The sequence below is a fragment of the Pseudomonas sp. App30 genome, from assembly GCF_047947025.1.
GTDB lineage: Bacteria > Pseudomonadota > Gammaproteobacteria > Pseudomonadales > Pseudomonadaceae > Aquipseudomonas.
The window spans coordinates 6538738-6654080 of the sequence record NZ_CP133165.1 but is presented as its reverse complement, the minus strand read 5'-3'; the positions used below and the strand labels follow the sequence as shown (position 1 = coordinate 6654080).

At 67.1% G+C, this 115343-nt stretch carries 96 protein-coding genes (2 of these 96 only partly in view); 38 read left to right on the top strand and 58 right to left on the bottom strand.

Annotated features, from left to right (window positions below):
* Nucleotides 1-609, top strand: the 3' portion of a protein-coding gene (locus tag RAM80_RS30660) for a helix-turn-helix domain-containing protein (RefSeq protein WP_416424118.1). Its footprint begins 291 nt before the window's first position; 609 of the gene's 900 nt are visible here — the last part of the coding sequence; the start codon falls outside the window, past its left edge; its stop codon occupies nucleotides 607-609.
* A 90-nt stretch (nucleotides 610-699) separates the two neighbouring features.
* Here RAM80_RS30660 and RAM80_RS30655 read toward each other — a convergent pair whose 3' ends face one another.
* Entirely contained in the window at nucleotides 700-1728 is a 1029-nt protein-coding gene (locus RAM80_RS30655) for a LacI family DNA-binding transcriptional regulator (protein WP_416424117.1), read from the bottom strand.
* 196 nt (nucleotides 1729-1924) lie between these two features.
* On the opposite strand from RAM80_RS30655, the gene RAM80_RS30650 reads away from it, so the two are divergent.
* The 5 genes from RAM80_RS30650 to RAM80_RS30630 all read left to right on the top strand — a co-directional run bounded on the left by RAM80_RS30650 (nucleotide 1925) and on the right by RAM80_RS30630 (nucleotide 7727).
* Nucleotides 1925-2953, top strand: a complete 1029-nt coding sequence (locus RAM80_RS30650; RefSeq protein WP_416424116.1) for a Gfo/Idh/MocA family oxidoreductase — start codon at nucleotides 1925-1927, stop codon at nucleotides 2951-2953.
* The gene (locus RAM80_RS30645) at nucleotides 2950-3909 is read left to right on the top strand and encodes a sugar phosphate isomerase/epimerase family protein (protein ID WP_416424115.1); all 960 of its coding nucleotides are present in this window, start codon (nucleotides 2950-2952) and stop codon (nucleotides 3907-3909) included. The genes RAM80_RS30650 and RAM80_RS30645 overlap by 4 nt, the downstream gene beginning before the upstream one ends.
* Before the next feature lie 95 nt (nucleotides 3910-4004).
* Nucleotides 4005-5429: a sugar porter family MFS transporter gene (locus tag RAM80_RS30640; protein ID WP_416424114.1), complete on the top strand. Its 1425-nt coding sequence runs from the start codon at nucleotides 4005-4007 to the stop codon at nucleotides 5427-5429.
* Nucleotides 5430-5538: 109 nt separating this feature from the next.
* Nucleotides 5539-6819: an AAA family ATPase gene (locus tag RAM80_RS30635; RefSeq protein ID WP_416424113.1), complete on the top strand. Its 1281-nt coding sequence runs from the start codon at nucleotides 5539-5541 to the stop codon at nucleotides 6817-6819.
* A complete protein-coding gene (locus RAM80_RS30630; protein WP_416424112.1) occupies nucleotides 6816-7727 on the top strand; it encodes a hypothetical protein in 912 nt (303 codons plus the stop codon). Before RAM80_RS30635 ends, RAM80_RS30630 begins: the two co-directional genes overlap by 4 nt.
* A gap of 9 nt (nucleotides 7728-7736) precedes the next feature.
* Here RAM80_RS30630 and RAM80_RS30625 read toward each other — a convergent pair whose 3' ends face one another.
* Entirely contained in the window at nucleotides 7737-8525 is a 789-nt protein-coding gene (locus RAM80_RS30625) for an SDR family NAD(P)-dependent oxidoreductase (RefSeq protein ID WP_416424111.1), read from the bottom strand.
* Nucleotides 8526-8669: 144 nt separating this feature from the next.
* Between RAM80_RS30625 and RAM80_RS30620 the strand changes: the two genes are divergently transcribed.
* Nucleotides 8670-9209, top strand: coding sequence for a TetR family transcriptional regulator (locus RAM80_RS30620; RefSeq protein WP_416424110.1), 540 nt, complete (start codon nucleotides 8670-8672; stop codon nucleotides 9207-9209).
* A gap of 143 nt (nucleotides 9210-9352) precedes the next feature.
* Here RAM80_RS30620 and RAM80_RS30615 read toward each other — a convergent pair whose 3' ends face one another.
* The 5 genes from RAM80_RS30615 to RAM80_RS30595 all read right to left on the bottom strand — a co-directional run bounded on the left by RAM80_RS30615 (nucleotide 9353) and on the right by RAM80_RS30595 (nucleotide 15103).
* The gene (locus RAM80_RS30615) at nucleotides 9353-9919 is read right to left on the bottom strand and encodes a DUF3237 domain-containing protein (RefSeq protein WP_416424109.1); all 567 of its coding nucleotides are present in this window, start codon (nucleotides 9917-9919) and stop codon (nucleotides 9353-9355) included.
* 9 nt (nucleotides 9920-9928) lie between these two features.
* Complete coding sequence (locus tag RAM80_RS30610; protein WP_416424108.1) at nucleotides 9929-11776, bottom strand: CocE/NonD family hydrolase; 1848 nt, start codon at nucleotides 11774-11776, stop codon at nucleotides 9929-9931.
* Between the two features lie 32 nt (nucleotides 11777-11808).
* Nucleotides 11809-12603, bottom strand: coding sequence for a TorF family putative porin (locus RAM80_RS30605; protein WP_416424107.1), 795 nt, complete (start codon nucleotides 12601-12603; stop codon nucleotides 11809-11811).
* Nucleotides 12604-12747: 144 nt separating this feature from the next.
* Entirely contained in the window at nucleotides 12748-13851 is a 1104-nt protein-coding gene (locus RAM80_RS30600; RefSeq protein WP_416424106.1) for a polyamine ABC transporter substrate-binding protein, read from the bottom strand.
* A 25-nt stretch (nucleotides 13852-13876) separates the two neighbouring features.
* Nucleotides 13877-15103, bottom strand: a complete 1227-nt coding sequence (locus tag RAM80_RS30595; RefSeq protein ID WP_416424105.1) for a serine hydrolase domain-containing protein — start codon at nucleotides 15101-15103, stop codon at nucleotides 13877-13879.
* 129 nt (nucleotides 15104-15232) lie between these two features.
* Between RAM80_RS30595 and RAM80_RS30590 the strand changes: the two genes are divergently transcribed.
* The gene (locus RAM80_RS30590; RefSeq protein ID WP_416424104.1) at nucleotides 15233-15838 is read left to right on the top strand and encodes a TetR/AcrR family transcriptional regulator; all 606 of its coding nucleotides are present in this window, start codon (nucleotides 15233-15235) and stop codon (nucleotides 15836-15838) included.
* 221 nt (nucleotides 15839-16059) lie between these two features.
* Here RAM80_RS30590 and RAM80_RS30585 read toward each other — a convergent pair whose 3' ends face one another.
* Both RAM80_RS30585 and RAM80_RS30580 read right to left on the bottom strand, forming a co-directional pair.
* Nucleotides 16060-17004: an IS110 family transposase gene (locus RAM80_RS30585; RefSeq protein WP_416423801.1), complete on the bottom strand. Its 945-nt coding sequence runs from the start codon at nucleotides 17002-17004 to the stop codon at nucleotides 16060-16062.
* A gap of 677 nt (nucleotides 17005-17681) precedes the next feature.
* Entirely contained in the window at nucleotides 17682-18476 is a 795-nt protein-coding gene (locus tag RAM80_RS30580; RefSeq protein WP_416424103.1) for a sugar phosphate isomerase/epimerase family protein, read from the bottom strand.
* A 268-nt stretch (nucleotides 18477-18744) separates the two neighbouring features.
* Here RAM80_RS30580 and RAM80_RS30575 point away from each other — a divergent pair, with 268 nt between their 5' ends.
* Nucleotides 18745-19668, top strand: coding sequence for a LysR family transcriptional regulator (locus RAM80_RS30575; RefSeq protein ID WP_416424102.1), 924 nt, complete (start codon nucleotides 18745-18747; stop codon nucleotides 19666-19668).
* Nucleotides 19669-19711: 43 nt separating this feature from the next.
* Here the strand turns inward: RAM80_RS30575 and RAM80_RS30570 are convergent, their stop codons facing one another.
* The 11 genes from RAM80_RS30570 to RAM80_RS30520 form a co-directional block, all read right to left on the bottom strand.
* Nucleotides 19712-20023 carry a Dabb family protein gene (locus RAM80_RS30570; protein WP_416424101.1) on the bottom strand — a complete coding sequence of 104 codons (312 nt, stop codon included), beginning with the start codon at nucleotides 20021-20023 and terminating at the stop codon, nucleotides 19712-19714.
* 4 nt (nucleotides 20024-20027) lie between these two features.
* On the bottom strand, nucleotides 20028-21218 hold the full coding sequence (gene mmsB, locus RAM80_RS30565; protein ID WP_416424100.1) for a multiple monosaccharide ABC transporter permease: 1191 nt from the start codon (nucleotides 21216-21218) through the stop codon (nucleotides 20028-20030).
* Nucleotides 21215-22741, bottom strand: a complete 1527-nt coding sequence (gene mmsA, locus RAM80_RS30560; protein WP_416424099.1) for a multiple monosaccharide ABC transporter ATP-binding protein — start codon at nucleotides 22739-22741, stop codon at nucleotides 21215-21217. Before mmsA ends, mmsB begins: the two co-directional genes overlap by 4 nt.
* A complete protein-coding gene (chvE, locus tag RAM80_RS30555; RefSeq protein WP_416424098.1) occupies nucleotides 22738-23808 on the bottom strand; it encodes a multiple monosaccharide ABC transporter substrate-binding protein in 1071 nt (356 codons plus the stop codon). The genes mmsA and chvE overlap by 4 nt, the downstream gene beginning before the upstream one ends.
* A 108-nt stretch (nucleotides 23809-23916) precedes the next feature.
* Complete coding sequence (locus tag RAM80_RS30550; protein ID WP_416424097.1) at nucleotides 23917-25008, bottom strand: Gfo/Idh/MocA family protein; 1092 nt, start codon at nucleotides 25006-25008, stop codon at nucleotides 23917-23919.
* Nucleotides 25009-25032: 24 nt separating this feature from the next.
* Nucleotides 25033-26028 (bottom strand): inositol 2-dehydrogenase, encoded by a 996-nt coding sequence (iolG, locus tag RAM80_RS30545; protein ID WP_416424096.1) that lies wholly within the window; start codon nucleotides 26026-26028, stop codon nucleotides 25033-25035.
* 106 nt (nucleotides 26029-26134) lie between these two features.
* The gene (locus tag RAM80_RS30540; protein WP_416424095.1) at nucleotides 26135-27001 is read right to left on the bottom strand and encodes a sugar phosphate isomerase/epimerase family protein; all 867 of its coding nucleotides are present in this window, start codon (nucleotides 26999-27001) and stop codon (nucleotides 26135-26137) included.
* Nucleotides 27002-27042: 41 nt separating this feature from the next.
* Complete coding sequence (locus RAM80_RS30535) at nucleotides 27043-27939, bottom strand: intradiol ring-cleavage dioxygenase (protein ID WP_416424094.1); 897 nt, start codon at nucleotides 27937-27939, stop codon at nucleotides 27043-27045.
* Nucleotides 27940-27984: 45 nt separating this feature from the next.
* A complete protein-coding gene (locus RAM80_RS30530; protein ID WP_416424093.1) occupies nucleotides 27985-29427 on the bottom strand; it encodes a sugar porter family MFS transporter in 1443 nt (480 codons plus the stop codon).
* Between the two features lie 155 nt (nucleotides 29428-29582).
* On the bottom strand, nucleotides 29583-30920 hold the full coding sequence (locus RAM80_RS30525) for a carbohydrate porin (RefSeq protein ID WP_416424092.1): 1338 nt from the start codon (nucleotides 30918-30920) through the stop codon (nucleotides 29583-29585).
* A gap of 212 nt (nucleotides 30921-31132) precedes the next feature.
* Entirely contained in the window at nucleotides 31133-32047 is a 915-nt protein-coding gene (locus tag RAM80_RS30520) for a LysR family transcriptional regulator (RefSeq protein WP_416424091.1), read from the bottom strand.
* Nucleotides 32048-32175: 128 nt separating this feature from the next.
* Here RAM80_RS30520 and RAM80_RS30515 point away from each other — a divergent pair, with 128 nt between their 5' ends.
* Genes RAM80_RS30515 through RAM80_RS30505 form a run of 3 tightly spaced genes read left to right on the top strand, consistent with a single transcriptional unit; the run spans nucleotide 32176 to nucleotide 34478 of the window.
* Nucleotides 32176-32988 carry a dioxygenase gene (locus RAM80_RS30515; protein WP_416424090.1) on the top strand — a complete coding sequence of 271 codons (813 nt, stop codon included), beginning with the start codon at nucleotides 32176-32178 and terminating at the stop codon, nucleotides 32986-32988.
* A 22-nt stretch (nucleotides 32989-33010) separates the two neighbouring features.
* Nucleotides 33011-33439, top strand: a complete 429-nt coding sequence (locus RAM80_RS30510) for a nuclear transport factor 2 family protein (RefSeq protein ID WP_416424089.1) — start codon at nucleotides 33011-33013, stop codon at nucleotides 33437-33439.
* A complete protein-coding gene (locus RAM80_RS30505) occupies nucleotides 33414-34478 on the top strand; it encodes a maleylacetate reductase (RefSeq protein WP_416424088.1) in 1065 nt (354 codons plus the stop codon). The genes RAM80_RS30510 and RAM80_RS30505 overlap by 26 nt, the downstream gene beginning before the upstream one ends.
* Here the strand turns inward: RAM80_RS30505 and RAM80_RS30500 are convergent, their stop codons facing one another.
* Complete coding sequence (locus tag RAM80_RS30500; RefSeq protein WP_416424087.1) at nucleotides 34479-35510, bottom strand: LacI family DNA-binding transcriptional regulator; 1032 nt, start codon at nucleotides 35508-35510, stop codon at nucleotides 34479-34481.
* Between the two features lie 118 nt (nucleotides 35511-35628).
* Here RAM80_RS30500 and RAM80_RS30495 point away from each other — a divergent pair, with 118 nt between their 5' ends.
* The 4 genes from RAM80_RS30495 to RAM80_RS30480 all read left to right on the top strand — a co-directional run bounded on the left by RAM80_RS30495 (nucleotide 35629) and on the right by RAM80_RS30480 (nucleotide 39402).
* A complete protein-coding gene (locus RAM80_RS30495) occupies nucleotides 35629-36474 on the top strand; it encodes an SDR family oxidoreductase (protein ID WP_416424086.1) in 846 nt (281 codons plus the stop codon).
* The gene (locus RAM80_RS30490) at nucleotides 36474-37625 is read left to right on the top strand and encodes a phytanoyl-CoA dioxygenase family protein (RefSeq protein ID WP_416424085.1); all 1152 of its coding nucleotides are present in this window, start codon (nucleotides 36474-36476) and stop codon (nucleotides 37623-37625) included. Before RAM80_RS30495 ends, RAM80_RS30490 begins: the two co-directional genes overlap by 1 nt.
* A 37-nt stretch (nucleotides 37626-37662) precedes the next feature.
* Nucleotides 37663-38586, top strand: a complete 924-nt coding sequence (locus RAM80_RS30485; RefSeq protein ID WP_416424084.1) for a sugar ABC transporter substrate-binding protein — start codon at nucleotides 37663-37665, stop codon at nucleotides 38584-38586.
* 66 nt (nucleotides 38587-38652) lie between these two features.
* Nucleotides 38653-39402 (top strand): substrate-binding periplasmic protein, encoded by a 750-nt coding sequence (locus tag RAM80_RS30480; protein WP_416424083.1) that lies wholly within the window; start codon nucleotides 38653-38655, stop codon nucleotides 39400-39402.
* Nucleotides 39403-39407: 5 nt separating this feature from the next.
* Here RAM80_RS30480 and idi read toward each other — a convergent pair whose 3' ends face one another.
* The gene (gene idi / locus RAM80_RS30475; RefSeq protein ID WP_416424082.1) at nucleotides 39408-39917 is read right to left on the bottom strand and encodes an isopentenyl-diphosphate Delta-isomerase; all 510 of its coding nucleotides are present in this window, start codon (nucleotides 39915-39917) and stop codon (nucleotides 39408-39410) included.
* 375 nt (nucleotides 39918-40292) lie between these two features.
* Between idi and lldD the strand changes: the two genes are divergently transcribed.
* Nucleotides 40293-41447 carry an FMN-dependent L-lactate dehydrogenase LldD gene (gene lldD / locus RAM80_RS30470; protein WP_416424081.1) on the top strand — a complete coding sequence of 385 codons (1155 nt, stop codon included), beginning with the start codon at nucleotides 40293-40295 and terminating at the stop codon, nucleotides 41445-41447.
* Between the two features lie 78 nt (nucleotides 41448-41525).
* On the opposite strand, the gene RAM80_RS30465 is transcribed toward lldD, so the two are convergent.
* Nucleotides 41526-42422 (bottom strand): LysR substrate-binding domain-containing protein, encoded by an 897-nt coding sequence (locus RAM80_RS30465; protein ID WP_416424080.1) that lies wholly within the window; start codon nucleotides 42420-42422, stop codon nucleotides 41526-41528.
* A 105-nt stretch (nucleotides 42423-42527) separates the two neighbouring features.
* Between RAM80_RS30465 and RAM80_RS30460 the strand changes: the two genes are divergently transcribed.
* From RAM80_RS30460 to RAM80_RS30415, 10 genes are all read left to right on the top strand, one after another.
* Nucleotides 42528-43316, top strand: coding sequence for a 2OG-Fe(II) oxygenase (locus RAM80_RS30460; protein WP_416424079.1), 789 nt, complete (start codon nucleotides 42528-42530; stop codon nucleotides 43314-43316).
* A 78-nt stretch (nucleotides 43317-43394) separates the two neighbouring features.
* Nucleotides 43395-44252 (top strand): transporter substrate-binding domain-containing protein, encoded by an 858-nt coding sequence (locus tag RAM80_RS30455; protein ID WP_416424078.1) that lies wholly within the window; start codon nucleotides 43395-43397, stop codon nucleotides 44250-44252.
* 96 nt (nucleotides 44253-44348) lie between these two features.
* A complete protein-coding gene (gene poxB / locus RAM80_RS30450) occupies nucleotides 44349-46067 on the top strand; it encodes a ubiquinone-dependent pyruvate dehydrogenase (RefSeq protein ID WP_416424077.1) in 1719 nt (572 codons plus the stop codon).
* A 234-nt stretch (nucleotides 46068-46301) separates the two neighbouring features.
* Nucleotides 46302-47576: a sugar MFS transporter gene (locus RAM80_RS30445; RefSeq protein ID WP_416424076.1), complete on the top strand. Its 1275-nt coding sequence runs from the start codon at nucleotides 46302-46304 to the stop codon at nucleotides 47574-47576.
* Nucleotides 47577-47849: 273 nt separating this feature from the next.
* Nucleotides 47850-48224, top strand: a complete 375-nt coding sequence (locus tag RAM80_RS30440; RefSeq protein ID WP_416424075.1) for a MarR family winged helix-turn-helix transcriptional regulator — start codon at nucleotides 47850-47852, stop codon at nucleotides 48222-48224.
* A 320-nt stretch (nucleotides 48225-48544) separates the two neighbouring features.
* Nucleotides 48545-48823, top strand: coding sequence for a DUF3077 domain-containing protein (locus RAM80_RS30435; protein WP_416424074.1), 279 nt, complete (start codon nucleotides 48545-48547; stop codon nucleotides 48821-48823).
* 370 nt (nucleotides 48824-49193) lie between these two features.
* Complete coding sequence (locus RAM80_RS30430) at nucleotides 49194-49418, top strand: hypothetical protein (protein ID WP_416424073.1); 225 nt, start codon at nucleotides 49194-49196, stop codon at nucleotides 49416-49418.
* Nucleotides 49419-49515: 97 nt separating this feature from the next.
* Nucleotides 49516-51915: a DUF3772 domain-containing protein gene (locus tag RAM80_RS30425; RefSeq protein WP_416424072.1), complete on the top strand. Its 2400-nt coding sequence runs from the start codon at nucleotides 49516-49518 to the stop codon at nucleotides 51913-51915.
* 894 nt (nucleotides 51916-52809) lie between these two features.
* On the top strand, nucleotides 52810-53928 hold the full coding sequence (locus RAM80_RS30420; protein ID WP_416424071.1) for an HlyD family secretion protein: 1119 nt from the start codon (nucleotides 52810-52812) through the stop codon (nucleotides 53926-53928).
* Complete coding sequence (locus tag RAM80_RS30415; RefSeq protein WP_416424070.1) at nucleotides 53925-55490, top strand: DHA2 family efflux MFS transporter permease subunit; 1566 nt, start codon at nucleotides 53925-53927, stop codon at nucleotides 55488-55490. Before RAM80_RS30420 ends, RAM80_RS30415 begins: the two co-directional genes overlap by 4 nt.
* Nucleotides 55491-55611: 121 nt before the next feature.
* Here the strand turns inward: RAM80_RS30415 and RAM80_RS30410 are convergent, their stop codons facing one another.
* From RAM80_RS30410 to RAM80_RS30345, 14 genes are all read right to left on the bottom strand, one after another.
* Nucleotides 55612-56169, bottom strand: a complete 558-nt coding sequence (locus tag RAM80_RS30410) for a YceI family protein (protein WP_416424069.1) — start codon at nucleotides 56167-56169, stop codon at nucleotides 55612-55614.
* Between the two features lie 142 nt (nucleotides 56170-56311).
* Nucleotides 56312-57490 (bottom strand): FAD-dependent urate hydroxylase HpxO, encoded by a 1179-nt coding sequence (gene hpxO, locus RAM80_RS30405; protein WP_416424068.1) that lies wholly within the window; start codon nucleotides 57488-57490, stop codon nucleotides 56312-56314.
* A gap of 207 nt (nucleotides 57491-57697) precedes the next feature.
* Nucleotides 57698-59962, bottom strand: a complete 2265-nt coding sequence (gspD, locus tag RAM80_RS30400) for a type II secretion system secretin GspD (RefSeq protein ID WP_416424067.1) — start codon at nucleotides 59960-59962, stop codon at nucleotides 57698-57700.
* A 2-nt stretch (nucleotides 59963-59964) separates the two neighbouring features.
* A complete protein-coding gene (locus tag RAM80_RS30395; protein WP_416424066.1) occupies nucleotides 59965-60522 on the bottom strand; it encodes a hypothetical protein in 558 nt (185 codons plus the stop codon).
* Entirely contained in the window at nucleotides 60519-61133 is a 615-nt protein-coding gene (gene gspM, locus RAM80_RS30390) for a type II secretion system protein GspM (protein WP_416424065.1), read from the bottom strand. Before gspM (RAM80_RS30390) ends, RAM80_RS30395 begins: the two co-directional genes overlap by 4 nt.
* The gene (locus RAM80_RS30385; protein ID WP_416424064.1) at nucleotides 61108-62145 is read right to left on the bottom strand and encodes a type II secretion system protein GspL; all 1038 of its coding nucleotides are present in this window, start codon (nucleotides 62143-62145) and stop codon (nucleotides 61108-61110) included. The genes gspM (RAM80_RS30390) and RAM80_RS30385 overlap by 26 nt, the downstream gene beginning before the upstream one ends.
* Before the next feature lie 11 nt (nucleotides 62146-62156).
* Nucleotides 62157-62882: a type II secretion system minor pseudopilin GspK gene (locus RAM80_RS30380; protein ID WP_416424063.1), complete on the bottom strand. Its 726-nt coding sequence runs from the start codon at nucleotides 62880-62882 to the stop codon at nucleotides 62157-62159.
* Complete coding sequence (locus RAM80_RS30375; protein WP_416424062.1) at nucleotides 62879-63499, bottom strand: prepilin-type N-terminal cleavage/methylation domain-containing protein; 621 nt, start codon at nucleotides 63497-63499, stop codon at nucleotides 62879-62881. The genes RAM80_RS30380 and RAM80_RS30375 overlap by 4 nt, the downstream gene beginning before the upstream one ends.
* Nucleotides 63496-63870 carry a type IV pilus modification PilV family protein gene (locus RAM80_RS30370; protein WP_416424061.1) on the bottom strand — a complete coding sequence of 125 codons (375 nt, stop codon included), beginning with the start codon at nucleotides 63868-63870 and terminating at the stop codon, nucleotides 63496-63498. Before RAM80_RS30370 ends, RAM80_RS30375 begins: the two co-directional genes overlap by 4 nt.
* The gene (locus RAM80_RS30365; protein ID WP_416424060.1) at nucleotides 63867-64292 is read right to left on the bottom strand and encodes a GspH/FimT family pseudopilin; all 426 of its coding nucleotides are present in this window, start codon (nucleotides 64290-64292) and stop codon (nucleotides 63867-63869) included. The genes RAM80_RS30370 and RAM80_RS30365 overlap by 4 nt, the downstream gene beginning before the upstream one ends.
* Nucleotides 64289-64696 (bottom strand): type II secretion system major pseudopilin GspG, encoded by a 408-nt coding sequence (gene gspG, locus RAM80_RS30360; protein WP_416424059.1) that lies wholly within the window; start codon nucleotides 64694-64696, stop codon nucleotides 64289-64291. The genes RAM80_RS30365 and gspG (RAM80_RS30360) overlap by 4 nt, the downstream gene beginning before the upstream one ends.
* Before the next feature lie 9 nt (nucleotides 64697-64705).
* The gene (gene gspF, locus RAM80_RS30355) at nucleotides 64706-65911 is read right to left on the bottom strand and encodes a type II secretion system inner membrane protein GspF (RefSeq protein WP_416424058.1); all 1206 of its coding nucleotides are present in this window, start codon (nucleotides 65909-65911) and stop codon (nucleotides 64706-64708) included.
* Nucleotides 65912-65920: 9 nt separating this feature from the next.
* A complete protein-coding gene (gene gspE, locus RAM80_RS30350; protein ID WP_416424057.1) occupies nucleotides 65921-67669 on the bottom strand; it encodes a type II secretion system ATPase GspE in 1749 nt (582 codons plus the stop codon).
* Nucleotides 67611-67817 carry a hypothetical protein gene (locus RAM80_RS30345; protein ID WP_416424056.1) on the bottom strand — a complete coding sequence of 69 codons (207 nt, stop codon included), beginning with the start codon at nucleotides 67815-67817 and terminating at the stop codon, nucleotides 67611-67613. The genes gspE (RAM80_RS30350) and RAM80_RS30345 overlap by 59 nt, the downstream gene beginning before the upstream one ends.
* A gap of 443 nt (nucleotides 67818-68260) precedes the next feature.
* On the opposite strand from RAM80_RS30345, the gene RAM80_RS30340 reads away from it, so the two are divergent.
* Nucleotides 68261-71023, top strand: a complete 2763-nt coding sequence (locus RAM80_RS30340; protein ID WP_416424055.1) for a beta-glucosidase family protein — start codon at nucleotides 68261-68263, stop codon at nucleotides 71021-71023.
* A 30-nt stretch (nucleotides 71024-71053) separates the two neighbouring features.
* Here RAM80_RS30340 and RAM80_RS30335 read toward each other — a convergent pair whose 3' ends face one another.
* The 15 genes from RAM80_RS30335 to gspE (RAM80_RS30265) form a co-directional block, all read right to left on the bottom strand.
* The gene (locus RAM80_RS30335; RefSeq protein WP_416427595.1) at nucleotides 71054-72352 is read right to left on the bottom strand and encodes a chloride channel protein; all 1299 of its coding nucleotides are present in this window, start codon (nucleotides 72350-72352) and stop codon (nucleotides 71054-71056) included.
* A 208-nt stretch (nucleotides 72353-72560) separates the two neighbouring features.
* Entirely contained in the window at nucleotides 72561-74204 is a 1644-nt protein-coding gene (locus RAM80_RS30330) for an acetolactate synthase large subunit (protein WP_416424054.1), read from the bottom strand.
* A gap of 141 nt (nucleotides 74205-74345) precedes the next feature.
* On the bottom strand, nucleotides 74346-75674 hold the full coding sequence (gene deoA / locus RAM80_RS30325) for a thymidine phosphorylase (RefSeq protein ID WP_416424053.1): 1329 nt from the start codon (nucleotides 75672-75674) through the stop codon (nucleotides 74346-74348).
* A 75-nt stretch (nucleotides 75675-75749) separates the two neighbouring features.
* Nucleotides 75750-76646 carry a nucleoside-specific channel-forming protein Tsx gene (locus tag RAM80_RS30320; RefSeq protein WP_416424052.1) on the bottom strand — a complete coding sequence of 299 codons (897 nt, stop codon included), beginning with the start codon at nucleotides 76644-76646 and terminating at the stop codon, nucleotides 75750-75752.
* A gap of 281 nt (nucleotides 76647-76927) precedes the next feature.
* Nucleotides 76928-79138 (bottom strand): type II secretion system secretin GspD, encoded by a 2211-nt coding sequence (gspD, locus tag RAM80_RS30315; RefSeq protein ID WP_416424051.1) that lies wholly within the window; start codon nucleotides 79136-79138, stop codon nucleotides 76928-76930.
* The gene (locus RAM80_RS30310) at nucleotides 79135-79644 is read right to left on the bottom strand and encodes a hypothetical protein (RefSeq protein ID WP_416424050.1); all 510 of its coding nucleotides are present in this window, start codon (nucleotides 79642-79644) and stop codon (nucleotides 79135-79137) included. The genes gspD (RAM80_RS30315) and RAM80_RS30310 overlap by 4 nt, the downstream gene beginning before the upstream one ends.
* Nucleotides 79641-80255 (bottom strand): type II secretion system protein GspM, encoded by a 615-nt coding sequence (gene gspM, locus RAM80_RS30305; protein WP_416424049.1) that lies wholly within the window; start codon nucleotides 80253-80255, stop codon nucleotides 79641-79643. The genes RAM80_RS30310 and gspM (RAM80_RS30305) overlap by 4 nt, the downstream gene beginning before the upstream one ends.
* A complete protein-coding gene (locus RAM80_RS30300) occupies nucleotides 80230-81237 on the bottom strand; it encodes a type II secretion system protein GspL (RefSeq protein WP_416424048.1) in 1008 nt (335 codons plus the stop codon). The genes gspM (RAM80_RS30305) and RAM80_RS30300 overlap by 26 nt, the downstream gene beginning before the upstream one ends.
* A complete protein-coding gene (locus RAM80_RS30295; RefSeq protein ID WP_416424047.1) occupies nucleotides 81234-81944 on the bottom strand; it encodes a type II secretion system minor pseudopilin GspK in 711 nt (236 codons plus the stop codon). The genes RAM80_RS30300 and RAM80_RS30295 overlap by 4 nt, the downstream gene beginning before the upstream one ends.
* Nucleotides 81941-82540 carry a prepilin-type N-terminal cleavage/methylation domain-containing protein gene (locus RAM80_RS30290; protein ID WP_416424046.1) on the bottom strand — a complete coding sequence of 200 codons (600 nt, stop codon included), beginning with the start codon at nucleotides 82538-82540 and terminating at the stop codon, nucleotides 81941-81943. The genes RAM80_RS30295 and RAM80_RS30290 overlap by 4 nt, the downstream gene beginning before the upstream one ends.
* Complete coding sequence (locus RAM80_RS30285) at nucleotides 82537-82887, bottom strand: prepilin-type N-terminal cleavage/methylation domain-containing protein (RefSeq protein WP_416424045.1); 351 nt, start codon at nucleotides 82885-82887, stop codon at nucleotides 82537-82539. Before RAM80_RS30285 ends, RAM80_RS30290 begins: the two co-directional genes overlap by 4 nt.
* Entirely contained in the window at nucleotides 82884-83312 is a 429-nt protein-coding gene (locus tag RAM80_RS30280; protein WP_416424044.1) for a GspH/FimT family pseudopilin, read from the bottom strand. Before RAM80_RS30280 ends, RAM80_RS30285 begins: the two co-directional genes overlap by 4 nt.
* Before the next feature lie 2 nt (nucleotides 83313-83314).
* Nucleotides 83315-83725 (bottom strand): type II secretion system major pseudopilin GspG, encoded by a 411-nt coding sequence (gspG, locus tag RAM80_RS30275; protein WP_416427593.1) that lies wholly within the window; start codon nucleotides 83723-83725, stop codon nucleotides 83315-83317.
* 22 nt (nucleotides 83726-83747) lie between these two features.
* Nucleotides 83748-84962 carry a type II secretion system inner membrane protein GspF gene (gspF, locus tag RAM80_RS30270; RefSeq protein WP_416424043.1) on the bottom strand — a complete coding sequence of 405 codons (1215 nt, stop codon included), beginning with the start codon at nucleotides 84960-84962 and terminating at the stop codon, nucleotides 83748-83750.
* Nucleotide 84963: 1 nt separating this feature from the next.
* Nucleotides 84964-86658, bottom strand: coding sequence for a type II secretion system ATPase GspE (gspE, locus tag RAM80_RS30265; RefSeq protein ID WP_416424042.1), 1695 nt, complete (start codon nucleotides 86656-86658; stop codon nucleotides 84964-84966).
* Between the two features lie 516 nt (nucleotides 86659-87174).
* On the opposite strand from gspE (RAM80_RS30265), the gene RAM80_RS30260 reads away from it, so the two are divergent.
* The gene (locus tag RAM80_RS30260; protein ID WP_416427592.1) at nucleotides 87175-87408 is read left to right on the top strand and encodes a hypothetical protein; all 234 of its coding nucleotides are present in this window, start codon (nucleotides 87175-87177) and stop codon (nucleotides 87406-87408) included.
* Nucleotides 87405-90101, top strand: a complete 2697-nt coding sequence (locus tag RAM80_RS30255) for a glycoside hydrolase family 3 protein (protein WP_416424041.1) — start codon at nucleotides 87405-87407, stop codon at nucleotides 90099-90101. Before RAM80_RS30260 ends, RAM80_RS30255 begins: the two co-directional genes overlap by 4 nt.
* A gap of 15 nt (nucleotides 90102-90116) precedes the next feature.
* Here the strand turns inward: RAM80_RS30255 and RAM80_RS30250 are convergent, their stop codons facing one another.
* From RAM80_RS30250 to RAM80_RS30240, 3 genes are all read right to left on the bottom strand, one after another.
* A complete protein-coding gene (locus RAM80_RS30250) occupies nucleotides 90117-90767 on the bottom strand; it encodes a TetR/AcrR family transcriptional regulator (protein ID WP_416424040.1) in 651 nt (216 codons plus the stop codon).
* A gap of 21 nt (nucleotides 90768-90788) precedes the next feature.
* The gene (locus tag RAM80_RS30245; protein ID WP_416424039.1) at nucleotides 90789-92117 is read right to left on the bottom strand and encodes an MATE family efflux transporter; all 1329 of its coding nucleotides are present in this window, start codon (nucleotides 92115-92117) and stop codon (nucleotides 90789-90791) included.
* 147 nt (nucleotides 92118-92264) lie between these two features.
* Nucleotides 92265-92882 carry a TetR/AcrR family transcriptional regulator gene (locus RAM80_RS30240; protein WP_416424038.1) on the bottom strand — a complete coding sequence of 206 codons (618 nt, stop codon included), beginning with the start codon at nucleotides 92880-92882 and terminating at the stop codon, nucleotides 92265-92267.
* Nucleotides 92883-93001: 119 nt separating this feature from the next.
* Between RAM80_RS30240 and RAM80_RS30235 the strand changes: the two genes are divergently transcribed.
* On the top strand, nucleotides 93002-94183 hold the full coding sequence (locus RAM80_RS30235; protein WP_416424037.1) for an MFS transporter: 1182 nt from the start codon (nucleotides 93002-93004) through the stop codon (nucleotides 94181-94183).
* 35 nt (nucleotides 94184-94218) lie between these two features.
* Here RAM80_RS30235 and RAM80_RS30230 read toward each other — a convergent pair whose 3' ends face one another.
* Both RAM80_RS30230 and RAM80_RS30225 read right to left on the bottom strand, forming a co-directional pair.
* On the bottom strand, nucleotides 94219-94494 hold the full coding sequence (locus tag RAM80_RS30230) for a type II toxin-antitoxin system RelE/ParE family toxin (protein WP_416424036.1): 276 nt from the start codon (nucleotides 94492-94494) through the stop codon (nucleotides 94219-94221).
* Nucleotides 94494-94766, bottom strand: a complete 273-nt coding sequence (locus tag RAM80_RS30225) for a CopG family ribbon-helix-helix protein (protein ID WP_416424035.1) — start codon at nucleotides 94764-94766, stop codon at nucleotides 94494-94496. Before RAM80_RS30225 ends, RAM80_RS30230 begins: the two co-directional genes overlap by 1 nt.
* Before the next feature lie 184 nt (nucleotides 94767-94950).
* Here RAM80_RS30225 and RAM80_RS30220 point away from each other — a divergent pair, with 184 nt between their 5' ends.
* The 7 genes from RAM80_RS30220 (at nucleotide 94951) to RAM80_RS30190 (ending at nucleotide 115309) form a co-directional block, all read left to right on the top strand.
* On the top strand, nucleotides 94951-96069 hold the full coding sequence (locus tag RAM80_RS30220; protein ID WP_416424034.1) for an MBL fold metallo-hydrolase: 1119 nt from the start codon (nucleotides 94951-94953) through the stop codon (nucleotides 96067-96069).
* Nucleotides 96070-96274: 205 nt separating this feature from the next.
* Nucleotides 96275-96733 (top strand): hemerythrin domain-containing protein, encoded by a 459-nt coding sequence (locus RAM80_RS30215; protein WP_416424033.1) that lies wholly within the window; start codon nucleotides 96275-96277, stop codon nucleotides 96731-96733.
* A 268-nt stretch (nucleotides 96734-97001) separates the two neighbouring features.
* A complete protein-coding gene (locus RAM80_RS30210; RefSeq protein ID WP_416424032.1) occupies nucleotides 97002-97289 on the top strand; it encodes a hypothetical protein in 288 nt (95 codons plus the stop codon).
* Nucleotides 97290-97640: 351 nt separating this feature from the next.
* The gene (locus tag RAM80_RS30205) at nucleotides 97641-110414 is read left to right on the top strand and encodes a BapA/Bap/LapF family large adhesin (protein WP_416424031.1); all 12774 of its coding nucleotides are present in this window, start codon (nucleotides 97641-97643) and stop codon (nucleotides 110412-110414) included.
* 145 nt (nucleotides 110415-110559) lie between these two features.
* Nucleotides 110560-111975, top strand: a complete 1416-nt coding sequence (locus RAM80_RS30200; protein WP_416427591.1) for a TolC family outer membrane protein — start codon at nucleotides 110560-110562, stop codon at nucleotides 111973-111975.
* Nucleotides 111972-114131 carry a type I secretion system permease/ATPase gene (locus RAM80_RS30195; protein ID WP_416424030.1) on the top strand — a complete coding sequence of 720 codons (2160 nt, stop codon included), beginning with the start codon at nucleotides 111972-111974 and terminating at the stop codon, nucleotides 114129-114131. The genes RAM80_RS30200 and RAM80_RS30195 overlap by 4 nt, the downstream gene beginning before the upstream one ends.
* Nucleotides 114128-115309 carry an HlyD family efflux transporter periplasmic adaptor subunit gene (locus RAM80_RS30190; RefSeq protein ID WP_416424029.1) on the top strand — a complete coding sequence of 394 codons (1182 nt, stop codon included), beginning with the start codon at nucleotides 114128-114130 and terminating at the stop codon, nucleotides 115307-115309. Before RAM80_RS30195 ends, RAM80_RS30190 begins: the two co-directional genes overlap by 4 nt.
* 9 nt (nucleotides 115310-115318) lie before the next feature.
* On the opposite strand, the gene RAM80_RS30185 is transcribed toward RAM80_RS30190, so the two are convergent.
* Nucleotides 115319-115343: the 3' end of a trypsin-like peptidase domain-containing protein gene (locus tag RAM80_RS30185; RefSeq protein ID WP_416424028.1), read on the bottom strand. 626 nt of this gene lie beyond the right edge of the window; only the last 25 of its 651 coding nucleotides appear in the window; the start codon falls outside the window, past its right edge; it ends in the stop codon at nucleotides 115319-115321.

The window sequence follows — 115343 nt, the reverse complement described above, 5'->3', positions numbered from 1 at the left end:
CGCACCGTCACCGGCGCCGGCATGGACGTGCTGGGGCTGTCCATTCCCTACGCCGAACTGGCCGACGTGCTGAGCGACGCCACCCTGGCCCGCTGCCGCGCCAGCCAGTCGGTGCAGGGCGTAGCCCTGCCGGCGCTGGCCCACCGGGGTGCCTGCCGCGAACTGGTGGCGTTGCTGGGCAGCCACGCCGACCAGTGCATCAAGCCGCGGCTGCTGGAACTGACCGCCAGCCTGCTCGGCGCGCTGGACGCGCAGCCCAGCCACCAGCCCAGCTTCACCACCCGCCAGTACATCGTGCAGCGTTGCCACGAGTTGGTGATGGAAGACCCCCACGGCACCGCCAGCCTGGTGGAGCTGTGCAGGCGCCTGAAGATTTCCCGGCGCACGTTGCAGTACAGCTTCCAGAGCGTCGCCGACGTCAACCCCGTGCAGTACCTGCGCTCGGTGCGCCTCAACGAGGCACGCCGCGCCCTCACCCGCCAACCCCAGGCGCGCATCAGCGACATTGCCGCGCAATGGGGGTTCGAGCACACCAGCTACTTCTGCAGCCAGTACCACAAGCTGTTCGGCGAAAAACCCTCCGACCGCCGCAGACCCAGCCCCCCGTAACAACAACTGTCTTTGTGGGAGCTGGCTTGCCAGCGAGTTTTTAGGGCCTCGACAGCTCGCTGGCAAGCCAGCTCCCACAACAGCCTCACCTCAGCCCCCCTCGCAGTTATACCGCGTATGCACCACTATCTGCGTAAACCCCGGCGCCGCGCGGCTGCCTTCCACCGCACCGCGTATCCAGCGCGCCGCCGCGGCCAGCTCACCGGCGAAGTCGTGGGAAATGACGTAGTCCATCACCCCGCTTTCCAGCATCGCCCGGGTGTGCACCGTCAGCTCATGGCCGACGAAGATCGGCCGCTGCTCAACCGGCACCGTGGCGATGGCCTGGGCCACGCCACGGTTGGCGCCGGCCACGTTATAAATGGCCGCCGGGTAATCATGCTTGGAGAAATAGCGCATCAGTTGGTCGGTCGTGGTCTGCGGGCGATCGTCGGACATCATTCGCTCATCGATCTTCAGGTACGGAAAATCCGCCCGCAGCACCCGCCGGAAGCCCATCTCGCGCTCCTGCTGGCAACGAAACGGCATGCTGTTCACCAACAGAATCTTCGCCGGCGCACGCGGCAGGCCGTTGCCGATCAATACACCCGCCACGCTGCCGGCAGCGTACTGGTCATTGCCCACGTAGGCGCTGCGGTTGGAGTTGGGCAAATCGGTGGTCAGGCACACCACGGCAACGCCCTGCCCACATAGCGTGCGAATGGCGCGGTTGATGGCCGGGTGCTCGCGCGACACCACGATCACGCCGTCGGCCGACGCCCCTTCGGCCTGCACGCGGTCGGCGAAGGCCGCCGGGTCGACCTGGCTGGTGGGCACGTACACGCCCTGCACCACTACCCCCGGCATCGAGCTGTTCACCACCGCCTCGGCCTGGGCCAGGGTGGCGTTGAAGGTCTCGCCCGAATCGCAGAACAGCTTGATCTGCAACGTGGCGCGGCCCTCGGCCAGGTCGTGGCGCAGTTTCTCCAGCGCCGCCAGCACCTTCAGGCGCGTGCACTCGCGCACGCCGGGGCGGTTGTTCAGCACCCGGTCCACGGTGGCCGGCCCCACCCGCGCGACCCGGGCGATGTCCTGCACCTTGGGGCCCTTCCATACCTGTCCCGGTGTTGCGCCGCCCATGCCATCTCCCCGTTGATGTGTTTCCCATCAAGAATAGGCCTATGGCTCAACTATTCCAGCACCTGGCGAAAAAACCCTCACGCCTGATTTGATTGAAATCACATCAGAAAGCGACCTTCGTGCTCGTTGCCGGCTGGTTTGGCGCTGCTGATAATCGGCCCACAACAACCACAACAAACCGATCAGGTACGCGAACATGAGCATACGCATCGCCGTCATTGGCGCCGGCATCATGGGCCAGGATCACGCCCGCATCATCGCCCGCGAGGTGCCCGGGGCCACCCTGCAATTGATCTGCGACCCCTCCCCTGGCCGTGCCCGCGCCGTGGCCGACCAGTTCGGCGCCGTCGACGCCAGCCACGACCCACTGCACGCCATCGCCCGCGCCGACGTCGACGCGGTGATCATCGCCAGCCCCGACGACACCCACGCCTCGCTGGCCATGGCCGCCATCAGCGCGGGCAAACCGGCCCTGTGCGAAAAACCCCTGTCGCAGAGCCCGGACGAGTGCCTGGCGGTGATCGACCGGGAGACGTCCCTGGGCCGCCAATTCATCCAGCTGGGCTTCATGCGCCGCTTCGACCCCTCTTATCGGGAAATGAAGCACGCCCTGGACACCGGCCTGATCGGCCGCGCGGTGATGATGCACAACTTCCACCGCAACGTCGAAGCGCCGGCCAACTTCAGCGGGCAGATGGCAATCAGCAACTCCGCCCCCCACGAGTTCGACGTGGCGCGCCACGTGCTGGGCACCGAGTACAGCGCCATCGCCGTGTTCCAGCCCGCCCGCAGCTCCAGCACAGGCGTCGGTGCGCCGGTGTTCATGGTGCTGGAAACCCGCGACGGCCACCTGGTGAACATCGAGGTCAACAACAACGCCGCCTACGGCTACGACGTGCGCGGCGAACTGGTGGGCGAGCAAGGCTCCATCGAGCTGGCGGCGCCGGTGCAGGCCCGCGTCAACCGCCACCTGCACGCCGGCCACCGTTACGCCGCCGACTGGCGCCCGCGCTTTGCCGACGCCTACCGCTTGCAGGACCAGGCGTTCCTTGAGTTCGTCACCACCGGCGTGTTCCCCGCCCAGGCGGCCAACGCCTGGGACGGCTACTGCGCCGCCAGCGTGGCCCAGGCCGGCATCCAGGCCCTGAACGAGGGCCGCCGGGTCACCCTGCACAGCCTCGCCACCCCTGCCCTTTACCTGTCACGCCAAGGAGCACGTCCATGAAACTGGGTTTCGTCACCGACAGCCTGGGCGGCCTGCCCTTCCAGGACGTGCTCGACCACGCGCAACGCCTGGGCGTCTCGGGCCTGGAGATCAACACCGGCGGCTGGTCCACGGCGCCGCACTTCAACCTGGCGCAGATGCTCGACAGCACCGCCTCGCGCCGCGAGCTCAAGCGCAGCTTCGAGACGCGCAACCTGGAGATCATCGCCCTCAACGCCAACGGCAACCCCCTGCACCCCACCCAACCCGAACAGGGCCAGTGCCTGAAGGACACTATTCGCGTGGCCGGCGAGCTGGGGGTCAAGACCGTGTGCACCATGTCCGGCCTGCCCGAAGGCCAGGCCGGCGACCGCATGCCCAACTGGGTGGTGGCATCGTGGCCGCCGGAAACCCAGGCCATCCTGCGCTACCAGTGGCAGGAGCGGCTGCTGCCGTTCTGGGCGGAGATCGCCGCGCTGGCCAAGGAAAACGGCGTCGAGCGCATCGCCCTCGAGCTGCACGGCAGCCAGTGCGTGTACAACGTGCGCTCGCTGCTGCAACTGCGCGCGGCCATCGGCCCGCTGATCGGCGCCAACCTCGACCCCTCGCACCTGTTCTGGATGGGCGCCGACCCGTTGGCGGCCGCCGAAGCCCTGGGCGAGGCGATTTACCACGTGCACGCCAAGGACACCCTGCTCAACACCCCGGTGCAAGCGGTCGACTCGCTGCTGGAAAACGGCTCGCTGATGGACATTGCGGCGCGCAGCTGGTCGTACATCACCCTCGGCTTCGGCCATGGCGAGCAGTGGTGGCGGCAGTTCTGCTACCGCCTGAAAATGGCCGGCTATGACGGCTGGCTGTCGGTGGAGCACGAAGACGTGCTGCTCAACAGCCTTGAAGGCCTGGAAAAATCCATCGCCCTGCTGCAAGGCGTGATGCCGGTCGCCGCCGCCGACTTCAAGCCCCAGGCCATCTGACCCACCCCGGAGCCCCCTCGATGTAACCACCGCACTGGCGCCTGCCCGCGACCCCGGCTGGGCGCCGTTCCGCAATTTCAGTCAGGAATATCACAATGACAATTAATTCCTACGGAAATACCGCTGCAGCCGACGTCGCCGCCCCCTACCTCAACGGCGAGAAACGCCAGGCACGTCGCTACCTGCAAAAGGTCACCCTGGTCGCCACCTTCGGCGGCCTGCTGTTCGGTTTTGACACCGGCGTGATCAACGGCGCCCTGCTGTACATGAAGACCGACCTGGGCCTGACGCCCTTTACCGAAGGCCTGGTGACCAGCGCGTTGCTGATCGGCGCCATGCTGGGCGCGCTGTGCAGCGGGCGCTTGTCAGACCTCAAGGGCCGGCGCCGCAGCATCCTGTTCCTGGCCGTGCTGTTCTTCATCGGCGCCCTGGGCTGCTCCCTGGCGCCCACGCTGGACGTCATGGTCGCCGCCCGTTTCCTGCTGGGGCTGGCGGTAGGCGGCGCCTCGGTGGTGGTGCCGGCGTACCTGGCGGAAATGTCGCCGTCCAACATCCGCGGGCGCATCATCACCCGCAACGAGCTGATGATCGTCACCGGGCAGTTCCTGGCCTTCACCACCAACGCCATGCTCGGCAACCTGTTCGGCGACCTCGACGGCGTGTGGCGCTGGATGCTGGCCCTGGCCACGCTGCCGGCGATAGCCCTGTGGCTGGGCATGCTCTACATGCCCGAAAGCCCGCGCTGGCTGGCCACCAAGGGCCGCCTGGGCGAAGCCCTGGCGGTGCTGAAACTGGTGCGCGAGGAATACCATGCCAAGGTCGAGATGGACGCCATTGCCCGGCAGATCGGCAACGAGAAATTCATCAAGCAAGGCGGCTGGCGCGACCTGTCGAAAAAGGGCGCGCGGCGCATCTTCTTCATCGGCATCGGCATTGCGGTGACCTCGCAGTTCACCGGGGTGAACTCGATCATGTACTTCGGCACGCAGATCCTCACCGAGGCCGGCCTGGCCCAGCGCAGCGCGCTGATCGCCAACGTGGTCAACGGCGTGATTTCCATTGGCGCCACCTTCATCGGCATCTGCCTGCTGGACCGCCTGGGCCGGCGGCCGATGATGCTGATGGGTTTTGCCGGCACCACCCTGTCGTTGCTGTTGATTGGCCTGGTGTCGGTGCTGGTCGAGCCCTCAGTGTCGCGCGCCATGCTCATCCTCGGTGCCATGGGGCTGTTCCTGGCCTCCATGCAAGGCCTGATCGGCCCGGCGTTCTGGGTGCTGCTGGCCGAGATCTTCCCGATGCGCATCCGGGGCGGCTGCATGGGCATGGCCATCGGCGCGTTCTGGCTGACCAACGTCATGATCGGCCTGTTCTTCCCCACGCTGGTGGCGACCATCGGCATTGGCCAGACCTTCTTCGTGTTCGTGGCTGCGGGGGTGCTGTCGCTGGTGTTTGTCGCGCTGTGGGTGCCCGAGACCCGGGGCAGCACACTGGAGGAGATCGAGCAGCGGTTGTACGGCTGAACCACGCCGTGGCGGGCAACCCTGGACGGGCGGTGTCCAGGGTTGCACACGCCACCCATCGCCCGCAGAATGGCTCGTCATGCCGCAGCCGCTTCCGCGAGGTTCTTTCTTGTACGCCAAATCCCTGCATATCTACGACTTCAAATGCTACGGCAAGGCGGTCCTGCGCCTGCAGTACCCGGGGCGTACTGGCAAGGGCGTGTCGGCGTTGAAGAATGTCAACCTGATACTGGGAGACAATGGCGGCGGCAAATCTTCCATCCTGCGGGCGCTGGCCATCGCCGCACTGGCGCCGGCGCTCCTGGACTCCGGTTTCGTACCGTACCGCCTGGTACGGCGGCCGGCCCTGGGGCAGGCCCCGGTCAAGGAATGCCTGCTGAAGATCGAGGCCGTGGCCACCGGCGAAGACTACTCGCCAGCCGCCCCCCGCAGCCGCAAGCTCGAACTGCTGGCGCGCCTCGAACCCCGCGGCCCGAAAGGCAGCCAGGACCGCCTGCACCTCGACAGCACCCCCGACTCCCCCATCGCCCGCCTGCTGGAGGACGACACGTCGCCGGCATTCTTCATGGTGGGCTATGGCGCAACGCGCCGGGTCGAGACCGATGACTATTCGCCCAGCAGCGCGCGCCGTTCCCGCGGCCTGCGCTACCAGCGCCTGGCCGGGCTGTTCGAAGACCAGGTGGCGCTGCGGCCGTTGCAGCCGTGGCTGGGAAAACTGCAATCGCGCAACCCACAGCGGTTCAACCGGGTGATCAACCTGCTCAACAGCGTGCTGCCGGGCAACGTCTGCTTCACCGGCGAGCAGGATGAAGAAGACGAGCAATACCTGTTCCTGTTCGATGGCGTGCCGACCCCATTCACCTCGCTTTCCGATGGCTACAAGGCCTTCATCGGCTGGGTGACCGACCTGCTGGGGCACCTCTGCGACGTGACGCCCGAGGGCAAGGCCATCGACGAGATTCCCGGCATCGTGCTGGTGGACGAGATCGACCTGCACCTGCACCCGGAATGGCAACGCGGCGTCGTGCCCTCCCTGGCCGCCGCCTTCCCGCAGCTGCAGTTTGTGTTCACCTCCCACAGCCCGCTGGTGGCCAGCACGGTAAAACGCGAGAACGTGTTCATCACCGACACCGCGCCCGGCGGCACCGCCACCGTCCGGCAGCTGGAAGAGCACGTCTACGGCAGAAGCATGGAGCAACTGCTGCTGTCCTCCTACTTCGGCATGCAGACCACGCGCCCGGAGGCGTTCCAGGCGGACGGCGAACAACTGTTCCGCAAGGCTGCCGAGGGCGACGCGAACGCCGCGCTGGATTTCCTGGCCCAGCTTACCCAAGCCGCGCCGTTACCTTCCGACCCGGATGAACGCAAGGGTGGGAAGCGGCAGGAATGATCAAATACTCCATCACACCGGCAGCCCTGGAGGATGCGATCGAAGCGGCTGTGCCCCGATGGTCGAGCAACGCCGCCAAACGCGCGCGCAAGCTGGTGCAACTGGGGGCTTTCCAGGAGAAAACCTCGATCTGGAGCCAGGTGAAACCTGTCTACATGAAGGTGCAGTTCAACAAGTGCGTGTTTTGCGAGCGACAATTCGAGAGCCCCCAGTACGGGACCATCGAGTTTGACCTTGAGCATTTTCGGCCGAAGTCATCTGTCCTGGCGTGGCCGGATCCCAGGAAGCACCCGCAGCTCGCCTATTCAGTCGCGATGGGGGACGCAGCACCAGCAGGTTATTTCTGGCTAGCCTATGACCCACTCAACTATGCCGCGTCCTGCAAGGTGTGCAACACCACGTTCAAGCTCAACTATTTCCCCGTCGCAGGCCCGCGTGGCGCGGTCAATTCGACGACAGCCGAGCTTGCGGCCGAAGCACCGTACCTGTGCTATCCCCTCGGCGCCGATGGCGAAGACCCGGAAACCCTGGTCACCTTCATCGCCACCGTTGCAGTTCCAGCCCAGGCCGATGGCCCCGGGCGGTTGCGCGGGCAGATCATCATCGACTTCTTCGGGCTCAATAAGCGCGAACAACTGCACCGTGACCGGGCACGCATGCTGGCCCTGTTCGGCCCTGCACTGCTGGCGCAGGCCCAAGGCACCGCCAGCGCCTCGGACCTGCGGCTCATCGCCAGCATGACCGAGGCCAATCTGCCGCATTGCAGCTGCTTGCGCGCCTACAAGCAGCTATGGGCACGCGATGCCGCACTTGCCCAACGGGTCTTCGAGCAGTGCCGCGAATACATGTTGAGCGAGGCAGGCACAGCGCCTCCTTACGACCACGATCGCGCCGCAAGCATCGGCTGAACCGGCGACCTAGCCCGCTACCCGATAACGCTCGGCCGGCTGCGCCTGGCGCAGATCCGACAACAGCAGCCGCCGCGCGCCATCCAGCGCGTCCCAGCGGTCGGCCACGTGCAGCGGCGGAATGGTGACCAGTTCACGGCGGTCGTAGCCCACCAGCGCGGCGTCCACCAGGTCTTCGACTTCCATCACCTCGGGCAAGGTGCTGATGTCGATGCCCGAGTGCTGCCAGATCTCGGTGCGGGTGGCGGCGGGCAGCACGGCCTGCACGTACACGCCCTTGGACCCCAGTTCCAGGTGCAGGCCCTGGGACAGGAACAGCACGAAGGCCTTGGTGGCGCCGTAGACGGTCATGTTCAGTTCCGGGGCCAGCCCCACCACCGAGCCAATGTTGACGATGGCGCCCTCGCCCGTGCGCGCCAGGCGCGGGGCTATGGCGGCTGCCAGGCGGGTCACCGCGGTGACGTTGAGGGCCAGCAGGCTGTCGATGGCGGCGGCGGTTTGTTGGGTGAAGCCACCTGACTGCCCGGCGCCGGCGTTGTTGATCAGCACGCCAATGGTGGCGTCTTCGGCCAGGCGTTGCTCCACGCGCGCCAGGTCTTGGGCCTGCGTCAGGTCGGCCTGCAGCACATCGATGTTGACGCCGCTTTCGTCACGCAAGCGGGCCGCCAGGGCATCCAGGCGCTCCTTGTTGCGGGCCACCAGCACCAGATCGTGGCCGCGGCGGGCGAAACGTTGTGCATAGGTGGCGCCGATTCCGCTGGACGCACCGGTGATCAAAACAGCTGGAAGCTTGCTCATGAGGTCCTGCTCCTGGGTTGGACGTGCTGGGTTAGTATTGAATTTATGATGATGACTGAAATCTAAACCGTCAAGCATTTTGATGTCAACCAACATCAATGTATACTGACGGGCAGTCACTCCCCCATTTGTGCAGGCACGAACATGAAGGTCACCAAGGCCCAGGCGCGGGCCAACCGCGCGCACATTGTCGCCACCGCCGCCACCCTGTTCCGCGAGCGCGGCTACGACGGCGTCAGCGTGGCCGACCTGATGGGCGCCGCCGGTTTCACCCATGGCGGCTTCTACAAGCATTTCCGCTCCAAGGCCGACCTGATGACCGAGGCCGCGGCTTGTGGTTTCGCCCAGACCGAGGCTCGCACCGGCACGGCCGAGCGCGCGGCGTTGATCAAACAGTACCTGTCGCGCGAGCACCGCGACGGACCCGGTGATGGCTGCACCATGGCCGCGCTGTCGGCCGATGCGTCGCGCCAGCCGGCGGAGGTGAAAGAGGTGTTCGGGCAAGCGATCGAGCGCTCGCTGGAGCAGGCGCAAGGTGAAGCCGCGCGGGCCAGGCGCATCAACGAGATGGCGCACCTGGTGGGGGCCATCCTGCTGTCCAGGGCGTGCCCGGACGATTCGGCGCTGGCGGACGAGATTCTGCAGGCGTGTTGCGCGCAGGCGTTGGCGGGGTTGGCTTCGTAGTGCGTGGACGCGGCCTGCGGCCGCTGCTACAGGGGGCAAAAAACTGCGTTGCATTGAGGGCCTCAACAGCTCGCTGGCAAGCCAGCTCCCACAACGGTGTTTCACATCCCCTGTAGCAGCGGCCGCAGGCCGCGTCCGGGACGTTACTGGCCCCCCACGCGGTACACGCTGATCAGCACTTCATGCTCGCTGATGCCATCGATGGTGCCGGTGAAGATGTAGTCGTTCAGCCACGCATGGGCCCCCGGCGCGGTCTTGAACGACGGCACGGTGCGGCAGTAGAAATCACTCTCCTGCATATCCTTGATCGCAAGGCCCTTGGCCTTTTTCGCCAGTCCCGACTCGTTGAGACGCCAGATGCCGGCGTTGTTGATGATGATCACCTGGCCGTCGTCGGTCTTGAGCCGGTACAGGGCGTTGATGTGGGTGACGCCGTCGTCGCGGGTCACCGACATGTCGGCGCCGCCCGGCACCACGGTGCCCTTCATGCCCTTGCCGGTGAAGGTGCCGCCGATGATCGGGTAGTTGATGCGCGCGCCGTCCGGGCCCTTGCCCATGTCTTCCTGGGGGCCGAGCTGGACGTCGATCTGCATCACCAGCTCGTGGGTCAGGCGGTCAGGAATACGTTCCTTGAGTTCAGCCGCCATGGACGGCGCAGCCAGGGCAGCCGCGAAGGCGATGCCGGTCAGGGTCTTGAAAGTAGTAAGCATTGTATTTCCTCAGTTCAAAGGGTCGGGACGGCAAGGTTGTTTGAGCAGCGCGCCACAGGCCGGCCGGGCCGCTGGCACTGCTACCCCGGTGAGTTCACCCAGCACCAGGCGCGAAGGGTGCGCGGCGTCGTGCAGCACGCTGTTGCGGCTGGGGATGGAGAAGTAATCGAAGCCATAGCCGCCGGTGCCGGACGGCGTGTCCACCCACAGGCGCAGGCGCGAGCCCTTGCGGAACGGGTGCGAGAACGGCGGTATTTCCACCCGGCCCAGGGCGGGCACGTTGGGCAGCATCGGCTGGATGCCGTCCGGGTCGTCCAGCAACCAGGGGCGCAGCGCGGTGGAACGCGCCTCATCCAGCTTGCGCAGGGACATGCGCAACCAGCCGCGCTGCACGAACACCTCCTGGCCGTCGGGGCGCACTTCGGTGACGGTCACCTGCAGGTCGGTGTCCGGCGCCAGGAAGGTGGTCAGCCACAGGTCGGCGCTGGCGGTGCCGTAGGTCAGCAGGTCACGCTGCAGCGGTGCGCTGGTGTAGGCCAGGCTGCCCTGCTTCCACACCGGGTGCTGCGCGCCCCAGGCGTTGTCGTTTAGGTAGGTGTTCACCTCCGGGCCGGGGATGGGGTAGTTGTAGCTGTCCGGGGCACCGCCGCCCTGCCCGTGCTCCACCAGGCTGCCGTGCTCGCCCAGGGCGAAGGTCACCGGCTGCACCGCCAGGGGGAAATGGTCGCGCTCGATGGTCCAGCCTGGCCGCGCGGTTTCATTGGGTTCATGGCGGCCGCCGTCGCGCTTGTCGGCCACGGTTTCCTGCCACACCTCCACGCGCGGGGTGTGCTCGAAGCCGTTGGCCTTGCCTTTGACGAAGTGATCGAGGAAGGCGATCAGCTTCTGCCGGAAGCGCTCCGACTCATACAGGTTGTGGCCGCCGCTGGACTCCACCAGCCACAGCTGGTTGGGGTCCAGGCGCTCCTGGTAATAGCCCTCGCGGGCCAGCACCGCCTCGTCCTGCCAGCTGTGCATGGACAGCACCGGCACCTTGATGCGCGCGGCCTGCTCGCGCGGGCTGCGCTGGTTGGCCCAGGCGTCGCGCAGCGGGTGGCGCAGCAGGTTGTACATCAATGAAGTGCTGACCACCTTGGCCTGGTTCTGGGTGACCTGGGCCAGGCAGCGCTCATCGTTTTCGGCCTTGGCGCTGGCCTTCACGGCGTCCCAGCGCATGTCCACGAACCAGTGCCACGAGGTGGTGAACGCCTGGTTCGGCACCCCGCCCGGCGCCCAGCTGTCGCTGCGCGCATCGCCGATCACCATGCCCGGGGCGATGGCCTTCAGGTGCGGTGGCTGCGCGGCGGCCGTCATCAATTGCGACATGCCCGACCACGACCAGCCGAACATGCCAATGTCACCGTTGGACCAGGGCTGCGCGGCGGCGAACTCCACCGCGTCGCGGCCGTCCAGGCCATAGGCCGGGCCCAGGAAATCGAAGGTGCCCTGGCTGCAGCCAGTGCCACGGGCCTGCACGCCCATCACCGCGTAGCCCTGCTCCACCAATTGCTTGTCGGTGGCCACGGAGAAGGTTTCGTTGTCGTGCAGGTACGCCGGGCCGCCGATGCTGCCCGAGTCATAACCGCTGTAGCGCACCACCACCGGGAAGCGCCCCTCGCCCTTGGGCAGCAGCACCGAATAGCGCAGCTGGGTGCCGTCGGCGGCGGCCAGGTAGCCGGTCACGCGCTTGCCCCAGAACGGCTGCCAGCTGCGCGCCGGCCCCTCCTGGGCGCCGGGTTCGGCGGCCTGCACGGCCACGCTTGCCAGCAGCGACAGGGCCAGCGCACAGGTGATGTGATTGAATTTTTTCGCGAACATGGAAGGCCTCGACCTGCACAGTGAAAGACGGCTCAAAAGGATTTGGTCACGGACGCCACCACCGTGGCGGAACAGTCGCCGGCGCTGCCGAACGCCGAATAACATTCGGCCTTGGACAGGTCGGTATCGATGTAGGCCGCCTTCCACAGCAGGCCCAGGAACGGCTTGCTCAGCGACACGCCCCAGTCGCGGTAGGTGCTGCGGAACGAGCCGTCGCCGGCCTGGTAGGCCTGGTCATCGTGGGTGTCGGTGTAGCCGTAGCGCAGGTTGAGCAGGGTCTGGTACGGCAGCGGCACGTTGTATTCCACCCAGGTGATGAAGCGGTCGTTGTCGCGCGGCTTGATCACCACGCCATAGGGCGCCAGCTGCGCGGCCAGGGCCTGGCGTGCCGGCGGGTTCTGCAGGTTGCTGGAATACTTGAAGCCCAGCGTGGCGCCGTAGACGCCGAACGTGCCGATCCATTCGTTGAAGTTCACCCAGCTGTCCTTGGGGTAGTCGTAGGCCACGTAGGCCAGGGAAAAGCGCGTGTTCTGGCTCAGGGGCCGGGCAATGCCGGCGTAGTAGTCGAACTCCCGGCGCGTGGCCGTGCCGAAGTCGACGTTGGTGGTGAACACCCCGGCGAACAGCCCGCTGGGCTTGTGCACCAGGGTGGCCGCGGTCAACAGCGCCGGGTTGCCCTGGGTCAGCGAGAAGCCGCCCACGCGGTAGTCACTGGCGGCGGTGGCGTCGACGTTGAGCATCACCTCCGGGGTCAGGTCAAAGGCCTGGCTTGGCAACGTGCAGCTCGCACTGGCGAGCCCCACGGCCACGAATACCCACTTGTTCATGTACTTCTGCTCCGTTGTTTTGTTTGAAATGGCAGAAAAGTTCAAGCGACAGCTGTTTTGTTTTTGGTGTGTGAATGTTGCGGGTGCAGCGGTGCCCGGGCCGTGCTCAGGGAGCCGGCCGTGTGGGTTAGCGGGTGAACGGGGTCAGACGTCCGAGCGGATGCGGTTCCACAAGCGCGTGATCAGGCGCTGCACCTTCAACGACGGCGGCTCTATCTGGAACAGCAGCCCGCGGTCCTTGTCCGGCACGAACAGGTTTTCCTCGGCGCGCAACGCCGGGTCTATCAGCGGCGTGCTGGCCGGGTTGGGGTTGGGGTAGCCGATCTCGTTGCTGACGCGGGCGATCACCGCCGGCTGCAGCAGGAAGTCCATGAAGGCATGGGCCTGCACCAGGTTCTTCGCGCCCTTGGGGATAACCATGTCGTCCGACCACATCAGCGTGCCCTGGCGTGGCAAGGCCAGGCCGATGTCATTGCCGTTGTGCGCCGCCTTGGCCATGTTGCGCGCCGCCAGCATGCCGCCCGACCAGCCCAGGGCCACGCAGATATCGCCGTTGGCGAGGTCTTGCGGGTACTTGGCCGAGTTGAAGTAGCGCACGTACGGGCGTATCGCCTGCAACAGCGCGGTGGCCTTGTCGTAGTCGGCAGGGTTGCTGCTGCTGGGGTTCAGGCCCAGGTAATTCAGGGCGATGGGGAACACCTCGCTGGGGCTGTCGAGGATGGCCACCCCGCACTGGCTGAGCTTGGCGATGTTCTCGGGCTTGAACAGCAGGTCGTAGTCGCGCATGTCCACGCCCTTGCCCAGCACCGCCTCGACCTTGGCCTTGTTGTAGCCCAGCAGCGTGCTGCCCCACAGGTACGGCACGGCAAAGCGGTTGCCCGGGTCCAGGCCTTCGCGCTGGTGCATCAGCACAGGGTCCAGTTGCTGCCAATTCGGCAGTTGCTGGCGAGCCAGCGGCAGCACCGCCCCGGAGTTGATCAGCGTCGGCAGCTGGCTGCTGCTGGGGAACGCCACGTCGTAGCCGGAGTTGCCGGTCAGCAGGCGCGCTTCCAGGGTTTGCGGGCTGTCGAAGATGTCGTAGATCACCTCGATGCCGGTGCGCTGCCTGAAGTCTTCAAGCACGTCCTTGGGCAGGTACTCGATCCAGTTGTAGATGTGCAACTGGCCGCCGATGGGTTCGGCCCGGGCGCCCAGCCCCGCCACCGCGCACAACAGCCCGGCCAGGCTGGCGGATAACAAGCGTTTCATCGAAAGACTCCAGCAAAGGTCAGGGTTACAGCGCGGTTGCCAGCGCCCGGATCAGGCGCAGGGTGTCGACGTCCAGCACGCTCTCGGCCACCGGCAGCGAGGACTGCTTGACGATGACCACCTGGCGGCTGAAATCCACGTAAAGGTACTGGCCATGAATGCCCACCGCCAGCAGCGCCTCGCCGGGGTACACGTACCACTGGCTGCGGTAGGTGGCACCGGGGCTCCACTGGGCGAACGCCGGGTTGGCGGCGTACACCGCCGGGTCGCCGCCGGCCAGCACGTTGTCGATCACCTGCCGCGGCAGCAGGCCCTGGCCGCCGGCCAGTAGCATGGCACCGAAGCGGGCCATGTCGCGCAGGGTGGCGTTGAAGCCGGCGCCGGCGACGTTGCGGCCCCAGGGGTCGGCGATGAAGAAGCCGTCGCGGTCACAGCCCAGGCCCTGCCACACCTTGCTCAACTGCTGGGCGCAGCTGACGCCGCTGGCGCGCTCCATCACCCAGGCCAGGGCCTCGGTGGTGGCGGTGACATAGTGGAAGAAGCCGCCGTGCTCGCCCTTCTTGCGGGTGGCGGGCAGGTATTCGTACAGCGATTGGTAAGCTGCCTGCACGTCGGCGGGCGGCAGCGTCAGGCCGCAGGCGTAGCCGAACTGCGAGCTGCCCGAGCGCGGGTCGTCGTAGACCTCGTCGTAATCGATGGCCACCGCCATGTCCAGCAGCTGCCGCACCGTGGCGTCGCCGAAGGCGCTGCCGGCCAGCTCCGGCACGTAGGCGGTGGCCAGCGCCTGCTCCACCAGCACGCCCTGGCGCACCAGGTCCTGAGCCAGCAGGCCGATCAGCGACTTGGTCACCGAGAACATGATGTGCCGCTTCATCGGCGCGTGGCCGTTGAAATAGCGCTCCTGCACCACCGCCCCCGCTTTCATCACCAGCCAGCCGTCAGTGCAACTGGCCAACAGGTGCTCGTGCAGGCCCACGCTGGCCCCCGAGGCGCTGTGAAACTGAAAGTTTTCAAGCCGTGGTTCGCCCTGAGGCAGCGGCTGCGCCGGCGCCTGGCCACGGGGAACGCTGATGCTGGGGCGAATACGGCCCAGGTTCAGGAACGCCCAGCGGTTGTACGGCGGCTGCATGAAGTTGTGCCAGGTGACGCGCGCCGCTGGCTGCGGCGGGAAGCCCTGCATCAACGCCGGGTGCGGCTCGGCGTCGGTGGCAGCGTAGGCGCTGCGCAAGGCCTGGTGAAAATCGGTGCTCATGAACGCTTCCCTCTGTCGTGATGAGAATAGTTTTATTGCGATAAAACGTTTTAGTCAAATAAAACATTTGCCTCGACTAATCCTTCGATTAGAATCAAGCACTTAAACCTTCGGGGTGCGGGAGACGGCATGAGCGGATTGCGGGAAAGGCAGAAACAGCAGCGCCGGGAGGCCATCCTGGAAGCGGCGCTGGCCTTGTTCGACGACCAGGGTTTCGCCGCCACCACGGTCGAGCAGATAGCCGAGCGCACCGGGGTGTCGATCCCCACGGTGTTCAACTACTTCGGCAGCAAGCAGGACATTCTGCTGGCGGTGGTGGAACAGGCCGACCTGCGCGCCGTCACCGATGCCCAGCTGTCGATGCCGGCGTTCGATAACGCCGTGGACGCCATGTGCCACCTCGAAGCGCTGATTGTGCAGCACGAACTGCAGGTGCTGCCGCCCAGCATCTGGCGCGAGCTGCTGCCGCTGGGGCTGGTGGGGCCCAAGCCTGCGACCGTGCTGCCGCTCAACGCGCGGCTGGTGGAAGAGATAGCGCGGCTGCTGCGCGACCTGCAGGCGCGCCAGTTGTTGAACCAGGCCATCGACGTGGACTTCGTGGCGTACTTCCTCAACGACTACAGCTCGATGCAGTTCATGCGCCTTGTGCAGGAAGACCCACCGGACTTCACCGCGCACCAGGCGCGGGTGCGGCAGATGACGCAGATGCTGTTCGACGGTTTGGCGCCGCGGTGATGGATACCCACCCGTAGCAGCAACTGTCTTGAAATGGCGTCGTCTGCATCGCGACTAAAGTCGGCTCCTACACTATTCGTGGTAGGAGCCGGCCTTGGCCGCGATGCAGGCGACGCGGTCTATGGGGTATCCGCATTCGCGTAGCAGCTGCCGAAGGCTGCGTCCGGCGGCGGTCCTGCGTTGCTCCAGGACGCGGCCTGCGGCCGCTGCTACAGATTCGCCTAGCCACTGTCTTGCCCAGTTAATGACGTCCGCCATGCTGTGCCGTCGCGCAGCATGGCGTTAAGCCGGACCAGCAGCACGCGCATGCACGCTACCAGCGCCACTTTTGCACTCTTGCCTTTATCGCGCAGCCCCTCGTAACGCGCCTTGAACGAGGCGTCGTAGCGGATGACCGTCCAGCACGACATGTACAGCACTCGCCGCACCGCACTGCGCCCGCCGCAGATCTTGCGCTTGCCCTGGAAGTTGCCACTGTCGTTGTTATAGGGGGCCAGGCCCGCCAGCCCCGCTATCTGGTGCCGGTCCAACTCGCCCAGTTCTGGCAGGTAAGCCATCAGGCTGGCCGCGGTGATCGTGCCGAGACCTTTGACTGACGTCAGTTGCGCCACCTTGGGCGCATCAAGTGCCTGCATCGTTTGCTCGATGGCCTTTTCCAGCTCCAGGATCTGTGCTTTCAGGAAGGCGATATGGCCTTCCAGCAGCTCGATTATCCTGGGGGACTGGGCCTGTTTCAGACGGCGTCTGTCGTCGTCGCGTTGCTGTACGAAGCGCTCGCGCTGCTGTACCAGCTCCCGTAAAAACTGGGTCGGCGCCGAATCCTGCTGGGGTTTGGCCGCCTTCAAAGTTTCGGCAAACTGCGCCAGGACCTGGGCATCGATGGGGTCTGTCTTGGCTTGCTTACCGATCGCCTCGGCAAACGCCCGGGCACGGCGGGGGTTTACGCGCACGACGGTAAAGCCAGCCAGGCGAAGGGCCGCCATCACCCCCCGCTCGTAGCCGCCGGTCGCCTCAAGCAGGACCTTCTGCACGTCGCAACCGCTCAGCTTTTCGATCAGATGGGCATAACCTGTTGAGTTATTGGGGACATTGAAGCTGATGTCTTGGGGGCGAAGCCAAACTGCGAGGGAGGATTTAGCGACGTCGATACCGAGCCAGGAAATCATGGGGAACACCTCTTACACTCAAGGATGAGAGCACTCTGGTGATGCCCATGCTTGTGATGTTCGAGGTCGGCTCGTTCAACTGTTCGGGCTTGTAGCCAGAGCGGAGAGGTGAATGGCGGTTCTGCTGCTACACGTGCTTATCAACACTGCTGCCGAACAACCTGCCATTCACCGCTCTCACCTCAGATTCTATTCCCTTCTCTAGACACAAGCTGCCGAAGGCTGCGGCCTGGCCAATTCGGTTCAGCAGGCCCGCCGCCGGACGCAGCCTTCGGCAGCTGCTACAGGAACGCCCGCCACCACTGCGCCTTCGCCGGGCGGCTGCGGGTCAGCACCGCGGGCATGTCCTTCAACTGCACCCACGCCTCATCCTGCCAATACAACACCTTCACCTCGCCAACGCCAGCGCGCCGCTTTCGCTCACCAGCAGGTGCCTGGCCCATTGGCCGTCGGCCTTGATCCAGGTTTCGCGGCGCTGGTCGTCAAACCTGATCCCCGAGGCTTCGGAGGCGGTGCGCAGGGCAATGCTGCACCCAGTAAGTGGCAATCAAAGGAGTGTTAAGCGTTGTGTCGAGCCCCCGTAGCAGCAACTGTCTTGTGGGAGCTGGCTTGCCAGCGAGCTTTTATGGCCCCAACACCTCGCTGGCAAGCCAGCTCCCACAAGATGTAGCAGCTGCCTAAGGCTGCGCCAGCGGTGGGGCTGTTTGCCATTTTTGGCGCAGGAAGGTGGCGCTTTCGCGCATGGCCTGCACCGGGTCGGCACCTTCGGGCAGGCCGCATTCACTGCTCAGCAGGCCCTGGTAGCCGCCCGCTTGCAGGTGGCGGAAGAAGCTGTCGTAGTCGTATTGGCCAGTGCCGGGGTTGAGGCGGCCAGTGTCGGCCAGGTGCACGTGGCTCAGCCAGCCCGGGTAGGCGCCGACCTCGGCCAACGGCTCGTGTTCCTGGTCCATGTGGTAGAAGTCGGCCAGGCCGCGTACTTCGTTGCGGTTCACGCGCCGCGCCAATTGCACGCCCTCGCCCACGCTGTTGATGAGGTTCGATTCGCTACGGTTCAGCGGCTCTATCACCAGCGTGGTAGGGCCGCCTTGCAGCAGGTCGGCGCACCAGCCCAGGGTGTGGGCGAACTGGTCTTCGGCCTGGGCGCGGCTCCAGCCGGGTGGAATGTCGCGGGTCCAGCCGCTGCCCAGCACCACGATGCGCGTGCCGGCCAGGGCCAGCAGCTGCACCACGCGCTCAAAGTAGCGGCGGTTGCGTGGCTCGTCGCGCTGCGGGCCGACTATCCTGAAGTCGCGCGGGAACAGGTAGCTGGAGGCCAGCGCCGGCAAGGGCAGGTCGCGGATGCGCTGTTTGGCCTCGGCGAAGGCGGCGTCATCTTCAAGGTTCAACGGCACCAGTTGCACCTCGATGTAGTCCAGGCCAGCGGCGGCCATGTCGTGGGCTTTGTCGAGGGTGCCACACCATCCGAATTTCATCTGTGCGTCCTTGTAGCGGGTCAATGTCGTGTGCGGCGAATGGTGAAACCCGCCTGGCGGGTGGTCAAATCGCCGTCTGCCAATCTGCCCACTGCACGTTGCCCACAGGCGCGTCTACACAGCGCTCAAATTCGTCATTAACCATACAAATCAATGCGTTGAATTTATTCCATTGTGGACTTTGTGTTAATTCCATCCCCTGCGCCAATTCCCCACAAGTGGGCTGCGTTATGATGACCGCCCTCACCCGCCGACAAGGACCTTCACGGTGTTAAACGACGTCCCCCTGCGCGACCTGCAGCTGTTCTGCCTGGTGGTGCGCCACGCCAGTTTCCTCGGTGCTGCCCAGGCCAGCGGCGTCACCCAGGCGTCGGTGAGCAAGCGCATCAAGCAGCTGGAGACGGCGTTGGGGGTCAAACTGCTGCACCGCACCACCCGCAAGGTGAAAATCTCGGAAGCCGGCACCACCGTGTACCAGTACGCCCAGGCGCTGCTGGAACAGGCCCGCGCACTGGAAGAACAGCTAGCCGGCGCGCGGGCCGAACCCACGGGGGCGCTGCGGGTCAGTTCCAGCCAACGCCTGGGCCGGCGGCATATCGCGCCGCTCATCGGCGCGCTGCAGCAGGCCCACCCGGGGTTGCTGGTGTGGCTGGAACTGATGGACCGGCGGGTGGATCTGATCGAGGAAGGCTTCGACATCGACATCCGCGTTGGCGAGGTGGAAGAACCAGGGCTGATCCCCCATCACATCGCCAGCACCCCGCGCATCCTGTGCGCCAGCCCCGCCTACCTGGAGCGACATGGCCGACCGCGTACGCCCACAGACCTCGCCAACCACGACTGCATGGTGTTCCGCGACCGCGACGAGCCGTTCGGCACGTGGAAGCTCAAGGGGCCCGACCGCTGGGAGACGGTCAACGTGACGGGCAGCCTGGCGTCCAACGACAGCGAGGTGGCGTTGCGCTGGTGCCTGGCCGGGCACGGCATCGTGATGATGGCGGACTGGAACGTGCGGCAGCAACTGAGCGACGGCCGCCTGATGCGGGTGCTGTCGAAATGGAGCCAGCCGGCGGATGTGTGGGCAGTAACCGTGGCCCGCACCGACCAGTCGGCCAAGGTGCGGGTGTGTATTGATTACTTGCGCCGTGAGTTGCGTGAGGGGCCGTATGCGTTGAACCAGACACAGGCGTGATGGCCAGGACGCGGCCTTGCGGCCGCTGCTACGGGGTTTTCGCTTACACCACGTAATCCACCTGGTGCCGGGCAATGCGGCAGTCGCCCAGGGCGCGTTTTACCCGCAGGTGCTCGGGGTGGGTGGCGTAGGCCGCCAGGGCCTGGGCCGAGGCGAACTCGCTGTACAGCACCACGTCGCAGGCGTAGTCGATACGACTGAAGTCCACCCCCACTTCGATCTTCAGCAGCCCCGGAATCAACCCCGCCAGCCCTTCGAACTGCTCCTTGAGGAACTGGCAGGCCTGGCGGTTGCGCTCAGGGGTGTCCCCCGCCAGGTTCCACATCACGATATGCTTGACGGTCTTGTCATCCATGGCCTCAGCCCTTGTTCTTCTGGTAAACATCCACGAACACGGCGGCCAGCAGCACCGCCCCCTTGATCATCTGCTGGTAATCGATACCGATGCCCATGATCGACATGCCGTTGTTCAGCACGCCCATGATGAACGCGCCAATCACCACGCCCACCACCTTGCCCACGCCACCGGAGGCCGAGGCGCCGCCGATGAACACCGCGGCAATCACGTCCAGTTCAAAGCCGGTGCCGCCGCGCGGGGTGGCGCTGTTCAGGCGCGCGACGAAGATCAGCCCCGCCACCGCCGCCAGCACGCCCATGTTGACGAAGGCGAAGAAGGTCACCCGCGCGGTGTTGATGCCCGACAGCCGCGCCGCCTTGAGGTTGCCGCCCACCGCGTACACCCAGCGGCCGATCACCGTGCGGTTCATGATGAAGGTGTACAGGCCAATCAGCACGCTCATGATCACCAGCACCGTGGGGATGCCACGGTAGGTGGACAGCAGGTAGCAGAAGTACACGATCAGCGCGGTGACCACGCCGTTTTTCAGGGCGAACACCAGCATCGGCGCCACGTTGCCGCCACTTTTCAAGGTACGCAGGCGGCTGCGGTATTCGATCACCCAGAACGCCACGGCCACGGCAATGCCCAGCAGCAGCGAGGTGATGCGCAGCTGTTCATGGCTGAACAGTTCCGGCACGAAGCCTGAGCTGATGGCCGAGAACGCCGGCGGGAACGGGCCGATGGACTGCCCCTGGGAGATGGCAATGGTAGCGCCGCGGAAAATCAGCATGCCCGCCAGGGTAACGATGAACGACGGCATGCCCCACACCGCCACCCAATAGCCCTGGGCTGCGCCGATCAAGGCACCGGCCAGCAGGCAGATCAGGGTAACGGTGAAGAAATCGAGGCGGTACTGCACCATCAGCACTGCGGCGATGGAGCCGACCACGCCCACCACCGAACCGACCGACAGGTCGATATGGCCGCAGACGATGACCATCAGCATGCCCAGCGCCATCACCACGATGTAGCTGTTCTGCAGCAGCAGGTTGGTGAGGTTCAGCGGTTGCATCAGCGCACCGCCGGTGGCCACCTGGAAGAACACCATGATGACAATCAGCGATACCAGCAGGCCATATTCGCGCGCGCCGCGCTTGAACGAGGTCAGGGGGCCGGGTTTGGAAGAGAGAGGCAGGCTGGCTTCGCTCATTGGATCACCTCGTTTTTCATGATTGCGTGCATGATTTTTTCCTGCGAGGCGTCGGCGGCGAGGAACTCGCCCACGAAACGCCCTTCGTTCATCACATAGATGCGGTCGCAGGTGCCCAGCAGTTCAGGCATCTCCGAAGAGATCATCACCACCGCGCGCCCTTCGCTGACCACCTGGTTGACCACACCGTAGATCTCGTACTTGGCGCCCACGTCGATGCCGCGGGTGGGCTCGTCGAGGATCAGCACCTTGGGGTCGGAGAACAGCCACTTGCCCAGTACCACTTTCTGCTGGTTGCCGCCCGAGAGCTTTTCCACCGACTGGGTCACGTCCGGGCTGCGAATACGCAACCGCGCGCGAAAGCCGTCGGCCACCGCCGTCTCGCCCAGTTCGTTCATCACCCAGCGCCGCGACACGGCGGCCAGGTTGGCCATGGAGGTGTTGTGGGTGATGCTGTCGCCCAGCACCAGGCCGGCGCCCTTGCGGTCTTCGGTGGCGTAAGCCAGGCCCTGGTCGATGGCCTTGCGCACAGTGCCCAGGTCCACCTCGCGGCCCTCCAGACGCGCCGTGCCACGCACGTTGACACCGTAGGAACGGCCGAACACGCTCATGGCGAACTCGGTGCGGCCGGCGCCCATCAAGCCGGCGATGCCCACCACTTCGCCGCGGCGCACGTGGAAGTTGATGTTGCGCACGCGGTCGCGCTCGGGCCGCTGGGGGTCGCCCACCGACCAATCGCGCACCTCGAACAGCGTCTCGCCAAGGGCCGGCACGCGCGTGGGGTAGCGGTCGGACAGCTCGCGGCCGACCATGCTGCGCACCACCCTGCCCTCGTCGATGCCGTCGGCGCGGCAGTCGATGACGTCGACGGTGCTGCCATCGCGGATCACCGTGATCTCATCGGCCACCCGGCCTATCTCGTTGAGCTTGTGCGAGATGATGATCGAGGTGATGCCGCGCCCCTTCAGCTCCAGCATCAGCCGCAGCAGGGTGTCGCTGTCTTTCTCGTTGAGGCTGGCGGTGGGCTCGTCGAGGATCAACAGGCGCACGTCCTTGGCCAGCGCCTTGGCAATTTCCACCATTTGCTGCTGGCCGATGCCCAGGTTGCCCACCAGGGTCTGCGGCAGTGCGTCCAGGCCCACCCGCGCCAGCAGGTCGCGGGCCTTGAGGTGCGCCGCGTCCCAGTCGATCACGCCGTGGTGGGCGATCTCGTTGCCCAGGAACAGGTTTTCGGTGATCGACAGCATCGGTACCAGCGCCAGTTCCTGGTGGATGATGCAGATGCCCAGCGCCTCGCTGTCACGCAGGCGCTGGAAGGTGCGCGGTGCACCGTCGAAAATGATTTCACCGTCGAAGCTGCCGTGGGGGTAGACGCCGCTGAGGATCTTCATCAGCGTCGATTTGCCGGCACCGTTCTCGCCGCAGATGGCGTGGATCTCGCCCGCGCCCACCTTGAGGTTGACACCGCTCAGCGCCTTCACCGCGCCGAAGCTTTTGCGGATGTCGCGCATCTGCAGAATCATTGCAGCTGCGCCTGGGTGTAGAACTTGGTGTCGTCCACCAGCACTTTCTGCCAGTTGCCGCCGTTCACCAGTTGCGGCGTCAGCAGCTGGGTGGGCACTACCATGGAGCCGTTGTCATAGGAGGTGGTGTCATTGACGCTGACCGCCTTGCCGCTGAGCTCGGCGTCCATCATCTGCGCGGCAGCCCCGGCCAGCGCGCGGGTGTCCTTGAAGACGGTGGAGGTCTGGTCGCCGCGGATGATCGACTTGACGCTGCCCACTTCGGCGTCCTGGCCGGTGACGATCGGCATCGCTGCCTTGCCGCTGCCGTAGCCCACGCCGCGCAGCGAGGACACCACGCCGTTGGCGATCTGGTCGTTCATGGCCAGCACGGCGTCCAGGTGCGCGGTGCTGTAGAAGGCGCTGAGCAGGTTGTCCATGCGCGCCTGGGCCAGGGCCCCGTCCCAGTTCGGCGTGGCCACTTTGTCGATGGCCTGCTGGCCGCTGCGAATCACCAGTTTGCCGCTGTCGATGTAAGGTTTGAGCTGCGACATCACGCCGGCGTACACCACGTGGGCATTGTTGTCGTCGGTGGAGCCGGCGAAAATTTCCAGGTTGAACGGGCCCTTGCCTTCCTTCAGGTGCAGCGCATCGACGATGGACTGGCCCTGCAGCACACCGGTGCGGTAGTTGTCGAAGGTCACGTAGTAGTCGAAGTCCTTGGAATTGCGGATCAACCGGTCATAGCTGATGACCTTGATGCCCTTCTCCTTCGCCTGCTTGAGCACGTCGGCCATGGTGGTGCCGTCGATGGGCGCGACGATCAGGCCCTTGATGCCCTTGACCATCATGTTTTCGATTTGCGACAGCTGCGTGGGCGCCTCGTACTGGGCGTATTGCAGGTCGGTGTCGTAGCCCAGCTGCTTGAGCGAGTCGACGATGTTGGCACCGTCCGACACCCAGCGCGCCTCGGTTTTCGACGGCATGGCGATGCCGATGGTGCCCTTGGTGTTGGTTTCCTGTTTGTTGCAGGCGGCCAGTGCCACCCCCAGTATCACGACAGCAGCGGCCTTGATGAATGTATGCATGGCGTCCTCGACTTTGTTGTTGTGGTTTTCTCGGGCATGCAGAGCCCCAGTCGGCTCGAAATCAATCGGGCCGAGCGGGCACTTCGCGTACCGGGACTGCGGGTGGTGTTACAGCGCCAGGGCGACTTCCTGGCCGTTGGCATCAGCGGACTCGAACAGTGCCTCGAGGATCACGTTGATGTCATGGGCCTGGGTGGCCGGCACGTTGGATGGCGCGCCGGTATACACCGAGTGCATGAAGGCCGCGGCTTCGCGGTCGAAATACACCGGGTTGCCGATCTCGGCGATTTCCGGCGAATAGACGGTCTTGCGCACCGCCCAGATCTCCGGGAAGCTGTTTTCGTTCCAGTGGGTCCAGCCCTGCTGGTGGCCGTTCTTGCCGTCGTGGTACAGCTTGTACGAGGCCGGCATGGGCGTGGAATGCATCACGCCGTGGGTGCCGTAGGCGGTGATGTCCCAGCTTTCGGTCCAGGGCATCGGGTCCCAGGACATGAAGTCGATGGTCACCAGCTTGTCGTCATAGTTGAGCACCGCGCCCACGGCATCTTCGCGGGCCGAATCGCTCATCTGCCCGGCGAACTTGGTGATGCGTGCGTTCACCGATTTCGGCTTGCCGAAGTGCAGCAGGATGCGGTCAATGGTGTGGCAGCCGATCACGTAGAACGCGCCGCCACGGTCGCCCGGCTGCTTCATGTGGTTGGTGTCGGCTTCGTCGTGGGAGCAGCCGGCGTGGGCGCGCACCTGCAGCACCTTGCCGATCTCGCCGCTCTGCAGCACCTGCTGCATCTTTTCCACCGACGGCGCGTAGCGCCAGCAGTAGCCCACCTGGAACAGGCCGCCGGTGCGTTCGACGGCTTCGACGATACGCTGGGTGTCCTGGGTGCCGCGGCCGGCGGGTTTTTCGCACAGCACCGCCTTGCCGGCTTCCAGGGCCTCGATGGCCCAGTCGGCCATCAGGTAGCTCTTGGGGTGCACCAGCACGATGTGCACGTTGGGGTCGGCGAGGATTTCTTCCTTGCTGCGCGGCTGCACGTCCAGGGCGTCGCAGAACGGCTGCAGCAGCGGCGTGTCGTCGTAGGCGCCGTGGAACTGCACGTTGGCCAGGCGCTTGAACGCCTTGACGCGGCCCGAGGTGTGCGGGTGGGTGATGCCCAGGCAAGCGACGCCAATGGGGGTGCCGCGCTCACGTTGATAGGTCATGGTCATACTCCTTGTATCCGCGACTCAAAGCTTGATGGTGCGGCCGCTGGCCACCGATTCCACGCAGGCGTCGGCCAGTTTCAGGGCTTTCAGGCCATCCTGCACAGTGGTGGGCAGCGGCTTCTTGTGCACCAGGGCGTCGATGTAGGCTTCGAGTTCCGCCTTGTAGGCCTGCTGGTAGCGTTCCAGGAAGAAGTTCAGCAGCGGCTCGCGGGCGTCGGTAACGTCCTGGCTCCAGCGGCGGATGGTGGTGGGCCGCAGGTTGTCCATTTGCAGCATGCCCTTGGCGCCGAACACCTCGATGCGCTGGTCGTAGCCGTACACCGCGTTGCGGCAGTTGTTGATGTGGCACTGCTTGCCCGAGGCGGTTTGCATCTGCACCATGGCGGTGTCGTAGTCGTCGTACTTTGCCATCATCGCCGGGTCGATCAGGCGGCTGCCGATGGCGTTGATTTCCACCGGCTCCTCGCCCAGCAGCCAGCGGCCGATGTCCAGGTCGTGAATGGTCATGTCGCGGAAGATGCCACCCGAATGCTGGATGTAGTCTTCGGGGGCCAGGCCAGGGTCGCGACTGGTGATGACTACTTGGCGCACTTCGCCGATGTCGCCGGCGTCGATGGCAGCGCGCATTTCGGCGAAGGTGCTCTCGAAGCGGCGGTTGAAGGCCAGCATCACGCGGCCGTTCAGGCGCTCCACTTCTTCCACCGCGGCCAGGCTCTTGGCCATGTCCAGGTCGATGGGTTTTTCGCACAGCACCGCCTTGCCCTGGCGCACGGCGCGCAGCATCAGGTTGATGTGGGTGTGGGTGGGCGTGCCGATGACGATGGCGTCGACGTCGGCGCGGTCGATGGCCGCCTCGCAATCGGTCATGGCTTCGGCGCCCAGCTCATCGGCCAGGCGCGAGGCGGCCTCGGCGAAGGGATCGGCCACCACCACCAGTCTGGCCAGTTTGCTCGCGGCCACGTTGGCGGCGTGGATCTTGCCGATACGGCCTGCGCCCAGCACTGCGATACCTACCATGTTGTTTCTCCTGAATACGCTGTTGTTTGTATGTGTGGGAGCTGGCTTGCCAGCGAGCTGTTGAACGGCTGAAAAGCTCGCTGGCAAGCCAGCTCCCACATTTTTTTCAGAACTTGATGTTTTCAAACTGCGCCATGGTGGTGTCGAAGGCCCGCTTGGCCGCGACTTCCAGGGGCAGCTTGCGCAGCTCGGCGCTGATCAGCTCCACGCCCCACGGGCCGCGGTAGCCGACGTTGACCACTTGCTGGATGAACTCGGGCACGTCCAACTGCCCTTCCCCACACAGCTTGCGGTGGTGGGTGGAGTCGTGGAAGAACGACTCGACCACCGCATGGTTGGCGTCGTCCAGCTCGATGGACTTGATCAGCTCCAGCGGGATCTTGCTGATTTCGTCGAAGCTCATGCCGCCACGGGCCACGTGCCAGGTGTCCACCAGCAGGCCGCCGTTGGGGCGCACGCCTTCGGTGACGGCGATGGCGCGGTCGATGGTGTTGACGCTGGAGAACGGCAGGAACTCGATCACCACGTTGGTGCCGTAAGGCGCCGCGGCATCACAGAGGATGGCGAAGGCATCACGCATGCGCGCCACGTCGGGTGGGCCTTCCTCGAACAGCCCGCCGGCCACTTTCAGGCTGCGCGCGCCCAGCTCGCCGGCTATTTCCAGCAGCTCGTCGCGAATCACGTGGGAGGCCGCCAGCACGTCACCTTCCAGGTGCCAGTCGGTCAGGAACTCGACCTCCACGTGCTTGATGCCGTTGTCCTTGAGAATGTTGCGCACGGTGGAGATGCCCAGCTTGGCGACGTTGTGCACAAGGTCCGCGTGCACCAGGCCCATGCCGCGCCAGCCGGCCTTGGCCGCCGCTTCGGCACGCGCCTGCAGGGAAAACGGGCTGATCTCGCTGGGCGCGCCGGGGTAGGTATCACCGGCCAGGGTCCAGTAGGCTGCAAGCAGTTCAACGTTTTTGTCGGGCATGTCGATCACTTTTGATTGTCGTTGAAGATCGGGTCGGTAGTTCAGGCAGGCGTCAGGACGAAGTCCCAGTTCACCGCCAGGTAAGGCACTTGCAGGTCGTAGCGCTGGGCCGTGGCCGCGTCGCGCTGCGTGGTGAATTCGGCGATCAGCTCTTTCTTCACGCCGAACACCGTGTCCTCGTGCAGGTACGGGCAGTCGGGGGTGAAGATGTGGGTAATGACCTGGTCGTAGCCGGGCGCGGTGACGATGAAGTGCAGGTGCGCGGCGCGGTTGGGGTGGCGCCCCAGCTGGCCCAGCAGCTTGCCCACCGGGCCGTCGGCCGGAATCGGATAATGCCGTGGCTTCACCGTGCGGAAGGCGTAGTAGCCGTCGGCGTCGGTGGTGAACAGGCCGCGCAGGTTGTACTCGGGCTGCACGCCCTTCTGCTGGACGTCGTAGAATCCGTCGTCGTTGGTCTGCCAGATGTCCAGGGTGGCGCCGACAATCGGGTTGCCGTCGGTGTCCAGCACCCGGCCGCTGACCAGGGTCGGCTCACCTTTGCCGTCCAGGCAGATGTTGGCGCCGTTCTCGTAGCGCGGCGCGTCAGCCACGTAGAACGGGCCGAGGATGGTGTTGGGGGTGGCGCCACTGGGGCGGCGGTGGTTGATGGCGTCCACCAGCATGGTCACGCCCAGCACGTCAGACAGCAGAATGTATTCCTGGCGCCAGTCAGTGCACATGTGGCCGGTGCTGGTGAGAAATTCGATGGCCTTGAACCACTCTTCGTGGGTGGGCTCGATTTCCTTGATGGCCGCGTGCAGGTGGCGGGTGATGACGGACATGACCTCGCGCAGGCGCGGGTCGGCTTCGGCGGTGATGCGCGCGTTGACGATCTCGGCCGAACGCTCTTCCTCGAAGAGCCCGCCTACGGGCGTGTCGGTGTTCAGGTGAGCAGTCATGGCTTGATGTCCTTGATCATTATTGTGGAAGGCCGGTGGTCGGTGTCAGCAGGCATTGGCGTTGGCACTGGCGCGGCGCCAGGTGCGGCCGCCCAGGCGCTGCTGCATGAATTGCTCGATCTGCTCGAGGGTCATGCCCTTGGTCTCTGGCAGCCACAGGGTGCAGAACACGATGGAGCCGATGTTGATGACGGCGAACAGGAAGAAGGTCATGCCGCCCATCACGCTGAGCATCAGCGGGAAGGCGAAGGCGACGACGGCGTTGAACAGCCAGAAGATGCCGACGCTGATGCCGTTCATCAAACCGCGCACGTGGGTGGGGAACAGTTCGGACATCAGCAGCCAGTACACCGGGCCGATGCACATCTGCATGAAGAACAGGAACATCAGCACGCCGCCCAGCGCCAGGTAGCTTTGCAGCAGCGAATGGGGCATGAAGTTCATCACCACGCCGAGGAAGATCTGCGCCAGCACCACCACGGTCAGGCCCAGCAGCAGGATCGTGCGCCGGCCCAGGCGGTTGATCAACCACATGCCGATCAGCGTCGCCACCACCGCCACCAGGCCATTGCCGATGGTGGCGATCAGGGCGGCGTGGGTGCCCATGCCGGTTTCCTTGAGGATCATGGGGGTGTAGTACATGAAGGCGTTGACGCCGGTGAACTGGATGATGAAGCCCAGGGCGATGCCGATGCCCAGCAGCTTGAGCAGCCAGGGCTCGGCGAGCTTGGCCAGGCTGCCGCCATGGCGGCGCTCGACGTCGCACTGGGCGATGATTTCCTTCAATTCACGGTCCACTTCGCGGTGGGTGTCGCGAATGCCCAGCAAGGTGGCCTTGGCTTCGTCGATGCGGCCCTTGCTGACCAGCCAGCGCGGCGACGAAGGCACGAAATGCATGCCCACGTACAGCAGCGCCGCCGGAATCAGTGCGATGGCCAGCATGTAGCGCCACACCGAGGGGCTTTCGAACAGGTGCACAAGGCCGGCGCTGGCGATATAGGCCAGGCATTGGCCGGAGACGATCATCAGTTCACTCTGGCACACCAGCCGGCCGCGATGCTTGGGCGCGGCCAGCTCGGCGATCAGCACCGGCACTGCCGACGAGGCGCCGCCCACGGCGATGCCCAGCACGAAACGGGTGGCGACCATGCTCCACAGGGTGGGCGACAGCGCAGTGCCCAGGGCGCCCAGGGCAAACAGCACGGCCAGGGCCTTGAGCACGCCGAGGCGGCCATAACGGTCGGAGAGTTGGCCGGCGAACAGTGCGCCGAAAGCGCCGCCGAAGATCAGTGCCGAGGCCACCAGGCCTTCGGACATGGGCGTAAGGCCCAGGCCGCCCTGGGCGGGTTCCAGGGCCATGAATGGCAATGCGCCGGAGATGACCCCGGTGTCGTAACCGAACCCCAACGAGCCCATGGTGGTGATGGCGGCAATGCGCCAGAGGATTTTCGCGGACGCGCCAACGGCGGCGGTTTGGTTACTGGACATGAGGTCAACCTTTATTGAATTTATGTGTACGCTCAGTGGGGAGGAGATTACTGCGATTGAATTGGAAAAAACATGCCGCAATGGCAAATGTGTTTTCCAGCTAGTGGAAAACCGCGCCGCCCTCCCCCAACGGCGCGCATTGCCGTGCAGGCGCTCTAGAACCGGGCCTGCACCTTGAGGCCGGCGATCAGCGCGGCATCCACCTCACGCACGCCGCCCGGGTTCTTCACGTATTGCAGGTTCGGCCGCACCGTCAGCCAGTTGGTCACGTGCACGCCGTAATAGATCTCGCTGCTGGTCTCGTTGTATTGCAGCGGGATATACCCCGGGTCGTTGTAGTCGCTGACGCCGTTGGCCTGGTTCTGCAGCCGCGCGCGCTCGCGGTAATCGGCGTTGGTGTGCACCTGGGCGATACCTATGCCCAGGTCATCCAGGGGGCGGCTGTCGAGCAGCCCCTTGTAGACGATGCCGGCCTGGATAAAGTGGTCAACCTGGCTTGTGGCCTTGTCGTGGTGGGTGAAGTTGGCGAACACCGACAGGCCGCGCTTGGGGTCGCCGTCGCGCGCGGTCAGTTGCTGCTGCACCACCAGCCAGTAACCGTGGCGGCTGCCATGTTCCTCGAAGGCCTGGCCCGTCAATGGCTGAGGGTTGCCGTTGCGATCTTCCAGCACGTCGTTGGCGTTGGCGCTGCTCTTGTAGTAGCCCAGGCGGTACTCGCCAGGCAGCGAGTTGAAGGTGGGGCTCCACACTAGCTCCACCGGTATCAACGCACCCTGGGTGCCACTGCCGCTCAGCTTGAAGCCGTTGCCCACTTCAAGGTTCGACGGGTTCTGCTCGAACACGCCGACCTGCGCGTACCATTCGGGCGCGAACTGGTAGCGTGTGCGAATGGCCCACTGGCTGACGGGCCAGTTGTACCAGATGTCGCCAATCCAGTTGGCCGCCTGGGCACCGCAGAACGGCGTGCTCTGGAAGTCGCAGGGAAAACTGTTGAAGTCCGAGCCTTCGTCGAAGCGGCCGGCCTTGATGTCCAGGGCACCGTCGAACCAGGCCTTGCTCATCCACATCTCGGTGAGACGCCAGGTCTGGCCGCGGCCGTACACTTCCTGGGACGAGGAATAGCCACCGGTGCGCGGGTCGGCGATGCGGTCATTGGTCAGGTTTCGGCCGTCGCGTTCGGTGATGGTCAACTGGAAGCGGGTACTGTCCCAGCCCAGCAGCTTCTGCAGGTCGGCCTTGACGCCCACCGCGTACTGCTCGGTCCAGCGTGCGGTGTGGTCCTTGTCGTAGCCCCCGTGGGCGTTGGCGGCCATTTCGCCGGTGTAATTGAGCTGTACATCCACCCCTTGGTCGAGCCAACCGCTGCGCACCCCACCCCAGTCCCCGGTCATCCAGTGGGAGTCGGCGGCAAACGGTTGATTATCGGCACAAGCCAGCCCGGGAATCAGCAGGCAAAGGCTGACCGCAACCGTGCTTTTGGCAAAGTCTTTCATGCGTGACGTTTCCTTGTTGTTGGTCTTGTTATTAACGTGCGGGCGAAGTGAAGCCGGGCGCCATTATTGCCCTGGGCAAATACGAATAAATGGACCAGGCCCCGTGGCTGCTGGGGTTCGCCGCTTCCCAGCGCCACGGATCATAGGGGGGTGAAGTTCGAGTGAATACCCGTTGAAAACTTAAATGTGAATTCCGCCACGCGGAAAACTGGCTAACGGGTCCAATAACGCTCGTGTTCATGTTTATTGAAATCGGCCAGCAGGAATTCAATGAACACGCGCAACTTCGCCGGCATGTAACGCCGGCTCTGGAACGCCATGTTGATGGTCAGCCGTGGCAAATCCCAGTCGTCCAGCACCGGTATCAGCCGCCCCGCCACAAGGTCGGCGTTGATGATGTACTTGGGCTGCACCAGGATGCCGCCGCCGGCCAGGGCGGCAGCGCGCACTATCTGGCCGTCGTTGGTTTCCAGGATCGGCTCGGCCTTGAACGCCGCCTCTTCCTTGCCTCGGGTGAAGCGCATGGTGCGCGGCTGGTTGGCGTGGCTGTAGATCAGCAGGTCATGGTTGGCCAGGTCGTCGATCGACCTGGGCGTGCCCTTGCGCTGCAGGTAGCCGGGGGACGCCGCCAGCACCCGGCGGGTCTCGGCCAGGCGGCGAATGGTGATGTTGGAGTCCGGCTCGTATTCCTTGGTGCGGATGGCCAGGTCGATCTCGCTGTCGATGATGTCGAAGTAGCGGTTCTCGCCCAGCAGCTTCACGGTGATGTGCGGGTACAGCTTGCGGAACGCCGGAATCAGCGGCGCGATGTGCAGCATGCAGAAGGAAATCGACGAGGTGATGGTCAGCGTGCCCACCGGCTGCACCAGCGATTCGCTCAGCGAGGCCTCGGCTTCCTTCAACTCGCCCAGCAGGCTTTTGCAGCTGGTATAGAACTGGTGGCCGGAATTGGTCAGGGCCAGGCGGCGGGTATTGCGGTCGATCAGCCGCGTGTTCAGGCGCTGCTCCAGCGCCACCAGGTGGCGGCTGGCGGCGGCGTTGGAAAGGCCCAGAATCTCTGCCGCCTTGCTCAGGGTGCCCACTTCGGCGGTCAGTACAAACAGCTCAAGTTCGGTCAGGCGGTCCACTGTGTACGTCCTTTTTATTTTTTCACAGGTGAAATAAAGAATTCCGCGAGCGGCCTTTTCTTACATCCTGCGGAACTATAACGTGCGGCGCTACAGGCTGAGAAGCGTGCTGCCCCGCAGGAGTGACGATGCGCGATTTGGACGAAACCACCATTACCCAGGCAGTGCTGGCCTATAACCGCGGCACCGGCGATGCGCGCCTGTGTGAGCTGATGACCAGCCTGGTGCAGCACCTGCACGCCTTCGCCCGGGACATCAAGCTGACCGAAGCCGAATGGCGCCAGGGCATCGAGTTTCTTGGCCAGGTGGGCCAGGTGGCGCCGGCCAGCGAGGAATTCGCGCTGCTGTCCAACGTGTTGGGGCTGTCGACCCTGGTATTGGCGCAGAACGAGCGCAAGCCGGCGGCCTGCACCCAGGCCACCGCCTTCTACGTAGCCCCCGGCCCGAATGCCGTGCTGCACGACCTGGGCGCTGACATCAACCCGCACCTGGGCGGCCCCAAGGGCTACGTGCAGGGCGTGGTACGCGACGACAAGGGCGCCGCCGTGCCCTACGCCGAACTGCACCTGCGCGTGGCCGGGGTGGAGGCGTTGCTGCAGGCCGACGACCAGGGCCGCTACCATTTCAGCACCTCGTTGCCCGGCAGCCAGCAAGTGCGCCACGACGGCCCGGTGAACCAGTTGCTGAGCGTGCTCAACCGCCACGCCTGGCGCCCCGCGCACCTGGCGTTTTCGGTAAGCGCCAGCGGCTACCAGCCGCTGACCACCCATGTGTACCGTGAAGGCGACCCGTACCTGGACTCGGACGCGCTGTTTGCCGTGCGCCCGTCGCTGATCACCCAGTGGCAATGCCAGCCGCCAGGCGCCACGCCCGACGGCGGCCACAGCGACGAGGTGTTCTACACCCTGGCGTTCGACTTTGTCCTGGCGAAATACGCCTGAACCCTGCCCTCTGGAGGCCCCCTTGTACGACGATCACGCTGCCATTGCCGCGCTGGAACACCAGCGCTACCAGGCCATGCGCCTGGGCGACCTGGACACCTTCGCCCGGCTTGCCCACCCGGACCTGGTCTACGTGCATTCCAATGGCGTCAAGGACACCCTGGCCGCCTATCTGGAAAAGTGCCGCCAGGGCCTGTACCTGTACCACCGCATCGACCACCAGGTGCACGAGGTGCGCCGCCTGGGCGACACCGCCCTGGCGTTCGGCGAGATGACGGCCGACATCACCTCCCACGGTGTCGCCAAGACCCTGCACAACCGCACGCTGAGCGTCTGGCTCAACAGCGGCGGGCAATGGGCGCTGGTCGCCTACCAGCCCACCGCCGTCGTCCAGCGCCCCGTCACTTCTCAAGGAGACCTGCCCCATGTCCACGCCCCCATTCGTCTATAACGGCCAGCCATCACGCGTCATCTTCGGCCAGGGTTCGCTGCAACAGCTGGAAGCGGAGATCGACCGCCTGGGCGCCAAACGCGCGCTGGTACTGTGCACCCCCGAACAGCGCGCCCAGGCCGAGCACATTGCGCAATTGCTGGGTGAGCGCGCCGCCGACATTTTCGACAAGGCGGTGATGCACGTGCCCATCGAGACAGCCCGCGAAGCCCGCGAGGTAGCCCGGCGCCTGGGCGCAGACTGCGCCGTGGCCATTGGCGGCGGCTCCACCACCGGCCTGGGCAAGGCCATCGCCATGGATTCCGGCTTGCCGATTCTGGCCATTCCCACCACCTACGCAGGCTCGGAGATGACCCCGGTGTTCGGCCTCACCGAAAACGGCCTGAAGCGCACCGGCAAAGACCCGCGCGTGCTGCCGAAAACCGTGATCTACGACCCGGAACTGACCGTCAGCCTGCCGGTGGAAATGTCCATCACCAGCGGCATGAACGCCATCGCCCACGCCGCCGAAGGGCTGTACGCCCAGGACGGCAACCCGGTGATGTCGCTGATGGCCGAGGAAGGCATCCGCGCCCTGGCCGAAGGCCTGAAAAGCATCCACCGCGACCCCGCCGACCTGGCTGCCCGTGGCGACTGCCTGTACGGCGCCTGGCTGTGCGGCACGGTGCTGGGCAACGTCGGCATGGCCCTGCACCACAAGCTGTGCCACACGCTGGGCGGCAGCTTCAACCTGCCCCACGCGCAAACCCACACCATCGTGTTGCCCCACGCCATCGCCTACAACCAGTCGGCGGCGCCGGCGCTGTCGCGCATCAGCCGGGCGCTGGGCGTGGACAGCAGCCCTGCGCAGGCACTGTTCGACCTGTCCAGCTCGCTGGGCGCGCCCACCCGCCTCAAGGACCTGGGCCTGACCGAGGTCGACCTGGACCGCGCCGCCGATATCGCCCTCTCCAACCCCTACTGGAACCCGCGCGCCATCGAGGCCACGGCCATTCGGCAACTGCTGCAGGACGCCTACGACGGCGTGCGCCCGCAGTAATCAATAAGGCAGGTTGAACGGGGTGACGATCTGCACCTGCGAAGGTGCGATCGGCCCCGTTTTCCACACCCGGTGGTACTGCAGGATGTGCAGGAACAGGTTGCGTGCATCCACCTGCAGGTTGTGGTCGATGACCGCAGCCATCTGCTGTTCTTCCAGCAGCTGGCGGTTCTCCTCGTCCAGGTCGTGGCCGATGAACACCTCCAGCGGCCGCCCGCACGCGGCGAAGGCGTCGACGATGGCGCGGTTGCCGCCGCCCACGCTGTACACCGCGCGCAAGCCGGGGTGCTGGGCAAGCGCGGCGGTGACCCGCTCGCGGGTGCGCTCGTACACCCCATAGCCGCCGCTGATATCAACCACCTGCACGTGCGGGGCGTGGGCGCGCAGCCACATGCGCAGGCCCATCTCGCGCTCCTCCTCGCCGCGGAACAAGGCGCTGCCGATGACCACCGCCACCTGCTGCGCCTGAGGCGCCAGCCAGCGGGACAGCAGGTAGGCGGCGGTCTGCCCGGCGGTGCGGTTGTCCATGCCCACATAGCCGATGCGCTCGCTGTGCGGCAGGTCGGTGACCAGGGTCACCACGGGAATGCCGGCGGCGCTTAGCTGCTTCACCGCCTGGTTCACCACCGGCTCGTCGGCGGCCTTCAGCACCACGCCCTGGCTGCCGGTGTGCAGGCAGCGCAGCAATTGGTCGTGCATGGCCTGGGGCTCGATTTCCTCGAACAGGTGAAAGCGCGGGGCGATGCGGAACGGCGCCAGGCTGCCCAGCTGCTGGGTGATGGCCGCCTGCACGGCGGCGCTGAAGCGCTTGGGCGTGTGCATGATCACGTCGACATGGAAGGTGCGGCCCACGGCCAGGCCGTTCTGCTCCTGGGCCTCCAGTTCGCCCAGGGCCTGCTCGATGCGCCGCTGGGTCTGGTAATGCACGCTGCCGCGCTGGTGCAGCACGCGGTCGACGGTGGCCTTGCTGACCCCGGCCTGGGTCGAGAGCTGCTTGATGGAGAAGTGCCGGGCGCGTTCGAGAAGGGTCATGGGCGTGAGGTTTTTCTGAGGTCTTTTTGGGCTTTGACGAGGTCAGTGCAATGCTAGTCTCAGTTTCGCCAGGCGTCGAGCCAGGGCAGCACAACAACAAAAAACCAGGAGCAAACCCATGGCAGCAGCTGACCTCAACCGCCCCTTCCACGGCCAGTATTTCGTCGTCACCGGCAGCACCCAGGGCCTGGGCGCGGCCGTGGCGCACACCCTCGCCCAGCGTGGCGCCGCCGGCCTGATCATCTGCGGCCGCCGCCAGGCCGAGGGCCAGGCCCAGGTGCAGGCACTCGCCCGGCTCGATTGCCAGGCGCACTTCGTGCAGGCCGACCTCGAACGCGTGGAAGACTGCCGCGCCATCATCCAGGCAGCCCGCACCCACTTCGGCACCCTGCACGGGCTGGTCAACTGCGCGGGCATGTCCGACCGCGGCACCATCCTTGACACCTCGCCCGAGCTGTTCGACCGGTTGTTCGCGGTGAACGTGCGCGCGCCATTCTTCCTCATGCAGGAAGCCATCAAGCTGATGATCAGCCAGGGCGTGGCGGGCGCCATCGTCAACATCCAGAGCATCGTCGGCCACGGCGGCCCGGCGTACCTGTGCCCCTACTCCACCTCCAAGGGCGCGCTGGCGGTGCTGACCAAGAACGTCGCCTTCAGCACCCTGCGCAATCGCATCCGCGTCAACGGCCTGAACATCGGCTGGATGGACACGCCCCACGAAGACGAGATTCAGCGCCGCTACCACGGCGCCCAGGACGGCTGGCTGGAACGGGCCGAGCAAGGGCTGCCGTTTGGCCGGCTGCTCAAGCCTGAAGAAGTGGCGCGCAGCGTGGCCTACCTGCTGTCTGCCGAGTCGGGGATGATGACCGGCACCGTGCTCGACCTTGAGCAAGGCGTGGTCGGCTGCGGCGACGACACTGCGCCGCGCCCCAGCGGCCCGTTGACCTTGCCGGAGGGCGCCTGATGAACAGCCCATCGGTTTTCGTGCGCAGCGACGCCGTGCAGCTGCAGGACTTCAGCCGCCTGTGCGAGCAGCAGGCGCTGCCCCGGCACTACCCGCTCTGCTCGGAGGTGCAGGCCAACGTGCCCATCTACCAGGCACACACCCTGCGCGACGCCGAGCGCGGCGCGGTGCTCGACGAGCTGCACCGGCTGTTCAGCCAGGGCCCCGGGGTGATGGTGGTGCGCCAGGCCTACACCGACCTGGCAGTGGTGGACCGCCACAGCCAGGTGTTCGACGCCATCTTCGCCCAGGAAGCGGCCCAGGGCGTGGCAGCCGACCATTTCGCCAAGGCCGGCAGCAACGGGCGCATCTGGAACGCCTTGCAGAAGGCCGCGCTGCACTCGCCGGCCTCGTTCATCGAGTACTACGCCAACCCGCTGCTGGGGCTGATCGCCGAGGCCTGGCTGGGCCCGGACTTCCAGGTCACCGCCCAAGTCAACGTAGTGCACCCCGGCGGCCAGGCGCAGCAGCCGCACCGCGACTACCACCTGGGTTTCCAGGTGCCCGAGGTGGTGGAGCGCTTCCCGCTGCCGTTGCACGTGCTGTCCCAGTACCTGACGTTGCAAGGCGCCATCGCCCATTCGGACATGCCGCTGGACACCGGGCCGACCCTGCTGCTGCCGTTTTCCCAGCAGTACCCGCTGGGCTACCTGGCCTGGCGCCGCCCGGAGTTTATCGAGTACTTCCAGGCCCACGCGGTGCAGCTGCCGCTGAACAAGGGCGACCTGCTGTTCTTCAACCCGGCGCTGTTCCACGCGGCCGGCACCAACCGCACCGCCGACCGCCAGCGCATGGCCAACCTGCTGCAGATTTCCTCGGCGTTCGGCAAGCCCATGGAGGCCCTGGACCGCGAACGCATGATGCTGGCGCTGTACCCCTGCCTGCTCGAGCAGGTGCGCGACCAGGTGCTGAGCGCCGAGCAGGTGGCGGCGGTGGTGGCCTGCACTGCGGACGGCTATTCGTTCCCCACCAACCTCGACACCGACCCGCCCCTGCACGGCCTGGCCCCGCAGACCGGGCAACAGCTGATGCTGGCGGCGCTGGCCGAAGGCTGCAGCGTGGCCACTTTTACCGAGCGCGTGCAGCAGTTGCGCGACAAACGCCGGGCCTGAACATCCTTCCAACAATAACGACAAAGCGGATCTACCCATGAAAAAACAAATGCTCGCCGTGCTGTTCAGTGCCCTGCTGTCCCCCCTGGCCATGGCCGATGTGCGCATCGGCATCAGCATCGCCCAGGTCGACGATGTGTTCCTGGCGCAGATGCGCGACTACATGGCCGCCCACGGCAAACAACTGCAGGGCGTGACCCTGCAGTTCGAAGACGCCCAGGGCGATGTGGTGCGCCAGCTCAACCAGGTGCTGAGCTTCACCGCCCAGGGCATGGACGCCATCATCGTCAACCCGGTGGACACCGCCGCCACCGCGAAAATCACCGAAGACGCGCAAAAGGCCCATATCCCGCTGGTGTACGTCAACCGTCGCCCGGAAACCCCGCAGCTACCGGCGGGCGTGGGCTACGTGGGCTCGGACGAGGTCAAGGCCGGGGAAATGCAGATGCGCTTCCTGGCCGACAAGATGGGCGGCAAGGGCAACCTGGCGATCATGCTCGGGCTGTTGTCCAACGACGCCACCCACAACCGCACCCGCGGGGTGAAAAGCGTGCTCAAGGACTACCCCAATATTCACGTGGTGGAAGAGCAGACCGCCGACTGGCAGCGCAGCAAGGCCATGGACCTGATGAACAACTGGATCGTCTCGGGCAAGCAGATCGACGCCGTGGCCGCCAACGCCGACGAGATGGCCATCGGCGCCGCCATGGCCATCCGCCAGGCCGGCCTGCAGCCGGGCAAGGACATCCTGGTGGGCGGCAGCGACGGCGGCCCGGCGGGCCTTGAAGCCATCAAGAAGGACGACCTGAGCGTGACCGTGTACCAGGACAACAAGGGCCAGGCCTACGGTTCCATCGACCTGGCGCTGAAGATGGTGCGCAAGGAACCCTACCAGGCGGAGCTGACCATCCCCTACCAGCTGATTACCAAGGCCAACTACCAGCAGTTTGTGAACCCCTAGCGGTTACCGGGGCGCCTCGGTCTATACTGGGGCTGCTTCCCCCGTACAGCCGACCGGGCAGGACACGTGAAATCGACGACACTCATCACCGCGTTGCTCTGTCTGTTGCTGGGCCCACTTGGCAAGGTCGCCGCCGCCGAGCCTTACCGGGTGGTCACCGAAGAGTGGGCCCCGTACAACTACCTTGAAAACAATCAGCTCACCGGCATGACCACCGATGTGGTCAGGGCGATCATGGCGCTGACCGGGGATGACTTCCAGGTGCAGCTGCTGCCCAGCATGCGCAGCACCCATGCCCTGCAGACCCGCCCCCGGACCATCATGTTTTCGCTGTTCCGCACTGCCGCGCGCGAGCCGCTGTACAAATGGGTCGGGCCTATCGTCGAAGAGTCGATCTACCCCTACCAGCTGGCCAGCGCGCCCCAGCAACTCGACTCCCGCGAGCAGCTGCTGCACGCCCCGCAGATCACCACCCGGCAGGCCGGGCTGGTGCCTGAACAGCTGGAGGCGCAGGGTTTCGGCAACCTCGACAAGAGCGCCGCCAGTAACCTGCAGCTGTACCGCATGCTTCTGGCCGGCCGCACTGGCATCATCATCGGCGACACCGCGGCGGGCGTCGCCTACTACAGCCAGGTGCTGCACATTGCCCCGGGCACCTTGCGGCAGATTCCCGTGGAGCTGTATCGCTCATCACTCTACATCGCCTTCAGCCAGGACTCGGATGACAGGCTGGTGGCGGCGTGGGGCCGTGCCCTGGAACAGCTGCGGCAGTCGGGCGAGCTGGCGCGCATCCAGCGCCGTTACATCGAGCGCTGAGCGGCCTACCAGCGGTACGGAAAGCGGCCGTTGCTGCGCTTGATGGCGTTGCCGCGCCAGCGCAGGTACAGGCCCCGCACCAGAATGGCTTCCAGCTGCGCAACCATCCACGGGCTGTACAGGAACGGCGTGGCGCTGGCGCTGCTGAGCACGGTCTCGGCCTTCACCCATTGCCACTCCATGACCTCGTCAGGCGCTGGCAGCGGTGCATCGCGGGTCACCGCACGGAACACCTCGACGCCTGCGCATGCAGGGTCCGCCGGCTGGCTGAAGTCGTCCATCAACAGCTCCACCTGCTCCACGGCAATGCCCAGCTCGCAGGCCGACCTGCGCAGCAGCGCCTGGTCCAGCGCCTCGCCTGGCTGGGCGTGGCCATGCAGCGAGTTGCTCCACACCCCCGGCCACACGCGCTTGCCCAACGCGCGGCGGGTAATCAGTACCCTGCCCTGGGCATCGAAGATGTAGCAGGAAAAGGCCTTGGCAACTTGCGGTGTGTGGAGGGCGTGCGTGGGCATAAGAACTTCGCGTAATCGGACAAGCCTGCACGATGAACGCAAATGAATGGGCAATCCATTCACTAAAGGGTGCATCATTGATAAGCCCCCGCTTATGAATCCCGTAGCAGCTGCCGCCAGGCGGCGTCCGGGGCCCTGCGGTGTTGCCATGACGCGGCCTGCGGCCGCTGCTACGGGAACGCGTGTACATGGTCGCGATGCAGACGACGCGGTTTCAAGGCGTTGCTGCTACGGACTGTGGGAGCTGGCTTGCCAGCGAGCTGTTGAGGCCTTGAAAACTCGCTGGCAAGCCAGCTCCCACAAAGACAGTTGCTGCTACAGTGGTGCGACGTGCATGGCCTGCGCATTGCGCCCTCAAGGAGAACCCCTTCGCTCATGATTATTTCGGCTGCCACCGACTACCGCGCTGCGGCGCAAGCCAAACTGCCGCCTTTCCTGTTCCATTACCTCGACGGCGGCGCCTACGCCGAGCATACCCTGCGGCGCAACGTCGACGACCTGGCCGACATCGCCCTGCGCCAGCGGGTGCTGCGCAATATGGCCGAGCTGAGCCTGGAGACCCAGTTGTTCGGCGAGACCTTGAGCCTGCCAGCGGCGCTGGCGCCCATCGGCCTGTGCGGCATGTTCGCCCGGCGCGGTGAGGTGCAGGCGGCGAAGGCGGCCGATGCCAAGGGCATTCCGTTCACGCTGTCGACGGTGTCGGTGTGCCCCATCGAAGAAGTGGCGCCGGCCATCAAGCGGCCCATGTGGTTCCAGCTGTACGTGCTCAAGGACCGCGGCTTCATGAAGAATGCCCTGGAGCGCGCCCGGGCCGCGGGGGTTACCACGCTGGTGTTCACCGTCGACATGCCGGTGCCCGGCGCGCGGTATCGCGACGCGCACTCGGGCATGAGCGGCCCCAACGCGCCGCTGCGGCGCATGCTGCAGGCGGTCACCCACCCGGCCTGGGCCTGGGACGTGGGCTTGCTGGGCCGGCCCCACGACCTGGGCAATATCTCCACCTACCGCGGCCACCCCACCGGCCTTGCCGACTACATCGGCTGGCTGGGCAGCAACTTCGACCCGTCGATTTCCTGGAAGGACCTGGAGTGGATTCGTGACTACTGGCAGGGGCCGATGGTGATCAAGGGCATCCTCGACCCCCAGGACGCCCGCGACGCGGTGACGTTCGGCGCCGATGGCATCGTGGTGTCCAACCACGGCGGTCGCCAACTGGACGGTGTGCTGTCCAGCGCCCGCGCGCTGCCGGCGATTGCCGATGCGGTGAAGGGCGAGCTGGCGATACTGGCGGACTCGGGGGTGCGCAACGGGCTGGACATCGTGCGGATGATTGCCCTGGGGGCCGACACGGTGTTGCTGGGCCGCGCGTTCATCTATGCGCTGGCCGTCGCCGGCGGTGCCGGCGTGAGCAACCTGCTCGACCTGATCGAAAAGGAAATGCGCGTAGCCATGGTGCTGACCGGCGCGAAGTCGATCAAGGAAATCACCCGCGAGTCGTTGGCCGCCACCGCCTTCGCCGCCGCCCCGTAGCAGCGGCCGCAGGCCGCGCCATCGGCGACGCGTTGGACCTGACACGCCCCGTGGTGAGGACGCCGCCTGCGGCAGCTGCTACAGGGGGTGTTTGAGCAGGGCCAGCATGCGTTCGACGTCGGCGCGCTGCTCCTTGCCGCCGGGCACGAACGCGCAATACGGGTGCCCCAACTGCAACGACGCCGTGGACAGGGCAATCAACCGCCCCGCCTCCAGGTCCGGCGCGGCCAGGGCCTGCTGCCCCAGCGCAATGCCTATGCCCAGCCGCGCCAGGGTCACCGACAGGCTCGACAGCCCCGACCGCCGCCCCAGCGCCGGGTCTGGCGAGTGCTGCACCTGCCGCGCTGCGAACCAGTCGCTCCACGTAGGGTGCGAGGCGTAATTGGCGCCCCACTGGGTGTGGATGAACAGGCTGGGGGGCAACTGACCCAGGTCGAACTGCGGGTTGCCGTGGCGGTACCACAGCTCTGGCGTGCACACCGGCACCACCTGGTCGTGAAACAACGGTACCGCCTTGCACGCCGGATAATGGTAGTCGCCGTAGCTGACGCGAATATCCACGTCATGCCGGGCCAGGTCCACCGGGTCGTCCTCCACGCGCACGTCCACCGACAGCTGCGGGTACACCTCCAGCAGCCGCGCCAGGCGCGGGGCCAGCCAACCCTCGGCGAGGGAAAACGGCACGCTGACAATCAACCGCGTGCGCACCTCGCCCTCCAGGGTGCGCAGGGTCATGCTGGCGATTTCGCCCAGGGCCCGGGCGGTCTGCGGGTACACCGCAAGGCCGGCATCGGTCAGCGCCAGGCGGTTGCCGCTGCGGGTGAACAGCTTCTTGCCGAAGTAATCCTCCAGGTGGCGGACCTGCAGGCTCACGGCCGCCGCCGACACCCCCAGCTCGCTGCCAGCCAGCACAAAGCTGCCCAGCCGGGCAGCCACTTCAAAGGTACGCAGGGCATTCAGCGGTGGCAGGCGCATGGGGCTTTCCCTCCAGTTTTTCTGCGGGAAGCCTAACAATTTCTGCCGTTGTTGCTAAGTTTTTCTCGGGTTACGGTGGCTCCATCGTCAAACGCGAGGTCCATCATGAGCAGCATCATTGATCTTCAGCGCTACCCCCTGCACCAGCCCGGCAGCGACGCCTGGCACAAACTGGTCAACGAGTCCCGCGCGCAGTTGCAGCAGCACGGCATGTTCAGCCTGGAAGGCTTCATTCGCAGCGACGCGGTGCGCGATGCCGCCCAGCAGATCCAGCCGGTGATGGACCGTGAATCCCACACCCACAGCCGCACCCACAACATCTACTTCAAGCCGAGCATCGATGGCCTGCCCGCCGACCACCCGGCCCTGCGCCAGGTGGAAACCGTCAGCCACACCCTGTGCGCCGACCAGCTGCGCGACAGCCTGGTCAGCGAAGTGTACGAGTACGCACCACTGGTAGCTTTCCTGGCGGCAGTGATGGACAAGCCCCACCTGTACCTGATGGCCGACCCGCTGGCCCGGGTCAACGTGATGAGCTACCGCCATGGCGAAACCCTGAACTGGCATTTCGACCGCTCCGAATTCACCACCACGCTGATGCTGCAATCGCCCGCCGAAGGCGGCGAGTTCCAGTACCGCACCGACCTGCGCAGCGCCGATGACCCCAACTACGCCGGCGTCGCCGAACTGCTGGAAGGCCGCGACCCGCAAGTGCAGACCCTGGCCCTGCAGGCCGGCACCCTCAACGTGTTCCGCGGCAAGCACACCGCGCACCGCGTGACCCCGGTGGGCGGCGACCGCGAGCGCATGGTGGCGGTGTTCTCCTATTACGAAACCCCCGGCGTGCTGTTCAGCCCCGAGGAACAACTGGGCTTCTACGGCCGCACCGCCTGAGCCCAGCGCGTTAGCACAATAACAACAGCGTCAGCACCTTTTGCCCCTGCCGAACCACTCGAACTTCTGGGGAAACACATGAACGCGATCAGCCGTAACACCCGTACCCTTGTCACCTGCTGCCTGCTCGGCAGCGCCCTGCTAACCACGGCCATGGCCAACGCCAAGGAATGGATCCAGGTGCGCGTCGCCACCGAGGGCGCCTACGAGCCCTGGAACACCACCCTGCCCAGCGGCGAAATTGCCGGCTTCGAACCCGAGCTGCTGAGCAACCTCTGCGCCCGCGTGCAGCTGGACTGCAAACTGCAGGCCCAGGACTGGGACGGCATGATCGCCGGCCTCAACACCGGCAAGTTCGACATGCTGATGGACGCCATCGTCATCACCCCGGAGCGCCAGGCCATCGTCGACTTCTCCCGCCCCTACGCCGCCACCCAGGGCGTGTTCGTCAGCGCCACCCCGGCGCTGATCGCCAGCGCCCCCAGCGACACCGTGGTCAAGCTGGACGGTGACGCCGCCCACGACCGGCCGACCATCGAGGCGCTGAAAGCCCTGGTGAAAGGCAAGACCATCGGCATCCAGTCAGGCACCGCCTACACCGATTTCATCGAGAAGAACTTCGCCGACGTCGCCACCGTGCGCGTCTACAAGAAGTCCGGCGAGCACATGATGGACCTCAACGCCGGGCGCATCGACTTCGCCTTCGATGACGTGACCTTCTTCGCCTCGGCGCTGCAGAACCCCGACAACCAAGCGGTGCACATGGTTGGCCCGAAGATCGGCGGCGCCATCTGGGGGCCCGGTGAGGCGCTGGCCTTCCGCAAGAGCGACGGCGACCTGAAGGCGCGCCTGGATGCGGCGCTGACAGAAGCCCTGGCCGACGGCACGGTGCAGAAACTCTCGCAGAAATGGTTCAAGGCCGACGTCGCGCCCTGAACCCGCTTCATGGCAATTTCTTAATAATTGCCCCGGAACACCCGCGGCGCTGCGCACTCAGACTCAGGAACCTACTTGAATCCAGGAGTGCGCAGCATGCCCACCGCAGCCGATTACATGGTCAACACCCTCAAGCAAGCCGGCGTCCAGCGCGTCTACGGCGTGGTGGGCGATTCGCTCAACGGCTTCACCGACGCCCTGCGGCGCCTGGGCGGGCTGGACTGGGTGCACATGCGCAACGAGGAGGCCGGCGCGTTCGCCGCCGGTGCCGAGGCGCACCTGACCGGCGAGCTGGCGGTGTGCGCCGGCAGTTGCGGCCCGGGCAACCTGCACCTGATCAACGGCCTGTTCGACTGCCACCGCAGCGGCGTGCCGGTGCTGGCCATTGCCGCGCACATCCCCAGCAGCGAAATCGGCATCGACTACTTCCAGGCCACCCATCCCGAAAGCCTGTTCAAGGACTGCAGCCATTACGTGGAGCTGGTATCGCGCCCCGAGCAACTGCCGCAGATCATGGAGCGGGCCATGCGCGTAGCGGTCAGCCGTCGTGGCGTAGCGGTGGTGGTGATCCCCGGCGATGTGGCCCTGGCCGCACTGGACGCGCCGGTAAGCCAGTGGCTGGCGCCCAAGCCGCCCGTGGTAGTGCCCCAGGCAGCGGAAATAGACCAACTGGTCCATTTACTGCAATCGGGCCAGCGCATCACCCTGCTGTGCGGCGCCGGTTGCGCCGGCGCCCACGCCGAAGTGGTGGCCCTGGCCCGCCAGCTGAAGGCGCCCATCGTGCACGCGCTGCGCGGCAAGGAGCACCTGGAATATGACAATCCTTATGACGTGGGCATGACCGGGCTGATCGGCTTCGCGTCAGGCTTCAAGGCCATGAAGGCCTGCGACACCCTGCTGATCCTGGGCAGCAACTTCCCCTACCGGCAGTTCTTCCCCGAGCACGCGCGCATCGCCCAGATCGACCTGCAGCCCGAAGCCCTGGGCAACCGCTGCCCGCTGGCCCTGGGCATGATCGGCGACGTCAAGCACACCTTGCAGCAGCTACTGCCGCGCCTGCCCGAACGCACCGACTCGGCGCACCTGGACCAGGCCCTGGCCGACTACGCCAAGGCCCGCAAGGAGCTCGACGGCCTGGCCGAAAGCGGCCCCGGCAGCAGCACCATTCACCCGCAATACCTCAGCCGCCTGGTCAGCGAAATGGCCGCCGAGGACGCCATCTTCACCTGCGACGTGGGCACCCCCACTGCCTGGGCCGCGCGCTACCTGAAAATGAACGGCAAGCGCCGCCTGGTCGGCTCGTTCAACCACGGTTCCATGGCCAACGCCATGCTTCAGGCCATCGGCGCCCAGGCCACCTACCCGGGGCGCCAGGTGGTGTCGATGTCCGGCGACGGCGGTTTCAGCATGATGATGGGCGACTTCCTCACCCTCAGCCAAGCCAACCTGCCGGTGAAGGTGATCGTGCTCAACAACGGCACCCTGGGCTTCGTCGAGATGGAGATGAAGGCCAGCGGTCTGCCGGACGTGGGCTGTGAACTGAAGAACCCCGACTTCGCCGCCTTTGCCCAAAGCATGGGCATCAAGGGCATCCGCGTGGAACGGCCACAGGACCTGGAAGGCGCCCTGGCCAATGCTTTCGCCCATGACGGGCCGGTGTTGGTGGACGTGGTCAGCGAGCGCCAGGAGCTGATCATCCCACCCGAAATCACCGCCGCCAACGTCAAGGGGTTCGGTCTGTTCATGCTGCGCGCGGTGCTGGATGGGCGGGCCAAGGAATTGGTAAACCTGGCAAAGACCAACTGGTTGCGCTGAAGAAATCCATCGTTTATCCGGGCCAGCGCAGCCTTCGGCAGCGGCTACGGCGCTGCGCCCGCCTTCCTTCTTTGCACGCAAGTGCCTGTTTTCATGACCATTCGGTTGAATTTCGACACCACAATAGTATTATCCGCGGCCCCTACACTGGCTGATTCACCATGACCTTCCCCTGCAACGTCGCTCCGGCGTACTTCCATTCCTCCAAGCATAAATAAGACCGAGAGCCATTTCATGACCGGCACTGCCACTGCCAAACCAGAGCTGAACTCCCTTGCCACCGGCAACGTCCAGCGCCTGAGTTTTTTCGTTTTCTCGCTGTTTTTCATTTTCGGCAGCATCACCAGCCTCAATGACGTGCTGATCCCGAAACTCAAGAGCCTGTTCAGCCTGACCTACGCCCAGGCCATGCTGGTGCAGTCTTCGTTCTTCCTGGCCTACGTGATTGCCTCGATTCCGGCCGGCCTGCTGCTGGCGCGGGTGGGCTACATGCGCGCCGCAGTCATCGGCCTGCTGACCATGGCGGCCGGCTGCCTGATGTTCATCCCCGCCGCCCTGGTGGGCGTGTTCGGCGCGTTCCTGGGTGCGCTGTTCGTGCTGGCCATCGGCGTGACCATCGTGCAAGTGGTGGCCAACCCGCTGATCAACCTGCTGGGCCCGACCGACACCGCCAGCAGCCGCGTCACCTTCGCCCACGCCTTCAACTCGCTGGGCACCACCGTGGCCCCGTACCTGGGCGCCATCCTGATCCTGGGCACGCTGAACGCCGTCGACCCGGCCAGCCTGTCGCCCCAGGCGCTGATCGCCTTCCTGGCCGAAGAAGCCCAGGTCATCAGCCACACCTACCTGGGCATCGCCCTGGCGCTGGTGGCCGTGGCGCTGATCGTCTGGCAGCAGCGCAAGCAGCTGCCGCCGACCATCAACCCCGAAGCCACCAACCCACTGGCAGCCCTGAGCCTGCTCAAGCGCCCGCGCTTCGCGTTCGGCGCCGCCAGCCTGTTCTTCTACGTGGGCGCGGAAGTGGCCATCGGCAGCCTGCTGACCAACTTCCTGATGCAGGACAACACCTTCGGCTTCAACGCTGAACTGGCGGGCAAGCACGTGGCCTACTACTGGGGTGGCGCCATGGTCGGCCGCTTTATCGGCGCCGCGCTGCTGCGCCGCTTCGCCCCGGGCAAGGTGCTGGCCTGCGCCGCCGCCTGCTCCATCAGCCTGATCCTGCTGGCGGCCAACAGCCACGGCGCCGTGGCCGGCTGGTCGATCCTGGCGGTGGGCCTGTTCAACTCGGTGATGTTCCCAACCCTGTTCGCGCTTGCCTGCGCCAACCTGGGTGCGCGTTCCGCCGAAGGTTCGGGGCTGATCTGCTGCGCCATCGTCGGCGGCGCCATCGTCCCGCCGCTGACCGGCCTTGTGGCCGACTTCAGCACCCTGTCGTTCTCCCTCGCGGTACCGGCGGTGTGCTACGCCGCCATCGCCGGCTACGGCTGGTACACCCGCAAGCCCGCCTGATGTAACCCCGTAGCAGCGGCCGCCGGCCGCGTCCTGCACCTGACACCCGCGTGCAGCGGACGCAGCCTGCGGCAGCTGCTACGCAATCCCTGTAGCAGCGGCCGCAGGCCGCGTCCTGCCCCCCTTGATCATTGCGCCCCCCGCAACGCTGCTTTGAGCGATCCCTCGTTAATTTCCAGTGCCAGTCGTCGTACCCTGCCGCGGCAAGTTTTCCCGTCCCGAACCACTGGCGTTACCTGCATGACATTAGCGTACCTGGATTCCTACCGGCTCATGACCCAAGCGCGTGGCACGCTTGAGCGCACGCTGAGCCAATGCCTGGCCCCCCTGGGGCTGACCCTTTCGCAGTTCACCCTGCTCGACCAGCTGGTGCAGCACAAGACCAGCGTGTCGATGCACCTGAGCCAGCAGCTGGGCATCTCGCTGTCGGGCGTGACCACCCTGGTCGACCAGCTGGAACGCAAGCAATGGCTCGAGCGCCTGCACCACCAACCCGACCGGCGCCGGATAAAACTCAGCCCCACGCCCGCCGGCAACGAGGTTCATGCCCGCGCAACCGCCCTGCTGGCGCGACTGCCCGACGAGGCTGAACGCGTTGTGCCAGGGGCTTATTTCGAAGCGTTGAACGTGATGTTGCGGGCGTTTTGAGCCGCCCCGGACCAACAGGACATTGCTGGATGGTCTGACAAAGGCAGTTTCGCATTTCCTGTAGGACGATTCTGTTTTCGCCGTGTAAGCTCCCCAACCCCATGTGCATGCTCTAACCTGCCCGCCGTTGCCACTATCGGCGACCGGGTTTGGTAGCCCAGCATGCACATGCGCATTGCGCCGTTTGACGGTGGCCGTGCGTAGGGCACATTCGTGTGCGCCGGGTCCTGTGCACCGGTCTACCAACCTGCGTACGGCCGCCACCCTTCGTTTGGTAGCGAAAGGTGCGGCCTCCATGCTGGTTTGCACAGGAATGACTCATGAACGACGATCTCGACACAGCCCCCCACTCTTTCGGCGAATGCGACGCCAATCAGCAGCCACTGTTCGCGGTGAACGGAGGCATCGTGCTGGAAGATGCCCTGATCAATATTTCGCAACTACTCAAGTACGCCGGGCAGACGACGTATGAACTCTCCGACTGTGAACTACCGCAGCGGGGGCTTCTGGGCGCGACCATTCACTGCATAGACAGCGCAAAAGCGCTGACGGATGCGTTACTGAAAGGGCTTGCGTTGAGGAATGGCGCCAGCTTATGAAGCCGCCGTAGCCGCTGCCGAAGGCTGCGCTGGCCATGAGCCACGCTGAGGATCTCCAGCGTATGTACGGACCAGCGCAGCCTGGCGGCAGCGGCTACGGGCCGCCCGCCCTGCTGCCGTAGGACCCACCGTAGGACGCTTCTGATTCTTCCCGGCCAGCTTGTGAGGGCCTGGTTGCCCCCGTAAGCTTTTCCTGTCACCTGCACCCAACCTTCGGCACCTGGGCTGCGCTGGAAGAGGATGAATCACCATGAACGGAAGCATCGACTGCAAACGGCATTTCAAGACGCCTTCAGCCGCCGTGCTCAAGCGTAGTGAACCCAACCGGGGCAACTGCCGCCCAGGTTCCAACCCGTCGGGAGGAAACGGCATGGAAAAGCGCATCGAACAACTGGAGCACACCTTGCCCGAGATTCGCGACAAGCTCACCCGCGTGGAAGGCAAGGCCGACTCGATCGAAAAACATGGCGCCACCAAGGCCGACCTCGCGGGCATGGAGTCGACGCTGATCAAGTGGCTGGTGGCCACCGCCTTCACCCTCACCGCACTGGCCAGCGCCATGACCTTCGGCATCGCGCGCATGCTCAATGGCTGAACAGGGCCAGGCCCGCCCGGCGGCCTTCACCGGGCGGGCGGTAATTTTCTGTTACTCTTCTGCGGTTTACACGCTCACCGCACAAAGAGAACCGAGAATGCAGCAAGCCAAGCTGAACCGTTGGTACGCCGGGGTGCTCACCCTGCTACTGCTTTGTACCACCTTGCCAGCCTTTGCGCAGTCCAGTGCTGCCCCGTCACAGACCGCAACCGCCCTGCCGACGCTGGCCGACGGCGCCACCCTGGAAACCCTCAACGACCAGCTCGACCTGATTCGCCAGCGGGTCACCGGCAGCGCCAACGACGACCAGCTGTCCACCCTGCGCCAAGCGGCGCTGCAGGTGCAGAAGCAGGCGGACGACCTCAACACCCAGCGCTCGGTCAGCATCGAGCACCTGGACGACCAGCTCAAGGTCATCGGCCCACTGGTGCCCGACGAGGCGCCCACCCTTACCGCCCAGCGCCAGGCCCTGACCGGCAAGCGCAACGCGCTGGTGGACGACGAGAAACAGCTGACGGCCCTGAGCCAGTCGGCCCGTGACCTGGCCACGCAGATCGTCAACCTGCGCCGCGGCCTGTTCAACTCGCAGATCAGCGCCCGTTCGGCCAGCCCGCTGAGCCCGACCTTCTGGTCTAATCTGATCCGCCCCACCGACGACGACGTGCGCCGCCTGAGCAGCCTGGCCCAGGACGTGGGCAGCGGCAGCGCCGCGGTCATGGCACCGCAGGCGCGCTGGTTCTTCCTCGGCGCACTGGTCGTGGCCGTGCTGATCTGGACCAGCGGCCGCCGCCTGCTGGAGCGCCTGCTGGCCTGGTCGATGACCCGCTTCCTGCCCGAAGGCCGCCTGCGCCGCAGCGCCCTGGCGCTGAGCGTGGGGCTGACCACCGTGCTGACCATCGGCGTCTCGGCGCAGGTGCTGCACTGGGGCATCACCGGCAACGCCGACCTCAGCGCCAACGTGGTCAACCTGCTGGACCAGATGATGACCCTGGCGATCTTCTGCGCCTTCATCGTCGGCCTGGGCCGCGCCATGCTGATGCTGCGCCGGCCTTCATGGCGCCTGCCCAACATCGCCGATGAAATCGCCAGCGCCCTGGGCCCGTTCCCGAAACTGCTGGCCCTGGCGCTGATGCTGATCGGCACCCAGGAACGCATCAACAGCGTCATCGCCAGCAGCCTGGCCCTGACCGTGGCCGTCAACGGCCTGACCGCCCTGGTAGTCTCGCTGATCGCCTTCTGGGCGCTGGTGCGCTACCACCGCAGCCACCACCAGTTCGAGGTGGAACGCCCCACCGGCTTCCCGGCGCTGCTGCCGCTGCTGCTCGGCACCTGGGTAGGCATAATCCTGCTGGCCCTGGTGACCGGCTACCTGACCCTGGCCTACTTCCTCACCGTGAAGATGCTGTGGATCAGCGTGGTGGCAACCAGCGCCTACCTGCTGATCGCCTTCTTCGGCGACCTCTGCGAAACCCTGCTGTCTCCCAAGGAACCCGGCGGCCTGGCCCTGGCCTCGGCGCTGGGCCTGTCGCAACGCCACCAGGCCCAGGTCAGCACCCTGCTGGCCGGCGTGGGCCGCACCCTGCTGCTGTTCTCCGGCATGCTGCTGGCGTTCATGCCCTCGGGCTCCAGCCCTGCCGAGATCCTCGAGAGCTTCACCCTGCTGGACCTGGGCGACAAGCCCCTGGGCGGCCTGAAAGTGCTGCCCGGCGACATCCTGCTGGCCCTGGCCCTGCTGGTCGGCGGCCTGCTGGGCATTCGCATCCTCAAGGCCTGGCTCACCGAGCGCCTGCTGCCGGAAACCACCATGGACGCCGGCATGCGCGCCTCCCTGGTGACCCTGGTGGGCTACATCGGCTACGTGCTGCTGGCGATCATGGTGATGTCCACCCTGAGTATCAGCCTCACCAACCTCACGTGGGTGGTCAGTGCCCTGTCGGTAGGTATCGGTTTCGGCCTGCAGGCGATTGTGCAGAACTTCATCTCCGGCCTGATCCTGCTCACCGAGCGCCCGGTGAAGGTAGGCGACTGGGTCAGCCTGGCCGGCGTTGAGGGCGACATTCGTCGCATCAACGTGCGCGCCACGGAAATCCAGATGTCCGACCGTTCCACGGTGATCGTGCCGAACTCGCAGTTCATCACCCAGAACGTGCGCAACGTGACCATGGGCAACGCCCTGGGCGTGGTCGGCATCACCCTGACCCTGCCGCTGGACACCGACGTGCTGAAAATCCGCGAGCTGCTGCTCAACGCGCTGAACGCCCATGAGTCGATCCTCGATGCGCCGGCGCCGTCGGTGTCGTTCAAGGACCTGACTGCCAGCGGGCTGATCATCAGCGCCAGCGGCTACGTGAACAGCCCGCGTTCGGTGTCGGGCGCGCGCAGTGACTTGCTGTTTACCATCCTTGGCCAGCTGCGAGAGATGGGCGTGGCGCTGTCTTCGCCGCAGAGCATGCTGCTGATCAACGACGAATCCAGCAAAGCCCCCCTCCCCCTGTAACAGCGCCCCCAGCCGCGCCCGGCATCCCTCGCCGGGCGCGGCACACACAGGCGCGTTGCGTACGACGCGCTTGTGATCTGCTTGTGATCTGGCTTGTGATCTTGATCTGGCTTTTGATCTTGATTGTATGCCCCGTAAAGCGCCAGGGCCGACTGGAGGCGTTGACCAGGCGGCAGCCCGCAGGGCCCTTCGGCGTAGCCGAAGGAAACGGCAACCCGCCAGCTTCTATAGCGGGGGCCGTTTGCCGCCTGGGCGACGCCGGAAGGAGGGGACCCGTAGCGCAGCGGAGGGCCCAAGCAGGGGCAAGCCCTTTTTGCTTCCTTTTTGGGGCGACTGCCAAAAAGGGAGTCGCCGTAAGGGCGAAACGGTCGGTGGTATCCCCGCGAAAATGGATATGTTCGAAATCGCCGAAGCGGGATTCGAAAGCCCTATGTATATCCAGCATTCAGGGTGATGCCACTTCACCTTTCCGGCCTTACGCCGGCTCACTTTTTGTCAAACGCCCGGTGTGCCGGCCCAGACAAAAAATAAGCAAAAAAGGCTTGCCCCTGCTTGGTCCCTACGCTTCGCTGCGGGTCCCCTCCCTCCGGCGTCGCCCAAGCGGCCGACGGCCCGGAAAAGAAGCGCCTCCGGTTCCGTCTTCTTCGGCTACGCCTCAGCCCGCTTGGCCGCCGCCTCCAGTCGGCCCTGGCGCTTTACGGGGCACACAATCAAGATCAACGGCCGCACGGGATCAAGATCAAACGCAGTTCGCGGCGTTTCCTGGGCGCGGCCGCGCCGCGCCGCGCCGCGCCGACAACCGGACCTCCCCCCGCCCTTCCATTATTAGATTCACTGTGTAATATTATGACCATAATATAAACACCATCCCCGAAAAACACGAGGCCGCCCGCCATGGACGCTCACGTCACCCCCGCGCCCGAAACCCTCACCGCCACCCCTGGCGCCAGTCGCAAGCAAGCCCTGCGCCTGGGCGTGCTGACCCTCGCCGTGCTCGGCGCCCTGGCCTACGCCGGCCACTGGTGGCTGGCCGCCCGCTTCATCGAGGACACCGACGACGCCTACGTCGGCGCCGACGTGACCGTGATCAGCGCCAAAGTGCCCGGCTACATCACCGACGTGGCGGTGCAGGACAACCAGTTCGTCAAGGCCGGCGACCTGCTGGCGCGCATCGATGTGCGCGACTACCGCACCGCCCTGGCCAAGGCCGACGGCGCCGTGGCCGCGCAGCAGGCAACGCTGGTCAACCTCGACGCCACCGAACAGCTGCAACAGGCGGTGATCAACCAGGCCCGCGCGCAGATCGACGCCGCCGACGCCGAAGCCCAGCGCGCCGGCGACGACCACGCCCGCTACCAGACCCTGGTACGCAGCCAGGCCGTGTCGGTGGAAAGCGCCCAGCGCGCCGACGCCACCTGGAAGACCGCGCGCGCCGACCGTGCCCGCGCCGAGGCCGGCCTGCAAGCCGCGCGCCGCCAACTGGACGTGATCGACAGCCAGCGCGGCCAGGCCCGCGCCGCGTTGCAGCAGGCCCAGGCCGAGCGCGACCAGGCGCAGCTGAACATCGGCTACACCGAGCTGCGCGCGCCGGTGGACGGCTACGTCGGCAACCGCCGTGCACGGGTGGGGGCCTACGCGGCCGCTGGCAGCCAGCTGATTTCGGTGGTGCCGGCCAAGGGCCTGTGGATCGACGCCAACTTCAAGGAAGACCAACTGGCGCGCATGCAGGTGGGCCAGGGCGTCAGCATCCGCGCCGATATCCTCCCAGGGCGTGTGTTCCATGGCCACATCGACAGCCTGGCGCCGGCCACGGGCGCGCAGTTCAGTGTGCTGCCGCCGGAGAACGCCACCGGCAACTTCACCAAGATCGTCCAGCGCGTGCCGGTGCGGGTGCGCCTGGACAGCAGCGACGCCGAGTTCGGCGCCCTGCGCCCCGGCCTGTCGGTGACCGCCCGGGTCGACACCCAGCAGCACGCCGGCCACGATGACGTTGCCGTGGCCAGCCGGCCATGAACAGCCCGCTGCCCACCCTCAGCACCGGCCAGAAGGTCGCCGCCTTCGCCACCATGTGCGTCGGCATGTTCATCGCCCTGATCGACATCCAGATCGTCTCCGCCTCACTCAAGGACATCGGCGGCGGCCTGTCTGCCGGCGCCGACGACACCGCCTGGGTGCAGACCGCCTACCTGATCGCCGAAATCATCGTCATCCCCATGTCCGGCTGGCTGTCACGGGTGATGAGCACGCGCTGGCTGTTCGCCGCCTCGGCGGCCGGCTTCACCCTGACCAGCCTGCTGTGCGCGCTGGCCTGGAACATCCAGAGCATGATTGCCTTCCGCGCCCTGCAGGGCTTCTTGGGTGGCTCGATGATCCCCCTGGTGTTCACCACCGCCTTCATGTATTTCACCGGCAAGCAGCGGGTGATTGCCGCCTCCACCATCGGCGCCATCGCCTCCCTGGCGCCGACCCTGGGCCCGGCGGTGGGCGGCTGGATCACCGACATCTCGTCCTGGCACTGGCTGTTCTACATCAACCTGCTGCCGGGGCTGTTCGTGACCTTCGCCGTGCCGATGCTGGTCAAGGTCGACCGCCCCAACCCCAGCCTGCTCAAGGGCGCCGACTACATCGGCATGGCGCTGATGGCGGTGTTCCTCGGCTGCCTGGAATACACCCTGGAGGAAGGCCCGCGCTGGAACTGGTTCAGCGACAGCACCATCGCCACCACCGCCTGGATCGCCGCGGTCAGCGGCGCGCTGTTCATCTGGCGCTGCCTGGAAATACGCGAGCCCATCGTCGACCTGCGCGCCCTGGGCGAGCGCAACTTCGCCCTGGGCTGCCTGTTCTCGTTCATCACCGGCATCGGTATCTTTGCCACCATCTACCTCACCCCGCTGTTCCTGGGCCGGGTGCGCGGCTACGGTTCACTGGACATCGGCTTGGCGGTGTTCTCCACCGGCATCTTCCAGCTGCTGGCGATTCCGGTGTACGCGTTGCTGGCCAACCGCATCGACCTGCGCTGGATACTGATGCTGGGGCTGTCGCTGTTCGCCCTGTCCATGTGGGATTTTTCGCCCATCACCCACGACTGGGGCGCCAAGGAACTGCTGCTGCCCCAGGCCATCCGCGGCTTTGCCCAACAGATGGCGGTGCCGCCGGTGGTCACCCTGACGCTCGGCTCCTTGGCCCCTGACCGCCTGAAACTGGCCTCGGGCCTGTTCAACCTGATGCGCAACCTGGGCGGCGCCCTCGGTATCGCCGCCTGCGCCACGGTGCTCAACGACCGCAGCAACCTGCACTTCCTGCGCCTGGCCGAGCACCTCAACACCCGCAACGAAAGCATGAACAACTGGCTCGAGCAACTCACCCTGAACGCCCAACTGCTGGGCCAGAACAGCCTCGACGCCAGCCAGACGGCCCTGCGCCAGCTGTGGGCGCTGACCTGGCGCGAGGCGCAGACCCTGACCTACGCCGACGCGTTCCTGATGATCATGGCCTGCTTCATCGTCGCCACGGCGCTGGTGCCGCTGATGCGCAAGGTGCAGCCGCCGCAACAGCCCTCGGCCGACGCCCATTGATCGCGGGGGTGCCTGGACGCAGCCTTCGGCAGCTGCTACGCGGATTGTGGGAGCTGGCTTGCCAGCGAGCTGTTGCGGCCCTGAAAACTCGCTGGCAAGCCAGCTCCCACAAAAGCAGCGGTCACAGCTGGGGGGCTACGAGGCGGAATTTGATGGCGATGTCGTCCGAGACGACCGTGTCCGCCCATTCGCCCTTGCCGATGTTGAAGTCGCTGCGCTTGAGAGTCAGCTCGCCCTCGAAGATGCCGATGCCGCCTTCGGCCTTCAGGTGAAAGGGCACGGTCACTGGGCGGGTGATGCCGCGCAGGGTGAGGTTGCCAGTGACCTGGTAACGGCTGTCGCCCAGGGCCTGGGTGGCGGTGGATTCGAAGGTGGCCTGGGGGTTGGCGGTGGTGTCGAACCAGGCCGGCTTGCGCAGTTCGGTGTTGGCGGTGTCGCTGCCGGCGTCGATGCTGGCCAGCTCGATGACCAGCCGTGAATGCGCAGCCTCGGGGTGCTCGGTGTCGAAGCTCAGGCTGCCGACGAAACGCTTGAAGGTGCCGTAGGTCCCCGAGCCCATCTGGTTGAAGGTGAAGCTCAGGGTGCTGGCGGTGGGGTTGACGTCGGTGTATTGCGCCGCCTGGATGGCAGGGGCGAGAACCAAGGCTGCCCAAAAGGTGCAACACAACAATCGTTTCATGGCACACCCCTGACGCACGGCACACCCTTCACTGTAGCCGCTGCCGACAGGCTGCGCTGGCCCTCGTCCAAACTGGAGGTCTCCTGCGTAACTCAGGGCCAGCGCAGCCTGCGGCAGCGGCTACGCACGCATCGGTGTGGGGTTACATCAGCAATTCGCCGCCGCCCGTGGCGGTCTTGGCCAGGCCGGCGATCACCCGTTCGCCGGTTTCCGCTGCCAGTTCCTGGTACCAGGCCTGGGTGGCCTGCGGCTCACCGCCATGGGTCACCTGCGACCGCGCGCGGGCACGCTGCATGATCTGCGCGGTGCGCTCGGCGCGCGCAGCGTCGTAGCGTTGCAGGGCGGCGTCCAGGCCAATGTCACCGTCCAGGCAGCGCGCCAGCACCCAGGCGTCCTCCATGGCCTGGCAGCCACCCTGGCCCAGGTCCGGGGCCATGGGGTGGGCAGCGTCGCCCAGCAGCACCACGCGGCCTTTGACGAAACTGCTGATGGGCGCCATGTCATGGATTTCCACCCGGCTGACGATGGCCGGGTCCAGGCGTTCGATCAAGCGCTGCACCGGAGCGGCCCAGCTGCTGAAGTGGCCGGCCAGGTCATCGCGGTAGGCCTCGCGCTGGTTCGCCGTGCCGGCTGGCAACGGCACGTCGAAGAAGAAATACAGCTGGCCGTTGCCCATGGGCATCAGCGACACGCGCTTGTGCTCGCCGACGAACTGCGTCCACTCGCCTTCAGGCGCCAGGTCGGCAGCCGCGTCGATGCGGCCGTTCCAGTTGACGTAGCCACAGTACTCGCGCTGCACCTCGCGGCCCACCACGTGGTTGCGCAGGCGCGAGTGCGTGCCGTCGGCCGCCACCACCAGGTCGGCCTTGATCTGCTGGCCGTCGCTGAAGGTCACCCGCACGCCGTCGTCCAGCGGCTCGACCGTTTCATAACTGACCCCTAGCGTCACGTGCTGCGGCCCGCAGGCTTGCAGCAGGATCGCCTGCAAGGCAGTGCGGGCGATCGGGCAGGCGCGCTGGCCGACGGTGTCATACAGCGGTTCCAGGCTGAAGCGGGTCAGCAGCTCGCCTGCCGCGGTGCTGTAGCTCATGCCGCGCATGTCGCCGCTGGCCGCCTTGATCGCCTCGTCCAGGCCGAGCTTGGCGAGCACGTTGACGCCGTTGGGCCAGATGGAAATGGCCGCGCCGGCCGGGGTCAGCTGCGGCACCCGGTCGAACAGCCGCACGCGGTGGCCGCCGCGCTGCAGGGCGATGCCGGCGGACAGGCCACCGATGCCGGCGCCGATGATGACGATGTCGAGGGGGCGGGAAGTTGGGGACATGGCGAAGTACCTTGATAACAAACCTGATCGATTGGTCAGATATTGCAGGTTGCTTGCCAGCTTTGCCAAACGGCACATGAAGCTTGTGCCAGAGCCCTCGCGGGCCTGTGTACGCGGGGCGCCAGGGGGGCACATGGCCCGGCGCACGCGCAGGCAGAAATGCCACACGGTGGAGCGCCCGCGACGAGGGCGCCCCACGCCAGGGCATCACCGCGTCGGTTGCAACAGCTTGAACTGGCGCTGGTACTCGTCCGTCACCTCGCGCGCCTCGCTGTTGCTGGTCACCACCCTGGGGGTAATCAGCACGATCAGTTCGGTGCGCCCCTTGCTGCGCGTGGTGGCGCCGAACAGCCAGCCCAGGCCGGGAATGGACCCCAGGTACGGCACCTTGTTCACCGTCTCGGCGTTGTCCTGCTTGATCAACCCGCCCAGCAACACGGTCTGGCCGCTCTGCACTGCCACCTGGGTGGCGATGGAGCGCGTGGAGATGCGCGGGTTGACGTCGGCGCTGGTGGTGGTGCCGGCGTCGCTGACCTGCTGCTTGATGTCCATGTACACCAGGCCGCCCGGATTGATGCGCGGCACCACGTCAAGGATCACCCCGGTCTGCACGTACTCGACGCTGCTCAGGGTGGTGTCCGAGGCAATGGTGTTCACCGTGGTCTGGCTGATGGGAATGTCGTCGCCCACCTGGATCTGCGCCTGCTGGTTGTTCATCACCACCAGCGATGGCGCCGACAGCACCTGGGTCTTGCCACTGGACTCCAGGGCATGGATGGCCACCTGCAGGTTGTTGCCAACGAACGAGTAGAATAGCGCGTCGGTGGCGCCCAGCCCTGCCCCGCCGCTGCCCAGCGCGCCCTGGCTGCCACTGACGTTGCCGATGCCAGTGGTGGTGGAATTGCCGGCCAGGCGGCCCAGGTACCACTGCACGCCCAGATCCAGCTCGCCGGTCAGCGACACCTCGAGGATGCGCGTCTCGATCTGCACCTGCATCGGCGGGTTGTCCAGGCGGCGGATGGCGCTTTCAATCTCGGCCCACTGGCTGGGGCGCGTACGGATCAGCAACTGGTTGCTGCTTTGCTGGGCGGTGATGCGGGTGCTGTCGTCGAGGCTCTTGCGGCCGTTGGTGCTGGTGTCGGTGCTGTCGGCTTCGTCAGCGCCGGCGGCGGCCGTGCCCTGGGCCTGTTGGCCATAGCCCTGGGTTTGGTTGGTGGCGCCCTGGATAATCGGGTTGTTGCTGCCCTGGCCGATGGCGTTGCTGCGGCTCAGGCTGCTGAGCCCGCCGGCGCCCATGCCGCCGTTGCTGCCGATAGGCGTGCCCAGGGTAGTAGTGGTCAGGCCGGGCGCCACCTCGGCGGCGGCCTCGTCCTTGATCGCGCCGCTGCCGTAGATCTGCCGCAGGTACTTGGCCAGGTCCGTGGCCTTCATGTTGCGCACGTCGTACACGTACAGCTGCGGCTCGTTGCCGCCGCCGTTGTCGATGGTGCGAATCCACTCACCCACCTCTTGCAGGTACTGCGGCTGCGAGGAAATCGCCACCACCGAATTGGTGCGCTCGATGGGCATGAAGCGCAGCATGCCCGCCAGGGGCGTGCCGCTGTCGGGGCCGAAGACCTTCTGCAGCTCGGGCATCAGTTCCGCCACCGTGGCGCGTTGCAGGCCGAACACGCCGATGGACATGCCGCGCAGCCAGTCGACGTCGAAGGTGTTGATGCTGGCCTGGTAGTTGGCCAGTTCGTCGCTGGTGCCGGCCATGCCCAGCACGTTGCGCGCCGGGTCCACCAGCAGGAAGGCGTTTTCCCGGGCGAACGGCTTGAGCAGTTTCTGCATCTCGGTGGCCGAGATGAAGCGCAGCGGGAACAGCCGCACCGACAGCCCCGCCGCCGGCTGGCGCAGGTCCATGGACGGCACCAGCTGCCCGGCCACCGCCTGGCTGGCCGGCAGGATCAGGTAGCGGTCGCCCTGGCGGATCATGGCGTTGTTGGTCCAGGACAGCAGCGACTGCAGGATGGCCATGGATTGCGCCTTGTCCACCGGCTTGGAGGTGGAGAACGACACGTCGCCGGTCACGCCCTGGGCAATGCTGTAGTTTTCCTGCAACAGGTCGCCCATGATGGTGTTGATCACGGCGACGATGGACTGGTTGTTGAAGTTGAACATCACCCCGCCGCTGCCGTCGCCCTGGCGCGCCGCGCCGGGGGCCGCCACCGGCAGGCCGACGCTGTTGCCCGGGCCCTGGACGAAGCGCTGGTTGCCCTGGATGATCTGCCGCTGGCCGCCGCTGACCGTGCCCGGCGGGTTGGCCACCGGTGGCGGGAGCGGGCTAGGCGGCACCGGCCCGCGCTGGTCGCCGGTGCCGCGCAGCGCCTCGCGTTCCAGGCTGTAGTCGTTGTCCAGGCTGTGCGGTGCGGTGGAACAGGCAGCCAGCAGGAACAGGGCGAGCAGGACCGGAACCAAGGATGATGGCATATTCAATGACCCCCGGGGGCAGGCGGCAAAGGCGCGGGCACGTTTGGCAGTATGGACGACGGCGCCGGCTTCATGGGCATATTTGGCAGGCGCGGCGCCGGCAGTTGCAGGCTGCGGCGCTGGCCGTCGAGCTCCAGCTGCACCGCCTGGGCGTCGACGTGCAGCAGGTGCCAGCCGTTGGCCAACTGGCCCCCCTCGCGCAGGCTCAGGTCGCGGCCATCGGCCTGCTTGAACAGCGCCCGGCGCACGTTGCCGTCGATCACCACGCCGGTCAGGCGCAGGCCATTCAGGTCCGGGGCGGCCTGGGCGGTTTGTACGGGCTTGTCTGGCGCGCGGTCGGGGCTGAACAGTGGGCTCTGCCAGGTGTTGCCCAGCTGCTGCAAACCGGGCGCCTCAGGCAAGGCCGGGGCATCGGCGGCGGCTACCGGCGCCTGGCGCACCTCGGTCGCCGGCCACTGCGGCTGGCTGCCCACGCCGTTCCACAGCCACGCCAGGGCGGCCGCCAGCACCAGCGCCAGCAGGGCCAGCGCCTGCACCAGCGGCCGGCGCCAGGCCCTCATTGCGCCGGTGCCTCGGCAGGCGTGCCAGCGGGCGCCGCCGCCAGGTAGCCACTGACCAGCAGGTGCACCACCAGCCGCCCGGCGCCACCGGCGGGTGGGGCGTTGGTGGCGCGGTGCACGTTCATCTCGTCGACGAACAGCAGCGGCTGCGCCGCCTCCAGCTGCTGCAGCAAGGCGGTCAAGGGTTCGATGCCGCAGTCCAGGTCCAGGCTCAGGCGCACCTGGCGAAACGGCGCCGTGGCCTGGTCCTGGGTGACGATGGGCATGCGCTGGGTCAACTGGCAGCCGGCGCCGCGGCCGGCCAGCGCCTTGATGCGCTGGGCGACGTTCTGCATCAGGTCGGCGGCCACGGCGCTGGGGTCGTCGCCGGCCAGCAGGCCGACGTCATCCCCCTGGGCGGCCTGCAAGCCCTGCTCCAGGGCCGGGCGCTGGGCCAGCAGTTGCTGGTAGCGCTGGCGCTGCTCGGCCAGGGCCTGGGCCTGGGCGTCGAGGTCTTGCCCGGGGGCGATGTACAGCGGCCAGATCAGCAGCGCATACACCAACGCCAGCAGCGCCGCCAGCAGCAGCCAGGCGCCGAGGCGCCGCTCACGGGGCGTCAGGGTGCGGCGCATCGGCGGCCTCCCCGCGCGCCCGGGCGCGCATGTAGAAACGGTCGCGGCCGCTGGCCTCGTCAGGCTGGATCACGCCCTGGTACTGGGCCTCCACCAGGTGCGGGCAGCCCTTGATCTGGCCGATCAAGGCACTGGCGCGGGCGCTGAAGCCGGCCAGGTCGACCTGGCCGTCGGCGTGCACCTCCAGGCTCTGCAGCCAGGTGTCGGACGGGAGGCATGCGGTCAGCTCGCTGAGCAGCAACGCCCGCCCCGGCTGGGCCTGGCGGCGCTTGCCAAGAAACTGCGCGGCGCCCTGGGCAGCGTCCAGCGAGGTGCGCAGCGCCGCCACCTCGCCGGCCTGCTGGCGCAGGGCCTGGACCTCGGCATGCATGGCGGCCACGGCCAGCCCACGGTTGTGCAGCCACACCGCCGGCAACGCCAGCGCCAGCAACAGGCACAACAGCGCCAGCCCGGGCACCAGGTAGCGGCCGCGGCCACTGGCGGCCGTCTGTTGCGCGCGCGGCAGCAGGTCCAGGCCGGTGGGCTGGCCGTGGTCGTCGAGCACCTCGATGCCGTCCAGCACCAGGCCCTGTTCGTTGCACTGGGCCAGGCACTGCTGCAGCCACTCGCGGCGCACCAGCGCCAGGGTCACCCACAGCTGCTCGGCGTCCACCGCCTCGCGACGCACCACGTAGTGCACCTGGTCGGCTGTAAAGGGGGTGAAACGGTCCAGCTCGAATTGCATCACCTGGGTCAGGTCGCGGGCGGCCGCCAGCGGCAGGGCCAGGCGCTGCACCAGCACGTGTTCGGCGGGCAGGTCGAGGATAACCCGCTCGCCCACGGCCAGCGCCTGGGCCGGCAGCGGCCAGGGGCAATGCCGGGGCGCGCGGCCTGGTTGCAGGCCGCGGCGCACGGCGCCAGGCAGGCTGGCCAGCAACTCCCGGCCCCAGGCATGCACGAACGCCTGCGGCGGGCTGCCCTGCCAACGCCCCTTGAGCCGTTCCTGCCAGAGCCACAGGGACACTGCACGCATGGGCCGGGGTCTCATTCGTTGTAGCGCACGATACGGAACGGCCGCGCGCTGTCCTCCATGCCTGACAGTAGCACCGTGCTGTCGATCACGGCGGTGAATCCGTCGGGCAGTCGTGCCTGGCTGCGAATGTTCAGCACCTCGCCGGCATCGGCGCCCAGGCCGGTGACCCGCGGCAGCGCCAGGGCCTGCTGCAGCGCCGGGGTGGCGAAGGCCGGGTCGGGGCCTTCCTGGCCGCTCCACACCGTGACCTGCGGCAGCAGCGCCTGGTATAGCGCGGCGTTCATGCCCGGCAGGTCACGCAGCTCTTCCAGGGCGCGCAGGGGCGGCTGGTTGTCGCCGCGGCGTTGCTCCAGCGCCACCGCCAGGGCCCGGCCCTGGGCCGGCGAGGCGCCCAGGGCCTGGGCCAGGCGGGCAAAGTCGGCGGCCGGCGCGGCGTTGAGGTCGAGCTTGCCGCGCTCGCTGCGCACGCTCACCAGCAGCTGCGCATCGTCGAACTGCAACGCCCGCACGCGGCCGTCGGCCTTCCAGCGGCGCTGGCCATCCTGGTCGCTCAGGGCACGCACCGCCAGGTTCAGCCCGGCCTCGGCGGCCAGGCTGGCGCGGCTGTGCTCGCGTTGCCACAGGCTCAAGCGCGCCTGCTGGCGCACCTCCACCACCAGCCCGGCCAGCAGCATGGCCAACAGCGCCAGCGCCCACAGCACCAGCAGCAGCGCCATGCCCCGCTGCCGACGGCTCATGGCGCCCCCTGCTGGTCGCTGAGCTCCAGGCGCAGGGCGACGACCTGGGTGGCCCAGGGCACCGCGCCAGCGCTGGCCAGGTCAATGCGCACGGCCTGGGGCAACCGCGCCGGCCAGGGCCAGCGCGGCAACCAGGCGGTGGCCTGGCCACGGTCGTCGCGGCCGCGGTAGCTCAGGCGCAGGTCGCGGACATCGTCCAGCAACACCTGGGGCTGGCCCCAGGGCCGCAAGCCGCCGCGCAGCAGCTGGGCAAAGCGCACCTGCAAGGCCTGGTGGCCGCCCTGGGTCACCAGCTCTATGGTATGAACCTGGATGCCACCGCCCAGGGCGCTGTTGAGCCCGGCGGCGAACACCAGCCGCTGGGGCTCGCCGTCGAACACCCGCACCTGTTCGCCCTCGGCGGCCGCCACGTCCACCGGCAGCGCCCCTTGCAGCGCCCGGTGCAGGAAGTCCTGGCTGGCGCGCACCTGTTCCAGCCGCTGGCTGTAGCGTTCGCCCTTGAGCAAGGCGCGGTTGGCACCGATCAGCGCCGTGCCCACCAGGCCCAGCAGCACCGCCAGCAACGCCAGCGCCAACAGCATCTCCAGCAGGGTGAAGCCCTGGGCCCGGCGCTTCATCGGCCGGCTTCCAGGGGCGGCTGGCCCTGCACGGCCAGGGTGCTCAGGTGCAGGCTGCGCGGGCCTTCGCGCACCTGCAGGTCGAGGCGCAGCAGCGGCAGCAGGTTGGCCGCGCCGGGCTCGCGGCTGATGCGCAGGCGCCAGGCCACGCCCGCCTCCACGCCCTGCTGCTCGCCCACCTGCCAGGGCTGGCCGCGCCGGGCGTCGATCAGGCTACGCGCCACCAGGCTCAGGTGGTCGTTGCCGCGCACCTGCTCAAGGGTCCGCGCGGCTTGCCCGAACGCCACCAGCAACACCGTGCAGCCGAGGGCGAACACCGCCAGCGCGGCGAGCATTTCCAGCAGCGTGAAGCCGCTGCCGGCGCGCTTCATGGCAGCGCCTGCAGGCGCACGTCGCCCAGCAGCCAGCCGACGTCGATGCGCCAGGCCTGCGCGCCCCGCGCCAGCAGCAGGTGGCCGCCGCTGGAGCTGCCGTCGGGGAAGAACGCCACCGCCGCGCCCAGGTCGGCAGCGGTGGTCAGTTGCAGGCCGAGGTCGGCCGGCCAGTGCCCCAGGGCCTGCCCCGGCGCCTGGAAGCGGTGGCCTGGCAGGTCGAAGCGCACCTCCTGGGGCAGGCCGCTGAGCACCGACTGGGTGCGCGCCTGGCGCAGGGCGCCGACGATGTCGCGCAGCGCCTGGCGCTCGCGCGCCGCCTCCAGGCCACGGCCCAGGCCGAAGCTCAGCACGCCCAGGGCCACGGCCATCAGGACGATGACCAGCAGCAGCTCCAGCAGGGTGAAGCCGGCGGCTTTCATTCCCAGTTCCCCAGGTCGGCGTTGTAGCCCTCGCCGCCCGGCTGGCCGTCCTGGCCGTAGAAGATCAGGTCGAAGGCGCCATGCTGGCCCGGGTAGCGATAGCCGAAGGGGTGGCCAAACGGGTCCTTGAGGTCGGACGGCTTGGCATAGGGCCCGGCCCAGTGGCTGGGGCCGGCGGGCCGCTCGATCAGCTGGTTGAGGTCGCGGGGCGGCGCACCCATGTCCAGGGCGTAGTTCTCGATCTGCATCGACAGGCTCGCCAACTGCGCCTTGCCGGCGCCGTACTTGCCCTTGTCGACGTTGCCCCCCACCTGCCGCACCACGATGGTGGCGACGATGCCCAGCAGCACAATCACCGCCAGCATCTCCAGCAAGGTGAACCCACGCGTACGTGACAGCCTCATGGTCAGCCCTCAGATGTTACTGGTCAGGCTCATCAGCGGCAGCATGATGGCCAACATGATGAACGCCACCAGCACCGCCATGACAATGGTCAGGGTCGGCACCAGGGCGGCGAGCAGCCGCGCGATGCTGCGTCGCGCCTCGGCGTCGAACACTTCGGCCACCTTGAGCAGCATGCTGTCGAGCTGGCCGGCCTCCTCGCCCACCTCGATCATCTGCAACGCCAGCTCCGGCAGCACATTGTCGCCAGCCAGCGCCAAGGCCAGCGCGCCGCCGCCCTTGACCTGCTCGGTGGCGGCCTCGACCTGGGCGCGCACGGCGTAATTACTGGCCACCGCGCAAGCGATCTTCAGCGCCGCCAGCAGCGCCACGCCGTTGCGCAACAGGGTGCCCAGGGTGCGCGCCAGGCGCGCCGCTTCCAGGCGTTGCAGCAGCCCGCCCAGCACCGGCCAGCGCAGCAGGCGGCGGTCCCAGCGCAGGCGCACGGCGGGCCGCTGCCAGGCGCGCCGGCCCACCAGCGCCAGCACCACCAGCGCCGCCAACAGCAGCAGGCCGAAGCGGTTGAAGAACTGCCCCAGGGCCAGTATCAGCTCGGTCACCAGCGGGATCGGCACGCCCAGGTCCTGGAAGATCGGCACGAACTGCGGCACCACGTAGGCCAGCAACAGCACCAGCGAACCGAGCACGCCCACCACCAGGAACGCCGGGTAGATCAGCGCGTTGATCACCTCGCCGCGCAGCGCCTGGCTGCGCTCCAGGTAGTCGGCCAGCTGCTGCAGGCTGTCCTGCAGCGCCCCGCCCGCCTCGCCGGCACGCACCAGGCTGAGGTACAGCGGGCTGAACTGCGCGGGTTCCTGGGCCAGGGCCGCCGACAGCGGCTGGCCGGCCTTGACTCGTTCGCGCACACGGCCCACCAGGGCACGCACCGGCGCCTGGGCCTTGCCCGGCTGGTGCATGAGAATGCCCAGGGCGCGGTCCAGGGCCAGCCCGGCGTTGAGCAGAATCGCCAGCTGCGCGGTGAACGCCACCAGCGCCGCGCCGCCCAGGCTGCGCCGTGGCTGCCAGGCCAGCCAGCGCTGGCCTGCCGGTTCGATGTGCAGCACCAGCGCGCCCTGGCGCTGCAACTGGGCGGCCAGGGCCTGCGGGTCGGCAGCCTCCAGCACGCCCTGGCGGGCGCTGCCATCGGGGTCGAGAATGCGGTAGCGAAATTTGGCCATGGGCGCCGGTCACTCGCTGCGCGTGACGCGCAGCACCTCTTCCAGCGACGTGGTGCCGGCCAGCGCCTGGCGCAGGCCGTCCTCGTACAGGGTGCGCAGGCCGCCTCGGCAGGCCGCCTGCTCAAGGGTGACGGCGTCGGCGTGGTTCATCAGCAGCCCGCGCAGTTCCTCGTTCATCACCAGCAGCTCGGTGATGGCGCAACGGCCGCGGTAACCGCCGCCGGGGGCATCGGCCCGCGGCCGGTACAGCAGGATCGGCCGCTGCTGGGTGAACCGTTCCAGACCGTGCTCGGCCACCAGCGCCGGCGGCGCCTCGAAGGCCTGCGCAAACTGCGGGTCGAGGCGGCGCACCAGGCGCTGGGCGAGGATGCCGATCACCGTCGAGGCGATCATGTAGCTCTCCACGCCCATGTCCAGCAGCCGCGTGATGCTGGCGGCGGCGCTGTTGGTGTGCAACGTGGACAGCACCAGGTGGCCGGTGAGCGAGGACTGGATGGCGATGCGGCAGGTCTCCAGGTCGCGCATCTCGCCGATCATGATCACGTCCGGGTCCTGGCGCACGATGGAGCGCAGGGTGGCGGCGAAGTCCAGGCCGATGGCAGGCTTGACCTGGATCTGGTTGATGCCTTCGATCTGGTACTCCACCGGATCTTCGACGGTGATGATCTTGCGTTCGCTGGTGTTGAGCCGGGTCAGCGCGGTGTACAGGGTGGTGGTCTTGCCCGAACCGGTGGGGCCGGTCACCAGGAGGATGCCGTGGGGGCGCTCCAGCATGGCCAGGAAACCTTCCAGGCGTTCGCCGTCGAAGCCCAGGCTGGGCAGGTCGAAATTCACGGTCTGGCGGTCCAGCAGGCGCATCACCACCGACTCGCCGAAGCTGGTGGGCACCGTCGACACCCGCAGGTCCAGCTCGCGGCCCTGCATGCGCAGCATGATCCGACCGTCCTGGGGCAGCCGGCGCTCGGCGATGTCCAGGCGCGCCATGATCTTCACCCGGCTGATCACCGCGGGTGCGGAGGTGGCCGGCGGCGCCTCGCCGTCCACCAGCACGCCGTCGATGCGGTAGCGCACCTTGAACTGGCTTTCGAAGGGTTCGATGTGGATGTCCGAGGCGCGCTGCTCCACCGCGCGCTGCAGGATCAGGTTGACCATGCGGATCACCGGCGCTTCGCTGGCCAGGTCCTTGAGGTGTTCGATGTCATCGGCCTGGCCGCCGGCGTCGCCGTCGAGGTTCTCGATCAGGCTGCCCATGGCCGAGCGGCCCTGGCCGTAGTAGCGCTCGATCAGGCTGTCGACGTCGCTGCGGGTGCCCACCCGCCGCTGCACCGCGCACTGGCAGGCGAACGCCACGGCGCGCGCGGGGTAAGGGTCGGCGGGTTCGCTGAGCAACAGCTGCAACTGGCCGTCGACCCAGGCCAGCGGCACCAGGTGGTGGTGGCGCAGGAAACGTTCGCTCAGGCCCGGCAGAGGCTCGAGGCTGGTGGGTGCGTCATCGGCGGCTTGCAGTGGCAGCTGCAGCACCGCCGCCCAGCCCCGGGCCATTTCCGCTTCGCTGACGCTGCCCAGCCGCGTCAGCAGGCCCGGCAATGCCGTGTGCAGGCTGCCTTGGGGCGCCAGCCGGGTGGCCCGCTCAAGGTCGCCGGGCTTGAGGCCGGCGTGCTCGCCCAGCCACAGGCACAGCGCCGCAGTTACTTCGCCATCAGGGCTTGGTGGCGCCGCTCTGGGCGGTGGGGCGCCCGCCCTTGAAGTCGTCGCCATGTTTGTTGCCCGCCGCCTTGCTGTCGTGGGTCTGGGTCAGGACGGTAGCGTTCGGGGCGCCCGACGTGTTGTCGGTATCGTCGCCACGGCTCAGGCCGGAAACAGCCAACAGCGGAACAACCAGCACTATCATCGTGGATATTTTCATTACAACCTCCAACTTAGTTAGCTAGGCAATTACACCGGCACTTCACCCTCCTCTGGATAATTATTGAAACAGCACTCACCTTAGACCCCGCACCGCAACTTGGCAACTTCACCGCTCATACTCCAATGATGTAGCCGGCGCCCGCCTCAGACAAATTTATAATAACCGTTGCGCTGCAACTGTTTGACAGCCCCGGCGGATGGGAGTCCTATTCAACCGGTATAAAAAAGCAAGACCTCTGCCAGTGTTCGCATTGGCGCCGGATAACGAGGTGGGTAATAACGGATCCAATAAGCAACTTACAGCGCGGCCAATAATAATTATCCGCCAGCCTCTGACAGGCATTAATACTGGATTCTGTTTCACCCAATTAACAAAGTTTGCCCTCGTTGACTTTATTACACCCGGTTCTCCCTGGAGGCCCGCGCGTGGGAGTAATTAAAATGAGAAGCACACACTCGCCCAGACTTGCCACTTCATTGACCTTGCTGACCCTGGCCATTGCCCAATGCCTGGCGACCCAGGCCTGGGCCCGCACCGCGCAACAGGCCGACGCCCTCGCCCAGCAGACCGTGAGCCAGATGACCCTGGAGGAAAAACTCGCCTACATCGGCGGCACCGGCGGCTGGGACATCAAGCCCCTGGCCCGCTTCAACCTGCCGCAAATCTACGGCGCCGACGGTGGCCTGGGGGTCCGCTACACCAGCCAGGGCAACGACCAGGGCGTGGTCTACCCCAGCGGGCCGAACCTGGCGGCCACCTTCAACCTGCGCCGCGCAGTGGATTTCGGCCGCGCGCTGGGCTATGACACCGCCAGCGGCGGCTACAACTACATCACCGGCCCGGGCATGAATATCTACCGCATGCCCTACGGCGGGCGCAATTTCGAATACCTGACCGGCGAAGACCCGTTCCTGGGCGCCAGCATGGCCCCGGCGGTGATCAACGGCATCCAGTCCCGCGGCATCTGGGCCGACGCCAAGCACTACGCGGCCAACGACCAGGAAACCAACCGCTTCACCCTGAACGAGACCATCCCCGAACGGGTGCTGCGGGAAATGACCCTGCCGCCGTTCGAGTCGGCTGCCAAGAACGGCAAAGTGGCGTTGATGATGTGTTCGTTCCAATTGGTGAACGGCGATCATGCCTGCGAAAGCCATCACCTGCTGCGCGAAATACTCAAGGACCAGTGGGGCTTCCCCGGCTTCGTGCAAAGTGACTATGCGGCCATTACCGACGGGTTGAAAGCAGCCCAGGCCGGCGCCGATATCGACATGTTGTTTGGCACGCAAATGAACAGTACTGTGCTGACCCCCTACATCAATAGCGGGGTACTGAGCGTCGCCACTATCGACGACAAAGTGCGGCGCATCCTGCGCGAAATCTACCTGTTCGACTTCGACACTTATGTGCCGCCCACCACCCACGACATGGATAACCCGGCCAGCAACCAGGCCTCGTTGAACGTGGCCCGCGAAGGCATTGTGCTGTTGAAAAACCAGAACAACCTGTTGCCCCTCAACCGCAATACCGTGAAAAAAGTGGCGGTGGTGGGCGTACTCGGCAAATACGCGCCGCCCACCGGTTTCGGCAGCGCCTATGTGTCGGCGCGCAACTATGTCAGTGAAGTCAGCGGCATGGCGCAAGTGGCGCCGCAAACCCAGGTGACCTTCCTCGACGGCCTGTCCCTGGACCCGGCCGCCGCGCCCTGGACCCACCTGGACACCGACGGCACCACCTCGGTGGCGGGCATGACCGCGCAGTACTACACCACCACTGACTGGAGCGGCACGCCGGCCGCCACGCGCACCGACACCTTCGTCAACCTCAACTGGGACAGCGACACCAACCTGCCCACCAACGGCGACACCTCCAGCACCTCGATCCGCTGGACCGGGCGCATCACCCCCACGGTCAGCGGCGACCAGGTGTTCAAGGTGCGCGCCGACGGCGTCATCCACCTGACCGTCAACGGCCAGGAAATCATCAACAACGGCGATGGCACGCCGCTGCCCGACAACAGCATCCCGCCGACCATCCCGCAGTACGCGAAGATCACCCTGCAGGCCGGGCAGACCTACGACGTGGTGCTGGAATACTCCCGTCGCCCCAACTACATCGCCAGCCTGGGCGGCTACACCGGCGTGCAGATGAGCTGGGCCTCGCTGACCGCACCCAGCGACATCAGCAGCTATGACGCAGTGCTGGTGGCCGCCGGCAACAGCAACGAATACGAGGGTGAAGGCTTCGACCACATGTGGGAGCTGCCTGAATTCCAGGGCCAGCTGATCCAAAGCATCGCCAGCCAGAACCCGCACACCATCGTCGCGCTGCATGGCGGCACGGGGCTGAAAGTCAGTGACTGGGTGGACCAGGTGGGCGGGCTGCTGCACGCCTTCTACCCGGGCCAGAACGGTGGGCAGGCGCTGGCCGAAATTCTGTACGGGCAGGTCAACCCGTCGGCCAAGCTGCCGATCAGCCTGGAGCGCAATATCCAGGACAACCCGATCTACAGCTACTTCCCCAACTTCGACAACGAAGGCACCCTCACCCAGATCAGCTATGCCGGTGACCTGGAACTGGGCTACCGCGGCTACGAGAAAAAAGGCACGACGCCGCTCTATCCGTTCGGCTATGGGCTGTCGTACACCCAGTTCCGCTACTCCAACATCCGCGTCAACCCGTCGGTGGCGTTCGGCAACAACCCGGTCAGGGTCTCGTTCAACGTCACCAACACCGGGCGGCGTGCCGGGGCCGAGGTGGCCCAACTGTACGTCGGGCAGCGCAACCCACGGCTGGAACGGCCGATCAAGGAACTCAAGGGCTTCCAGAAAGTGCTGCTGCAACCGGGGCAGAGCCGTCGCGTAACCATCGAACTCAATGGTCGCTCGCTGGCGTACTACAACCCGACCCGCAGCACCTGGGTGATTGATGCCGACACGTTCAACATCAGCGTCGGCTCGGCGTCCAACGACATCCGCCTGAAAGCCAAACTGGTAAGCCCGTACCGGCAGCAGTTGTCAGTGACCAACAGCAACCCGCTGCCGCGTTCGGTGCAACAGGCCGCCCAGGTCAGCGCCCGGCAGCTGCGCATGAGCGCAACGACCGACCAGGCCAGTGGCGATGAACTGGACACCCCAGCCATCTCCACTGACACCAGCACCCCAGCCACCACCACGACCACCGGAGGCAGCAGCACCCAGTAGGCAATGACGGCCAGGCCCCGCGCAGCCCCCTCAGGGCTTGCGCGGGGCGAACCGTTCCAGGAACTGGTGCGCCAGGGCGTGGTACAGCGACACCGGGGCGATCCAGCCCGATATCGCGGCGGCCATCAGCGTGGTGCCGAGCATGGGAATGGCCAGGTCCGGGCTGTGGGACAACTCCAGCACGATCACCGAGGCCGTCAGCGGCGAGCGCGTGACGCCGGCCAGGTAGGCGCCCATGCCCAGCAACGCGCAGGTCTGCAGGTTGAAACCGGGCAGCCAGGCCAGCAACGGCGCGAAGGCGGCGCCAATGCTCAACGATGGTGAAAACAACCCGCCCGGGATACCGGCCAGGTAGGACACCACGTTGGCCAGGAACTTCCACAGCAAAAAGCTGCTGCCGGTGACCGGCTGGCCGTCGAGCAAGGCATGGGTTTCCTGGTAGCCAGTGCCGAACACGTGGTTGCCGGACACCAGCCCCAGCACCGCCAGCAACAGGCCACAGGCGCCGGCAAAACGCACCGGCCCACGTTCGCGCAGGGCACACAGGCGGCCCAGCCAACCCGTGCGTGCTGGCAGCACCAATTTGACGTAGACCCCGCCCAGTACCCCACCCAGCACCGCGCACACCGGCACCTCGCTCCAGCCCCAGCCGGCGGGCAGGTGGCCGCCCACCTCGCCGAAGTAGGCGTAATGGCCCATCAGCCCGAGGGTCACGGCGCCGCCGATCAGCACGGCAGTCAGCACCAGGCCGCTGAAGCGCTGCTCAAAGGTACGGCTCAGCTCTTCAATGGCGAACACCACCCCGGCCAGCGGCGTGTTGAAGGCCGCGGCGATGCCCGCTGCGCCGCCGGCCAGGATCAGCCCGGCCACCGTGCGGCGGCTGTGCAGGCCCAGGCGGGTGCCGAAGGCGTGCAGCACTGCGGCGCCCAGGTGCACCGTGGGGCCTTCGCGGCCCACGGAACCGCCCACCAGCAGCGCCCCCAGGGTCAGCAGCATGCGCGCCGCCGCCACGGGCAGGCCCAGCACGCGGTTGCGGAAACTACGCGACGGCAGCTCCAGCGCGGCGATCACCTGGGGAATGCCGCTGCCCTTGGCGCCGACGAACCAGCGCTGGGTGACCCAGGCCAGGCCGGCGAAGCCCAGGGGCGTGACCAGCAGTGGCGCCCAGGGGGCGATCGCCAGCAGGCGCTGGAACAGGGCGAAGGACTGGTCCGCCAGCCAGGCGAAGGCCAGCGCCACCAGGCCCACCAGCAGCGCGCCGACCCAGAAGACGGCGCGCTGGCGGCCGGTGCGCCAACGTGAGCGCAGCAGACGACGGCCGCGTTGCATGGGCGACGACAGGGTGGGGTTCGCAGTAGAGGGCTTGAGCATGGGGCGCCTGGCGGTGGCAGTCAAAGTGCCTAGTATGCCAGCCGTGCGGGGGATGTTCAGTGAAACGCGAATGCGTGGGGAGTGGAGACGCGGCCTGCGGCCGCTGCTACGGGGTTTTGCGCACGCAATCCACCGTAGCAGCGGCCGCAGGCCGCGTCAGGGGCGCTTACACCAAGGCGCTGCGGCGCTTGAGCTCGCTGTTGAGAATGAAGTCATTCTCGGAGTAATCGACCGGGCAGTCGATCACGTGCACGCCCGGGGTGGAGAGGCACTGTTCCAGCAGCGGCAGGAAGCCTTCGGCGCTTTCCACGCGGTGGCCCTTGGCACCGTAGGACTGCGCGTACATCACGAAGTCCGGGTTGCCGTAGTCCAGGCCGTAGTCGGTGAAGCCCATGTTCGACTGTTTCCAGCGGATCATGCCGTAGCCGTCGTCACGCAGGATGATGACGGTGAGGTTCATCTTCAGGCGTACCGCGGTTTCCAGTTCCTGGCTGTTCATCATGAAGCCGCCGTCGCCGCACACGGCCACCACCGGACGGTCCGGGTACACCAGGTGCGAGGCCATCGCCGACGGCAGGCCGGCGCCCATGGTCGCCAGGGCGTTGTCCAGCAGCACGGTGTTAGGCTTGTGGGCCTTGTAGTTGCGCGCGAACCAGATCTTGTAGATGCCGTTGTCCAGCGCCACGATGCCTTCCGACGGCAGGGCGCGACGGACGTCGGCGACCATGCGCTGCGGGTAGATCGGGAAGCGATTGTCGTCGGCGCCTTCGGCGATCTGCGCCTCGTTGGCCTCGCGGATGGTCATCAGGCGGCTGAAGTCCCAGTGCGGCTGGGGCTCCAGGGCTTCGCTGATCTGCCAGACGGCGTTGGCGATGTCGCCCACCACTTCGATCTGCGGGAAGTACACCGGGTCCACTTCAGCCGAACGGAAGTTGATGTGGATGACTTCGGTACCGCCACGCACCATGAAGAACGGCGGCTTCTCGATCACGTCGTGGCCGATGTTGACGATCAGGTCGGCCGCTTCAACGGCACGGTGCACGAAGTCACCGGCCGACAGCGCGGCGTTGCCCAGGAAGCGCGGGTGGCGCTCGTCGACCACACCTTTACCCATTTGCGTGGTGACAAATGGCACGTTGGTCTTGTCGATCAGCTGGCGCAGGACCTTGGCGGTCATCTTGCGGTTGGCGCCGGCGCCGATCACCAGGATCGGGCTGCGGGCAGCCTTGAGCTTGGCCACGGCGGCTTCAATGGCCTTGTGCTCGGCCAGCGGGCGGCGGTGCAGGCTCGGGGTGATCGGCATGCTGTCGGTCTGCTCGGCAGCGATGTCTTCAGGCAGCTCCAGGTGCACGGCACCCGGTTTTTCTTCTTCGGCCAGGCGGAAGGCTTCACGCACGCGCGACGGGATGTTGTCGGCGGAGGCCAGTTGATGCGTGTACTTGGTCAGTGGTTGCATCATGCCGACCACGTCCAGAATCTGGAAGCGGCCCTGCTTGGACTTCTTGATCGGCTTCTGGCCGGTAATCATCAGCATGGGCATGCCGCCCAGGTAGGCATAGGCGCCGGCGGTCACCAGGTTGGTAGCGCCCGGGCCGAGGGTGGACAGGCTGACGCCGGTCTTGCCGGTCAGGCGGCCGTAGGTGGCAGCCATGAAGCCGGCCGATTGCTCGTGGCGGGTCAAAATCAGCTTGATCGGCGATTTGCGCAGGGATTCAAGCAGGTCCAGGTTTTCTTCACCTGGAATACCGAACACATATTCGACGCCTTCGTTTTCCAGGCATTGAACGACGACATCTGCGGCCTTGGCCATTTTTATTCCTCAAATCTGGGCATGCGGATGCAGCCCGGGGTCCGTCATTGGCCCCGGGGCTGGGAGTTGCCGGCATAGGTTAGCCGTTACTGGGCGCGGGGGCGAGCCCGGATGTTGGTACACGCACAATTGAGTGTTCGGTCAACAAACACTCTGGCCCCCAGTGCCCAAAAAGTAGGCATTGCGCAGGGCCTGGGCGGCGGTTTCGGCCGCCGTTTCGCTGGCTGCATGCACCCAGCCCAGCGGGCGCTGACGGCCCACCGCTTCGCCCACGAACGCCAGGTCGCGGAAACCGACCGACAGGTCCAAATTGTCGTCAGGGCGGCGGCGGCCGCCGCCCAGCAGCACCACGGCCATGCCTACCGCACGGGTGTCGATAGCCTCGACCTGGCCAGACGCGGCGGGCCATACCGGCCGCTGGATCGGCGCCTGGGCCAGATAGTGACCCGGGCGCTGCACCAGGTCGGCCGGGCCACCGAGCGCCGCCACCATCTGCTGGAACCGCGCCAGCGCCGCGCCGCTGTGCCAGGCGTGCAGCAGTTGCTCGCGCGCCGCAACGGGGTTGCCCGCCCTGCCCGCCGCCACCAGCGCCTCGGCGCCCAGCGCCAGGGTCACCTCCCACAACCGCGGGCTGCGCACCTGGCCCTGCAGCAGGGCAATGGCCTCGGCCACTTCCAGGGCGTTGCCGGCGCTGCGTGCCAACGGCTGGCTCATGTCCGTGACCAGTGCGCGGGTGCGCACCCCGGCGCCGTTGGCCACGGCGACGATGCTGTCGGCCAGGGCCTGGGCATCCTGGGTGGCGACCATGAAGGCGCCGTTGCCGCTTTTTACGTCCATCACCAGCACGTCCAGCCCGGCTGCGAGTTTCTTGGCCAGGATCGACGCGGTGATCAGGTCGATGGACTCCACCGTCGCGGTCACGTCGCGGATGCCGTACAGGCGGCGATCCGCCGGCGCCAGGTCGGCGGTCTGGCCGATGATCGCGCAGCCGACCGCGGCCACCACCTCGCGCAACTGCAGGGCACTGGGCTGCAGGTTGTAGCCGGGGATGCTCTGCAGCTTGTCCAGGGTGCCACCGGTATGGCCCAGGCCGCGCCCGGAAATCATCGGCACGTAGCAGCCACAGGCGGCCAGCAACGGCGCCAGCACCAGGCTGACGCAATCGCCGACGCCGCCGGTGGAATGCTTGTCCACCACCGGCCCCGGCAGGTTCCAGCGCAGCACCTGGCCAGAGTCGCGCATGGCCGTGCTCAGGGCAATGCGTTCGTCCAGGCTCATGCCGCGTATGCACACCGCCATGGCGAACGCCGCCACCTGGCCCTCGCACAGGCTGCCGTCGGCGATGCCGGCGACAAAGCGCTGGATATCGCCGCTGGCCAGCGCGCCGCCGTCGCGCTTGCGGCGGATGACCTCCTGGGCCAGCCAGCCATCAGTTGCCGCTGCACACACTTCTACAGGTTGCGACTGCATGTACGCCCTCCATGGAAACACTTCACCGGTAAAACAGCTGCCAGACGATAACCGGCGGCACGCCGCCAGGCCAGATCAGAATTGATAGCCGACGCCGAAGTAGTAGCCCCAGCCGGTGGAACGGGCGTTGAAGTTGCCGTCGCCGAAGTTCAGCTCGGTGCCGTCCTTCCACTGCCCGCCGTTGTGGAAGTAGCGCCCGGCCGCCATCAGCCGCAGGTGCTTGAAGTTGTACAGCAACACGTTGGTGGCCACGGTGGCGTTGGCGGTGCGCGTGGCGCCGGCCTCTTCGTGCAGGTCGGAGCCGAAGTCGTAGTTGGTGAAGCCGATGTAGGTCAGCGAGGCGCCGTTGCCGAAGTGCTTGAGCGGCAGGATGTACTTGAGCTGCGCGCGGTAGCCGTCCCAGCTGTTCTCGTTGGCGGCGCCATAGTTTTCCCATTGCCGCCGCGCGTACAGGTTGGCCGAGAGGATCACCGGGGTGCCGGTCTTGATGTCGGTGCCCAGGCCGCTGTACAGGGTGTTGGCGCGGTCGGCCCTGGTGTGGCCCATGTCGTAGATCCAGTCGAACGCCAGGTAGAACTCCTTGAAGGGCCCGAAGCCGAGCTTGTGGCCGCTGAGTTCGTCGATGGAGATGCGCGGCTCGTGCTCCATGAACACCGGCGAGCCCTTGTCCCATTCGCCGCTGTCATGGCTGTTGCCGATGCCCAGCACCTTGGGCGCGTCGATGTAGCCGTACAGCTCGTACGGGCCCTTGCGGCCGTAGTACTCGTATTCCAGGTAGATGTCGTCGGAAGGCCGCGGGCCGAAGCTGATGTCCTTGCTGCCGATCAGGGTCACGTCCTGGTTGAACCAGGGCGTGTCCTCGGGCAGCGGGTTGGCGGCCACCGACGGGCCGGTGGCGGCCCAGGTGGTTGGCGCAGCCGCCAGGGTCAATGCGGTAAAGGCCCAGACACGCGGGAAAGAACAGTGCTCCACAATCACTTCTCCATAAGTAGCTGCAGGCAAATGCCTTGGCATGACCGGGTTCAGCGATAGCAGGATGTGTGCCAGGGGAATAAGGCGTTGCGGATCAAGTGGATAGCAAAAAGGCGCGGTTGATTTTTACCAAACGGTCTGGTGTGGAGCACTCGGTTTGTGCGCGCTGCGCCGTGTTGGCGCAGCGGCTGGGACGCGGCCTGCGGCCGCTGCTACAGGTCCCCCCCCCCCGCATCCCCGTAGCAGCGGCCGCAGGCCGCGTCCACAGGCACCGCGTATCCTCAGGGCTTGAGCAACTGCATCTGCTGCCGGTAATCATCGGTGGCCTGCCGCGCATCGTCGGCGCTGGCGACCACGCGCGGGGTGATCAGCACGATCAGCTCGGTGCGGTCTCTCGCCTTGCTGGTACTGCCGAACAACCAACGCAGGCCAGGGATACGGCCCAGGCCCGGCACGCTGGACACGCTCTCGCTGTTGTCCTGCTTGATCAGCCCGCCCAGCAGCACGGTCTGGCCGCTCTGCACCGCCACCTGGGTAGACACCGAGCGCGTGGAGATGCTGGGGTTGGGCTGGCTGGTGGTGACGCTGCTGGTGTCGGCGTCGCTCACCTGCTGCTGCACGTCCAGGTACACCAGGCCGCCCGGATTGATGCGCGGGGTGACGTCGAGAATCACGCCGGTCTGCACGTACTCGACGCTGCTCAGGGTAGTGTCCGAGGTGCTGGTGTTCACCGTGGTCTGGCTGATGGGGATGTTGTCGCCCACCTGGATCTGCGCCTGCTGGTTGTTCATCACCACCAGCGACGGCGCCGACAGCACCTGGGTGCGGCCGCTGGTTTCCAATGCGTGCAACGCTACCTGGAAGTTGCTGCTGACAAAGGAATAGAACGCCGTGTCGGTGGACCCCAGCCCTGCCCCGCCACTGCCGAGCGCACCTTGCGAACCGCTGCTGTTGGCCACCGTGGTGCTGGTGGAATTGCCGGCCAGCTTGCCCAGGTACCACTGCACGCCCAGGTCCAGCTCGCCGGTGAGCTTGACCTCGAGGATGCGCGTTTCGATCTGCACCTGCAGCGGCCGGTTGTCCAGGCGCTTGATGGCCGCCTCGATTTCCTTCCACTGCGCCGGGCGGGTGCGCACCAGCAATTGGTTGGTGCCTTTCTGCGCGGTGATGCGCACGCTGTCTTCCAGGGTTTTCGGCGTGCCCTGGGCGGCGGCGCCGTTGCTGTCGTCGGTGCTGGCGTCAGTGTCGCTGTCGTCGTCACCTTGCGCCGTTTGCCGGGTGGCGGCCTGGGTCGTCAAACCGCCCGTGGCGGTGCTGCTACCGCTGCTGCCGTTGAGCGACGACAGCGTGGTGGTGCGCAGCCCCGGCGCGACCTTGGCGGCGCTGTCGTCCTTGACCTGACCGCTGCCGTAGATCTGCCGCAGGTATTTGGCCAGGTCCGTGGCTTTCATATTACGTACGTCGTACACATACATCTGCGGCTCGTTGCCACCGCCCTCGTCGATGGTCTTGATCCAGTCGCCCACCTCCTGCAGGTAGGCCGGCTGCGGGGAGATGGCGACGATGGAATTGGTGCGCTCGTTGGGCATGAACTTGACCATGCTCGCCAACGGCAGGCCGCTGTCGGGGCCGAACAGCTTCTGCAGCTGCGGCATCAGCTCGGCCACCGCGGCGTGCTGCAGGCCGTAGACGCCAATGGACATGCCCTTGAGCCAGTCGACGTCGAAGGTGTCGATGGTGTCCTGGTAGTTGGCCAGCTCCTGCGGCGTGCCGGCCAGGCTGAGCACGTTGCGCGCCGGGTCCACCAGCAGGAAGGCGTTGTCGCGCACGAACGGCTTGAGCAGCTTCTGCATCTCGCTGGCGGCGATGTATTTGAGCGGGTACAGCCGCGCCGACAAGCCGCTGGTGGGCGCCGCCACCGGCATCTCCGGCACCAGCTTGCCGGCCACCGCCTGGGCGGCGGGCAGGATCACGTAGCGGTCGCCCTGGCGGATCATGGCGTTGTCGCTCCACGACAGCAGGGTCTCGAGGATGGACAGCGCCTGCTGCTTGTTCACCGGTTTCGAGGTGGAGAAGCTGACGTTGCCCTTCACGCCCTGGGCGATGCTGTAGTTGGCGTGCAGCAGGTCGCCCATCACCGTGTTGATCACCGCCTCGATGGGCTGGTCGGTGAAGTTGAACATGATGTCGCCCGCCCCGCCCTCCGCTGCCTTGGCCGGCGCCTGGGGGCGGATGAAGCGCTGGTTGCCGCTGATGATCTGCCGCGCGACCGGCGCCCGGGCCGGCGCGGGGGCGTCGATGACCGCCGCGCTGGGCGGCAGCACCGGCCGTTGCGCGCCGGTGCCGGCCAGGGCCTCGTGCAGCAGCGCCGGGTCGTTGGCCAGTTCATGGGGTTGCCCGGCGCAACCGGCCAGGGCCAGCGCAGCCGCCAGCCCCAGCGAGGGGGTGCGCAGGCGCGCGGCGATGGGGGTGAGGCGATAGATGTGGGTCATGGTGCCGTTACGTGTGGAAGGGTAATGGGGGGCGTTGCAGCCGACGCCGGCAGGCGCGGTACGGGCAGGCTCAAGGTGCGGGCCTGGCCCTGGCGCTGGAAGGTGGCGCTGGTGGCCTCCACCTGGTCCAGCACCCAGCCGCTGTCCAGCGCGGCGCCGCGGGCCAGCTTCAGCGAGCGCTGGTCGGCCAGGCGCAGCAGCGCCCAGCGGGCCTGGCCGTCGACCACCACGCCGCTCAGGCGCACGCCGTCCAGGGTCTGCGCCGCGGCAGCCTTGGCGACATCGGGCTGGCGGCCTGGGCTGAACAACGGCTGCTGCCAGGCGATCATGCGCTGGGCCTCGGGCAGGTCGACCATGGCCGGCGGCGGCGCAGGCGGTGCTGGCACAGGGGCCTTGCCCTCGGCGGGCAGCCAGGCCACGGCGTGCTCCTGGTCCAGCCAGGCCCAGGTCAGCGCGGCCAGCAGCAGTGCATTGATTGCCAGCAACAACAGGCGCTTGTGGCTCATGGTCGTGGCTCCTTGGCGGCGGCAGCGCCAGTCAGGTAGCCGCGCAACAGCAGCTGCACGCTCAGGCGCCCTGGGCCGCCGGCCGCCGGGGCGTCGTTGTTGCGGTGCACGCTGAGCGCTTCGACGAACAGGTACGGCTGGCCATATTCCAGGCCGTGCAGCAGTTGCATCAGCGGTTCGCTGGCGCAGGCCAGGGTCAGGCTGACCTTGACTTGCCGGTAGGCCTGGCCGCCGTCGGCCTCGGGCACGATGGGCATGCGCTGGGTGACTTCGCAGCCAGGGCCCAGGGCGGCCACGGCCTTGACCCGGTCGACGGCGGCCTGCATCAGGTCAGCTGCCGCGGCGCTGGGGTCGTTGCCGGGCAACAGGCTGCGCCGCGCGCTGGGGTTTTGCCGGGCCTGGGCCAGCGCCGCCTGCAACGCCGGCCCCTGGGCCAGCACCTGGGCGTAACGCTGGTGCTGGGCCTGCAGGGTGGCGGCCTGTTCGGCCAGCTCCGCCATGGGCGTGCTGAACCAGCTGGCGACCAGCAGTTGCCAGGCCGCCCACAGCAGCAATGCCAGCACGGCCAGGGCGAGGATACGGCGCTCATTGCGCGTGGGTTGACGGCGCATCGACGGCCTCCTGAGTGAGGTGGGCCACCAGCGAAAAGCGCTCGTTGCCGGTTTGCCCATCCGGCTGGATCACGCCCTGGAAGCGCGGGTCCTGCAGGCTGTGGCAAGCATGGGCGCGGGTGATCAAGGCGCTGGCATGCCTGCTTTGGCCGCTGATGTTCAGCTCGCCGCCATCGCGCACTTCCAGCTGCTCCAGCCAGGTGTCGTCGCCCAGGCACTGCGTGAGTTCGGTCAGCAGCGCCGTCACGGTCGGCCGCGCCTGCTTGAGGCGCGCCAGGTAGCTGGCAGCGCCCTGGGTGTCGATGAGCTCGCGGCGTTGTTGCTCCAGGGCCTGCACCTGCTGGCGTTGCTGCTGCACCTGGGCCTGCATGCGCGCGACACTGGCCTGGCGACCGTTCAGCAGTACCAGCATCAGCGCCGCCAACGACACCACCACGCCCAGCGCCAGCACGCGGTTGAGCCAGGCGGCAGGCGCCGGGGGGCGCAGCTCGGCCGGCAGCAGGTCGAGGCCCTGGGCATCGACGCCGACCACCGCCAGCCCTGCCGCGTGGCAGTGCTCGAGGATGGCCCGTAGCCGCTCGCGATGGACCGCCACCAGCCGCACCTGCGCCGTGTCGCCGCGCGTGCGCTCGACACGTGCGGCGAACTGCACCTGCTCGGCCGGGTAAGGCGTGTAGCGGTCGATCTCGAAGGCCAGCACCCGCTGCAGCTCCGCCGTGGCCGCCACGGGCAGGCTGATGGTCTGCGCCATCACGTCCTGGGCAGGCAAGACCAGCACGGCCGGCAGGCGCCGGTCGAAGGTGTCGGGCAGCGGCCACGCCAGCCGTTGCGTCAAGGGCGCCGAAGCCAGGCGCGCACGCCACGCGGGCGGCAGCAGGCCATGCAGTTCGCCAAGCCACAGCTGCAGCCAGCGCCGCGCCAGGCTGGCCTGCCAGCGGCGCTGAAGGTCGGCGAGCGGCCGACGGAGTGCGGTCAGGTTCATTCTTGCCAGCGCAGGACCCGGTATGGCCTGGCGCCCTCCTTCGCGGTGATCAACATCAGGGTTACCTGCAAGGTGGCGTGGTAGCCGCTGGGCAAGGTTGCCTGGCTGACCACGGTGAAAATCTGCCCAGGGTCGGCGCCGCTCAAACGCACGCGCGGCAGGCCCAGGGCCTGGGCCAGTGGCGGCGGCGCCAGTGCCGGGTCGGGTTGCGCCTGGCCGGCCCACACGGTTACCCAGGGCAAGGCGCAGTGGTACAGCGCGTAGCTCATGCCCGGCAGCTCGCGCAGCTCGTCCAGGGTGCGCAGCGGCACGGGGCCGTTGCGCTGCCGCTCCAAGGCCTGGAGGGCCGACTCGGGCGCGCCGCCGCAAGCCTTCAACAGCCGTCGCACATCGGCCAGGGACGCGGCGTTGAGGTCCAGCTTGCCGCGCTCGCTGACCACGCTGACCGCCACTTGGGCACCATCGAACACCAGCGCATGCACTGCGCCATCGGCGCGCCAGCGCGCCTCCACGTCACGCCCCTGCAAGGCCATCACCGCCTGCCCCAGGCCGGCCTCGGCGGCGAACAGCGCCTGGGCGTTGGCCGCCTGCCACAGCGCCTGGCGGTGCTGCAGTTGCACGGTGCCGGCCAGCGCCGCCAGCAAGGTGCCCAGCAACGCCAGCACCCACAGCACCAGCAGCAGCGCCACGCCGCGTTGGCGGTTCATGGCGCCGCCTCGCTGGCCAGGTCCAGGCGCAGGCTGACCTGCTCGCGCACCCAGGGCACCACGCCACGCAGCGTCGCCTCGATGCGCACCGCGCGCGGCAGGCGCTCGGGCCACGGCCACTCCGCCAGCCAGCCGCTGTCCTTGGCCAGGGGCGACAGCCCGCGGTAGCTGAAGGCCAATTGTTGTACCTCGCGCAGCAGCACCTGGGGCTCGCCGAAGGCGCTCAGGGCCTGGCCATCCAGCCGGGCCAGGCGCACCTGCAACTGCTGGTGCACCAGGCTCAGCTGTTGCTGGTACAGGCCGCCGCCAATCGAATCCGGCAGCGGCGCATAAAAGGTCATGGCAGCGGCGTGGCCGACAAAGCGCACCGGCTTCGCCGTGACGTCGTCCTGGGCCACCGGCAGCGCCTGGCCAATGGCGCGGCGCAGAAACGTTTGTGCGGCGCGCACCTCGTCCAGGCGCTCGCTGAACACCTGCGCCTTGGCCACGGCGCGGTTGGCGCCCACCAGCGCCGTGGCTACCAGACCCAGCAGCACGCCCAGCAGGCTCAGCACCACGAGGATTTCCAGCAAGGTGAAGCCGCGCTCACGCCTCACGAGCCGCGCACCCACAAGGTGCTGAACTGCGCCTGGCGGCCGTCGGCCTTCAGGGTCAGTTGCAGGCGAAACAGCCGCGCCGCACCGGCCACCGACGGCACCTGGCTGACGTCGCAGACCCAGGCCACGCCTTGCCACTGGCCCTGGCGCCGGCCGCTGGCCAGCGGGCCTTCGCCCAACTCGTCCATCAGCGAGCGCGCCGCCAGGTTCAGGCGGTCGCTGCGCGCGCTCTGCTGCAAGGCCCGCGCGCTTTCGCCAAAGGCACCCAGCAGCACGGTCGCGCACAGCGCCAGCACCGCCAGCGCCGCGAGCATTTCCAGCAGGGTGAAGCCGCGTTGGCGGTTCATCGCAGGTCCCGCAGGCGCACGTTGCCGGTCAGCCAGGCGACGTCGATGCGCCACTGGCGCTGGCCTTGGGTGATCAGCACGTTGCCGCCACTGGCACCGCCGTCAGGGTAGAACTCGAACCCGGCACCCAGGCCGTCGGCGGTCTGCAGGCGCACCTGCCAATCACTGGGCCAGTGGGCCACGGGCTTGCCCGGCGCCTGCACGGTGCGGGCGCGCAGGTCGAAACCGGTGCGCGCCGGCTGGCCGCTGACAATCGCCTGCACCCGCGAGGCGCGCAGGGCATCGACCATCTGCGCCAGCGCCTTGCGCTCCCCGGCGCTGTGCAACCCACGCTGCAAGCCATAGCCCACCAGCCCCGCGGCGACGCCGATGAGCACGACGACCACGAGCATTTCCAGCAGGGTGAAGCCGCGGGCGCGCTGCATGGTTATTCCCAGTTGCCCAGGTCGGCGTTGTAGCCTTCGCCGCCCGGCTGGCCGTCCTGGCCGTAGAAGATCAGGTCGAAGCTGCCGTGTTCGCCGGGGAAGCGGTAGCCGAACGGATGGCCGAACGGGTCCTTCAAATCCGACGGCTTGGCGTAGGGGCCGACCCAGTTGCCCGCCGTGGAAGGCTTGGTCACCAGCTGGTTGAGGTTGGCCGGTGGCGCGCCCATGTCCAGGGCGTAGCTCTCGACCTTCATGCTCAGGCTGGCCAGTTGCGCCTTGCCGGCGCCGTATTTGCCCTTGTCGACGTTGCCGCCAACTTGACGCACGACGATGGTGGCGACGATGCCCAGCAGCACGATCACCGCGAGCATTTCCAGCAAGGTGAAACCGCCTTGGCGGCGGCCCGTGTTCATGGTTTTCATGGGGTGTGGTCCTTTAAATGTTACTGGTGAGGCTCATCAGCGGCAGCATGATGGCGAGCATGATCACGGCGACCATCACCGCCATGACCACCGTGAGCGTGGGCACGAGCGCTGCGAGCAGGCGGTCGATGCCGCGCTTGGCTTCGACGTCGAACACCTCGGCGACTTTCAGCAGCATGCCGTCCAACTCGCCGGCCTGTTCGCCGACGTCGATCATCTGGATGGCCAATTCGGGCAGCAGCAATTGCGACCTGCCTTGTGGGAGCTCCTGGCTCAGGCCGCTGGCCAGGGTGCCGCCGCCCTTGACCCAGTCGGTGGCCTGCTCCACCTGGGCGACGATGGCGCGGTTGCTGCACACCTGGCGCACGATCAGCAGCGCCTGCAGCAGGGCCACGCCGTTGCTCAGCAAGGTGCCCAGGGTGCGCGCCAGGCGCGCGGCCTCGATGCGTTGCAGCAGCGGGCCGATGACCTTGATCTTCAGCAGGCGCAGGTCGTTGCGCTGGCGCCGGGCGGGGTCGCGCTGGGCGATGGCGCTGCCCCAGATGACGACGATGAGGCCGGCGAGAACGACCAGCCCCCAGGCGCTGAGGAACTCGCCCATGGCCAGGATCACCTGGGTAATCAGCGGAATCGGCACGCCCAGGTCGCGGAAAATCGGTACGAACTGCGGCACCACGTAGGCCAGCAGCAGGGCCAGCGAGCCCAACACGCCAACCACCAGGAACGCCGGGTAGATCAGCGCGTTGATCACCTCGCCGCGCAGGGTCTGGCTGCGTTCGAGATAGTCGCTGAGCTGCCTCAAGGTGTTCTCTAAAGCACCGCCCGCCTCGCCGGCGCGAACCATGCTGATGTACAGCGTGGAGAACTGCCCGCCCTCTTCTTCCAGGGCCTGGGACAGCGGCTTGCCGGCCTTGACCTGCTCGCGGATGCGTTCGATGAGCGCGCGGGCCTTGGCTTCCTGGGTCTGCTTGAGCAGGATGCCCAGGGAGCGCTCCAGCGGCTGGCCGGCGCCCAGCAGCGTGGCCAGTTGCTGGGTGAAGCTGACCAGGGCGGCGCCGTTCATGGCCTGGCTGGCGCGGGCGCTGCGCGCGCTGCCGGCTTCTAGGCTCAGTACCAGCCAGCCACGGGCCTGCAACTGGGCCACGGCCGCCTGTTCGCTGGCGGCGTCGAGGCTGCCCTTGTGCGCGGCGCCGTCGGCGGCCAGGGCGCGGTAACGGAAGGTCTGCATGTCAGTCGCCCCGTGCCACGCGCAGCACTTCTTCCAGCGAGGTGATGCCGGCCAGCGCCTGGCGCAGGCCGTCCTCGTACAGGGTCACCAGGCCGTGGCGGCGCGCGGCCTCTTCAAGGGTGGCGGCGTCGGCCTGGCGCATCAGCAGGCTGCGCAGTTCGTCGTTCATCACCAGCAGTTCGGTGATGGCGCTGCGGCCGTGGTAACCGCCGCCAGGGCTGTCGGTGGCCGGGCGGTACAGCACAATGGGCCGCTGTGCGGTGTACTGGTCCAGCCGGTGGCGCGCGATCAGCTCCCGCGGCGCCTCGAAGGCCACCCGGGTGGCCGGGTCCAGGCGCCGCACCAGGCGCTGGGCGAGGATGCCCTGCAGGGTCGAGGCAATCAGGTAGTGCTCCACGCCCATGTCCAGCAGGCGGGTGATACTCGCCGCGGCGCTGTTGGTGTGCAGGGTAGACAGCACCAGGTGGCCGGTGAGCGACGACTGGATGGCGATGCGGCAGGTTTCCAGGTCGCGCATCTCGCCGATCATGATCACGTCCGGGTCCTGGCGCACGATGGAGCGCAGCGCCCCCGGGAAATCCAGGCCGATGGCCGGTTTCACCTGGATCTGGTTGATGCCCGCCAGCTGGTACTCCACCGGGTCTTCGACGGTGATGATCTTGCGCTCGGCGGTGTTGAGCCGCGACAGCGCGGTGTACAGCGTGGTGGTCTTGCCCGAGCCGGTGGGGCCGGTGACCAGGAAGATGCCGTGGGGGCGTTCGAGCAGCTCCAGCAGGCTGTGCAGGCGCGGGCCGTCGATGCCCAGGGTGGGGAAATCGAAGCTCACGGTCTGCCGGTCGAGCAGGCGCATCACCACCGACTCGCCGAAGCTGGTGGGCACCGTCGACACCCGCAGGTCCAGCTCCTTGCCCTGGATGCGCAGCATGATGCGGCCATCTTGCGGCAAACGCCGCTCGGCGATGTCCAGCCGGGCCATGATTTTCAAGCGCGAGATCACCGCCGCCGCCAGGCTGGGCGGCGGCGCCTCGCCCTGCACCAGCAGGCCGTCGACGCGGTAGCGCACCTGCAGCTGGTCCTCGAAGGGCTCCACGTGCACGTCGGAGGCGCGGTCCTGCACGGCCTTCTGCAGGATCAGGTTGACCAGGCGAATCACCGGCGCCTCGGAGGCCAGGTCCTTGAGGTGCTCGATGTCTTCCTGGGCGTCTGGCTCGCCGTCCAGGGACTCGATCAGCGCGTCCATGGCGCTGCGGCCCTGGCCGTGGAAGCGTTCGATCAGGGTGTTGACCTCGGCGGCGGTGGCGATCACCAGCGTCAGCGGCCGCTGGGCGCAGTAACGCAGGGCGTCCAGGGCGTACGCCGACAGCGGCGCGCTGGCAGCCACCTCGATGTGCGCCGGCTGGGCGTCAAGCACCACCAGGCCATGGTGGCGCAGGAAACGCTCGCTGCCCAACAGCGGCGGCGCGGCGTCGCCAGGCAGCTGGGCCAGGTCCAGGCGCGGCACGCCCAGCAGGGCTGCGCAGGCCTGGGCCACCTCTTCGTCACGCACGGCGCCCAGGCGCACCAGGGTGCGCAGGATGTCGTCGTCGCTGCCACTTTCGGCCAGGCACAGCTTGCGCGCCCGGTTAATGTCCGAGACTTTGGCTTCAGCATGTTCGGCCAACCACTGGCACAATTCGAGTTGCGTGGGAAGTTGCACGCACCCGGCGGACGTTATGACTGACGACACAGTATCGCTCGATGGCCAGGCCACGAAGTATTTAATAATAAACGCACACTTGCGCCTTCGTACTTGACGCACGAAACAGCCCAGGCGAGCAACTAACAGGAAAGTATCAATAGAATGAGCGAGCGTATTTTTCAACGCTGACACAGCTTACCAGAGCCTAAAACCTAACTGCAATTAGGTTTACCAAATTGGTTATTTATTGCTTTTAATGACCGTTCAACACCAGAACACACCCAAATAACGCAATTTTTACGCAACAAAACATAACATTTTTCCATTATTCATGAAGAATTCAGCCAGTATCGCCCCCTCACCCGTATGCCCCTTCATCGCTTTTCCGTCGTTTTTTATCCGTTCGGAAAAATATCTTTGCGAACATTGAACTTTTAAAGGCATCATCGGGACTTACACTTCGGCGCAACTTCGCAATAACATCGAAGTGCCATCATTTAACCTTCACTCGAGAATCAATCGATGAACCGACTCATGTTGCCCGTCATGGGCACTGTGCTCTTGTGCGCCCAGAGTTTCTGTGCGCTGGCGGCGGATACAACTTCCACGACCAACACGCACGAGCAACTTCGCGAACAACTGGAAGCCAAGCGCGATCAATTGTCCGGCGCCGCCAGCGTGAGCAAGGCCGCCCAGGCCACCGCCGCCACCGTGCAAGACGACCCGGTGGTCACCGACGACGCCCCCAGCCAGGAGCAGCAACAATGAGCAGGGTATTCAAGCAGGCGCTGAGCCTCAGCGTGCTGGCCTTCAGCGTGGCCCAGGCCAACCTGGCGCTGGCCGAAGTCACCCCGGCCACCGGCGATGCAGTGGAAGCGCGGGTCAGCTCGATCCTCGACAACATGAGCACCTCGGAGAAGATCAACTTCACCCGCGTCGACGACGGCCACATGATCCCCAAGCTGACCAAGTGGGGCATCCAGGGCACCGTGGCCTATGACTCGTCCATGGGCGTGCACGTCAACAACGCCACCTTCGGCGCGCAGTACCCGTCGCAATCGGCCATCGCCGCCACCTGGAGCATCAACCGCGCCAAGGAATTCGGCCTGGCCATCGCCTACGAGACGCGCATCTCCGGCGGCCAGCAGATGCTCTCCCCGGGCGTCAACCTGTACCGCACCCCCTACGGCGGCCGCGCGGCCGAGTACCTGAGCGGTGAAGACCCGTTCCTCGGCGCCGTGCTGGCCCCGGCCGTGGTCAACGCCATCCAGGCCCAGGGCATCCAGGCCAGCGGCAAGCACTACCTGGCCAACGAGCAGGAAGCCAACCGCCAGGCGGTGAACGTGGTGGTGGATGAGCGCACCTTGCGCGAGATGTACCTGCCGGGCTTCGAGTCGATGGTCAAGAACGCCAACGTGGCGTCGATCATGTGCGGCTTCAACAAGATCAACGGCGACTACGCCTGCGAGAACCATCACCTGATCACCGACGTGCTCAAGGGCGAATGGGGCTACCAGGGCATGGTGATCAGTGACTTCAACGCCATCCACGATGCCTTCAAGGGCGCCTGGGCCGGCACCGACATCGACATGCCGTCGGGCCTGCAATTCACCGAGGCCAACCTGCTGCCACTGCTGTACAGCGGCCAGCTGACCCAGAACGTCATCGACGACAAGGTCAAGCGCAACCTGCGCGGCATCGTCAGCTATGACCTGCAGGAACACCTGAACACCGCGCAGACCCTGACCCACACCGAGTACGGCGCCAAGGCCGCGCTGGACACCGCGCGCGAGTCCACCATCCTGCTGCGCAACGAAAACACCAGCGCCGGCGCCCCGCTGCTGCCCCTGGCGCGCAGCGCGAAGATCGCCGTGATCGGTGACTGGGCGTACCAGGCCCCGGGCTCGCCGTTCGGCACCGCCAACTCGCCACCCAACAGCTACGTGACCGAACTCAGCGGCCTGCAGCAGCTGGCGTCCGACAGCAGCAACGTCACCTACCTGCCAGCCCTGAGCCTGAACCCGCAGGCGTCGGTGTGGTACCAGCCGTCCAGCGGCAGCAGCGACGTCAGCAACTCCGGCATCAAGGCCGAGTACTACGCCAACACCAGTTTCTCCGGCGACCCGGCGCTGACCCGCGTGGAGCCCGGCGTGAACCTCAACTGGACCACCAGCACCAACGTCACCAACGCCGGCACCACCACCGTGTCAGGCTTCACCCCGACCGCGGGAGCGTTCTCGGCGCGCTTCACCGGCGTGATCAAGCCCACCGTGACCGGCCCGCAGGTGTTCAAAGTGCGCGCCGACGGCCCTTACAAGCTGTGGGTGAACGACGTGCTGGTGCTGCAGAGCGACGGCGTGCCGTACTCCTCCGACGTGGTCAACGCCCTGGTCACCTCGGGCAAGACCGCCTCGCTGACCGCCGGCAAGGCCTACACCGTGAAACTCGAGTACGAGCGCGTGCAGGGCAACTTCACCCCGGCCCTGGGCGGCCTGGCGGGCGTGCAGATGAGCTGGGCGGCACTGGCTGCGCCTAAGGACTTGTCCAAGTACGACGCGGTGGTGGTGTCTGCCGGCACCAACTACGAGAACGAAGGCGAAGGTTCGGACCACGGTTTCGACCTGCCCGACCAACAGGCTGACCTGATCACCGCGGTGGCCAAGGCCAACCCCAACACCATCGTGGTGATGCACGGCGGCGGCATCGCCAACATGCAGCCATGGGCGAAGAAAGTCGGCGCTACCCTGGAAGCCTGGCTGCCAGGCCAGCAAGGCGGCCAGGCGTTGGCGGAGATCATCTTCGGCAAGGTCAACCCGTCGGGCAAGCTGCCGGTCACCATCGACAAGCAGATCGAGGACAACGCCAGCTACGCCTCCTACCCGGACCCGGCGCAGTACCGTGGCGACAACGCCCTCACCCAGCTGACCTACAGCGAAGGCCTGTACCTGGGCTACCGCGCGTATGACAAGCGCAACACCAAGCCGCTGTACCCGTTCGGCTTCGGTCTGTCGTACACCACGTTCAGCTACAGCGACCTGAAACTGTCGACCAACGTGCTGACCCCGGGCGCCACCGTCAACGCCACGTTCACCATCACCAACACCGGCGCTAAGGCCGGCTATGAAGTGGCGCAGCTGTACGTGCAGCCGGTGAACCCCAGCGTCGACCGTCCCGAGAAAGAGCTGAAGGGCTTCACCAAGGTGTACCTCAAGCCGGGCGAGAGCAAGACCGTGAGCATCCCGCTGGACTCGCGTTCGCTGGCCTACTACGTGGACAACACCGACAGCTGGAACGTCGATGCCGGCAAGTTCAAGATCCGCGTCGGCACCAGCTCCGCCGACCTGTCGCTGAGCCAGACCCTGACCACGCTGTACGCCGAGCAAATGACCACCCGCGACAGCAACCCGCTGCCCAAGCCACTGCGCAAGGCCGTGCAGGTGTCCACCTCGCAGACCTATTAAGCAATTGATGCAGCCTCAAGGATGAGGCTGCAGGTCCTTGGCCAGGCGGCCCAGGTAGGCGTCGAACACCTGCATCACGTCGACGCTGTCCCGCCCCCTGAGCCACTGGATCTGCAGGCCGTCCATCACCGAGAACAGCTCCAGGGCCAGGGTCCTGGGTTGCACGTCCGCGCGGATCGCGCCGCTGGCCACCAGTGACGCCAGGTGCGCTTGGGCGTGGCCATGCACCACCTCGAATTTCTCTTGGTACCAGGGAAACGCCGGATGCTTGTCCGACAGGCTCTCGACGTTGATCATCAGTGCCGCCTGGCACTCCGCCGCATCCTCCACGCTGAACCCCATGCTCATGCGCAGAAAGCGCAGGAAGCCATCGAGGGTGGGCGCCGTTTCCAGTTCGCTGAAGCGTTCGGTCACGCGCTGGTCGCGACGGTCGAGCAAGGCCCGCAGCAGCGCCACCTTGTTGGGAAAATGGTGCAGCAGGCCGACGGTGGTGATGCCGGCGATGTCGGCCACGTCACGCATCGACGCGCCCTGGTAACCGTCCCTGGCGAACACTTGCGTGGCCGCGTCCAGCAACGCCATGCGGCGCATCTCGCCCTTGGGCGCGCGCCGGCGCTTGGGCGCTGGCAGCTGCGCCGCATCGTGCTGGTTATCCGTATCTGACATAAAAACCCGTTGCACTTGAATTCATTGATTGGCCCGGCGCAGCAGGCGCCAGGCGGTGATGATCGCCAGCAGCGCCACCACCGCGTTGCCCAGCCACATGCCCAGCACCGCGCCGCTGGCGCCATGGCCGTGGGCACCGGCGTACACCCATGGCAGGGTGCCCAGGGTGCCGCGCAGCCAGCCGAAGGTAGGCACCCACCAGGCACGGCCCAGGGTGAGGAACAGCGACTGGGCGACGAAGTCCAGGCCGAACAGCACCCAGAGGCCCATGCCCAGGCGCGTCACCGTGAGGAAAATGTCGCGGCCGTTGCCCTGCAGGTGGAAATAGTCGGCCACCAGTGGCCCCGCCAGCAGCACCAGCAGCCAGAACGCCACACCATAGAGGACCACCCCGCGGGCTGTAAAGGCGATGGCCTGGCGCACCCGGTCATGACGGCCGGCGCCCAGGTTCTGCGCCAGCACCGGCACCAGCGCCGTGGGCAGGGCAAAATAGACGCAGTAGCCCAGTTGCAGTACGCGGTCCACCACCGCCATGCCGGCCAGCGCCGAGGCGCCCAGCCCGGCCAGGGTGATCATCAGGTAGCTGATGCCCACGGGCATGGCCAGGTTGCCCAGTATCGCCGGCACCGCCAGCCGCGCCGTGCGGCCGATGTGCAGGCACAGCAACCGGGCGTTCAGGCGCAGCGCCAGGCCCAGGTGGCGCTTGAGCCAGTAAAGTCCTACCAGCATTGACACCAGTGCCGCCAGCGCGCACGACCAGCCTGCGCCCTGCAGGCCCATGCCCAGCCCGAGGATCAGCAGCGGGTCGGCCACTGCCAGGGTCAGCGCACCACTGAGCAGCACCCACAGCGCCAGGCGCACGTGGCCCTGGGCCTTGAGCAGCTGTGCGCTCATCTGCGCCAGCGCCACCGGCACGCTGGCGGCCAGGGTCATGCACACGAACCCACGGGCCGAGGCATAGGCGCCGGGGTCGGCACCCAGCCAGCGGGCCAGCGGCGCCATGGCCAGCCATTCCAGCGCCGCCACGCTTGCCGCCACCGCCAGCACCATCAGCAACAGGTGCGTCACCAGCCGTGCCAGCCGCCGGCCGCCATGCTTGCCGATGCGCTCCGACAGCAGCGCACCGCCGGCAATCACCACCCCGGCGGCGAACGCGCCGTTGAGGAACATCAACGTCTTGGCCAGCCCCACCGCCGCCAGCAGGCGCTGGTCGCCCAGCCGCGAGACGTAGACCAAGGTCAGGATATCCACCATGAACACCGCCAGCAGGCTCAACGCACTGGTGCTGGCCATGGCCAGGACATGACGCGCGATAGAGCCTTCGGTGAACCGGGCGATGGGGGTGGGCATGGGGGGTACTCGGGGATGGACGCCAATGTTACCACGCACCAAATCCCGGGACGCTACAGAGCCCGTAGCAGCTGCCGCAGGCGGCGTCTTGCAACTGCGGTGTATCAGGCGCACCGCGGCGCTTTATGACGCGGCCTGCGGCAGCTGCTACAGGGGCGGTTGGGAGGCGCTATCCCATACGCACATCACCTGACCGATCGCGGCATCGATCTGCTCGCATGTCACACCATCACGCGCCAGGGTCGAGAGGCCCAGCAGGAAACTGTCGAACACCGTGGCCAGCACCTGCGCATGGGTCGCCTCGCGCAACTCACCGCTGGCCACCCCGCGCTCCACGCACTGCAACAGACCGGCCCGGGTGCGCTCGCGTGACGCGGTCAACGGCGCCGCCACGGTGGCGTATTCGGCGCTGGGCGCGCTCATCACCCCCAGGCTGACCATGCAGCCCTTGGGGTGGCCGGCCGCGCATTGCATGCGCGCCGAGCGCCGCAGCGCCGTTTCAATCGCCTGGCGCGGCGGCAGTTCAGCGTCCCACAGGCATTCGGTGACCTGCCCGTGACTGGCCAGGTAGCGGGCCACCGCCTCGCGGAACAGCACCTCCTTGGAGCCGAAGGCGGCATAAAAGCTGGGCGCGGAGATGCCGCCCATGCTGGCCTTGAGCTGGCTGAGCGAGGTGGCTTCGTAACCGTGCTCCCAGAACAGCAGCATCGCCTGTTCAACGGCGTGGTCACGATCAAAGGAACGGGGGCGGCCCATTTGTGCCATGGCGAACTCCGGGTGGCGACGGACTTAAATACTAATCGATACAGAAGTTATTGACAATCGGTCGGTTTCTCTGGGTATATATATACCGACCGATACATAACTTATCTCAAGGACCCCCCATGAACCCCTCGCCCCCCTTGCCCCTGGCCGCCCTGCTCGCCCTGGCTATGACCGGCTTTCTGTGCATTGCCACCGAAACCCTGCCCGCCGGCCTGCTGCCGCAGATCAGCGCTGGCCTGGGCATCAGTGCCGCGCTGGCCGGCCAGATGATCAGCGCCTACGCCCTGGGCTCGGTGCTGGCCGCCATCCCCCTGGTGCTGGCTACGCGCAGCTGGTCGCGGCGCAGCGTGTTGCTGCTGAGCATCATCGGTTTTCTGCTGTCCAACTCGGTCACCGCCTGGTCCAGCCACTATTGGCTGACCCTGGCCGCACGCTTCGGCGCCGGCATGGCGGCGGGCCTGGCCTGGAGCCAACTGGCCGGCTACGCCCGGCGCATGGTGCAGCCCCGGCAACAGGGCAAGGCCATGGCCATCGCCATGGTCGGCACGCCCATCGCGTTGTCCCTTGGCGTGCCGCTGGGCACCTGGCTGGGCACGCTGCTGGGTTGGCACGCGACCTTCTGGGTGATGTCGGCGGTCACCCTCGGGTTGGTGGGCTGGGTCCTCGCCAAGGTGCCGAACTTCCCCGGCCAGGCCAGCGATGAACAGCTGCCGCTGCGCCACGTGCTCGCTACGCCGGGCGTGCGCCCGGTGCTGTCAGTGGTCATCGCCTGGATGCTGGCCCATAACCTTCTCTACACCTACATCGCCCCCTTCGTGGCCCGCGCCGGGCTGGGCGCACGGGTCGACCTGGTGCTGCTGGCGTTCGGCGTGGCGGCGTTGCTGGGCATCTGGGTCACCGGGCGCCTGGTGGACCACTACCTGCGCCACGCGGTGCTGCTCAGCCTCGCCACCTTCGCCGCCGTCGCCCTGCTGCTGGGCGTCGCCGGCAGCCAGCCAACGGTGGTGGCAGTGGCGGTGCTGCTGTGGGGGCTGAGCTTCGGTGGCGCGGCGACCCTGCTACAGACCGCCCTGGCCGACAGCGCCGGCCCCGGCGCCGACGTGGCGCTGTCGATGAACGTGGTGGCCTGGAACGGCGCGATTACCGGCGCCGGGGTGTTGGGTGGGATATTGCTGGAGTACGCCGGAATTGGCGTGTTCCCGTGGGCAGTGTTGGCGCTGCTGGGGGTGGCACTGGTGATCGCCGCCGGGGCCCGGGCGCATGGGTTCCAGCCGGGCGTGCGTGAGCATGCCACGGCGTGACGCCATTTACCGCTGGTGCCGAGGTGCAGGCGGGCTCAGCGCGCTTCGCGGGTATGCCAGAGGCGCAGCAAATACACGGTAGAACCCGCAATTTCGTAACGCATTTCATATTGCCCAACCACAATGCGGCGCACATCACGCGGCTCGAATTCCTCGAGTCGCTCACCGATTCGCGGGTTCGTCAGCAACGTCGCCGGTGCAGCCGTTAGCTGTTGAACCACACGGGCTGCAGCAGGCTGATTGACAACCGCAAGATGCTCGTAAAGCCGGGCCAGGTCAGAGAGTCCCTTTTGGGTCCACTTCAATTCCATCAGCGAGGGACCGGCAGCGGCTTGTCGGTACCCAGGCTGTCAGCCCAGGCCTGTACAGCCTGGTGATCGATGACTTGACCAGCATCGACATCTGCCAATGCCTCATGAGTCAAGCGATTGCGCTCATCTTCCTGGTCCAGCCAGGCAGTGAGCGCCTGTTTGACGATCCAGTTTTTCGAACGCTCCAACCGTTCAGCCATGAGATCAATCTGCTCTGCCAACTCAATAGGAATGTGCGCGGTGACTGAGCGGGTTTTCATAGTGGTTGCCATGACAAATACTCCGGCTGTTGATGCCTAACCTTGATTAACAATACATCAGAACGATTAAAAATCAATCACGGTCAAGAAACCGCCGTAATCCGCCCTAGCATTTTTACTGCCTGATTTTTTCGGAACCGGTGCTGCACCCAGGCTATCTACACTCGATACCGCCCCCCGCCACAAGGATTGCCCCGTGCCCATTCGCCCCAGCGCCCTGTTATGCGGTTTCTCGCTACTCTGCGCCGCCACCTGCGCCAGCGCTGGCGGCGAGCCGCCGCTGGCGCCCTCGCCCGAACAGTTGGCCGCCAGTGACATCCACCACGCCCCGCGCACAGACGGCCATTTCGAAAACAACGACGGCCCCCTGGCCCGCGGCAGTGTCTGGAAGTGGCGCTGGAACGCCTTCATCAACCGCCTGCCGCCACCACCGGCCAATAACTACCAGTTCCCCATCGACCACCCCGACGTGGCCGCGCTCAAGGCCAACCACACCCGCAACACCCTGACCTGGATCGGCCACGCCAGCGCCCTGCTGCAGATCAACGGCGTGAACATCCTCACTGACCCGGTGTTCTCCGAGCGCGCCTCGCCGTTCTCCTTCATCGGGCCCAAGCGCAAGGTTGCGCCTGGGCTGGCGTTGGACCAGCTGCCGCACATCGACGTGGTGCTGATCTCCCACAGCCATTACGACCACCTCGACACCGCCAGCGTGCAGGCGCTGAACCAGCAGGTCGGCGGCCCGCCGCGCTTCCTGGTGCCGCTGGGCATCAAGCAATGGATGGCCGACAAGGGCATCGACAACGTCGAGGAGCTGGACTGGAGCGACCACACCCGGGTGTCCGGCCTGGACTTCTGGTTCGTGCCGGCCACCCACTGGTCCGCGCGCAGCCTGGGCGATCGCAACGACACCCTGTGGGGCGGCTGGGCGGTGAAGACGCCACCGGCGGCTGCGCAGCCGTTCTCGCTGTACTTCGCCGGCGACACCGGTTATTCCAACGACAGCAAGCGCATCGGCAAGGCCTTCGGTGGCTTCGACCTGGCGCTGATTCCCATCGGCGCCTACGCGCCGCGCTGGTTCATGGGCCCGCAGCACGTGGACCCGGGCGAGGCCGTGAAAGTCTTCCAGGACATTGGGGCGAAAAAGGCCATCGGCATCCACTGGGGCACCTTCGAGCTGACCGACGAGCCGCTGGACGAACCACCGAAAAAGCTGCTTGAGGCGACCAAGGCCGCAGGTTTGGCGGACGACGCCTTCACGGTATTGCACCACGGCCAGACGCTTCCCCTGGACAGCAACGCCAGTGGTCATTGAGGAACCGCGCCGCTATCTGCACACCGCGCCAAGCGGCATTCATGCAATGTGCACGGCGAGCAAGCACTGGACCATCACCCAAGCCCTTGGCAAATAACGGATTGTACCGGTGGTCGAAAGTGGCATAGCCGATGCACCACTCTTCCAGCTTCTCCCAGGATCGGCAGTCAGATCGGTCCGTCAACCGTGATAGGGGTACTGGAAAATGAATGCAATCGAACTGCTGGTGGCCGACCACAAACGCGTGAAAGCCATTCTCGAGCAACTGAGCGACTCCACCGAGCGCGGCGTGAAAAAGCGCACCGACCTGTTGGCCAAGCTGGAGATGGAAATCACCCTCCACACCCAGCTGGAAGAAGAGATTTTGTACCCCGCCTTCAAGGCAGCGGGTAGCAAAGAGCAGGACGTGATGTACTACGAGGCCAAGGAAGAACACCGCACGGTGGACTCACTGGTATTGCCCGACCTGCAGGCAACTGACCCCGGCACAGTGGAGTTTTCCGGCCGGGTGAAGGTGGTCAAGGAACTGCTCGAGCACCATATCGAGGAAGAAGAAAGCGAGATGTTTCCCCAGGCGCAGGAACTTCTGGGCGACGCGAAGCTGGAAGAACTGGGGACACAAATGGAAGCCATGAAGAAGGCGGCCCACCAGAAAGCCGCTTGAGTGGCAGCTCTGGCTTGCCAGCAAGTCCACGGCATGCCTCGCGCAACTCTTGGCAGCAACTGCCTTGAAATGGCGTCGTCTGCATCGCGACTAAAGTCGGCTCCTACGCCGTTCGTGGTAGGAGCCGGCCTTGGCCGCGATGCAGGCGACGCGGTCTAAACGGTTTACGCATCCGCGTAGCAGTTGCCGCAGGCTGCGTCCTACCACTCAAGCACCACGTATCACCGCCGATACCATAAGCACCAATCACGATACACGGACTGATGAAATGGATCTTTTTATCAGCACCACCTCGATGGCCTCCCTCACCGTTTCCGAGCAGAAAATCACCCTGCAGATCGTCACCGGTGAGGCCGCGGTGTATTACCCCAGCGAGGCCGCGCAGCAGCCGGGCCTGACCATGAAAGCGGTGAACACCTGGATTGGCCGTGAGCAAACCGTCATGCTCGCCGGGCGGACCAGCTCCCACAGGCTGCGCCTTGCATGCGCGGTGCACCAGGCACACCGTGGCGCCCATGACGCGGCCTGGGGCCGCTGCTACAGAGGCACTGCGTAGCAGCAACTGTCTTGTGGGAGCTGGCTTGCCAGCGAGCTTTTCAATCGCCGCAAAGCTCGCTGGCAAGCCAGCTCCCACAGGCATATTCATGGGTCTGATAAAAACCTGTACAAAAAAAGCACCTTTTCCCAACACCCCGGTCATACCTAGATTACCCCCGCCCAATCCCTCTGCCGCCTGTCGCGCAATCGCTGCTAGCGCCCAAGCTAGCCGACGCTTTCGTATCCATTTGCTATACATGAAGGATCCAATTCGTACAGGATTTTTCGGCGTTGCCGTGCCCGGCGAGCCGTAGCGATCACCACGCCATTTGCTGTGTGGTGACGGAAGAAGCGAAAGGAAGAGCCGATAATGGACAATATCGTCGTCGCTGACAAAGCCACTGCCCAAGTCACTGCCCAAGCGTTTGGCAACGTTTCCCTGCAAGACCCCGCCGTGGTACAGATCCCCGTGCCCCCCCAGCAGGTGGCGTCCGTCGGCCGTAGCGGCGATGCCGCGGTGCTGCACCTGAAAAACGGTGAACAGGTGCGGGTCGACAACTTCTTCAAGGCCAACCCCCAGGGTGTGCACAGCGACATGGTGTTCCAGGGTGACAACGGCACCCTGTGGCAGGCGCAATACAGCGCCGAAAGCTTCAACGGTTTCACCTTTGCCGAAGTCTCTTCTATCGACGACCTGCTGGCCGGCGTTGCCGTGGTCGGCAGTGCCACGCCCGAATGGGCTATCGCCGGCCTCGGCCTGCTGGGGGCCGGCGGCGCCACGGCAGCCGCGGTAGGCACCGGCGGCGGCAGCGGAAGCGGCGGCGGTGGTGGCACCGCTGTCGACACCACCGCGCCCGACGCCCCCACGGGCCTGGCGCTGTCGGCCAACGGCCTGCTGTTGAGCGGGCTGGGCGAACCCGGCAGCACCGTGACCGTGCGTGACAGCGCCGGCAACGTGCTGGGCACCGGCACCGTGGGTAGCGACGGCAGCTTCCAGGTGCCGCTGGGCAGCGCCCAGAACAACGGCCAGACCCTCGACGTGACCCTCACCGACGGCGCCGGCAACACCTCGGCGCCCGGCATCATCGTGGCCCCGGACACCACCGCGCCCGCCGCCCCCGCCGACCTGGCCCTGACCGGCGACGGCCTAACCCTGAGCGGCAACGGCGAACCCGGCAGCAGCGTGACCGTGCGTGACAGCGCCGGCAACGTGCTGGGCACTGGCACCGTGGGCAGCGACGGGCACTTCCAGATAACCCTGAACCAGCCCGAGACCAACGGCGAGACACTCAACGTCACCCTCACCGACGCCGCCGGCAACAGCTCGGCGCCCGGCACCCTGGTCGCGGCCGACACCACCCCGCCGGCCGTGCCCGGCAACCTGGCGGTGAACGCCGACGGCACCACCCTCACCGGCACCGGTGAAGCCGGCTCGACCATCACCGTGAAAGGCGCCGACGGCACCGTGCTGGGCACCGCCCTGGTGGCCAGCGACGGCAGCTTCAGCGTCACCCTGGCCCCGGCGCAAACCGCCGGCCAGGCCTTGACAGTGATCGACACCGACGCCGCCGGCAACAGCTCGCCCGCCGCCACTGCGCAAGCGCCCGACCTCAGCGTGCCGGACACCACCCCACCCGCACCTGCCACTGACGTGGCCATCAGCGGCAGCGGCAGCCTGGTCAGCGGCCACGGTGAAGCCGGCGCCACCGCCACCGTGATCGACGCCAACGGCACCGTGCTGGGCACCGCCGTGGTCGGCAGCGACGGCCTGTTCAGCATCAGCCTCAGCCCCGCGCAAAACGACGGCCAAACCCTGCAGGTAACCCTCACCGACCCTGCCGGCAACGTCTCGCCCAACGTCGCGCTCACCGCCCCCGACCTCACCGCCCCGGCGCAGCCCGGCAACCTGGTCTTGAGTGCCGACGGCCTGACCCTGACCGGCACCGCTGAAGCCGGCTCGCGGGTGCTGGTGCATGACAACCAAGGCCAGGTGATCGGCCTCACCCGTGCCAACGCCGACGGAACCTTCAGCCTGACCCTGAGCAGCGCCCAGACCAATGGCGAGCACCTGGACGTCACCGCCACCGACGCAGCCGGCAACACCAGCACGCCCACGCTGCTGGTGGCCGCCGACACTACCCGCCCCGACGCGGTCACCGACGTGGTGATCAGCGCCGATGGCCAGGCGCTGTCGGGCACAGGCGAACCCGGCGCCACCGTCACCGTGCGCGACAGCAACAACGCGGTCATCGCCAGCGGCCTGGTCAACGCCAATGGCACCTTCGAAGTCACCCTGCAACCGCCCGTTACCGAGGGCGACACCGTGCGCATCACCCAGGCCGACGCCGCCGGCAACGCCTCGCCTGCGGTTGTCGTGGTCGCCCCGGACGCCGACGGCCCCGGCACGCCGGCCAACCTGCAGGTCAACGACGATGGTTCGCAACTGAGCGGCACCGGCACCGCCGGCAATGCGATCCAGGTGCTCGACAAAAACGGCACCGTGATCGGCGCCGGCGTGGTGGCTTCAGACGGCACCTTCATCGTCAGCCTGCTCCCCAACCAGGCCAACGGCGAAGTGCTCAGCGTGCAGGCCACCGACAGCAACAGCGAAGTCTCGGTCAGCGTCCCCGTCACCGCCCCCGACATCACCGGCCCCGCCGCGGCCACCGACCTGGCCGTGAGCAACAACGGCCTGCTGCTGACCGGGCGCGGCGAAGTCGGCGCCACCGTCACCGTCAAGGACGCCGCCGGCAACGTGCTGGGCAGCGCCGTGGTCTCGGCCACCGGCAGCTTCAGCGTGACCCTGGCCAGCGCCCAGGTCGACGGCCAGGCCCTGCACGTGACCCTGGCCGATGCCGCCGGCAACCCCTCGGCCGTCGCCGACATCAACGCACCGGACCTGGACGGCCCGCTGCAACCGGGCAACCTGGCCGTCAACAGCGCCGGCACCGTGCTCAGCGGCGTCGGCGAGGCCGGCGCGCACATCACCGTCACCAGCACCACCGGCACCGTGCTCGGCACCGCCGTGGTGGCCGCCGATGGCACCTTCAGCGTCACCTTGAGCAGCCCGCAGCACAACGGCCAGACCCTGCTGGTGAGCGCCACCGACAGCACCGGCAACGGCGCCGGGCCGGTGAGCTATGTCACCCCCGACACCCAAGCGCCCGCCCCGGTCACCGACCTGGCGGTGAACGCCACCGGCACGCAGCTGACCGGCAATGGCGAAGCCAACGCCAGCATCACCGTGCGCGACCCGTCCGGCACCGTGATCGGCACCGCCACGGTGGGCACCGACGGCCATTTCAGCGTCCTGCTGACCACCCCGCAAACCAACGCCCAGGCGCTGCTGGTGGTGCAGGCCGACGCCGCCGGCAACCCGTCGACGCCCGCCAGCGTCAGCGCCCCCGACCTGACGCCACCGGCGCAGATCACCGACGCGAGCATTTCCGCCAACGGCGCCGTCGTCAGCGGCCACGGCGAAGTGGGCGCCACCGTCACCGTCAAGGACGCCAACGGCGCCTCCCTGGGCAGCGCCGTGGTGGGCAGCAACGGCCTGTTCCAGATCACCCTGGGCACCGCGCAAACCAACGGCCAGACCCTGACCGTGGCGCAGGCCGATGCCGCCGGCAACCCGTCGCCCAGCAGCTCCCTGACCGCCCCGGACACCCAGGCCCCCGACGCGCCCACGCAGCTCACCCTGAGCAGCGATGGCAACACCCTCAGCGGCGTCGGCGAGGCCGGCGCCACCGTGCGCGTCTACGCCCAGGACGGCACCCTGCTGGGCTTCGCCACGGTGAACGACAACGGCAGCTTCAGCGTGCCCCTGAGCGGCACCCAGGCCGATGGCCAGGTGCTGCACGTCAACCAGACCGACCTGCACAACAACGTTTCCGCCGATGCCGGCTTCACCGCGCCGGACACCACGCCGCCCGGTAGCCTCGACAACCTGGCCATCAGCCCCAACGGCGCCACCGTCACCGGCACCGGCGCGGCCGGCGACACCGTGTACGTGCGCGACGCCAGCGGCACGCTGCTGGGCAGCGCCGTGGTGGCCGGCAGCGGCAGCTTCAGCGTGACCCTGAGCCCCGCGCAACTGGACGGCCAGACCCTGAGCGTGCACCAGGAAGACGCGGCCACCAACGCCTCGGCGACCCAGACCCTGACCGCGCCGGACCTCACCGCGCCACCCGCGCCCAGCGAACTGCTGGTGGACGCAAGCGGCACCACGCTCACCGGCCTCGCCCAGGCCAACAGCACCGTGCGCGTGCTGGACGCCAACGGCAACCTGCTGGTGACCGTCACTGCCGGCAGCGACGGCCACTTCACCGCCACCCTGCCCTCTGCGCAGCTCAACGCCGAAGTCCTCCAGGTCACGGCCTCCGACAGCAGCTACACCTCGTTGCCGGCCACCGTCACCGCCCCGGACACCACCAACCCGGCCCAGCCGGGCAACCTCGCCGTGACCCCGGACGGCAGCCAGGTCTCCGGCACCGCCGAGGCCGGCAGCACCGTCACCGTGCGCGACAGCGGCGGTACCCTGCTGGGCAGCGGCACCGCAGGCAGTGATGGCGCGTTCGTGGTGACCCTGACCACCCCGGCCGCCAACGGCAGCACCTTGAGCGTGACCAGCACCGACGCGGCCAACAACACGTCCGAGCCCGGGACCGTGGCCGGCCCCGACGGCACCCAGGTCGCCAGCCCCAGTGACCTGGCCCTGGCCAGCGACGGCAGCACCCTGACCGGCAGCGGCACCGCTGGCACCACCATCAACGTGCTGGACAGCAGCGGCGCCAGCCTGGGCACCGCGGTGGTCAACAGCAGCGGGCGCTTCAGCGTGCTGCTGCGCATTGCCCAGGTCAACGCGCAGACCCTGCACGTGACCGCCAGCGACGGCACCCACACCTCGGTACCGGCCACCGTGGTGGCCAGCGACAGCACCGCCCCCGACGCCCCCACCGACGTCGCCGTGGCGGCCAACGGCAGCACCCTCACCGGCAAGGGCGAGGCCGGCGCCAGCGTGGCGGTGACCGACGCCAGCGGCGCCGTGGTCGGCACCGCGCTGGTGGCCAGCAACGGCAGTTTCGTCGTCACCTTCACCACCCCGCAGCTCAACGCCCAGGCGCTGACCGTGACCCAGAGCGATGCCGCCGGCAACGTCTCGCAGCCGGCCAGCACCCAGGCCCCCGACCTGACCGCGCCGAACCCGGCCGCCAACCTGTCGATCAATAACGTCGGCACCGTGGTCAGCGGCACCGGCGAGGTGGGCGCCACGGTCACCGTGCGCGACGCCAACGGTACCGTGCTGGGCACCGGCACGGTGGACCAGAGCGGCAACTTCCAGGTCAGCCTGGGCAGCGCCCAGACCAACGGCGCCGCCCTGCACGTCAGCCTCACCGACGCCGCCGGCAACGTCTCCGCCGACGCAACCCTGGCCACCGTCGACACCACCCCGCCGGCGGTGGTCAGCGGCCTGGCCATCAGCAACGACGGCACCACCCTCAACGGCAGCGGCGAACCCGGCGCCACCGTGCACGTCACCGACAGCAACGGCAACCCACTGGGCACTGCCGTGGTGGCCAGCAACGGCAGTTTCTCGGTGACCCTCACCACCGCGCAAACCAACGGCCAGGTCCTCGACGTCAGCCAGACCGACCCCAGCGGCAACACCTCCGCCTCGGTCACCCAAGTGGCCCCCGACACCACGCCGCCCGCCGCCCTTACCCAGGTGGCGATCAACGCCGACGGCGTCACTGTCACCGGCCACGGCGAGCCCGGCGCCACCGTGCAGGTCTACAGCGCCGACAACACCCTGCTGGGCACTGGCCTGGTGGCCGCCAACGGCGCTTTCACCTTGACCCTCAACACCGCGCAGCTCAACGCGCAGGTGCTCACCGTGACCCAGGAAGACCCGCCCGGCAATGTCTCCACGGCCGTGGACATCACCGCCGTGGACCTGACGCCACCGGCCAGCCCCACTGACCTGGCACTCAACGGCGCCGGCCTGCAGCTGACCGGCCACGCCGAGGCCGGCAGCACCGTCACCGTCACCAACGCCCAGGGCACCGTGCTGGGCACCATCACCAGCGGCAGCGACGGCGTGTTCCACGTCACCCTCAACAGCGCGCAAACCAACGGCCAGGCCTTGACCGTGACCGCCACCGACGCGGCCGGCAACGTCTCCAGCCCGGCCAGCCTCACCGCCGCTGACACAACTGCACCACTGGCGGTGACCAACCTGGCCGTGGCCAGCGACGGCGCCACCCTGGCCGGCAGCGGCGAGGCCGGCGCCACCGTCACCGTGCGTGACGCCGGCGGCACCCTGCTGGGCACCGTGGTGGTGGGCGGCAACGGCAGTTTCAGCGTCGGCCTGAGCCCCAGCGCCAGCGCCGGTAGCAACCTCAGCGTGGTGCAGACCGACGCCGCCGGCAACGCTTCGCCCAGCGCCTCGGTCACCGCGCCGGGTACCCTGGCCGAACCTGCGCCCGCCAACCTGGTGCTCAGCGCCGACGGCCTGACCCTGAGCGGCACCGCCACCGCCGGCAGCACGGTCAGCGTGCACAACGCCGCCGGCACCTTGCTGGGCAGCGCCCTGGTGCTCAACGACGGCACTTTCAGCGTCACCCTGGCCAGCGCCCAGCTCAACGGCCAGGTGCTGGCGGCCAACGCCACCTCCAGCGACGGCATCAACTCGCTGCCGGCCAGCCTCACCGCGGCCGACGTCACCGCCCCGGCGCCGCTGAGCAACCTGCACCTGGCCGCCGATGGCGCCGCGCTGACCGGCCGCGGCGAAGCCGGCGCCACCGTCACCGTGCTGGGCCAGGGCGGCATTGTCCTGGGCAGCGTCGTGGTCGGCGCCAACGGCACGTTCAGCCTGACCCTGACCACCCCGCAAACCAACGCCCAGGTGCTCAGCCTCAGCCAGACCGACGCCGCCGGCAACGAGTCCAACAGCGTCAACCTCACCGCGCCTGACCTGATCGCGCCGAACGCCCCTACCGTCACCAGCGTCAGCAGCGACGGCCTGGTGCTGTCGGGCAGCGGCGAAGCCGGCGCCACGGTCAAGGTAATGGGCACTGACGGCACCCTGCTGGGCACCGGCACCGTGCGCCTGGACGGCACCTTCCAGGTCACCCTGAACACCCCGCAGGCCAACGGCCAGACCCTGGCGGTGACCCTGACCGACGCCGCCGGCAACACCTCGGCGGCCACCAACCACGTGTCGGTGGACACCACTGCGCCAGCCGCGCTCACGCAACTGGCCATCGGCAGCGACGGCGCCAGCATCACCGGCCACGGCGAAGCCGGGGCCACCGTCACCGTCACTGACGCCAACGGCAACCCGTTGGGCCAGGCCGTGGTCGGCAGCACCGGCACCTTTACCCTGACGCTTAGCCCGGCGCTGACCAACGCCGAGGTGCTGACCCTGGTACAGGCCGACGCCGCCGGCAACGTCTCGCCGGCCACCAGCCTGACCACCCCGGACTTCACCCCGCCGGCAGACCTGGCCAACGTCGCCATCAACGCCGCCGGCGCCCTGGTGACCGGCACCGGCGAAGCGGGTGCCACCGTCACCGTCAAGGACGCGGCCGGCACCGTGCTGGGCAGCACCGTGGTGCTGGCGGACGGCTCGTTCGCCGTCAGCCTGAGCACCCCGCAGGTCAACCATCAGCAACTGAGCGTGCAGCAGGCCGACCCACCCGGCAACGTCAGCAGCCCGACCCTGATCATCGCGCCGGACCTGACCCCGCCCGACGTGCCCGCCCAGCTGCAGTTCAACGCCACCGGCACGGTAGTGACCGGCACGGGTGAAGTCGGCAGCACGGTGAAAATCACCCTGGCCGACGGCACCGTGATCAACGGCGGCGCCGTGGACAACACCGGGCATTTCCTCGTCACCCTCACCGCTGGCCAAGCGCAGACCAACGGCCAGACCGTGTGGGTAACCCTGACCGACGACGCCGGCAACGTCTCGGCCACCGCCACGTTGCTCGCGCCGGACACCACCGCTCCGAACCCAGTGCAGAACCTGGCCCTGGACGCCGCCGGGCTGGTGCTCAGCGGCACCGGCGAGGTCGGCGCCAGCGTCATCGTGACCTCCGGCACCGGCACCGTGCTGGGCAACGGCACCGTGGCCGCCGACGGCACCTTCACCCTTACCTTGACCAGCGCCCAGCTCAACGGCCAGGTGCTCTCGGTGGTGCAGCAGGACGGGGCCGGCAACAACGCCACCGCCACTGCCTTCACCGCCCTGGACGTGACGGCCCCGGCCGCGCCGGTGGTCACCAGCCTGAGCGCCGACGGCCTGACCCTGACCGGCACCGGCGAGGCCGGCGCCACCCTGGTTGTCACCTCGGCCACCGGCACCACCCTGGGCACCACCACGGTAAACGCCGACGGCAGCTACAGCGTCGGCCTCAACGCCGCGCAGCTCAACGGCCAGGTGCTGACCCTGGTGCAGACCGATGGCGCCAGCAACCACGGCGCGGCCCTGCTCTACACCGCGGCCGATGTCACCCCGCCGGCCCAGGTAGACAACCTGGCGCTGAGCAACAGCGGCCTGGTGCTGACCGGGACCGGCGAGGCCAATGCCATCGTCACCGTCACCTCTGGCGGCCTGCCCATCGGCACCGCCACCGTGGCCGCCGACGGTACCTTCAGCGTCCTGCTTACCAGCGCCCAGCTCAATGGCCAGCAGCTGTCGGTGATCCAGACCGACGCCGCGCTCAACCCCTCGACGGCGCAGACCCTCGACGCCCGGGACATCACCGCGCCAACGGCGCCGCTGGTGACCTCGCTGACCAACAACGGCGGCACCCTCAACGGCACCGCCGAAATCGGCAGCGTCATCAGCGTCACCAACGCCGCCGGCACCCTGCTGGGCACCGTCACCACTGGCGCTGATGGCCAGTATCACGTCACCCTGACCCCGGCCCAGGCCAATGGCCAGGTGCTGTCGGTGGTGGCCACCGATACCGCCGGCAACCATTCCCTGCCCCTGACCTACGCCACTGCCGACATCACGGCGCCGGACGCAGCCACCAACCTGAGCATCAGCGCCGACCACAGCCAGTTGGCCGGCCGCGGCGAGGTGGGGGCCAGCGTGGCCGTCACCAACGCCGGCGGCACCAGCGTGGGTACTGGCGCCGTGGGCGCCAACGGCAGCTTCGTCATCAACCTGAGCCCCGGCATCAACGCCAACGACGTGTTGAACGTGGTGCTGACCGACGCGGCGGGCAACCACTCCCTCGACGCCGTGCTGACGGTGCCGGTGAACCCGGCGCCGGACGCGCCCAGCGACCTGTTGCTGGCCGCCAACGGCCTGACCCTGACGGGCGTGGCCGAGGCCTCCAGCACCATCACCGTGTACAACGCCAGCGGCACGGTGATCGGCACCGGCACGACCACGGTCGGCGGGTTGTTCACCCTGACCCTGGACGCCGCGCAGACCAACGGCCAGACCTTGTCGGTTACCGCCACCACCAGCACCGGCGGCGCTTCGCTGCCCGCCACCGTGGTAGCCGCGGACACCACCGCGCCGGACCCGATCAGCGACCTGGCGCTCAACGTCACCGGCTTGATCGTCACCGGCCGGGGCGAAGCCGGGGCCACGGTCACGGTCAGCAACGGCAGCACTGTGCTGGGCACTGGCACGGTGGGGGCCACCGGCACGTTCAGCGTGACCCTGAGCAGCGCCCAAACCAACGGCCAGCTGCTCAGTGCGGTGCAGGCCGACGCAGCCCACAACAGCTCGACCGCGGTCACCCTCACCGCCCCTGACACCACCGCGCCCGCCGCCCCCAGCGTGCTCGGCCTCAACGGCGCCGGGCTGGTGCTGTCGGGCGTGGGTGAAACCGGCGCCACCGTCACCGTGCGCAGCAGCGCCGGCGATGTGCTGGGCACTGCCACCGTGGTCGGCGGGGTCTTCGCCGTCACCCTCAACGCGGCGCAGCTCAACGGCCAGACCCTCAACGTCAGCCAGGCCGACGCCGCCGGCAACGTCTCGGCCACCGCCACCCTGGTGGCCACCGACGTCACTGCGCCGGCCACCCTCACCGACCTGGCGCTGAGCAGTAGCGGCCTGCAGGTGACCGGCAAGGGCGAAGCCGGCGCCACGGTCACCGTGGTCAGCGGCGCCACCACCCTGGGCACCGCGGTGGTCAACGCCGCGGGCACCTTCACCGTGACCCTGAGCAGCGCCCAGCTCAACGGCCAGGTGCTGAGCCTGACCCAGGCCGACGCCGCCAATAACGTATCGCCCGCCTCCACCCTCACCGCCGCCGACGTGCAGGCCCCGGCGGCGCCCACCGGCGTCAGCCTGGCAGCGAACGGCCTGACCCTCACCGGCAGCGGCGAAATCGGCGCCACGGTGACCGTCACCAACGCCGCGGGCACCGCCCTGGGCACCGGCACCGTCGGCGCTGGCGGCACCTTCACCCTCACGTTGAACAGCGCGCAACTGGACGGCCAGGTGCTGACCGTGCGCCTGAGCGACGCCGCCAGCAACGTCTCGGCCGCCGCCAGCCTGACCGCGCCGGACATCACCGCGCCGGCCGCGCCCACTGGCGTGGTGGTCAACGCCAGCGGCACCCTGGTCACCGGCACCGGCGTGGCCGGCTCCACCGTCAAGGTGCTGCTGGGCACCACCGTGCTGGGCACCGGCACGGTGGCGGCCAACGGCAGCTTCTCGGTGGCGATCGCCGCGCAAATCAACAGCCAGGTGCTGACCGTCACCCAGGCCGACCCCAGCGGCAACGTCTCGGTGGCGGCCACCGCCACCGCGCCTGACCTCACCCCGCCGGCCGCGGCCACGGGCCTTGTGGTCAGCGCCGACGGCCTGACCCTGACCGGCAGCGGCGAGGCCGGCAGCACCGTCACGGTGAAATCCGCCAGCGGCCTGGTGCTGGGCACCGCCACCGTGCTCAGCGGCGGGCTGTTCAGCGTCACCCTGGGCAGCGCCCAGAACCATGGCGAGACCCTCACCGTCAGCCTGACCGACGGCAGCGGCAACGTCTCCACCGGCACCACCGTGGTGGCCACCAACATCGACGCCAACATCCCGCTGGTGGCCAGCAACGACCTGGCCACCGCCACGGTGAACCTGGCGCCGGTGAGCAGCACCGCCCATTACTCGGACTCGTTCACCACCCTGCTGTCGGGCTTCTCCAAGACCTATTCGTTCAGCATCAGCGCCGGCACCACCGGCACCCCGACCCTGACCCTCACGGCCGGCAGCCTGGTGTCGCTGCTCAACGGCGTGGTCTACACCCTGCAGGTCAAGGACGCCAGCGGCGCCTGGGTGACCCTGGACATCAACGGCAACGGCGGCCTGCTGGACCTGCTGACCCTGGGTTCGCAGCAGGTGCAGGCGAAGATCGGCACGCTGCTGGCCGGCGATTATAGACTGGTCGTCTCCAGCACCGGCATCGGCCTGCTGACCACCGTCACCAGCGACCTGGCGCTGCAGACCACCAGCCTCACCCAGTTCACCGGCACCGCGGGTGCCGCCACCACCGGCAACGTCCTCACCGACCTGGGCACCAGCGGCGTCGCCGACCAGTTGGGGCCCAACAACCTCGCGGTGCTCAAGGTGCTGGTGAACGGCAGCTACGTCACCGTCGCCAGCGGCGCCGGCACCACGGTGCAGGGCCTGTACGGTACCCTGGTGATCCATGCCGACGGCAGCTACACCTACACCGCCAACGGCAGCACCAGCAGCGTGGGCAAGGTCGACACCTTCAGCTACGAGCTGGTGCACCCCACCGCGGGCACCGCCACCGCCACCCTCTACGTGCGCATCGACAGCCCCCAGGCCACGGAAACCTGGAGCAGCACCAACCTGGCCAGCCCGGCCGTGGTGGTGGACGCCACCAACGACATCGCCAGCACCAGCATCACCCTGGCCGCCAAGGAGGTCACCAGCACCTCCACCCTGGGCACCCTCAACGTGCCGCTGCTGGGCGGCAGCGCCACCTACACCACCAGCGTCGCCAGCAACACGGTCAGTGACCTGACCGTGACCCTCAACGCCAGCAACCTGCTGAGCGTTGCCGGTGGCCTGACGGTGACGCTGTACAAGATGAACAGCTCGGGCGTCTACGTGGTGGTGAAAACCGTCAGTGGCAGCTCGCTGCTGAGCCTGGGCAGCAACAACTACGGGGTGACCTTCGACGACCAGACCGCCGGCACCTACCAGGTGAAAGTGGCGGTGACCGGGCTGGGCATTCTCAGCACCATCACCACCAGCATCACCAACGCCGCCACCTACACCAACCAGAACGTGGTCAGCAGCTACACCCCGGTCACCGGCAACCTGCTCACCGACACCGCCGGCGGTGGCGCCGACGTGCTGGGCTCGGCCTACACCGTGCTCAGCGTGTTGCTGGCCGGCACCTACGTGACGCCGGGCTACAACGGCACCACGCTGACCGGCACCTACGGGTCGTTGCTGGTGCACGCCGACGGCAGCTACGTGTACACCCTCAATGCCGGCCTGACCGACGCGGTGATCGGCCACACCGACGTGTTCACCTACGAGCTCACCCACCCCAACGGCACCACCGACGTCGCCACCCTGACCATCGACCTCAACCAGGCCGGCGCCGTGGCCACCTTCTCGGCCCTGGCGCTGGTCAGCGACGACAGCACCGCCGCCACCACGGCGGCGGTGGCCACCACCACCGAGGTCATCCAGGGCACCAGCGGCAACGACACCCTGGACGCCGGCCACGGCGGCGCGGTGACCCTCAACGGTGGCGCCGGCAACGACACCCTGATCGTCCACGACCAGAACTTCACCTCGGTGGACGGCGGCACCGGCACCGACACCCTGCAATGGGCCGGTGGCGACGCCACCATCGACCTGGGCAACCTGGCCAGCCGCATCCACAACATCGAGATCATCGACCTCACCAACACCGGCACCGTGAGCCTGACGCTGAACCTGGCGGACATCATCGCGGTCACCGAGACCGGCGCCGACAAACTGATCATCAAGGGGGGCAGCAACGACAGCGTGCACATGACCGGCAGCACCTGGGTGGCCGACGCCAGCGAACAATCGGGCGGCGTCGACTATACCCAATACACCCCCCAGGAGGACCCGAGTCACCACCTGTGGGTACAAAGCGGGGTGCATGTGGTGTAACCCGTAGCAGCGGCCGCAGGCCGCGTCCCAGGCAACGCGGTCCGTCAGCCATGGCGCCGGACGCGGCCTGCGGCCGCTGCTACAGGGTGGTGTTTAAGGAAGAACCTAATAACAGTAAGGGAACCCAGTGAAGCCAGTTCGCCTTTTGAAGTTGTCGGCGGTCGTGCTGTCCGTCGGCCTGCAGCCTTGCATCACGGTGTCGGCCCTCGCCGACGATCATCTGGACCCCGGGCTCAGCGTCATCAGCCCGACCAAACTGCAACCCAACCCGGGCAACGCCGCCCGGGCGCCCGCGGCGCCGCGTTCTGTCAGCGCCAGCGAGCAGCGCCTGGGCCTGGAACAGGCCATTCGCGTGGCCGTGGACTGGCACCCCAGCATCGCCGAAGCCGTGGGCACCCTGCTGCAACAGGGCGAGAACATCAACGTCGCCCAGGCCGGCTACTACCCCCAGGTCACCGGCGGCATCAAGGGCGGCTACGACAGCGGCTATGACGGCGACCGCAACACCCAGGCCGTGAGCATTTCCCTCAAGCAGATGCTCTACGACTTCGGCAAGGTCGACAGCTCGGTCGACGCCGCCCGCGCCAAGGCCGCGCAGAGCCAGGCGAACATCCTGCTGGCCATCGACCAGGTGGCCCGCGACACTGCCTACGCCTACATCGAGGTGCAGCGCTACCAGCATTTGCTGGCCACCGCCCGCGACCAGATCAAGGGCATCGGCGACATCGTCGAGCTGGCCCAGCAGCGCAGCGACATGGGCGCCAGCACCCGCTCCGACGTGGTCCAGGCGCAGTCCCGGGCCGACGGCGGCATGGCCACCTTGCAGGACTACAAGGCCCAGTACGCGCGCTGGCAGTCGACCCTGGCCAACCTGCTGGGGCGGCGCAGCGTGCCCCAGGTCACCGACGCCTTCGCCACGGCCCTGGAGCAATCCTGCCAGGCCCCCGACAACGGCGACGCCCTGCCCGCGGTGCTGGCCGCCGTGGCCCAGCGCACCCAGGCCCAGGCCGAACTGGCCAACGCCAAGGCCCAGGCCTACCCCACCCTGTCCCTGGAGCCGTCGCTGAACCAGTACCTGGACAACGACTACAACAAGGACAACCCCGACATCAACCGCACCCAGGTGGGCATCTTCCTCAACCTGGAAGTGCCGATCTACCAGGGCGGCGCCACCAGCGCCCGCACCCGCGCCGCCGGCCACGCCCTGAGCGCCGCCGACTCGGCAGAGGACGCCGCGCGCCTGCAGGCGCGCCAGGGCCTCACCGAAGCCCAGGCGCAAACCGCCAGCCTCAACCGCCGCCTGGGCGCCCTGCAGACCCGCGAGGCCAGCATCCGCCAGGCCCGCGAGCTGTACGGCAAGCAGTACCTGGAGCTGGGCACCCGGCCACTGCTGGACCTGCTCAACGCCGAGCAGGAGATCTACCAGTCACGCTTCGACCTGGAAAACACCGTGGCCGACTCGCGCCGCCTGCAAATCGATTGCCTGTACAACAGCGGCGGCCTGCGCCGCGCCTTCGGCATCGACCACAGCACCATCCAGCACGTGGAGATCCTGCCATGACCGACGCCATCGTCATCAACCACGAACCTGCCGCGCCACCGCCGCGCGCCGACTACGCGCCCTGGCTGGAAGCGGTGCTGACCATCGCCCGCCACTACCGCCTGGACGTGTCGCCGGAAAGCATTCGCATCGCCTCGCAGCAGCCCGACGCGCGCCTGGAGGACGTAGTGCGGCACATGGCGCGCCAGGCCGGCCTGAGCGTCAAGTTCGCCGGCTTCGACCGCCGCAGCCTCAGCCGCTGGCGCGCGCCGCTGGTGGTGCAGTTGCGCGACGGCCAGGTAGGCGTGGTGGAAAGCGTGGGCGAGGACGGCGAGCTGGGCATCGTCTTCAGCGGCGACCAGGGCCTGCAGAGCCGCATCGACCCGGCCACCCTCGCCGGCCAGGCCATTCGCACGGTGGTGCTGCGGCCCACCCAGGTGCTCAGCGACGTGCGCACCGACGACTACGTCAAACCCTTCGACGAACACTGGTTCCGGCGCATCGTGCTGCGCGACCTGCGGCCCTACACCCAGGTGATGATCGCCTCGCTGGTGGCCAACCTGCTGGGCATGGCCGGCGTGCTGTTTTCCATGCAGGTGTACGACCGGGTGATTCCCGCCGAGTCGCTGCCCACCCTCTACGTGCTGTTCGGCGGCGTGCTGCTGGCGGTGGTGTTCGACTTCGTGATGCGCATCATGCGCCTGCGCATCACCGACCTGCTGGGCAAGCGCGCCGACCTGCGGGTCTCCGACCTGGTGTTCGGGCACGCCCTGCGCCTGCGCAATTCGGCGCGGCCGCGCTCCACCGGCTCGTTCATCTCGCAGCTGCGCGAGCTGGAGCAGATCCGCGACCTGATCACCTCCAGCACCGCCACGGCACTGGCCGACCTGCCGTTCTTCCTGATGTTTTTGCTGGTGTTCTACCTGATCGGCGGCGCCCTGGTGGCCATACCCGTGGTCGCCCTGGTGCTGATGGTGCTGCCCGGGGTGCTGGCCCAGCGCAAGCTGGCGCGGCTGGCCAACGAGTCCATGCGCGAGGCGGCCCTGCGCAACGCCATGCTGGTGGAGGCCATCCAGGGCCTGGACGACATCAAGGCGCTGCAGGCCGAACAGCGCTTCCAGCAGCAGTGGAACCAATACAACGCCGCTTCGGCGGAAAGCAGCCTGCGCCTGCGCAACCTCACCAACAGCCTGGTGGCCTGGACCCAGAACGTGCAGAGCGCGGTGTTCGCCGTGGTCATCGTGTTTGGCGCGCCCATGGTGATTGCCGGCGACCTGACCACCGGCAGCCTGGTGGCAGCGTCCATCCTGTCGTCACGCATGATGGCGCCCATGGCCCAGCTCACCCACGTGCTCACCCGCTGGCAGCAGGCCAAGGTGGCGCTGCAGGGCCTGAACCGCATCATGCAGCTGCCCGTGGACCACCCCCAGGGCAGCCAGCGCGTGCACCTGCCGGCCATTCGCGGCGAGTATCAGTTCCGCCAGGCCAGCTTCCGCTACAGCGAGGAAGCGGCGCCGGCCCTGAGCAACATCAACCTGACCATCCGCCCCGGCGAGCACATTGCCATTCTGGGCCGCAACGGCGCCGGCAAGTCGACGCTGCTGCAGGCGCTGGCCGGCGGCATGGACCTGGGCACCGGCGAGACCACCCTGGACGGCATCGCCCTCGCCCACCTGGACCCCGCCGACCTGCGCCGCGACGTCGGCCTGCTGGCCCAGCACGCGCGGCTGTTCCACGGCACCCTGCGCGACAACATCACCCTGGGCGCCGGCCAGGCCAGCGACCAGGAGATCCTTGCCGCGCTGTCGCAGACCGGGGCCCTGGACTTCGTGCGGATGCTGCCCAAGGGCATGGACCACGTGATCCTCGAAGGCGGCCAGGGCCTGTCGGGCGGGCAACGGCAGAGCCTGCTGTTGTCGCGCCTGCTGCTGCGCCAGCCCCAGGTGCTGCTGCTGGACGAGCCCACCGCCAGCCTCGACGACATCACCGAGCGGCGGCTGCTGGAACAGCTGGCACAGTTCACCCAGGGCCGCACCCTGGTGGTGGCCACCCACCGCGTCAGCCTGCTGCAACTGGTGGAGCGCATCATCGTGGTGGACGGCGGGCACATCGTCATCGACGACCACCGCGACGCCGCCCTCGCCCGTCTCAAGCAACCGCAAGGAGCGCAGGCATGAGCACTTACGAACACGCGTCGTACCTGGACGGCGACGACGACCGCGGCCTGGTGCGCGGCGCCCGGGTGATCTGGGGCTGCGCGGTCATGCTCGGCTGTTTCTTCGTGTGGGCCTACTGGTTCCAGGTGGTGGAAGTGTCCACCGGCACCGGCAAGGTCATCCCCAGCTCCCACGAGCAGGTGATCCAGTCCATGGAGGGCGGCATCGTCAAGCAACTGAACGTCAGCGAGGGCGCGCTGGTGGAGCGCGGCGAGGTGCTGGCGCAGCTGGACCCGGTGAAGAACGAGTCCAACGTCGGCGAAAGCGAGGCCAAGTACCGCGCCGCCCTGGCCAGCGTCAACCGCCTGCAGGCCGAGGTCAACGACACGCCGCTGAAGTTCGCGCCCTCGCTGCAGGCCTACCCCGAGCTGATCAGCGCCGAGACCGCGCTGTACACCACCCGCCGGCGCGGCCTGGAGGCCACCCTGGCGGGCATCCAGGAATCGCTGAAGCTGGTGCGCAGCGAGCTGGACATCACCCAGAACCTGGCCAAGATCGGCGCCTCCAGCCGCGTCGAAGTGCTGCGCCTGAACCGCCAGCGCTCGGAGCTGGAGCTCAAGGCCACCGAGGCCCGCTCAGACTACATGGTGCGTGCCCGCGAAGACCTGGCCAAGGCCAATGCCGAGGCGGACATGCTGGTGGCGGTGATTCGTGGCCGCAACGACTCGCTGGAACGCATGACCCTGCGCTCGCCGGTGCGCGGCGTGGTCAAGGACATCGAGGTGACCACCGTGGGCGGGGTAATTCCGCCCAACGGCAAGCTGATGGAGATCGTGCCGCTGGACGAGCAGTTGCTGATCGAGACGCGCATCGCCCCCCGCGACATCGCCTTCATCCACCCCGACCAGGACGCCAAGGTGAAGATCACCGCCTATGACTATTCGATCTACGGCAGCCTCGACGGCAAGGTGGTGACCATCTCCCCCGACACTATCCAGGACCAGGCCAAGCCGGAGATCTTCTACTACCGGGTGTTCATCCGCACCAACGCCGACGTGCTGCGCAACAAGGCCGGCAAGACCTTCGCCATCGTCCCGGGGATGATCGCCACGGTGGACATCCGCACCGGCGAGAAGACCGTGCTCGACTACCTGATCAAACCCCTGAACCGCGCGCGCGAAGCGCTGCGCGAACGATAAGGAATTGCATCAGCGGCTGGCGAGGCTAGTCGGC

Excerpts from the sequence above, each read along its gene's own strand:
- RAM80_RS30655 (WP_416424117.1), bottom strand. The coding sequence starts at position 1,728 with ATGGGCGGCGCAACACCGGGACAGGTATGGAAGGGCCCCAAGGTGCAG.
- RAM80_RS30650 (WP_416424116.1), top strand. The coding sequence starts at position 1,925 with ATGAGCATACGCATCGCCGTCATTGGCGCCGGCATCATGGGCCAGGAT.
- RAM80_RS30645 (WP_416424115.1), top strand. The coding sequence starts at position 2,950 with ATGAAACTGGGTTTCGTCACCGACAGCCTGGGCGGCCTGCCCTTCCAG.
- RAM80_RS30640 (WP_416424114.1), top strand. The coding sequence starts at position 4,005 with ATGACAATTAATTCCTACGGAAATACCGCTGCAGCCGACGTCGCCGCC.
- RAM80_RS30630 (WP_416424112.1), top strand. The coding sequence starts at position 6,816 with ATGATCAAATACTCCATCACACCGGCAGCCCTGGAGGATGCGATCGAA.
- RAM80_RS30625 (WP_416424111.1), bottom strand. The coding sequence starts at position 8,525 with ATGAGCAAGCTTCCAGCTGTTTTGATCACCGGTGCGTCCAGCGGAATC.
- RAM80_RS30620 (WP_416424110.1), top strand. The coding sequence starts at position 8,670 with ATGAAGGTCACCAAGGCCCAGGCGCGGGCCAACCGCGCGCACATTGTC.
- RAM80_RS30615 (WP_416424109.1), bottom strand. The coding sequence starts at position 9,919 with ATGCTTACTACTTTCAAGACCCTGACCGGCATCGCCTTCGCGGCTGCC.
- RAM80_RS30610 (WP_416424108.1), bottom strand. The coding sequence starts at position 11,776 with ATGTTCGCGAAAAAATTCAATCACATCACCTGTGCGCTGGCCCTGTCG.
- RAM80_RS30605 (WP_416424107.1), bottom strand. The coding sequence starts at position 12,603 with ATGAACAAGTGGGTATTCGTGGCCGTGGGGCTCGCCAGTGCGAGCTGC.
- RAM80_RS30600 (WP_416424106.1), bottom strand. The coding sequence starts at position 13,851 with ATGAAACGCTTGTTATCCGCCAGCCTGGCCGGGCTGTTGTGCGCGGTG.
- RAM80_RS30595 (WP_416424105.1), bottom strand. The coding sequence starts at position 15,103 with ATGAGCACCGATTTTCACCAGGCCTTGCGCAGCGCCTACGCTGCCACC.
- RAM80_RS30590 (WP_416424104.1), top strand. The coding sequence starts at position 15,233 with ATGAGCGGATTGCGGGAAAGGCAGAAACAGCAGCGCCGGGAGGCCATC.
- RAM80_RS30585 (WP_416423801.1), bottom strand. The coding sequence starts at position 17,004 with ATGATTTCCTGGCTCGGTATCGACGTCGCTAAATCCTCCCTCGCAGTT.
- RAM80_RS30580 (WP_416424103.1), bottom strand. The coding sequence starts at position 18,476 with ATGAAATTCGGATGGTGTGGCACCCTCGACAAAGCCCACGACATGGCC.
- RAM80_RS30570 (WP_416424101.1), bottom strand. The coding sequence starts at position 20,023 with ATGGATGACAAGACCGTCAAGCATATCGTGATGTGGAACCTGGCGGGG.
- mmsB (WP_416424100.1), bottom strand. The coding sequence starts at position 21,218 with ATGAGCGAAGCCAGCCTGCCTCTCTCTTCCAAACCCGGCCCCCTGACC.
- mmsA (WP_416424099.1), bottom strand. The coding sequence starts at position 22,741 with ATGATTCTGCAGATGCGCGACATCCGCAAAAGCTTCGGCGCGGTGAAG.
- chvE (WP_416424098.1), bottom strand. The coding sequence starts at position 23,808 with ATGCATACATTCATCAAGGCCGCTGCTGTCGTGATACTGGGGGTGGCA.
- RAM80_RS30550 (WP_416424097.1), bottom strand. The coding sequence starts at position 25,008 with ATGACCTATCAACGTGAGCGCGGCACCCCCATTGGCGTCGCTTGCCTG.
- iolG (WP_416424096.1), bottom strand. The coding sequence starts at position 26,028 with ATGGTAGGTATCGCAGTGCTGGGCGCAGGCCGTATCGGCAAGATCCAC.
- RAM80_RS30540 (WP_416424095.1), bottom strand. The coding sequence starts at position 27,001 with ATGCCCGACAAAAACGTTGAACTGCTTGCAGCCTACTGGACCCTGGCC.
- RAM80_RS30535 (WP_416424094.1), bottom strand. The coding sequence starts at position 27,939 with ATGACTGCTCACCTGAACACCGACACGCCCGTAGGCGGGCTCTTCGAG.
- RAM80_RS30530 (WP_416424093.1), bottom strand. The coding sequence starts at position 29,427 with ATGTCCAGTAACCAAACCGCCGCCGTTGGCGCGTCCGCGAAAATCCTC.
- RAM80_RS30525 (WP_416424092.1), bottom strand. The coding sequence starts at position 30,920 with ATGAAAGACTTTGCCAAAAGCACGGTTGCGGTCAGCCTTTGCCTGCTG.
- RAM80_RS30515 (WP_416424090.1), top strand. The coding sequence starts at position 32,176 with ATGCGCGATTTGGACGAAACCACCATTACCCAGGCAGTGCTGGCCTAT.
- RAM80_RS30505 (WP_416424088.1), top strand. The coding sequence starts at position 33,414 with ATGTCCACGCCCCCATTCGTCTATAACGGCCAGCCATCACGCGTCATC.
- RAM80_RS30500 (WP_416424087.1), bottom strand. The coding sequence starts at position 35,510 with ATGACCCTTCTCGAACGCGCCCGGCACTTCTCCATCAAGCAGCTCTCG.
- RAM80_RS30495 (WP_416424086.1), top strand. The coding sequence starts at position 35,629 with ATGGCAGCAGCTGACCTCAACCGCCCCTTCCACGGCCAGTATTTCGTC.
- RAM80_RS30490 (WP_416424085.1), top strand. The coding sequence starts at position 36,474 with ATGAACAGCCCATCGGTTTTCGTGCGCAGCGACGCCGTGCAGCTGCAG.
- RAM80_RS30485 (WP_416424084.1), top strand. The coding sequence starts at position 37,663 with ATGAAAAAACAAATGCTCGCCGTGCTGTTCAGTGCCCTGCTGTCCCCC.
- idi (WP_416424082.1), bottom strand. The coding sequence starts at position 39,917 with ATGCCCACGCACGCCCTCCACACACCGCAAGTTGCCAAGGCCTTTTCC.
- lldD (WP_416424081.1), top strand. The coding sequence starts at position 40,293 with ATGATTATTTCGGCTGCCACCGACTACCGCGCTGCGGCGCAAGCCAAA.
- RAM80_RS30465 (WP_416424080.1), bottom strand. The coding sequence starts at position 42,422 with ATGCGCCTGCCACCGCTGAATGCCCTGCGTACCTTTGAAGTGGCTGCC.
- RAM80_RS30460 (WP_416424079.1), top strand. The coding sequence starts at position 42,528 with ATGAGCAGCATCATTGATCTTCAGCGCTACCCCCTGCACCAGCCCGGC.
- RAM80_RS30455 (WP_416424078.1), top strand. The coding sequence starts at position 43,395 with ATGAACGCGATCAGCCGTAACACCCGTACCCTTGTCACCTGCTGCCTG.
- poxB (WP_416424077.1), top strand. The coding sequence starts at position 44,349 with ATGCCCACCGCAGCCGATTACATGGTCAACACCCTCAAGCAAGCCGGC.
- RAM80_RS30445 (WP_416424076.1), top strand. The coding sequence starts at position 46,302 with ATGACCGGCACTGCCACTGCCAAACCAGAGCTGAACTCCCTTGCCACC.
- RAM80_RS30440 (WP_416424075.1), top strand. The coding sequence starts at position 47,850 with ATGACCCAAGCGCGTGGCACGCTTGAGCGCACGCTGAGCCAATGCCTG.
- RAM80_RS30435 (WP_416424074.1), top strand. The coding sequence starts at position 48,545 with ATGAACGACGATCTCGACACAGCCCCCCACTCTTTCGGCGAATGCGAC.
- RAM80_RS30430 (WP_416424073.1), top strand. The coding sequence starts at position 49,194 with ATGGAAAAGCGCATCGAACAACTGGAGCACACCTTGCCCGAGATTCGC.
- RAM80_RS30425 (WP_416424072.1), top strand. The coding sequence starts at position 49,516 with ATGCAGCAAGCCAAGCTGAACCGTTGGTACGCCGGGGTGCTCACCCTG.
- RAM80_RS30420 (WP_416424071.1), top strand. The coding sequence starts at position 52,810 with ATGGACGCTCACGTCACCCCCGCGCCCGAAACCCTCACCGCCACCCCT.
- RAM80_RS30415 (WP_416424070.1), top strand. The coding sequence starts at position 53,925 with ATGAACAGCCCGCTGCCCACCCTCAGCACCGGCCAGAAGGTCGCCGCC.
- RAM80_RS30410 (WP_416424069.1), bottom strand. The coding sequence starts at position 56,169 with ATGAAACGATTGTTGTGTTGCACCTTTTGGGCAGCCTTGGTTCTCGCC.
- hpxO (WP_416424068.1), bottom strand. The coding sequence starts at position 57,490 with ATGTCCCCAACTTCCCGCCCCCTCGACATCGTCATCATCGGCGCCGGC.
- gspD (WP_416424067.1), bottom strand. The coding sequence starts at position 59,962 with ATGCCATCATCCTTGGTTCCGGTCCTGCTCGCCCTGTTCCTGCTGGCT.
- RAM80_RS30395 (WP_416424066.1), bottom strand. The coding sequence starts at position 60,522 with ATGAGGGCCTGGCGCCGGCCGCTGGTGCAGGCGCTGGCCCTGCTGGCG.
- gspM (WP_416424065.1), bottom strand. The coding sequence starts at position 61,133 with ATGCGCCGCACCCTGACGCCCCGTGAGCGGCGCCTCGGCGCCTGGCTG.
- RAM80_RS30385 (WP_416424064.1), bottom strand. The coding sequence starts at position 62,145 with ATGCGTGCAGTGTCCCTGTGGCTCTGGCAGGAACGGCTCAAGGGGCGT.
- RAM80_RS30380 (WP_416424063.1), bottom strand. The coding sequence starts at position 62,882 with ATGAGCCGTCGGCAGCGGGGCATGGCGCTGCTGCTGGTGCTGTGGGCG.
- RAM80_RS30375 (WP_416424062.1), bottom strand. The coding sequence starts at position 63,499 with ATGAAGCGCCGGGCCCAGGGCTTCACCCTGCTGGAGATGCTGTTGGCG.
- RAM80_RS30370 (WP_416424061.1), bottom strand. The coding sequence starts at position 63,870 with ATGAAGCGCGCCGGCAGCGGCTTCACGCTGCTGGAAATGCTCGCCGCG.
- RAM80_RS30365 (WP_416424060.1), bottom strand. The coding sequence starts at position 64,292 with ATGAAAGCCGCCGGCTTCACCCTGCTGGAGCTGCTGCTGGTCATCGTC.
- gspG (WP_416424059.1), bottom strand. The coding sequence starts at position 64,696 with ATGAGGCTGTCACGTACGCGTGGGTTCACCTTGCTGGAGATGCTGGCG.
- gspF (WP_416424058.1), bottom strand. The coding sequence starts at position 65,911 with ATGGCCAAATTTCGCTACCGCATTCTCGACCCCGATGGCAGCGCCCGC.
- gspE (WP_416424057.1), bottom strand. The coding sequence starts at position 67,669 with ATGGCGACGACTTCAAGGGCGGGCGCCCCACCGCCCAGAGCGGCGCCA.
- RAM80_RS30345 (WP_416424056.1), bottom strand. The coding sequence starts at position 67,817 with ATGAAAATATCCACGATGATAGTGCTGGTTGTTCCGCTGTTGGCTGTT.
- RAM80_RS30340 (WP_416424055.1), top strand. The coding sequence starts at position 68,261 with ATGAGAAGCACACACTCGCCCAGACTTGCCACTTCATTGACCTTGCTG.
- RAM80_RS30335 (WP_416427595.1), bottom strand. The coding sequence starts at position 72,352 with ATGCAACGCGGCCGTCGTCTGCTGCGCTCACGTTGGCGCACCGGCCGC.
- RAM80_RS30330 (WP_416424054.1), bottom strand. The coding sequence starts at position 74,204 with ATGGCCAAGGCCGCAGATGTCGTCGTTCAATGCCTGGAAAACGAAGGC.
- deoA (WP_416424053.1), bottom strand. The coding sequence starts at position 75,674 with ATGCAGTCGCAACCTGTAGAAGTGTGTGCAGCGGCAACTGATGGCTGG.
- gspD (WP_416424051.1), bottom strand. The coding sequence starts at position 79,138 with ATGACCCACATCTATCGCCTCACCCCCATCGCCGCGCGCCTGCGCACC.
- RAM80_RS30310 (WP_416424050.1), bottom strand. The coding sequence starts at position 79,644 with ATGAGCCACAAGCGCCTGTTGTTGCTGGCAATCAATGCACTGCTGCTG.
- gspM (WP_416424049.1), bottom strand. The coding sequence starts at position 80,255 with ATGCGCCGTCAACCCACGCGCAATGAGCGCCGTATCCTCGCCCTGGCC.
- RAM80_RS30300 (WP_416424048.1), bottom strand. The coding sequence starts at position 81,237 with ATGAACCTGACCGCACTCCGTCGGCCGCTCGCCGACCTTCAGCGCCGC.
- RAM80_RS30295 (WP_416424047.1), bottom strand. The coding sequence starts at position 81,944 with ATGAACCGCCAACGCGGCGTGGCGCTGCTGCTGGTGCTGTGGGTGCTG.
- RAM80_RS30285 (WP_416424045.1), bottom strand. The coding sequence starts at position 82,887 with ATGAACCGCCAACGCGGCTTCACCCTGCTGGAAATGCTCGCGGCGCTG.
- RAM80_RS30280 (WP_416424044.1), bottom strand. The coding sequence starts at position 83,312 with ATGCAGCGCGCCCGCGGCTTCACCCTGCTGGAAATGCTCGTGGTCGTC.
- gspG (WP_416427593.1), bottom strand. The coding sequence starts at position 83,725 with ATGAACACGGGCCGCCGCCAAGGCGGTTTCACCTTGCTGGAAATGCTC.
- gspF (WP_416424043.1), bottom strand. The coding sequence starts at position 84,962 with ATGCAGACCTTCCGTTACCGCGCCCTGGCCGCCGACGGCGCCGCGCAC.
- RAM80_RS30260 (WP_416427592.1), top strand. The coding sequence starts at position 87,175 with ATGTTGCCCGTCATGGGCACTGTGCTCTTGTGCGCCCAGAGTTTCTGT.
- RAM80_RS30255 (WP_416424041.1), top strand. The coding sequence starts at position 87,405 with ATGAGCAGGGTATTCAAGCAGGCGCTGAGCCTCAGCGTGCTGGCCTTC.
- RAM80_RS30250 (WP_416424040.1), bottom strand. The coding sequence starts at position 90,767 with ATGTCAGATACGGATAACCAGCACGATGCGGCGCAGCTGCCAGCGCCC.
- RAM80_RS30245 (WP_416424039.1), bottom strand. The coding sequence starts at position 92,117 with ATGCCCACCCCCATCGCCCGGTTCACCGAAGGCTCTATCGCGCGTCAT.
- RAM80_RS30240 (WP_416424038.1), bottom strand. The coding sequence starts at position 92,882 with ATGGCACAAATGGGCCGCCCCCGTTCCTTTGATCGTGACCACGCCGTT.
- RAM80_RS30235 (WP_416424037.1), top strand. The coding sequence starts at position 93,002 with ATGAACCCCTCGCCCCCCTTGCCCCTGGCCGCCCTGCTCGCCCTGGCT.
- RAM80_RS30230 (WP_416424036.1), bottom strand. The coding sequence starts at position 94,494 with ATGGAATTGAAGTGGACCCAAAAGGGACTCTCTGACCTGGCCCGGCTT.
- RAM80_RS30225 (WP_416424035.1), bottom strand. The coding sequence starts at position 94,766 with ATGGCAACCACTATGAAAACCCGCTCAGTCACCGCGCACATTCCTATT.
- RAM80_RS30215 (WP_416424033.1), top strand. The coding sequence starts at position 96,275 with ATGAATGCAATCGAACTGCTGGTGGCCGACCACAAACGCGTGAAAGCC.
- RAM80_RS30210 (WP_416424032.1), top strand. The coding sequence starts at position 97,002 with ATGGATCTTTTTATCAGCACCACCTCGATGGCCTCCCTCACCGTTTCC.
- RAM80_RS30205 (WP_416424031.1), top strand. The coding sequence starts at position 97,641 with ATGGACAATATCGTCGTCGCTGACAAAGCCACTGCCCAAGTCACTGCC.
- RAM80_RS30195 (WP_416424030.1), top strand. The coding sequence starts at position 111,972 with ATGACCGACGCCATCGTCATCAACCACGAACCTGCCGCGCCACCGCCG.
- RAM80_RS30190 (WP_416424029.1), top strand. The coding sequence starts at position 114,128 with ATGAGCACTTACGAACACGCGTCGTACCTGGACGGCGACGACGACCGC.